This is a genomic window from Exiguobacterium sp. UBA5002 (genome assembly GCF_002396765.1).
Classification (GTDB): domain Bacteria; phylum Bacillota; class Bacilli; order Exiguobacteriales; family Exiguobacteriaceae; genus Exiguobacterium_A.
Window position 1 is genome coordinate 7,729 of the sequence record NZ_DGYQ01000005.1, and the last position, 90,256, is coordinate 97,984.

The following is a 90,256-nucleotide window of genomic DNA, read 5'->3' on the forward strand; positions in this document are numbered from 1 at the left end:
GTTTGTCTCTGACAGCGCAAAGATGCGCTTTTTCCTGTAGGAGTTGCGTGAAACGCGTCATTCTTTTTGTTATGAGGTAAGGGTGGCAGATCATCATTCTGCCACCCTTACATTTGTGGAAACTGACTTTTGAGTCAGCCCCTTTCGTCAATCAATCCAGATTCGGTTCTTTTTTTCCGTGCAAGAAGAAGGACAGAATCAGTGCAAGCGCAGATAAGACGGTTGCAATCCAGAACGCATCGGTGATCCCTTGAATCGTTGCTTGTTTCGTCAGCATCGTAAACCAACTCGTTGAAGCGGCTTGTGAGCTACCCAGCTGTTGTCCAAGATCGTTTAAATGTTGCGAAAGCGTCGGGTCGAGCGTCGTAAACTGATTCGCGTCGTCTGCCAAGTGAGCCGTCGTTTGACGGGTCATGACGGTGACGAGAATCGCCGTTCCGATGGAGCCGGCGACTTGACGAAGTGTGTTTTGGGTTGCGTTTCCGTGCGGGATCATCTTCATCGGTAAGGCATTCATTCCGGCAGTCATGATCGGCATCATGATGAATGCCATTCCGAATGACCGAAGCATGTAGATGCCCATGATCGAGTAATACGACGTATCCATGTTTAATTGCGTCAATTCCCATGTCCCGTACGTCATCAACGTCAAACCGAAGATAGCGAGCGGTCGAATACCGAAGCGGTCAAATAAACGACCGGCAATCGGTCCGGTGATTCCCATGATCAGTGATCCGGGCAAAAGGAGAAGACCTGAATCGACCGGTGAAAAACCGCGAATACTTTGAAGGTAAATCGGTAAAAGCAACATCCCACCGAACAACGCCATCGTGACGATGACATTGATGAAGAGGGTGAACGAAAATTCCGGAACCTTTAACACACGAATATTCAACATCGGATCTTCCATCGACAGCTCACGCATTGCAAAAGCAGCAATTCCAATTAAGCCGATGACGATCGTGCTGATGACGATCGGGCTATCCCAGCCGTCATTCCCGGCTTCACTGAATCCGTAAAGGAGACTCCCGAATCCGATCGTACTGAATAAGACGCCCAGTGCGTCGAAAGAAGGTTTCGAGAGTGGCTGCGTCAGGCGGAACCAGGCCGTACCGAGTAACAATGTCACTAATCCAAAGAACGACATCGCATAAAACATGACGTGCCAGTCATAGTTTTGGATGACATATCCTGTGATTGTAGGTCCGACAGCAGGAGCGAGAATCATAGCGATTCCGAGCATTCCCATGGCAGCGCCACGCTTATGCGGTGGGAACAATGTCATGAAGACATTTGATCCTAGTGGCATTAAGATACCAGCACCTGCCGCCTGAACGACACGCCCGATCATCATGACCGGGAAGTTCATCGCCATCGAACAGATGATTGATCCAAAGAAAAAGAGTGTCATCGAAGCGAGGAACAACTGGCGGAACGTATAACTGCGCATTAAAAAAGCACTGATCGGAATCAAAATCCCGTTGACGAGCATGAAACCTGTCGTCAACCACTGGGCAGTGGACGTCGACACGTTGAAGTCATTGATTAGAACCGGTAACGCGACATTAATCAACGTTTGGTTCAAAATAGCAATGAACATACCAATCAGTAAGACCGTCAGTACTTTCGGAATACTGACGTTTTCAGTCGATACTTGTTTTGAAGGTGCTGCGACTGGTGGTGTCACGGTCATCGTCGGTTCCGTCTCGAGGGACTCCTCAAGTGTTGGTCCGTCAGTGGCCAGTGCGATGTCGGATTGACGATTCCGGCGGGCGATCCAGTTGACGCCGATGATGATCAGAATCGTGAACGCACTATATCCGAACAAGAAGGTAGTAGACATGAACGTCCCTCCTTAATCCTTATGAATGCGGACGGTCACATTCATACCAGGTCGAATGTCTAGTGATTTTTCTTGCGAGAGTGATACTTTAACTGGAATGACTTGTGCGACTTTCGTGTAGTTCGCATTTCCGTTTGAAGAAGGCATCATCGAGAACGTCGAAGCTGTCGTCATTCCGATCTGTTCCACTTCACCAGAAAGTGTCGTGTCAGGATAGCTGTCGACATACACGTCAACGGTTTGTCCGACTTTGATTTCATCGATTTCTGTTTCTTCGATGTTCGCTGTGACCCAAAGGTCGTTTAAGTCAAAACCATAGGCAAGTGGTGTACCGGCTGCGACGAAGCCGTTCTTTGTCGCCATCGACTGAACGATCGTTGCCTTCGCAGGCATCGAAACAGAAAGATCTGTTGGTTTTTGTCCAGCTTGCGCAGTCATGATGTGACCAAGTGTTGCACCGCTGTCGAGCGATTCGCCTGTTTTAGCAGACCAGTCCGTTAATTTACCAGCGCTTGGGCTAGCAATCGTTATCATTTTGCCATCGATTTTCGCATTGTCTGTTTTGACATAGCTTGTTGCTTGATCGTAATAGTAGTATCCGACGACCCCACCACCGATCAAAACGATGAGTGTAACGACATTAATGATTAGTAATTTTTTCATACTCATGAGTGTGTTAGCATCCTTTCTTGTGTACAATCGATTCAAAAAAAGTACTCCTCTGGGGGGAGGAGTAATTAATATAGTTAATTATATGGATAGTTAGATAACAAACAACCAACAATTTCCGACAAAATGTTGGAAAAATAAATGATAACGGATTCATTTTTAAAAAGATGATGGAAAAGGAGTGAAATGCACATGAAAGAGAGCCGTGATCCACGACCAAAACGGTCACGTGAACGTATTACGATGGAATTGTTTCGTTTACTGAAGACAAATAGCTTTTCGAGCATCACCGTCAAGATGCTGACGGATGGGGCGGGTGTGAACCGCTCGACCTTTTATGCGCACTACACAGATAAATATGATTTGCTTGACCAAATCGTTGAGGAACAGATGATGGCGCTCGAACAAGCGATTCGGATTACAGGTACAGGCACCGTATTTCCGACAGTCGAACAGGTCAGTCGTTATTTTGCTCGTTTGTTCATTCACATTGAAGAAAACGAATTGTTTTATCAGACGATGCTCGTTCAAGGACCGATCAAAACGTTCATCTCACGTTTTCTTGATACATTGAAAGAAAATTATCGCCTCGTCTTTCGATCCCAAGTCGCAGAAGATGCGACTTTCGTCGATCGGGATTTGTTACTGAACTATGTCATTGGTGGACAGTTAGGATTATTGATTTCCTGGTTGCGAAACGGTCGGCCATATTCATCCGCATATATGGCGGAGCAATTGAGCCGGATGATCGTCTTTGGAACGGTTGAAAGCATCGGTTTTCCGAAAGAAACGGAATAAGGTCATAGAAAAAGACACTCCCGATAGGAAGTGTCTCGTATTCAAGCTTGTCGGAAGGCAAGTTCCTTCGTATAAATCGTACTTCGGTTTCGTCCGCTTTCTTTTGAGTAATACAACGCTTTATCTGCTTGTTGTAATACTTCTAAAGACGTATGGGAACCACTAGAATGTGCAATCCCAAGCGAAATCGTGATTTGCAGATCAGGTACGTCTGCCGTCGGGAACAGGTTGCGTGCGACCGTCATCCGAGCCAACTCTGAGATTTTTTGAGCTTCTTTAGCTGTAGTGCTTGGTAAAATGATCAAAAACTCTTCACCACCGTACCGTCCGACGAGGTCATCCGGTCGTGTTAAGGAAGCGAGTGTCATGCCGAGTTGATGTAGGACATCATCTCCGGCGTCATGACCATATGTATCATTGACGTGCTTGAAGAAGTCGATATCAATCAAGACAAGTGAATACCCTTGATCCGTTGAACCGACAAGTGACAGTGAATCATCGAGACGCCGCCGATTGGCAAGTCCGGTCAAAGCATCCGTCATCGCTAGTTTTTGTTGATACTGAATGTTTTCGAAGTGACGGCGTAATTCCGTCAGCAGTCGAAAAGCAACAAAGCCAGCCAATAGATTAAAAAAGATATAAGCGATTGAAATTTTAAAGAATGTCGACCAGCTGTTTGTCAGGATATAGATGGCAGGTAACGAATAGAGAACACCAATTGACACCAATAATTGAAAATGGCGTGTCGAGACATGAACGAATCGACGTACGATTCCGATCGTCGTAATGATTAAGACGATAATCAGTGTGGACAGATAAAAACCCTCCATTTGATCGACGGGTGTCAAAAAGTAACGTGTCCCGATGATCATTATACCGGCGACGATGGCGCTCGGGAAACCACCGAATAGCATAGCGATCGCGACTGGGATGATTCGTAAATCCACACGGGCGACATCGATCTGAATGCCATTGAATATCAACAAAACTGCAATCAGACCACAGACACTTCCCAATATGAGGCGTGTACTCCAGCTGGAATTCAGCGAAATACGTGGTCGATTCCGAAATGGTAAGAATAAGAGAGTAGTCGTCGTGAACAGTAGACAAAAGTTAATGATGAATTGATTCATGATGGACAACAAATCCTCCCAACTCCCCAGCTAACAGATTTCCATATATATACTCCAGTATACTCATCTAGGTAACGGTTAGACAGAGGTAAATGTTTAGATAAAACATAAAAAACGGTAGAAAATCTACCGTTTTTTATGAAGACGAAGTGAGCGTATCCTCATCCATCGTCAGTAAAATCTTATCGAAGACGCGAATCATCGTTTCCAGTTCTTCTTCTGTTAAAGTTCCGAAGCGATCTTGTAAATAGTTTCTTCGGACGACCTCGAGTTCCCGAAAAGCACGCTCTCCGTCATCCGTCAAAGCAAGGACAATCGAGCGACGATCTTCCGTCGAGCGTGTCCGTGTGACATATCCTTGTTTATACAGCTTATCCGTCAAAGCAGTGACTTGACTCGTCGCGAGCTCAAATTGTTCCGCAAGAAGCGTCGGGCGCTGAGGACCATTTTCTGAAAGGCTTCGTAAGATGAAAAATTCACTCCGGGTCGCCGTTCCTTCAAATAGCCGGTTAAGTTCACGTCGCAGGGTACGAAGAATGACACGCATTTGTTCCTCGAGTCGATAAGTTAGCAAATCACGTTCCTGTGGCATGCAAGCAGCATCCTTTCTCTCAGTGGACTTCTACCATTTAGTGTACTAAACATATCGGATTTTTACCATCGACTACCCCAGATTCGAAAAAGGCAATTGACAATTTCGTGGCGTTTTGTGTAATATGGCGTAGTAATAACTAACTTAATTCAGTTCTCACTCAACCAGTGGGATGGAGGTTGCAGTTCTTAAGAGTACGGTTACGGATGTCGTCAAGCGACAGATGAGGTGACCTGAAAGGAAGAATTGCCGAAATCAATCATCGCTTTGAAGATGATCGATTGGGATTAGATCAAATAGGTCTAATACTGTCACAAGTCGGGTATCACCTACTTGTGGAGAGCTATCTTTCACGACGGTAGAATGAGGCGCATCCATTTTATTATGTTGCCTTCTCATCTTCCATCTGGAAGATGAGGGCGCTTTTTGTTTTTTCATTCAAAAAGTGTCCTCTCAAAAATTTATTAAAGAGAGAAGCGAACGAAATGAACAATCTAGATGTGAAACAAACAACAGATTCGACAGCAGAAGGATTAAAACGTGGATTACAAGCCCGTCATATGTCGATGATCGCCATCGGTGGAGCGATCGGAACAGGACTCTTCATTGCGTCCGGTGCTTCCGTCGCAGCAGCAGGACCAGGTGGGGCGCTCCTATCATATGCAATCGTTGGTCTGATGGTCTACTTCCTCATGACAAGTCTTGGTGAAATGGCAGCGTACATGCCGGTCGCCGGATCCTTCTCGACATATGGAACGAAATTCGTCGATCCATCATTCGGCTTTGCACTCGGCTGGAACTACTGGTACAACTGGGCAGTCACGATCGCAGTTGAACTCGTCGCAGCACAAATCGTCATGACGTACTGGTTCCCGGATGTTCCTGGATTTTATTTCAGTGCCTTATTCCTCTTACTCATGATCGGCTTGAACTACTTCTCCGTTAAAGGATTCGGGGAAGCGGAGTATTGGTTTGCGATGATTAAAGTCGTTACCGTCATCGTCTTCTTAGTCGTCGGTGTTGCGATGATTTTCGGTGTCTTTACATCGGAGCCACCGGTTGGCTTTAAAAACTTTGCTCTTGGCGATGCGCCGTTCGTCGGTGGGATTCCTGCCGTCATCGGAATCATTCTTGTTGCTGGATTCAGTTTCCAAGGAACGGAGCTCGTCGGGATTGCCGCGGGTGAGTCAGAAGACCCGAAAAAGAACGTTCCTAAAGCAGTCAAACAAGTTTTCTGGCGTATCTTACTTTTCTACGTCTTCGCGATTTTCGTCATCGGAATGCTCATTCCGTATACGAGTCCGAACTTGGTTTCGAATGACATTACGGACGTAGCGGTTAGTCCGTTTACGCTCGTCTTTGAAAAAGCAGGTCTTGCGTTCTCAGCAGCACTCATGAACGCTGTCATCTTGACGTCTGTTCTATCTGCCGGAAACTCAGGCATGTATGCTTCGACACGGATGCTGTATACACTTGCGCGCCAAGGCGATGCACCGAAGTTATTCGCGAAAGTCTCGAAAAACGGTGTGCCCCGTAACGCCTTGCTTGCAACAGGTGCAGTCGGTGCGCTCTGTTTCTTGACGTCGATGTTTGGTGGACAAGTCTACCTGTGGTTACTCAATGCTTCCGGGATGACAGGATTCATCGCATGGCTCGGGATTGCGATCAGTCACTATCGCTTCCGTAAAGGATTCGTTGCACAAGGTCACTCGTTGAAAGACTTACCATATGTTGCACCAGCGTTCCCGTTCGGTCCGCTGTTCGCATTCGGTCTTTGTTTCCTTGTCATCGTTGGTCAAAACTATGCCGCATTCCTCGCTGATCAAATCGATTGGGTCGGGATTGCTGCGACGTACGTCGGTATTCCATTGTTCCTTGCCTTCTGGTTAGGACATAAATTTAAAAACCGGACGTCGATCGTTCGTTATGACGAGATGGACTTCCCGGAACATCCACGTCAATCTTAATCAGTGAGCCACCTTCAAATGAAGGTGGCTTTTTAGATGTCGCTTCAAGTAAGATGAAAGAAAAACAGGAGGCGATCTTCGTGAATTACTGGTACCACTTTAAGCGTGCCTTCTTACCGATCGCATTATTGCTTGTGACGCTTGCCTTGTACCAAATGATCTATCGTTTGAATAACATCTGGTATTCGCTTGGAGGACTTCTTCTTGTCTTTGCGGCGATTTACTTCGTCATGCGTCGTCTAAAAGCGAACCCAGAGGATTGAATGAGCAGGAAAGTCGAGTCCATTCTCTGAACGCGGTAAAATAGACACATACAGAGGAGGGGAAGATAGATGGCAAAAGCAATATTTGCAGGTGGTTGTTTCTGGTGCATGGTCAAGCCATTCCATAAATATGATGGTGTAGAGCAGGTCATTTCAGGATATACCGGTGGTCATACAGAGAACCCGACTTATAAAGAGGTCTGTTCGGAAACGACAGGTCACTTGGAGGCGGTTGAAGTCACGTACGATCCGTCCGTCATTACGTACGAAGAATTACTCGAGATCTTCTGGCGTCAAATCGACCCGACAGATGGTGGAGGTCAATTCAATGACCGTGGTGAATCGTACCAACCGGCTATCTTTTATGTCGATGAAGCACAGCGTGAAGCAGCTGAACGTTCGAAAGCAGAGCTTGACGCATCAGGACGCTTCTCGCGTCCGGTCGCGGTAGAGATTCGTCCAGAAAAGCCGTTTTGGCCAGCCGAAGAATATCACCAAGATTATTATAAAAAGAATCCGTTCCGTTATCAGATGTATAGTGTCGGCTCAGGTCGCGCGAAATTCATCAAAGAAGCGTGGAAGGACCACGGTAAGGAAAAAGAACTGAAAGAGCGTCTGACACCCATTCAGTATAAAGTCACACAAGAGAACGGGACAGAACCCGCTTTCCGTAACGAATACTGGGATGAAGAACGTCCAGGACTGTACGTCGATATCGTTGACGGCACACCACTCTTCACATCGAAAGATAAGTTCCAGTCAAACTGTGGTTGGCCAAGCTTCGCTAAACCGATCTCAGAAGACAAGATGGAAGTCGAACTCGACACGAGTCACGGGATGACGCGGACGGAAGTGCGTTCTGCGAATGCGGATAGTCACCTCGGTCATATCTTCGATGATGGTCCGACAGAACTTGGTGGTCTTCGCTATTGTATCAACTCAGCAGCATTACGATTTATTCCGCTTGAAGAGCTTGATTCGGCAGGATATGGGGAATATAAAAAACATTTCGAGTAACACGTAAGGAGCAGTCAAACGATTTCGTTTTGACTGCTCTTTTTTTCAAATGGAAGGGAGAGAATCGAATGTTTCGACCCGTATATGAAGAGATTCGACAAATGACGATTGCGAAAGTGCTTGATTTCTACGATCACGAAATCCGTCAGCTCGATGAGCAAGCACGTCAGGAAAAGTACGACAAGATGAGCTTGAGTCCGTTTCGCTTTTTCCGTGGGAGTTCGCATCTGTTTTATTATGACGTGACGCGAATCCCCCTTGGTTTTGATACGCCTCGTGATAAACCGACGTGGATTCAGGGAGATCTTCATTTTGAGAATTTCGGTGTCCATGGCAATGCGAAGGGAGAGATCATCTACGACGTCAATGACTTTGATGAAGGATACTTAGGGTCGTATTTATATGATTTGATTCGCATGGCGGTCTCCGTCCGCTTGTTCGCCGAAGAGGCAGGATATGATCCGACTCCTGCGATTCGCAATTATGTTCTCGAATACTTACACGATTTAAAAAAGTACGCTCTCGGAAAAGATCCGAGTGATGTCTGTTTTACGCGGGATAATACGAAAGGACCAATCAAGAAGTTGATCAAAAAAGCAGAAAAGAAACGTGAGGAATTAATGGGAGAGCGTACGGAACTGGTGGATGGCGTGAGACGTTTTTGTACATTACCAGATATGGCAGCGGTAGATGACGCGACACGATCAGTAATCGAGTCTGCTTGGTCCTCCTATATCGAAACGATTGATGCCGAGGATCGTCGTGACGAATCGTTCTATACAATCAAGGATATCGTTCGTAAGCTAGACAGTGGAACGGCATCGATTGGTCTTGAGCGCTATTACATCCTGATTGAGGGCGAAGGCGGAGAAGAGGATTTGATTCTTGAGATGAAACAAGCGCAAACTTCTGTTCCTTCATTGTTTCTTCCCGTTTATCGCCCAGAAGCAGAAGCCGTCCATCAAGGACGCCGGATCATCACATCTCAAAAAGCGATGCAGGCACATGAAGATCCATATCTTGGTTATTTGACGATTGGTCAAAAGGAATATTATGTACGTGAGCGTTCACCGTATAAGAAAAAGCTAAAAGCAAAGCATATCAAAAGTCAGGATGACCTCGAGAATGTCTTATGCATTCAAGGTCAAATTACCGCCAAAGTGCATGCACGGGCGGATCAGGATGCCGGGATTAAAGAAAAAATTTTAACGCATCATGCCGACGTTGAAATCATCCAAGCCATCGGTGTTTCAGACACTGCTTTCTTAGAACAAATCGAGCGTTGGTCAGAAGCTTATGTCATGCGAACAAAGCTGGATTACCAAGTGTTTTTAGAATGGACGAAGACGTGGAAAACGACTTAAAACGTGGACTGAAAAAGGAGAAAAATATCGGTATGTAACATCTGTTACATACCGATATTTTTGAAGTGATTTTTATTCTTTAACAGATGAAAGCGTCACGCAAAAAACAAATAGGTATAATGACCTATATCAATTTATCTGAAAACTTCGTAAATTTTTGATTAAGTTCTTACGGACGACTCGCTTCGTAAGACAAATCACAACGGATATAGGGGGAAGTACATCATGAGTTTGACGCGGAAAAAAGATGTTTCCGCTATGATTGCTGCAAGTAAACGCAACAGTGGACTTGCTCGAAATCTTGGCGCGATGGATTTAACGTTTTTAGGAATTGGCGCCATCATCGGTACCGGAATCTTCGTTTTGACGGGAACAGGAGCGTTGACTGCAGGGCCAGGACTTATCGTATCATTCATTCTATCTGCCATCGCCTGTGGTCTAGCTGCTCTTGCTTACGCTGAATTTGCATCAACGATCCCGGTCAGTGGATCCGTCTATACGTATACGTATGCAACGATGGGAGAGGTCTTCGCTTGGATCATCGGTTGGAACTTGATTCTCGAATATGGACTCGCCTCCAGTGCCGTAGCAGCCGGTTGGTCAGGTTACTTCCAGTCTTTACTCGCAGGATTTAATATCCATGTGCCGACAGCTCTCTCAGCAGCTCCAGGAGCAGTAGAAGGAGCCAAGACATACTTCAACCTTCCAGCCTTCCTGATCCTCTTTGCCATTACGGCATTGTTGTCGATGGGAATCAAGGAAACGAAACGTGTCAACAACATCATGGTCGTCATCAAATTAGCAGTCGTCGTGTTGTTCATCGTCGTCGGTGTCGGCTACGTTGAACCATCAAACTGGACACCATTCACTCCATTTGGTTGGGGAGGCGTCTTCTCGGGTGCTGCGATCGTCTTCTTCGCGTACATCGGTTTTGATGCTGTTACATCAGCGGCGGAAGAAGTCCGTGATCCACAAAAGAACTTACCACGTGGTATCATCGGTTCACTTGCTGTCTGTACAATTCTTTACGTCATCGTCGCAGCCATCATGACAGGGATCGTCCCTTACAAACAATTCGCTGGTATCGATCACCCGGTCTCACTTGCGATTCAAATGGCAGGTCAAAACTGGGTCGCTGGTTTCATCGATCTCGGTGCGATTCTCGGGATCACAACGGTTATTCTCGTCATGACATACGGAATGGTGCGTCTCGCGTTTGCGATCTCGCGTGACGGGATGTTCCCTAAAGTATTCTCCGAAGTGCATCCGAAATACCAAACACCATTCAAGGCGACTTGGATGATCGGACTTGGTAGTTCACTCGTCGCTGGATTCGTTCCACTCGATGTCATCGCGAACCTCGTCAACATGGGTACACTCGCAGCATTCGTCTTGATCTCTGTCGCTGTCTTGATTCTTCGTAAGACACAGCCGGATCTCCCACGTGCATTCAAATGTCCGGGTATGCCATATGTGCCAATCGCAGCAATCGCTGCATGTCTCTTCTTGATGTTCAACTTGAAACTCGAGACATGGATTGCTTTCGGAATCTGGCTTGCAATCGGTTTAGTGCTTTACTTTACGTTTGCGCGTAAGCGTTCGAATCTACACCCAGGAAACATGCCGGCAGCGGAACTTGCTGCTTCAAAAGAAGAAGAGTAAACACATCAAAAGACCCGGTCGCCTTCAGGCGATCGGGTCTTCTTGTGTTAGGAAAGTGGAACAGGACCTTTGACGCGAACCGCGTCAAATTCACGACGAATGCTTTCATTGGCTTTCGCTTCATCTTCTGCCGACCAGCCGAGTTCACTACGCATCAGGGCAAGAACACCGTCTGCGTATTGTTCAGCATGAGGGAAATCAAAGAAGACGGCTGAAGCACGACGGTTCAAGAAGTCACCGGGTTGCATGACGAGCTCTGCTTCTAGACCATACAGAAGGGCACCGAACCAGTGTAACGGTAATTGATAACGAGCGGCTTCGTCACCGCGTGTCCGAATCAATTCAAAGACACGCTCGACATTCGTACCGTAGCGCTGGATGAGCCATGTCGTCTCATTCGGTGACAACCCAAGTGCTTCGCCTTTTGGTTGTTGTTCCTTCATGTAACGCGCGAATCCTTTACTTCCTTGTGGATGACCACCACCAAGCAAAATATCGTGCGTACGGGAAGCAAGATAAATTCGATTTTCTTCTGTCTTGAATTGCTCCGCGACCATATCGATGATTCGTTCCGCCATTTTCCGGTACCCAGTCAACTTACCACCGGCGATTGACATCAGACCGGATTTCGAAACGAAGATTTCGTCTTTTCGGGACAGTTCACTTGGATCTTTTCCATCTTCATGAATGAGTGGACGTAGTCCAGACCACGTTGATTCGACATGCTCAGGTCGTAACTCGACGTTGAACATTTGATTCGTTGCCTCTAGGATGTAGTCCTGATCCTCGACGGTGACACCAGGCTCAAGAATATCTCCTTTATAGTTCGTATCCGTTGTTCCGACATACGTTTTCCCTTCACGTGGAATCGCAAAGATCATCCGACCGTCTGGAACATCGAAGTAAACGGCTTGTTGCAACGGGAAATGTACTTGATCGATGACGAGATGAATCCCTTTTGTCAGGTGTAAAGACTTTCCAGATTTCGAACCGTCTTTTTCGCGCAGTTCATCGACCCAAGGACCCGTCGCATTAATGATCTTCTTCGCCCGAATCGTATACGTTTTGCCACTTAAGACGTCACGGACTTCGACACCAACGACTTTTCCGTTGTGGTAGACAAGCGATTCCGCTTTCGTATAATTGACGGCACGTCCGCCGTAACCGATGGCTGCTTTTAAGACTTCGACCGTCAGTCGAGCATCATCCGTTTTATATTCGACATACCGACCACCGCCGACTAAATGCTCTGAGCGTAACAGTGGTTCGTAACGTAATGTTTCTTCTTTGCTAAGCATCGTCCGACGTTCATGGCGTTTGACACCAGCGAGTTGATCATAGACACGTAAGCCGATCGAGGTCGAGAAGCTACCGAATGTACCACCTTCGACAAGTGGAAGCATCATCCACTCCGGTGTCGTCACATGCGGTGCGTTCTCATACACGATGGCACGTTCTTTCCCGACTTCGGCGACGAGTTTAATCTCGAATTGCTTCAGATAACGCAATCCACCATGGACAAGTTTCGTCGATCGGCTCGATGTCCCTTCGGCGAAGTCCTGCATTTCAATCAAGCCTGTTCGCATGCCGCGACTTTGTGCGTCAAGCAGAATACCAGCTCCCGTGATACCGCCCCCGATGACGAGAACGTCTAGAAGTTCTTGTCCCATCTCTTCTAACCATGCTGTCCGTTCCGTACTTGAAAACATCTTGTCTTCCCCCTGTTCGTCTGAAATGAATAGTTAGTCTACTTCTATCCATGTACCCACTTTTGCACTCTTTTGAGCACGATCAATGATTTTCATGACGAGTTCAGCCTGTTTCGCAGAGACAGGTGGTGTGGTTCGCTTACGGATGGCTGGAGCGAGATCCGTATAATAATCCCCAAAATGACCGGAAACAAAAGGGAAGTCTTGCAGAGGTCCATTTGCTTCAGCCAATTGATAGGTCGTCCGTTTTGTATCGACTTCATCAACGAAGTAACTCGCCTGTGTTCCGTGCACCATCAGGGAGGGACCAACAGCTGGAACGATGGAACCGATATGCAAAATAGCGCGTCGCGTGCCAAAGGCTAAAATTAGATGTGTATAGTCATCAACGATCCCATCTTGTCGTTGAATCGTTTGATCACAAAAGACACGGTCTGGAATTTCATCGAAGGCGATGAGTGCTTGATCGATCAAGTGTGAACCAAGGTCGTACAATAGTCCGGCACCAGGAACGTCCTGTTCGCGCCAACGCTCCTGCACATCGGGACGGTAACGGTCATAATGCGCTTCGAACGTCTGGAGCGTACCGAGTCGTCCAGATTTCAATAAGGTCATCAGCGTCCGAAAGTCCTTCGTGTACCGCCGATTATGATAAACTGTCAATAACCGACCGTGTGTCCGTGCTAGTTCTGTCAACGTTTCGGCTTCTTCGAGCGTGACGGTGAACGGTTTCTCGACAAGTACATCACAGCCCGAGAGCAAGGCGAGACGCGCGAGTGGATAATGCAGATCATTTGCCGTCGCGATGACGACTAAATCGATTTGTTCCGCTTCAAGTAATGCTTCAAGTGTCGGATAGACAGGGAGCGTCGCATCGTACGTAGCGACCGCTTCCGGGCGACTCGACTGAACAGCGACCAACTGATAATCAGGTGCGTGTAAATAAGGCGCATGCAAATGTTCACCGGCAAGACCAAAACCAACTAATGCGGTACGAATCATAGAAAACACATCCTTTTCAAGTTCATACCCTCAATCTACCATAAGGAGGAATACAAGATGATTACCGAGCAACACATCATCGAAAAGATGCGCCAAGCGATGCAACGTATTGACCAAACAACAGGAGCTGCGCAAAAAGAACAGATTGCAGCGATGAAGGCTTATTGTGAATTACTCCTTGAATCCGAGGCGACGCCAAGTTCGACAATATCGCTTCCTACGTCAACGCCTCAGGCAACCCCAGCAGTCGATCCGATGTTAGCGCGTTTCATGGGTGTTTCGCAGGAAAAAGAAGAAAAAGGCACTTCATTGCTCGATTTTTGAATGAAATGACGCAATTCAGGGAATAACCATCACAGTTAAAATAAGAAAGGGAGATACGTCATGAAAACAGTCATCGTCATTGGAGCAGGACCAGGAAACGGATATGAAATCAGTAAACGATTTGGGCAAGAAGGGTTTCAAGTCGTTTGTGCGGCGCGGACACAAGAAACGCTTGCAGCCGTCATCACGGAACTAAAAGAAGAAGGGGTAGAGGCGGTGGGGGTAGAATGTGATGCTTCTCGAAAAGCCGATATCGCATCACTCATCGAATGGACAGAGGAGCAGTATGGACAAATCGATGTCTTAGTCTATAATGCTTCTATTTTACATCAAGCATCTGTCCTTGAAGTCTCGGCAGAACAGATTACGAAAGAGTTCGAGATCGATGTTCTCGGTGCACTGCATGCCGCACAACTCGTTGCTCCTTCGATGCAGGAACGAAAAGACGGCGCCATCCTGATTACAGGAGGTGGCGCTGCGATGCAAGCAATCAAATCGTTACCAGGGCTTTCGATTGGCAAGGCAGGCGTTCGTCAAGTGACGCACATGCTCCATGATACGTTGAAGGAAGACGGTGTCTACGTCGGAACCGTCACGATTGCGGGAGAAGTGAAGCGCGGAACGGCACTTGATCCGAAAAACGTAGCGGAAGCGTTCTATACACTTTATACAAACCGTAACGAAGTAGAGACGGTTCTATCAGCAGACTAACTTATGAACAAGAGAGCGTATGCGGGTTCGGACATTGACCGAATCCGTATTTTCATGGAAAGGAGAGAAATAGAAATGAGACGATCTGTATTCATAAGTTTACTTTTTTTATTCGTTCTCATCGGTTGTGCACCAGAAGAAACCGATCTGCTTGGCATCAAGCAACCAGACGATGAAAAGATTACGAAAGCGACGGTGCAACGCGTCATCGATGGGGATACATTAAAAGTGAGGCTAGCAGACGGGAAAACGGAGGATGTTCGTTTGTTGCTCGTCGATACACCGGAAACTGTTAAACCGGATACGCCGGTTCAACCTTATGGAACGGAAGCTTCAGCGTTTACAAAAGAGACATTACCGAGCGGGACAGCTATTCGGTTGGAGCGTGATCATTCCCGGGCTGACCGATACGGGCGACTGCTCGCATATGTCTGGTATGGCGATAAAATGTTGAATCAAGAGTTACTCCGAAAAGGTCTTGCGCGTGTGGCGTTCGTCTATGAACCAGACACACGTTATGTCGATGTGTTTGAACAGATCGAACAGGAAGCCAAGCAGGCAAAGAAGAAAATCTGGAAGCACGATGGCTACGTCACGAATCGCGGATTCAATGTTCAAGCGATTACAGAAACGAACTCCTGCGATATCAAAGGTAATATCAATCGGTCAGGTAAAAAAATTTACCATGTCCCGGGTGGTCAGTCTTACAATGAAGTGAAGCCGGAGCAACGGTTTTGTACGGAGAAAGAAGCACGAGAAGCCGGATTCGTCCGGGCAACACGCTGATAAACGCAAAAATAGCCATCGCTAGCGATGGCTTTTATCTATCATACAGGTGGTGGCGGTGGTTGATACTGCTGTACGTTATCATCTTCATCAAAGGAAATCGTGACATCGGTGATTCCTTTGAGGATGCGAATTTGCAATTCGAGTCGATCTTTAATGTCGTCCGCTTGCGCAATAGTCAAGTTGGGATCAACTTCAATCTCCGTTTCGACATGGAAGTGATCTCCTTCCTTGATGACTTCAAGTTTTTCGATGTCCCGAACCGCTTCATCACGTAACAAGATTTCACCGATTTTAGCCGTCAGTACTTCATCAACCTCACCGAGCGCACCGGCAGCATTTTGAATAAAAACATTATAGACGACATAAAACATCATGAGTCCAATCAAGATGGATGCAATGCCTTCTGCTTGATAAAACGATGTATAATGCGAAATCAGGACAGCGATAATGGCGATGACGCCACCAAGAGTTGCGACAAGATCTTCCATGAAGACGAGACGTGTCGCCGGTTTGGCTTGTCCAAGGTGGGCGAAGCTTTGACCAACAAGTGTCAGTCCGCTCGATTTGAGTCCCGTCTCATGCGCGATTTCTTTCATCGCTTTATAAAAGACGCCGACTTCGAGGACAACACCAATTCCAAGTGCCGTCAGGATGATCCACAAACCACTCGTCTTTTCGCCAGGACCGTGTGTGATATGCAAGATGCCTTCCCGAATCGTCTCGTAAGCAAGCAATGCAACGACGATGATCGCAGCAAGTAAGACGAGATTCACAAGGCGACCGAAACCATTCGGAAACCGTTTCGTGGGTGCTTTTTTACTGAGAGCAGAACCGATGTAGACGAAGAACTGGTTCGCTGCGTCACCGATCGTATGCATCATTTCAGCGAACATCGCTACATTCCCAGTTAAGATATAGGCGACGAACTTGATCGCGGCAATGATCGTGTTGACGACAGCAGCAGCAAGTGCTGACTTATTGCCGCGACGGATCAATGAGAAAAAAGTGGCCATGAGCGGTTCTCTCCTTGTCTATTCAAAATAAGTTAACCGCGTCCTGCTTGGAACGATGGATAAAGTGTCATTCCGCCGTCCGCAAAGAGTGTGATACCAGTGACATAACTCGCTTCGTCCGACGCAAGCCATGCGGCAACGGCTGAAATTTCCTCAGGTTTTCCGATATTGCCCATTGGAATCATACTCTCGACTTCTTTTCGTTGTTCCGGATCTTCGAATTTTTCAGCGTTGATCGGTGTATTAATCGCACCAGGTCCAATCGCATTGACCCGAATTCCTTTTGGGGCATATTCCATCGCAAGGGTTTGTGTCATTAATTTAACGCCACCTTTACTTGCAGCGTAGTGGACGAACGTCGGCCATGGAATGATTTCATGAACACTCGACATATTGATGATGCTACCTTTGACATCATGTTCGACGAAGTACTTCAGTGCTTCACGCGCGCCGAGGAATGCCCCTGTTAAGTTGACGTCGATGACTTTTTGCCAGTCTTCGAGTGACATTTCATGAGATGCTGACGGCATCTCGATTCCTGCGTTATTGACGAAAACATCCAACTGACCAAAGTGAGCGACAGTCTCTTTGACGAGATTGATCATATCGTCTTCTTTTGAGACATCTCCTTGAATCGTGATGGCTTCGCCGCCTTTATCTTGAATCGATTTCGCAATTTTTTTTGCTTCTTCCGGATGACTGCGATAGTTGATGACGACACGCATGCCTTCCTCTGCATAACGGCGAACGATGGCTTCACCGATTCCCATTGATCCACCTGTCACGATGGCTACTTTTCCCTTTAAACTTTCATACATGATGCTTCACTCCTTCATTATTGTTTCGTAAATCCAATCATGATCCCACCAGCAACGACTAAAATACAACCGATGATGACGAAGGTCATTTCTTTCTTTGTCTTCGTTTCTTTTAGTAAGAGGACACCGCCAATCGTTGAGATGACGACTCCTGTTTGAGATAAGGAGAAGCTCGTTGCGACTCCGACTTTTGCTGTGGCAAACAGTAAAGCGACGTTCCCGACAGCCCACATGAGTCCACCGACTGTATTGCCGGCTGTTTTCTTCGTGAAGAGATCTCCTTCTCGTAAAGAAAGGAGAATCGCACTCACGACCATCCCGACAGCTTGTGGTAAGACTGCTTCCCATCCATTGATATCGAACCAACGGGCAATGACGACGTAGCCGACATACCCGACAGTCGAGATGAGAAGAAGCGTCAGTCCTTTTCCGATATTCTCATCTTCTTTACTCTTATCTTCCTTGTAAGACGTGAAAGCTGCTCCGGCAATGATCAATACAAGGGCACTGATTCCGAGAATCAACGCAGTTGTCGTTGACCACTCTCCAAAAGCGAGAACACCAAACAACGATGTTCCGACGAGTTGCATCCCTGTTGAGATTGGCATCGTCTTTGAGACACCCATTTGACGGAATGCGGCAAACTGATTTTTTTGACCGAGCGCCCAGAAGGCACCAGAAAAGAATCCGGCGACCCAAGCAGTCGTCGACAGCTCTGGGCTGACAAAAAAGAAGGTGACGATCGCGAAAAGCAACGCACCCAGAGTCGTACCGATAATTTGTTGCGCCGTTGAACCTCCGATTTTTGAGACGACGAGCGGCAACGATCCCCACATTAATGCAGGAACGATGGCAATTAAAATATCAATCAAGTGTTTCACCTCTCCTTACTGTTATCTCTCTACTTGAAGCTGTACCCCGCGAGACGCGAGGAAAAACCTCGAAGCGTGAAGAAGAATTTTTCTGAAATAAAAAAACGCCCATCGAAATGGACGTTTACTGATATTTTGTTTATCGGAACGGTTCGTCAGCAATCCGGACGATTTGTCGTCCGATCCGTCGACCGTTCCATAATGCGATGACGGCGATCGTCAAAGAAATGCCCATGACGTCATACTGCGTAAAATAATAGCCGAGATAGCTAAAGGGAAGACTGATGATCCCGACGAGTGAACTCGTCCACTGCCGGATTTTGAGTGATTCGATGTTCGCGACACGAGAGAACTTTTGTTGCTCCATGATCCGCCAACGCGTCGGTTCGCTGAGAGCGTCGTTGACAAGACGCGGGAAGGCGAGCAATCGCGCACCGTACGATCCAGCGATTTGAAGATAACGATTTTGGTTTTTCCCTTCATCATCGAGCCAACGCCGAACCATTGGTTTGGCTAACTCGAGTAGGTTGATTTGCGGTGAAAGAATCTGAAGAATCCCAAGAATCGTCGAGGCAGCACGACCGAAGAACGCAAACTCGGCAGGGAGCTGGATCGGTTCGTTTCGGACGAGCAATTCGATATCGGATAAGACCTTCTCAATCAGTTTCGTGTCGACGTTTTCCATATCACTCTCGAGATAGAACGTGACCGCTTTTTCAATTGCTTGTCGGATATTTTGCTTATTCGCATTTGGCAATAAGAATCGTAGATCTTCTAAACCATCGACGATTGCATCGTAATCCAATGTGACGAAGGACTGAAGAATCCGCTGGATCGCTCGCATATCATCGGGCGTCGTCGCTCCGATCATCCCAAAATCAAGCAAGACGATTTTGCCATCGGACTGGACGAGGACATTGCCTGGGTGCGGATCGGCGTGGAATTTCCCGCCGAACAATAATTGTTCTCCAGCGTTCAAAAATAAATTACGTGCTAGTTCTTCACGGTCAATCTGATGTTCGGCTAGATAATCCAGATCCGTGATGCGTGTTCCTTCGATCCATTCCATGACAAGCACCCGATTTGTACAATGTTCTTCATAATAGCTCGGGATATAAATGACAGGATTCGTCTCATACATCTTTTTAAAGTAGAGACCGTTTTTTAATTCGGTACGGTAATTCAATTCATCACCGATTACGAAGACCATTTGGCGATATAAGCTTTGCAAATCAGTCGATTTGTTTAACGACGTCCGGCGCAACATGGCAATGACGATACGCATGGCACGGAAATCGGTTTTGATGATTTGTTCGATATTCGGTCGCTGTACTTTGATCGCGACTTTTTTACCGTTTGATTTTAAGGTTCCGCTGTACACCTCACCAATCGAGGCAGAAGCGACAGGACGGGAACTGATATCCGAGATGATTTCTTCGATTGGCAGCCCCCAATCCTCTTCGATGATCTTTCGTGACTCTCCAAGTTTACTTGAAGGAACTTTATCAACCAGTTCGGTCAGTTCCATCAAGACGGACGGAGGAAACAGATCGGCTCGAATCGACAAGAACTGACCGAGCTTGATCAGTAACCCTTCTAACCGTAATGCTTTTTTCTTATAGTCACGCGCAATCTGGATCATGATGCGCTCAAACTCTTCGTTGTTCGTACCTGGCCGGTTTTTCCGGGTGAATCGATAGATCGTAAAGATGTAACGTGCGAACATCGTCACGATGACGACGATGCGATAAAGCGCCCAACGTTTCATACGGTCACCTAGCTTCCTGTACAGTTTGTTTCAGTATAGGTTACTTTACCTAAAAACGTCACTCGCAAACGGTCGAAACGGTGACAGAAAATTAATGCTTTACGGAAACTAAAAAGAGAGTATAGTAAGTATTGGAATTTCTTTGTAGAAAGGTGAAATGTGCGCATGTCCTGGGACTTATTGAATATCATCGGCACGGTCGCTTTTGCGATGAGTGGTGCGATTGTTGCGATGGAAGAAAAATATGATTTATTCGGTGTCTGGTTACTTGCTTTGATCACAGCATTCGGTGGTGGTGCCATTCGTAATTTACTGATTGGTGTACCGGTATCCGCTCTCTGGTCGCAAGGTGGTCTCTTTTTAGTCGCGATTCTCGTTGCGTTGTTGATCTTCATGTTACCCCAGTTGTTCTTGCCGCATTGGACACGTTGGGGCGTCCTCGCGGATGCGCTCGGATTGTCTGCGTTTGCGATTCAAGGTGCTTTGATGGCGACAGCAAAAGGACTGCCATTGTCAGCAACGATTTCGGCTGCTGTACTGACTGGTGTTGGTGGTGGAGTGATTCGCGATTTACTCGCTGGTCGGAAACCGCTCGTCTTGCATAAAGAGATTTATGCGATGTGGGCTGTCATGGCAGCACTTGTGATTGATCGTTTCCAATTGACGAATCCTCTACATTTGTTCACATTGCTCGGACTCATCACTGTTTTACGTATGCTATCGTATTATTATGAATGGAATTTACCAGCACGACGGTTAGGGGGAGAATAAGCATGAAAGTTTTCATTATGATTGGCGCGATCTCGATGATGTTATCGGTCGCACTAGGTGCATTCGGTGCACACGCCTTAAAAGATATGTTGACGGAACGAATGCTCGCGAACTGGCAGACAGGCGTTCTTTACCAGATGGTACACTCGCTCGGTATCCTAGCACTCGGGGGACTCTTATTAAAAGCATCGATCCCGCAATGGTCATTAGCTGCATGGCTGATGCTCGCCGGAATCGTGTTCTTCTCCGGTAGTCTGTACGTCATGGCATTGACGAACGTAACGAAGCTGGGTGCTATCACACCAATCGGTGGCGTTTTATTCATCGCAGCATGGATCTTTGTCGCAATTGGCGCATATAAAGGATTATGAGGTTCGACCGTTTTTCTTCCGTCATGAAGAAGAACGGTTTTTTTGTATGAAAAACGCCTACTCGCGATGGAGTAGGCGTAGGTATCAAAACGAATTCATCGTTTTGTCGTTTGAGTTTTGTTTAGCTTCGATAATGCTTGCTCATAGCGATCCAGTACACGATCTGCAACCGGTTTCAGCTCTTTTGAAAGCACAGCGAATTGCAATTCACGCGATCGTGTCGATCGGTTCATAGCATTCCCCATGGTAATTCCTCCTTACGTAATCAACCTACTATTTTATAGCCTGTTTTGTAGCCGCAAGGAGTATATTCCCATGAGATATTTCAATCAAACGTCATTCAACACATTAAAGTGCAAAATGAGTATTTAATTGTTCACTTTCGAGACGGTTCCCGATGAAGAACTCACCAAACTCACCGTACTTCGCGCTGACTTCGTCAAAACGCATTTCATAGACGATTTTCTTGAACTGAAGAATGTCGTCTGAGAAGAGCGTAACGCCCCATTCCCAATCGTCAAATCCAGTTGATCCACCGATGATTTGCTGAATTTTCCCAGCATAACTCCGACCAATCATACCGTGACGATACATGAGCTCTTTTCGTTTCTCCATTGAAAGCGTGTACCAGTTGTCGCCATCGCGACGCGACTTGCTCATCGGATAGAAGCAGATGTGCTTCGCTTGTGGCAAGATTGGATAGAGACGATCACGCACGTAAGGGTTCTCGTATGGGTTTCCTTCGCCTGAACCACGGTACGTACCGAGTTCGACGACAGAGACGTAAGAATACGTCGGGATCAAGTAATCATAGAGATCAAGTTTCTGCATTTTGACTTCGACGTCTTGAATTTGTTCCATCGTTGGACGAAGAACCATCAAGACGAGATCGGCTTTTTGACCGATGATTGTATAGAGTGCGTGGCTTCCGTCTTTTGCCGCTTCGACACCAGAAAGCTCTGAGAGGAAGGATTGGAATTCCTCAATCATGCGCGCACGGTCTGTCGCGTCGACTTGTTTCAAGCGTGACCAATCGATCCGGCGAAAATCATGTAATGTATACCAGCCGTCGAGTGTTTCAGCGGCTTGTTGCGTAGCAGTCGGTTCAGATGTTTGGTGTTGCATGGGATGACCTCCTGAGTCTGAAATAAATTGTCTTTTTCCATATCCTATCTTATCACATTCTATATAAAAGGCTTTGTCTTAAAAATTTTTGTCCACGAGATCGTAACACATGAAAAGAGCAGGGAGTGGGTAAAAGGAGAGAGGGACAATATTTTACTTAAAAAAGTCTCTGTACTATTCTTTAAAAGGACTGTAATAGTCAGGGAATATGGCTTCAGTGCTTTTGTTAGATAACTTTTTTGCAAATTGTTTTAACAACGATTGAGAACTGTGTATAATAAACGGTGGAAAAGAAAATGGATCAAATCGACGTCGTCGTGTTTACCTAAAAAAGGAGAGAAACTCATGCAATTATTCGATATGTTAGAACAAAAGATTAAAGCGCACCAACCGAAAATCGTCTTCCCAGAAGGAATTGACGCGCGTGTTCTCGGCGCAGCTGTCCGTTTGAAGAAAGACGGTCTCGTCACACCGGTCGTCATCGGACCGCGTGCACAAATCGAAGAAACAGCAACAGCGAACGGCATCGATGTCACGGGACTTGATACAATCGATCCTGCTTCTTACGCTGGAATTGATGAGCTCGTCGCATCTTTCGTTGAGCGTCGTAAAGGGAAAGCAACAGAAGAACAAGCACGTGCTGTCATCTTAAAAGACGTGAACACGTTTGGTACAATGCTCGTTCACACTGGACAAGCAGAAGGTCTTGTATCGGGTGCGATGCACGCGACAGGTGATACAGTTCGCCCGGCACTTCAAATCATCAAAATGCAAGAAGGCTATAAAAAAACATCTGGCGTCTTCATCATGGTTCGTGACGATGAGCAATACGTCTTCGCAGACTGCGCGATCAACATCGCACCGGATGCGAACGACCTAGCAGAGAACGCGATCGCATCTGCGAAAACAGCGAAAACATTCGGGATTGATCCGAAAGTCGCATTGCTCAGCTTCTCAACAAAAGGTTCAGCAAAATCACCAGAGACAGAGCGTGTCGTTGAAGCAACGCGTATCGCAAAAGAACGCGCACCAGAACTTGCGATCGATGGCGAACTTCAATTTGATGCTGCTTTCGTTCCAAGTGTCGCAAAATCAAAAGCACCAGAATCAGATGTCGCGGGTCAAGCGAACGTCTTCATCTTCCCAAGTCTTGAAGCTGGAAACATTGGCTACAAAATCGCACAACGTCTTGGTGGCTTCGAAGCAATCGGTCCGATCCTTCAAGGTTTGAACAAACCGGTCAACGATCTTTCACGCGGTTGTAACGAAGAAGATGTCTACAAACTCGCGATCATCACGGCGGCACAAGCGGTCGAAGAACGCCAAGCCTAAGCACAGTGTGAAAAAGTCTTTACTTTTTCGCTAAACCCCGTACAATGGTAAACACCACGAAAATCACGAAACGTAAACGTATAGCAACGCTCGTATAATAGTGGGAATTGGCCCACGAGTCTCTACCGGATCGCCGTAACGATCCGACTACGGGTGGTGAGTTACTGCTCTCTTTTTTGGCGTACAGTGGCTGCCCCCCGGGTAGCGGCTGTACGTTTTTTCGTTTTTTAAAGAGGAGAATGCATGTATGAAACGTCTACACGACATGATTAATCAAGAGGGAATCGTCTTATCGGATCAAGTATTGAAAGTGGATGCTTTTTTAAATCATCAGGTTGATCCGACGTTGATGTGGGAAATCGCCTATGAGTTCATGGAACGCTTTCAAGATGCCGGTATCACGCGGATTTTGACGATCGAAGCGGGAGGTATTGCCCCGGCAATGATGACAGCACTTCGTCTTGGCGTGCCAATGGTCTATGCTCGTAAGACGAAATCGGTCACATTGAACGAAGGAACGATTTCAGCTGAAGTTTTCTCATTTACGAAACAACAGACGAATACAATCACGGTCGCAGAGAAATACCTGCAACCGGGTGAACGTGTTCTGATCATTGATGACTTCCTCGCAAACGGAGAAGCAGCATTTGGTCTCGCTCGTCTCGTTGAACAGGCAGGGGCAGAAGTCGCTGGATTTGGAATCGTCATTGAAAAGTCGTTCCAACCGGGACGTCAAAAACTGATCGAAGCTGGATTCCGTGTCGAGTCACTCGCGCGTGTTGAGTCATTGAAGGACGGAAAAGCGACATTCGTCGACTCGGTGACCGTATGAGACTATCAAACTTCAAAGCAGCCAGTCTCGGACTTCAGCATGTGCTTGCGATGTACACGGGAGCAGCTGTCGTTCCACTGATCGTCGGGAGTGCGATCGGATTGTCAGGAGAAGAACTTGCTTATTTAGTGGCGATTGATCTTTTCATGTGTGGCGTTGCGACCTTATTACAAGTACTCGTCACGAAATACACAGGTGTTGGTCTTCCAGTCGTACTTGGTTGTACCTTTACAGCAGTCGGTCCAATGATTGCGATTGGAAGTCTTCAAGGCATTACAGCGATTTACGGTGCTTTGATTGCCAGTGGGCTGATCATTCTTGTCATTTCAGGTTGGTTTAGTAAGATCGCGGTCCTGTTCCCACCGGTTGTCCTTGGTTCCGTCGTGACGATCATCGGGATTTCCTTGATTCCGGCTGCGATCAACGATATCGGAGGCGGACAGGGAGCGAAAGACTTTGGTGACTTACGTTACCTCGGACTCGCCGGATTAACGATCGTCTTGATTTTAATCTTGAATCGCTACGGTACGGTCTTCTCAAAAGCGGCAGCTGTCTTAATTGCTGTGATGATCAGTACACTCGTTGCATTTGGCATGGGGATGATCGACTTCAGTCCGGTGGCAGAAGCATCATGGTTCCAAATGGTGACACCATTTTACTTCGGTGTACCGACATTCAATGCAACTGCCATCTTGACAATGACGCTCGTTGGTCTCGTCTCGATGGTTGAATCGACAGGTGTGTTCTTGACACTTGGTGAGATCACGGATCGTCGCTTAACGGATAAGGATCTAGCACGTGGCTACCGGGCAGAAGGTGTCGCGACGATCGTTGGCGGTATTTTCAATAGCTTCCCGTATACGACATACAGCCAAAACGTCGGTCTCGTTCAATTGACTGGCGTGAAGACACGTAAAGTCATTTTATTTGCGGGTGGATTTTTAATCTTGCTCGGCTTCTTACCAAAAGTGGCGACATTCACGACGTTGATTCCAAAACCAGTCCTAGGTGGGGCAATGTTGATCATGTTCGGAACGGTCGCAGCGAGCGGCATTCGTATTCTGTCGCGGGTCGATTTTTCGAAGAACGAACACGTCATCACGGTGGCACTCGCGCTCGGAATTGGTTTAGGAATCAGCATGAATCCGGAGATCGTAGCAGGTCTCCCGTCACAAATCCGTGTCTTGACGGACAGCCCGATCGTCGCGGGATCGCTAACGGCATTATTGCTAAATGGAATCTTCCGATTGACGAGTAAGTCGGAGTCAGTAGACGCGCCACTTGCTAAAGTTGATTAACAATTGTAACTTTCCGAAAGGAGCCGTCCTGTATACTACTTAGTAGCAGGAGGTTCCTTTTTTTATACTGCTAACGTAATCAGAATATTCCGAGTATGTGATTTTGGTAAGAAATATCTAATGAAAACGTTTACAAAATCGACACATCTTCTTTATACTGACAACGTAGCGGTACGGGGAACTGCTAAGAAACAAACAGAGACGGGAAGGACGTCGTAAAAATGAAACAACAGACAGAGTTGAATCGGGGACTGGAAGAACGTCACATTACACTGATGTCGCTGGGGGCGGCAATCGGTGTAGGACTCTTCCTAGGGTCAGCAAAAGCGATCCAATTAGCAGGACCAGGGATTTTACTTGGTTATCTGATTGGTGGTGTCATCATTTTCATTATCATGCGAGCACTTGGGGAGCTTGCAGTGCGGGAGCCGGTGGCTGGTAGTTTTGCGGAGTATGCCCGGAAGTATGTCAGTCCATTAGCTGGCTTTTTAACAGGTTGGAATTATTGGTTACTCTGGATTTTTACGTGTATGGCGGAAATCACAGCAGTCGGTATTTACATGAAAGTATGGTTCCCGGATTCTCAGGGGTGGGTATGGGCACTAGCAGCACTTGTCTTGATGACGAGCATCAACTTCATTGCTGTTAAATTTTATGGTGAATTCGAATTTTGGTTTGCGTTGATTAAAATCGTCGCGATCGTCGCCATGATCATCTTAGGGACCTTGACGATTGTCATTGGTCTTGGAAACGGCGGCACACCGGTTGGAATTTCAAACCTGTGGTCACATGGTGGATTCCTGCCGAACGGATTCGGTGGAGTACTCCTTGCCATGCAGATGGTCATGTTTGCGTTCTTAGGAATTGAAGTGATTGGGGTCACAGCAGGGGAAGCGAAGAACCCGAAGAAAACGATTCGAAAAGCCGTCAATAACGTCTTCCTTCGGATTTTAGTATTCTACATCGGTGCGCTCTTCGTCATTTTATCGATTTATCCGTGGGATCAAGTCGGCGCGAACAATAGTAGTCCGTTCGTATTACTATTTGATTCACTTGGTATTCCAGCAGCAGCCGGCATCATCAACTTCGTTGTCTTAACGGCAGCACTCTCGTCATGTAACTCCGGTATCTTCTCGACAGCCCGGATGATGATGAACTTATCCGAGAACAGTGAAGCACCACGTCGTTTCTCGAAAATCTCGAAAAACGGTGTCCCGGCACTGGCGACGATTCTTTCAGGTGTCGCGTTGCTCGTTGGTGTCGCTTTGAACTACTTCTTACCGGAAGACGTCTTTGCGATCGTTACGAGTATCGCGACGTTTGGAGCCGTTTGGACGTGGGCGATGATTCTGATCGCCCAGATGCGGGCGCGGAAAGTACATGGTTCAGCAGAATTCGCTGTTCCGTTCTTCCCGGTCGCCAACTATATCGCCCTCGCGGCACTTGCTGGTGTCATCGTCTTAATGGCATTTGACGCAAGTACACGCATCGCTTTGGTCGTTGGACCATTGTGGTACGCGATTTTGATTGCCGTCTATTATGCACGGGGAATGCATAAGGAGACACGTCAATCGATCCGGAAAGCATCAGGGGAATAATGAAACGTGCGGATCCGCAAGCGGGTCCGCTTTTTCATCACTTCGTTTCAAACGGTTTCGTTTTGTTTTGATGATGAATTTGCTACACTTACGGCAGAACCATACAGGAGGTCATACGAAATGAAAACGATTCATGTAGACGAGTTACAAGAGCGATTAGAGGCAGGCGAGGCGTTACACGTCGTTGACGTCCGGGAGCAGGATGAATACGATGCAGGACATATTCCGAACGTCCGCTTCCTTCCGATGTCTGAGATCGGTGAACGCTATACGGAGCTGCAAGAAGGTGAAACCTACTACTTAATCTGTAAAGCGGGCGCACGGAGTGAAAATGTCGGTCGTTTCCTCGAGCAATATGGATACGACATCGTCAACGTCGAAGGCGGCATGATGAACTGGAAGGGCGATCAAGAAGCATAAGGGTAAGGTCTACCAAGGAAGACGACTCCATACGGGTCGTCTTTTTTTCATGTGAATCAATGAACGATTATTATTTTTACTATGAATATTCTTCGCTGTTCTTCCAATAAAGAAGATAGAATAGCGAGTCCTTGCACTCGGGAATGGAGTGACACATGGAACAAAAGATCAAACGCACGATGAGCATCAAACAAAAATTAATTCTGACATCCATTCTCCTATTAGTAATTCCAGCGCTCGTGATCGGATTTGTTGCCTACAATCAGGCGAAACAAACGATGACGGAGCAAATTCTACAATCGGCACATGGTGGAGTCGATCGGATGAACGACGAGATTCAGAATATTATTGATCCGATGCGACGCGATGTCGCCTTTTTTGCGGACCGGATTGACGGAACGCTCTATCAAAAAGGAAAACAAAATACAGCGTTAAAGGAAAAAATGACGGAATACCTCGACATGCATCCGCAGGCAGCGAACATCTACTTCGCGACGACGAAAGGGGATATGAACATTTTCCCGGAACAGGTCATGCCTGAGGATTATGACCCACGTGAACGCCCGTGGTATCAGTCAGCGGAAGCAGCAGGTGGAAAAGTCGTCATCACCGATCCATACGTCGATGCGGCCTCGAACAAGATGATGGTCACGCTCTCGCAGACGACAGGCAACGGAAGAGGTGTCGTCGCGATTGATGTCGATGTCGACCGCATCGCGGAAATCGCGAAAAAGATTAAAATCGGCAAGGAAGGTTATGTGACGATTCTCGATTCGAATAAAAAGTTCGTCACGCACCCGACGTTAAAACCAGGTGAAAAAGCGACAGGGAACTGGGTTGCACCACTCTATGCGGATCCAGCCGGACAATTTTCGTATGAATTCGAAAATGAAGGCAAACAGATGGACTTCATGACAAATGACCTGACGAAGTGGAAGGTTACCGGAACCCTGTACGATCATGAAATCACCGATGCGACGTCGAGCATTCTTTGGACGACACTTGCTGTCATTGGCGGAATGTTACTCGTCGCAGCCGTCTTCATTTACTTCATCCTTCGCTCGATTCTTCGCCCACTCGGTCATTTGACACGTGGGGCAGAACGGATTCAGTCTGGTGATTTAACGGAACCGGTCATCGTTGAATCAAACGATGAAGTTGGACAGGTCGCACAAAGCTTTAACGTCATGGTCGACTCACTCCGCTCGATCATCATTAATCTCGATCAGTCAATCACACAAGTGGCCGGTTCGTCACAGGAATTAATGGCGAACTCTGCTCAGACGACGTCCGCATCGGAACAGATTGCGGGATCGATTCAACAGGTCGCAGCGGGGGCCGATCAGTCAAAACGTCAACTCGATGCGAACGCGGTCTCGCTCCAGTCGATTACAGCCGGCATCATGCGGATCGCTGAGAGCTCAACAGATGTGTCAGAGCTATCACGTTCAACGGCAACAGAAGCTGAGAACGGAACGGTTGCTGTACTGCAAAATGTTCAGCAGATGAAAGAAATCGATGCCTCTGTTCAAAACTTTGGTGGCGTCATCAGTTCACTCGCCCATCGTTCGAATGAGATCGGAAAAATCGTCGATGTCATCAACGGCATTGCCGAACAAACGAATTTATTGGCATTGAACGCGGCGATTGAAGCAGCACGCGCAGGCGAAAACGGAAAAGGCTTCGCCGTCGTCGCAAGCGAAGTACGGAAACTAGCAGAGCAGTCACAGGACTCAACGAAGCAGATTGCACAGCTGATTCAAAAAACATCAAGCAGGAGACGGATCAATCAGTCACGATGATGAAGGAAGTCTCAGGGCAGACGAAAGCTGGCTTGTCGACGACGGAAGCATCAGCAGAACGATTCCAGAAGATTCTCGAACGGACAAAAGAGATGACACCACGAATCGAAGACGTGACGGCAACTGTCGAGGAAATCGCAGCGAACGTTCAAGAAGTGTCAGCGTCTGCGACAGAAATCGCTCATATCGCGCAAGAGAATTCATCGGCGTCGAAACAAGTGGCGGCGACGACGGAAGAGCAATTGAGTGCGATGGAAGAAATTTCGCAATCCGCTAAAGCATTATCCGATATGGCAGAAGAGCTACAGGTACTCGTTGCCCGTTTCCGTGTTTAACCTATCGATTATATAAAGCAAGGAAGCTAGTCTTCCTTGCTTTTTTTGTCTATCACTATTTTGTGACGAACTGAACAAATAGCTTGGAATTCTTGTGAATTCGGGCTTGAGACGGGGTTAAAACGGGAAAATAATAAGTATCTAACACTTCGAAGGAGGTGGGTACGGTGAAGCAGTTACGCAAGATACGTGAGTGGCAGGATGCGGGTCTGTTGGATGAATCAACCGTCGAACGAATCATGACCTACGAAAAGCAACATTCAACGAAACAACGCCTCCCGCTCTTGTTGATTGTTGGAGGGACCTTCGTCGTCTTGGCTGTATTCAGCTTTTTAGCTGCTAACTGGCAAGCGATGCCGATCGGCTGGAAAATCGGACTTGTCGTAGCACTCATGTGGATGTGTTACATCATGGCGGATCTTTCGGAACGTCGTCGTATTCTTCATCCGGTCGTCTTTCGAATCGGTGGAATCCTAGCGTTTGGCGCCTCGATTCTCGTAGTTGTTCAAAGTTTTCACTTGCCGATGGGAGGATCATTGCTCAGTTGGTGTATGTTTGTCGCCGCATTAGTGCATTATATGCTTTGGCGTCATGAAGCATACGGTGTCGTAGCCTTCCTTTCCGGATGGACGATCTTCACGAGTCTCGGTGGTTTTGGTCAAGAACAAGCGAGTTATCTCGACTGGACATCGTTCGGTCTGATGGTCGTGCTGTCGTTCAGTTGGTTTTACTTCAGCCAACGTCTGCCATCGCTTTTGTTTAGCTGGCTGTTTCTCTTCTTCAGTGGTCTCTCCTTGTTTCTCCTTGTATCGTATGACGGATTTCTGTGGCCGGTCTGGTCGCTGTTTTTACTCGTTCCAGTTCTCTGGCTTGTTCGTGAGGAGTCCAATCGTCGGATCGTCGAAATGGTCTATCTGGTCGTCGTTGCCATCAGTTCGATCGTCTATCTGTCTGTACGTGCGGAATCAAATGCCGCATTACCATCCATGACAGAAGCGATTCTGCTAGCTATCGTATCCATCGGGTTAGGAATTTTCCTCTATCAAAAACGTCGCTCCTTATTGTTTATCGTTCCGCTTGGATTCGTTGGAGTCCTGTGGCTTGATGAACAGGCCATTCTACTTGCCATTCTCGTTGAACTATCCGCGCTACTGTATCTGTTGTATCAAGAACGTCGTCATGCGATCATCTGGCCAGCCTTCCTCTATTTCATTCTCGTTCAAATCGCGATATACGTCATCTATGCGTGGGATCGTTTGAACATGTCTTTGTTTTTCCTCATCGGTGCGCTCCTCATCTTCCTATTGTCCGGTGTCTTATGGTGGTTACGCCGTAGAGGAGGTGTGGCGTCATGAAGCGCTATTTAATGCCTGTATTGCAGACGTGCGCCGTTGGTCTGTTGATCGTCAGCTTTTTTGCGACCTCCTGGTTCGGAACATCGTACCGTTTTCGGGCAGAGCCGTTTGATCCGTTTGATCCCGTTTACGGTGAATACGTGATGCTTCAGTATCCGGATTTAAAACCAGGTCCGACGATTCAAAATGGGCGTGTTTATGTCAGCTTCAAGACAGATGCTTCTGGTTATGCTCAAATCGACCGGATTTCGAATGAACGATTCTTCGGAAGTGTTGCTGGCGACTATTACGATCAATACGTGTCGATTCCACAGTTGACGCAATATTATGTCGAACAGGGAAGCGGAAAACAATACGAGAAAGCTAAAGCACTAGAAGTCCGTGCGGATGTGTCACCATGGGGAACGATCCGGACGACGAATTTAAAAATTTCTGAATAAAAAACCTTGCGTCAGCAATGAAACGGTTGTACTATTAATTTAAATTTTCAGACAACTAAATCTGCATGCGTAGACGGGAAGAGTAGAGTGATCAGAAATCGATAGAGAGTCTCTGTTGCTGGAAATGAGACGATTTCGTCATTTGAAGATGGTCCCGGAGCAGTCGGAAGAACGTGAACCGTGTTCATCAGTAGAACCGACCGGTAGGACGGATACCGTTAGCATTCCATGGAGTCTCGTACTCCTAGAGGTGGCTGAACGTGAGTTGAGCCATGAACGAAGGTGGTACCACGTGATCAGACATCACGTCCTGAGAGATGAGGGCGTGGTGTCTTTTTTGTGGGGACGTTCGCGCAGGAGGAGGATGACGAGATGGCAGAAGCATTGGTATTGCAATCAGACTTTGGCGTGAGTGACGGGGCAGTGAGTGCGATGTATGGAGTAGCCCACAGCATCAATCCGGAGATTCGGATTTTTGATTTGACGCACGACATTCCACCGTTCCACATTTGGGAAGCGTCCTATCGGTTACTGCAGACGGTACCGTACTGGACGGAGCAAACGGTGTTCGTTTCTGTCGTTGATCCAGGAGTCGGATCAAGTCGAAAGAGTGTCGTCGCGCGGACGCATGCGAATCAATACATCATCACACCGGATAACGGAACGTTGACGCATCTTTGGCAAGCCGGATACATTGCTGAAGTGAGGCAACTCGATGATCGACGGCATCGCTTACCGCGGATGGGGGAATCGTATACGTTCCACGGACGAGATATCTTTGCCTTCACGGGAGCTCGATTATCAAGCCATGTCATCACCTTCGAGGAAGTGGGACCCGTTTTACCTGCTTCAGACATCGTTTTGCTCGACCGGACAGTTGCCTCGTCGTCGGATAGCGGTGTTACTGGTATCGTCGAGATTCTCGATGTTCGCTTCGGAAATGTCTGGACGAATATTCCGGTCGCTCTCGTCCGTCAGGCGGGTCTCGACATTGGCAGCCACGTCAAGGTAATGATTTCGTATCGGGAACGAATCGTCTATGAACAGACACTCCTCTTTGGTCATTCGTTCGCCGACGTACCAGTCGGTTCAGGCGTCGTTTACATCAATTCGCTAGATCAGATTGCTCTTGCCTTGAATCAAGGTTCGTTTGCGCATGCATTTGAGGTTGGGATCGGAAATGATTGGAGTGTTAACGTACAACATATTAAAGGAGGAAATCGAACATGAAAGGATTTACGACAAAACAGATCGTCGCAACCGGGATCGGAGCAGCTGTATTCATCATTTTAAGTCGATTCGCTGCGATTCCGACAGGCGTACCGAACACGTCGATCGAGACAGCCTATGCATTTCTCGCATTCATGGCAGTTTTGTTCGGACCGGTCACAGCCGGTTTGATTGGTTTAATCGGTCATGGATTAAAAGATGCGATTTTATATGGTTCCCCGTGGTGGAGTTGGGTCATCGTCTCCGGCTTCGTCGGGTTTGGCATCGGATTGATCGCTAACCGGATTCGCTTAGAAGAAGGTGGATTGACGACACGTAAAATCGTCTTATTCAATGCGACACAAGCCATCGTGCAAGCGATCGGTTGGATCATCATCGCCCCGGTACTCGATATCTTAATTTACTCGGAGCCAGCGAATAAAGTCTTCGTCCAAGGTGCTGTCGCTGCGACATCAAATATCTTGACAGTCGGTGTCATTGGAACGTTGTTACTCGTCACCTATGCCAAAACAAGAAGTAAAGCAGGCAGCTTGAAACGCGAAGTTTGACCGAATGAGCTATGATCCTGTGCGAAGAGTCGGCAGGATCATAGCTCATTTGGCTTGGGGGGAGAAAGACATGACAAACGTGATTGAATTTCAGGATTTTTCATTTACATATCGGAGTCAGTCGGAACCGACACTCCGGCAGATTCAGTTAACGATTCAAGCAGGAGAACGCGTCTTAATCGTTGGACCGTCGGGTTCAGGAAAAAGTACGCTCGCCCAGTGCATCAATGGGTTGATTCCGTTCTCGTACCCGGGAACGTGGGAAGGACAGGTCTTGATCAAAGGACAAGATGCCCGGGAGTTATCGTTATTTGATCGTTCGTTGCATATTGGCACGGTGTTACAGGATCCAGATGCGCAGTTCGTTGGTTTATCGGTTGGCGAAGACATCGCCTTTGCGCTCGAGAACAAACAGACTAGGCGACCAGAAATGCAGGAAATCGTCGAACGCGTCGCACGAATGACGGATGTCGAGGCGCTCTTGCACGCACGATTGAATGATCTATCAGGCGGACAACGGCAACGGGCAGCATTAGCCGGAGTCCTCGTCGAAGATGCGGACATTTTACTGTTTGATGAACCGCTCGCGAATCTCGATCCGGTAGCGGGACAAGAAGCGATGGCGCTTATGGATCGACTGCAACGTGATACGAACCGCACACTGATCGTCGTCGAACATCGAATCGAGGATGTACTCGTCATTCCGTTTGACCGCATCATCGTCATGGTCGATGGGGAAATCATTGCCGATGACCATCCGGATGTCATCTTAAGCAATGGCGTGCTTCAACAAGCGATTTTACGTGAACCTCTCTATGTCAGTGCCGCGCGCTGGGCTGGGCTTGCCGTTCAACCTTCAGATCAGCCGAGCCGCATCGACCCCTTTTTAAAGCAGTTCAATCAGACGGACGTGTTGGAGCGTTTAGAGGAAGCGCCTCAAAAAGAGACTGTAACCTCTACTGCATGGCTCGAACTTGAACAGTTGGCGTTTCATTATCGCCAAGGAACGCCGGTGCTTGAAAACGTGACAGCCTCTTTTCAAAAGGGAACGCTGACGACGATCGTCGGTCAGAATGGTGCCGGGAAATCCACGCTTGCGAAAGTGTTGAGTGGTTACCAACGGACGACAGGTGGTCGGATCCTACTTGACGGAACCGACATCACGAACCAATCGATCGCAGAGCGGGCGGGGGCGATCGGATTCGTTCTGCAAAATCCGAATCATATGATTTCGAAGCACCTCGTGCAGGAGGAAATCCGCTACGGGATGCAGGCGCTCGGATTAAGTGAGGCGGAAGAAAACGAGCGTCTCGAGCAGACATTACGTCGTTGCGGATTATATCCGTTTCGTAATTGGCCGATTCAAGCACTGAGTTTTGGTCAGAAGAAACGAGTGACGATTGCTTCGATTCTCGTTCGACGACCGGATATCTTGATTCTCGATGAACCAACAGCCGGTCAAGATTATCGGCATTATTCGGATATGATGGACTTTTTAGAAGGATTGAAGCAGGACGGGATGACGTTACTCATCATCACGCATGACATGCATCTCGTCTTAGAATACAGCGATCAAGTCTGCCTCGTGCAAGCCGGGCGTATTCGTTATGCTGGGACATCATTTGGACTGCTGAATCAAGAACAATTACTGCATCACGCCCATTTAAAACAAACATCACTCTTTACGATAGCGCAATATCTTGATATAGACCCGGAACGATTCGTCGAGTCCGTGATTACGACGGAGCGAAAGGAGCGGGAACAATGGCTGTAGAAATGCTTGGTTATATTGAAAAAAAGTCACCGATTCATCGTTTGACGGGAACGACGAAACTAATCGGATTCTTGTTATTTACGACAGCGACGATGTTCACCTATGATACACGTGTCTTACTTGTGATGGGGTTAGTCAGTATCGTATTATTCCGCTTGTCGCGTATCCAGTTTCGGGAAGTCCGGTTCGTCTTGATCTTTACAGCGCTATTCGTCCTGATTAATGCACTCGCCGTTTATCTGTTCGAACCAGAGCAAGGCGTAGCGATCTACGGATCGCGTCACGTCTTACTTGAAGGAATCGGACGATTTACGGTGACCGCAGAACAATTATTTTATCTGTTCAATTTAATCTTAAAATACAGTGTGATTGTTCCGATTGCTGTGTTGTTTCTCGTGACGACCCATCCGACGGAGTTCGCTTCTTCGTTGAATCGGATTGGTGTTCCGTATAAGATTGCCTTTGCGGTCTCCTTAGCGCTCCGTTACATTCCGGACGTTCAAACGGATTTTCGGACAATCGCGAATGCTCAGGAAGCACGGGGGATTGCCGTCTCACACGGTTCCGTTTGGCAACGGGCACGTAATAGCATCCAGATTTTACTTCCGTTGCTATTTACGAGTTTGGAGCGGATTGAGACGGTCAGTAATGCGATGGATCTCCGTGGATTCGGTGCCGGACGAAAGCGGACGTGGTACAACCAACAGACGATGACACGAATCGATTATGTCGCGATCGGCTGTGTGCTACTTTTGACGGTTTTGTCATTCGTCGTTACTTTCTATGATGGTAATCGCTTTTATAATCCGTTTTAAAAATGAGATACGAAAAAGGCAGTGGATGCGTCCACTGCCTTTTGTCATATGACCAATCCGCTTACGCAGATCGTTTTTGATTTTCCCAACGTGGTGAATTCAACAGTTCAATCCATTTCTTGACGGCTGAGATCGTGATGACAATCGCGAGCAGTCCCATCGTTACGGACAAGACCGTATTCAAGATGCTGAAACCTGGAGAATCGGGATTCGCATAGACGTTTGCGACCATCCAGATATCCGCGAACGTTACTGTGATCAGAAGATAGACGAGCGGGATGAACGTCGTCAGGGCATAGACTTTTTTATCGGCGATTTTCAAGATGATCGTCGTTCCGATGATCAAGCCAATCGACGCCATCAGCTGATTCGATACCCCGAATAATGCCCAAATCGAACCGATGTCACCTGAGAACAAGAGATAGCCCCAGAAGAATGTTCCGAGTGCTGAAGCGAAGATGGCACCTGGAATCCAGTCGACACGTTTGAGTGGTTTGTAGAACTCTCCGAAGAAATCTTGAATCAAGTAACGGGCGACGCGCGTTCCGGCATCGATTGCTGTTAGGATGAAAACCGCTTCGAACAAAATAACAAATTGGAAGAAGAATCCGGCAATCTCTTTAAACCACGGGATGGCGCGGAAGATGAACGTCATACCGACAGCGAGTGAGACGGCACCACCTGTTCGACCTGCCAGATCAAGACCGATTTCACGGGATAGATCATCTAGATAGACTGTGCTCATACCGAGCGTCGCGAATACTTCTGGTGTTGAGTTGATGGCGAAGTAATCACCGACTTCAAGCGATGTCGCAGCGATCAATGCCATGACGGCAACAAGACATTCGACAAGCATAGCACCGAAGGCAACGGGTTTGATGTCGCTCCATCGATTGATCATCTTCGGTGTCGTACCAGAACCGACGAAAGCGTGGAAACCAGAGATTGCACCACAGGCAATCGTGATCGAGATGAATGGCCAGACTGGACCAGCGATGATTGGACCACCACCATTAACGAATTTCGTGAATGCTGGGAATCGAATGTCTGGGTTGATGATGAAGACACCAACGATCAAGGCAAGGAAGACACCGATTTTCATGAAACTCGATAAATAGTCGCGAGGTGCGAGTAAGAGCCACACTGGCAGTGCAGCAGCGAAGAATGCATAAATCGGTAAAGCAATTGCGAGTTGACGGGATGAAAGATCGAACCAGTCACCGATGAATGTTTCCGTTAACTGAGGACCAAAACCAATCGCAGCTAGAATAAGTAGAAAACCAACTGTTGAAGCAAGTGCTAAATTGCCACCTTTACGTAAGTAAATCCCAACGAACATCGCGATTGGAATCGTCGAGAAGACAGCGAATGTACCCCATGGGTTATGTTCCAGGGCATGCAAGACGACCATCGATAGACCAGCCATCGTGATCGTGATGATGAAGAGCATCGCCAGACCGGCACAAAAACCAGCGACTGGTCCCAGCTCTTTTTTAGCGACTTCAGACAGCGACTGACCGTCTTGGCGCATCGAGGCAAAAAGAACAACCATATCATGGACCGCTCCACCGATGACGGCACCGATCAAGAGCCACAGTAAGCCAGGGAGATATCCGAACTGTGCAGCAAGGACAGGTCCGACGAGTGGACCGGCAGCAGCGATTGCTGCGAAGTGGTGTCCGAACGAGACCCATTTGTTCGTTGGGACGTAATCTTTTCCGTCCGCTAATTTATGAGCGGGCGTTTCGCGATCATCTTTGATTTTTAAGACTTTCGCGGCCATGAACGTGCCGTAGAGACGATACGCGATTAATAAGATACAGATGACAGCAATAACGATTGGAGTAGCGCTCATCTAAAATTCCTCCTCTTGAATGAACTATGATGGATTTAGTATACAAGTTATGGAAGCGCTTTCTTTGATTTTTAGATGAGTTGTCGGTTTCGTTCGATGAAAGGTTGAAAATGGACCTTGAATCACAAAAAAGAAGCGCTCAAATACCGAGCGCTTCTTTCAGTAGTTTGACATACGTCCGGCTGACTGGCACATCAATCTGATGAATTTTTAAATTATAGGCTCCGTTGAACCAAGGTTCGATGGCATCGATTGCTGATAAGTTGACGAGGTACGAGCGATGAACTCGTAAAAAGCGATGATCTTGAAGCTTTCGTTCGAGTTCGAGTAAGGTCTCGTTCGATGGATACGCATGGTGCTCCGTGACGATCTTCGTCTTCCCGTTCTCAGCGACGATGTAATCGATATCTTGAGGAGACAATAATTTCAGTTGTTCGCCCGTCTCAACGGCTAAACGTTCAAGTCGAGGTGCTTTTTTCGGAAGCGGTCGCGCAACTTTTTCAATCGCACGGACAATCCGTGCCGGATCATACGGTTTTAAGATGTAATCATAGGCATTGAGCTCAAACGCTTCAAGCGCATGAGCATCATATGCCGTCACAAACAAAAGAGCCGGAGGACGTGGCATCGATTTCAAGCGTTTGGCGACTTCAAGACCGCTTCCGTCCGTTAGCTCGATATCGAGAAAGACTAAGTCGGGTTGAAGGGAGCGAACGAGTCGTTCAGCTTCCTCGACACTGCCGGTTTCCCCGACGACTTCAAGACCGGCTGCGGTCACGTGATAACGGAGCTCATCGCGTGCGAGCGGTTCATCTTCAATCAACAAGGTGCGCATGCTGGATCTCCTTTCTGACTTCAATCGGGAGACGAATCGCGATCGTCGTGCCGTTTTGACCGTCACTCGTGATCGTAAACTGTCCCTTTTCACCATATAAACTTCGAATCCGTTCTGCCGTATTGAATAATGCGGTACCGGTGCCCGAGGATGGAACGACTTCTCGACCGAGACGAGCAAGGCGCGAAGCGTCAATCCCGCGTCCGTTGTCGACGACTTCGAGACACAGCTGGTCTGCCTCACACCATGCCGTCACCCCGACATATCCTGTCTGTTCAGAAGAAAACGCATGAAGGAACGCATTTTCGATCAACGGTTGTAAGATGAACGGTGGAACGAGTAAAGACGTCGTCTCGTCTGCTGAATCAATGTCGAGAAACGGACGATTCGGAAAACGAGCGGCTTCAAGCGATGTGTATGCTTCGATGTGTTCGAGTTCCTTTTGGAGCGGAATTTTCGTCGATCGTGCGCCTTGGAGGTTACTGCGGAAGAACGTCGACAATTCGAGCAACAACGTGCGTGCTTGTTCGACATCCGTCCGGCACAGTGCATAAATCGTATTGATCGCATTAAACAGGAAGTGGGGATGGATTTGTGCTTCGAGTGCCCGGATCTCGGCATCTTTCAGTAAACCGGCTTGCCGCTGGGCGTTCCCGAGTGCCAGTTGTGTCGAGAACAGTTTCGCTAACCCTTCAATGAGTTCGACTTCGACGGCGTCGAGCAATTCAGCATGAGGATAATAGACTTTCAACGTCCCGATCGTCGTTTCCCCGACGATAAGCGGAGCGATGATGCCAGCTTGAAGCGGACAATCCGTTACGGGACAGCCGATATCGAGTCGTTCTGTCACAAGACGGACTTGTCCGTCCTGCAAGACATGCTCGGTCGGTTTCGTCGTCCAGTGACTCCCAGCTTGATGGTGATCGCTCCCGATACCGATATGGGCCAAGATGACGGAACGATCCGTCAGTGAGACGGCTTCGGCTCGCGTTTGTTGCAACAGAATTTCCGCGACAGCTTCTGCCGTATGAATATGTAGACCACGCGTCAGATGCGGAAGCGTCAAATCGGCGATATGCAACGACCGTTCTGCTTCTCGTGCCCGAACCGTTTCCTCTTCTCGCGCAGCAAGGCGGATGATCGATAAGAACAACCAGACACCGAGGACGTTGATCAGTGTCATCGGTAAGAAGATGAACTGGACGAGTTCGACTGCCGCATCAAAGGGGCGGGCGAATAGTAAAATCAACGACATTTCAAACAGCATTAAAAAAGCAGTCAGACACACGGGCAATAATGCTTGGCTACTGAGACGGTCGCGCCAATAGGAGCGTAAGAGACCGCTGACACCACCGGCGATGACGGTCGAAAGCGCGCAAGCGAACGCTGTGAATCCGCCGAGGGAATACCGATGAACCCCGACGATCAATCCGGTCATCAATCCACCGAGCGGACCAGCAAGCAATCCGCTGATGACGACGATCATCGTTCGTGTGTTTGCAATCGCTGATGTCCCGTCGACTTCTTCGAGCCAAGCATGGGGTAAGAATTCAGCTAAGTCGACTTTGACCCCTGTATAGTTGCTTAAAATGCCGTACGTCGCAAAAAATAGGACGAGGACACGGAATTGCCAGCCTGCTTCCGGTTGACGTAGCAACCTTCGTGTCGGTCCCCACTGGGCGAGGATGAACGCTAAGATGATCATGATACCGAGTCGTTCGAGTAAAAAAGGAATCAGTTCCAACATGTGCATTCCTCCATTCGAGTTAAGTGTAAACGCTCGCAAAACGGAGAGCAATGCCGGTATACAAAAAAAGCCGTACTCGCTCGGTTTAAGAGAGAGTACGGCAGACTTACTTATTGTGCGTCTTTATCGAACGTGATCCGTGCGATCGCGTCATGTTGGTGAATCGTTTCTTCGTTACGGCATTCGACGTAGAATGAAGCGATTGGGTCCATTTCGTACAGGTCAGCAGCAATCAAGCGAACCATGTCTTCTACGAAACGTGGGTTTTCGTATGCCATCTCTGTCACGCGCTTTTCATCCGGACGTTTGAGTACTGGGTGAAGTGGCGCTGAGGCATTGGATTCAGCTGCATCAAGCAATGATTGTTTCCAGTCAAAGTCTTCTGCTTCATCACGTAACGATGCTTCCATCGTGACGTAACCACGTTGGTTGTGAGCACTGTATTCGCTGATTTCTTTTGAACATGGGCAAAGTGTCGTGACGTTGATCGTCAAGCCGACAGACAACGTCGCTTCGTCCGTTTCCGTGTTGACGCTGACCGTTTGCCATACTTCAGCATTCATCAAGCCGCTAAGACCCGTTGCAGGTGCTTTACGTGTGAAGAACCATGGGTAACGGATCGTCAATTGACCTTCCGTTTGTTCCATGCGGTCTGCTAAATCACGCGCGAATTGAATGAGTGACTCGTTCGTGACCGTCCAACCTTCGTTGTGGTATTGATCAAGTTGTTCCGTTAAACGGCTCATGTTGATCCCTTTACGATCTTGTACGAGTGATGTCGACAATTCGAATGTCGCAACAGTCGCTTGTGTGTTGTCTCCGTCTTGGATGACGACAGGATGTTTGACGTTCGAGATTCCGACAGCGTCTAGTGCGAACAAGAAGTTCTTCGGTGTATTTTGCAAGTCGACCATCTTATCTTTTTCAGTCGGTTTTGTTCCTTTGATCGGTGGTACCGAACCGAACAGCTTATGGCGCTCTTCTTTTGTTGGTAACGTAATCGGGTAGGTAGAGGTAGACATATTCATTGGCCCCTTTGTCCTTTTGTAGTGTTTCAATAGTAATAACATGACAGGAATGCTAGAGACGAGCAAGTCTGATGATTCCGCAAATGTGTTTCATTGTTTCATCGCTAGAAGTATTGTCTTGAATTTTATCATGAACGTTCGATAAACGAAACTCGCACGACTTAAAATCAACACATTCTATAGCTACAGGAATAACTTACTTGCAATCGGGTATACTATCCTATACTATATGTTCAGGTGAACGTGTAATCATTGTTTTTTCGTCATGGTCAATAATTGAAGTTTTTTTATTTTACAGGTAATTAAAGAAAGGGATGACAGAGATGGATTGGCAGTTACTATTACAGTATGCCTGGGTCGTACTCGTCTTGATCGCGCTTGAAGGATTACTTTCAGCGGATAATGCACTCGTACTCGCGGTCATGGTCAAGCACTTACCAGGAGAACAACAAAAGAAAGCACTTTTTTATGGACTAGCTGGAGCGTTCGTCTTACGATTCGCGGCATTGTTCGCGATTTCGTTCCTCGTCGACATTTGGCAAATCCAAGCACTTGGAGCGGCGTACTTGCTCATCATGGGACTACGGCATATTTATAAGACCGTTAAAGCCAGGAAGCTCGGTGAGAACCATGGGGCTGAAAATGAGCTAGATGAAGAACCGAAGTCGGAGGAGCCAGTTTCAAAAGGTGAATTCTGGCGGACAGTCGCGAAAATCGAATTCGCAGACTTAGCGTTTGCTGTCGATTCGATTCTTGCAGCAGTAGCACTTGCCGTTGCCCTTCCAAACTGGGGATCAGGTGAAATCGGTGGTTTGAACACAGGTCACTTCATCGTCATCTTAACAGGTGGTTTGATGGGTGTCGTCTTGATGCGGTTCGCAGCACGTGTCTTTGTTAAATTACTCGCAGATCGCCCAGGTCTTGAGACAGCAGCCTTTGCAATCGTCGCCTGGGTCGGTGTGAAGCTAGCCGTTCTGGCGCTTGAACACCCGAAATACCACGCATCAATCGAAGGAACGATCTTTGAATCCTTGAAGCTTCCTGAAGGATTCGCCCACAGTACACCGTGGCAGGCATTCTTCTGGACAGTCATGGTCGGTCTTGCTCTTTGGGGTTGGTTCTCTTCACCAAAAACGAAACCAAATCCAGATGCTGAAAAGAAAGTTGATCAAAACTTATAAGAAATGGAAACGATCCGTCGATGACGGGTCGTTTTTTTGTGTTAGGTTTTCTTAAACAATGGGAATAAAACACAAGGTTAAGTACTTGAGTCGAGCTTGTATCTTTTTCTTTCCGGACGACCGGCATATAATAAATAGACTGAACAATAAAGGGGATTCGTTAGTATGGATATTGGATTAATTACACAGTATGCGACCGTCGGGCTCGTACTGATCATTTTGCAAGGATTACTATCCGCCGACAATGCGATGGTCATGGCGGTCCTCGTCCGACCGTTACCAGACGACCAACGTAAAAAGGCGCTTTTCTATGGCCTCGTCGGAGCACTCGTCTTACGTTTCGTGGCAATCTTCTTTGCTTCGTACTTAGCGACGATTTGGGAACTTCAAGCACTCGGGGCGATTTACCTTTTCTACGTCGCGTTTAAAGGAATCGTCGAGGCGCGATCGAATAAACACCAAGTACCGGACACGATTGCCTCACAAAAAGCCTCACCGAACTTTTGGTGGACGGTCGTTAAAGTCGAGTTCTCTGACTTAGCGTTCGCTGTCGACTCGACACTTGCTGCTGTCGCCATGGCAACGACATTACCGATGATTGGTGGAACGATCGGTGGTCTGAATACAGGACAATTCTGGGTCGTCTTCTTCAGTGGGATCATTGGTCTCGTCATCATGCGTTACTTCGCGAGCTGGTTCGTCGTCTTGCTCCAAAAGCGACCAGGCATCGAAGAAGCTGCCTTTTGGCTCGTCGCATGGGTTGGTGTAAAACTGGTCGTCATGACACTCGCGCATCCGTCAATCGACGTCTTGCCGCATGAGTTTCCAGAGAGTACACTATGGCAAACGATCTTCTGGGTCGTACTTGCTCTGATTTTAATCATTGGTTGGTTCCGTAGCGGAAGCAGTTCAACCAAATCAGCAAAATAATACAATGGCGGGCAGGGTACTCTCTGTCCGTCTTTCGTTAGGAGAGATTTCATGCAAAACGGTAATTTCATTCGGATGCTGACGCGGATGCAAAACGTTCCACGGTGGGATGAATATGCACCACGTTTTCCAGATAACGCAGCCAGTCACAGCTTTCGTGTTGCCTTATTCAGTTTGATGGCAAGCTATTTAGAAGAAGCAGACGGGCAACCACCAGTCGACCGCCAGACATTGCTCGGAAAAGCTCTATTCCATGATATGAATGAAGTCATCACTGGACCCATTAAACACCGGACAAAAAAAGAACCAACGTTACATGCACACATTCAGGCAATGGAACAACAAGCAAGTGAACAGCTCGTTGCCTTACTCTCAAAGTCGCTTCAACCAGCGTTCACGACATACCTCGTACATGCAGAAGATGAATCACCGGAAGGACGGATCGTCGAAGCCATCGATACGTTCGATGCGATGTTGTACGCACGAAGGGAAGCACGGATGACAGAGTCCGTCTTTTTCGAACAAAAGGCAGCGGAATTACAGGCTGTTCTGGAACGACATCCACTCGTTTCGATCCGTCGCTTGACACAGTCGGTCATGGAAGAGGACAAGATGTCTCATTTCATTGAAAACGTCTTGATGATGGATACGATTCGGCGCTGGAAAGGACGTTTCAACACGATTGATGATAACGACGCGACACATGCGTTTCGAGCAGCCTCGCTTGGTATCTTCAATGGTCTGATTGAATCAGAGAAGTACGGCGTCACGATCGACATCGAAGAAGTCGTCTCGCGTCTCTTGTGTCATGATCTCGTTGAAGGAACGACAGGAGATGTTCTTGGACCTGTCAAACATGCGACACCGGTCACAGCAGCAGCCTTCGAAGCTTACGAACGGGCAGAAGGAGAGACGTTGATTAATAATCTACCGAAAGAAATCCGAGCACCGTTCCGTCGGTTCGTCGTTGAAGCAAAAGACGAGACATACGAGGGACAGATGGTCGATGTGATCGATAAACTCGACGCATTGATTAAAATGAATATGGAACGGAAGTTGAACGGGGTCGAGTATGAGACCGGTTACCGCGCACAACTCAAAAAGGTTCAGATGACATATGAAAATCCATCGGTCGTCTTTTTCCTCGCTTATGTCCTGCATGATTTGGATTACGTGACGTCATGACGAAAGAAACCATGACCTCACGTCGCTTAACGTTGATCTTGATCCTCGGTTCACTCGCTGCACTTGGACCGCTCTCGATCGACATGTATCTACCTGCTTTTCCGGATATGTCACGCTCATTTGATGCGAGTGCATCACTAATCCAATTGAGTTTGACCGCTTGTATGCTTGGGATGGCACTCGGACAGTTGATTGTTGGTCCGCTGAGTGACGTTCGCGGTCGTAAACGACCGTTGATGGTTGCTCTGCTCGCATATCTGCTGGCGTCTCTCGCCTGTGCGATGGCACCGACAATCGAAGTGTTGATCGCGCTTCGATTCATCCAAGGGGTAGCTGGAGCGTCAGGAATCGTCATTTCCCGGGCAATCGTTCGTGACTTGTTTGACGGACCTGAATTGACGCGGTTTTTTGCTGCCTTGTCACTCGTCAACGGAACAGCACCAATTCTCGCACCCGTCATCGGTGGACAAATGCTTCGGTTCGGTGACTGGCATTTCGTCTTCTACTTGCTTGCGATTTTAAGCACGATGATGTTACTTGCTGTCGCACTCCGTTTACCGGAAACACTTCCGCTTGATAGACGTGTTGAAGGAAACCTGACGACGACGTTGAAGACGTTCGGACGTTTGTTGACGGATCGCGTCTTCATTGGCTATGCGTTCGCGCAAGCATTCGTCATGGGCGCGATGTTCGCCTACATCTCGGGTTCACCGTTCGTCTTACAAAATATTTATGGCGCTTCGCCGCAACAGTTCAGTTTTTTGTTCGGTTTAAACGGAATCGGAATTATCTTAGCAGCACAAATCGCCGGTCGTCTTGCGGGTCGTGTCGATTCAGAGCGGCTGATGCGAATTAGTTTGACGATCGTTGCGGGTGCAAGTATCTTATTGTTCCTCGCTTTGACGTTAACGAATCAGTTGATCTTCGTCATGATTCCACTATTCTTCGTCGTTTCAAGCGTCGGATTGATCTCGACGCTCGGTTTTACCTTAGCGATGCAAAATTACGGAGCAACGGCAGGCAGTGCCTCGGCTCTTCTAGGGCTCTTGCCGATGCTCGTCGGTTCTCTTGTGTCACCACTCGTCGGGATCATGGGAGAGCAGTCTGCTGTTCCGATGGGGTTGATCATCATGACCTTAGATTGCCTGGCGCTCATTCTCTATTATGGTCTGATTGTTCGTCGACCGAATCGTTCATAAACGCTAATTATTCAAAAACGTTTGTCCTCTGTATGGGACGAACGTTTTTTTTTTTAATGAAAAGAAAATAAATGGAATTCATTTTGAAACATTTTCTAAAAAATAAGCGTAGAAGATAAAGAAAGCCAGTACTTCAGAAAGGAGTGGAGCGATGAAACAGGAGTTGCAGCGTGAACGAGAACCGTCGATTGAGGCAAGATTAGCACGTCATTTTGCCGCACAGAAAAAATACTTACGCCGTCAAGAAGAGGCAATCGATCAACGAGACAAAGAATTGGCTCGTTTATTGTTTGAGGAAAACCGGGCTGCTTATCAAAGGGCTTACCACGAACTGTATGGCTCACATCCTTACATCGAGGTGAACGAAGATGGACGTTAGTACACTTTATTTATATGCATTAGCGGCCGCTGCTTGTGGTGTGTTTGTGTCCATCCTATTCTCAGACGTCATTCCAGGCGTCGACCAAATCTTTCATCCCACGTTGATCTTATCTTTTGTCATCATCACGTCAGCGATCGGATTCGGACTCGAACAGCTCAGTCCGTTTCGTTCGATATTGATTTTAATCATCAGCAGTGTGATTGCGTTATTAGTGACGACGCTGATGCATATCTTTTTATTCGTTCCGATGGCACAAGCCGAACAGTCGCTTGGATTTTCGGAACAGATGCTAGAAGGACGCAGCGCAACCGTCATCGTTCCGATTCCGACTGAAGGATATGGTGAAATCTTACTCGATGACGTCTCAGGACGCGTATCAAAGTCAGCCGTTCTGTTTGAAGGACCTGCCCTACCACAAGGTACGAAGGTGCTCGTCATCGAGATCAAACAAGGCGTCGCGTCTGTCGTGACGTACCCCCAACAATGGAAAAAGGAGATGTTTACATGAATCCAGTATTAATCGTATCGATCGTCGCGGTCGCGTTGATTGTTGCATTGATCGTCTTATTCATTACGAAGTACCGAACGGTCGGTCCGGAAGAAGCGTTGATCGTATCGGGTAGTTATCTCAGAGGACGCAACGTCAATACCGATGAGTCCGGCAACCGAGTAAAAATCATTCGTGGCGGCGGAACATTCGTGTTACCTGTCTTCCAACAAGCGACACCACTGAGTTTGTTATCGAGTAAACTCGAAGTTACGACACCTGAAGTCTATACGGAGCAAGGTGTACCGGTCATGGCAGACGGTACAGCGATCATCAAGATCGGTAGCTCGATTTCTGAGATTGCGACGGCAGCGGAGCAGTTCCTCGGAAAATCAAAGGAGGAGCGAGAAGGCGAAGCACGTGAAGTCCTTGAAGGACACTTGCGTTCGATTCTCGGGTCGATGACCGTCGAAGAAATTTATAAGAACCGTGATAAGTTCTCACAAGAAGTCCAGCGGGTCGCGTCTCAAGACCTAGCGAAGATGGGACTCGTCATCGTTTCGTTTACGATTAAAGACGTCCGTGACAAGAACGGATACTTAGAATCCCTCGGGAAACCTCGGATTGCACAGGTTCGTCGTGATGCGGATATCGCAACGGCAGACGCGGAAAAAGAGACACGCATCAAACGGGCGGAAGCTTCAAAAGATGCGAAAAAAGCAGAACTCGAACGCGCAACAGAAATCGCTGAAGCGGAAAAAGAAAATCAGTTGAAGATGGCAGACTACCGCCGCGAACAAGATATAGCGAAGGCGAAAGCCGACCAAGCGTATGATCTTGAGAATGCACGCGCGCAACAAGAAGTCACCGAGCAACAGATGCAAATCAAAATCATCGAGCGTCAAAAACAAATCGAGCTCGAAGAACGTGAAATTCTCCGTCGTGAGAAACAATACGACGCGGAAGTCAAAAAACGCGCTGATGCCGATCGGTACTCGATTGAGCAAGCTGCCCAAGCCGACCGTGCGAAGCAATATGCGGAAGCAGATGCAACGAAATACCGGATCGAGGCATCGGCAAAAGCGGATGCAGAACGAATTCGTCTGGATGGTCTTGCGAAAGCGGACGCTGAGCGGGCCCAAGGGGAAACAGAAGCGGAGATCATTCGTCTGAAGGGTCTTGCTGAAGCAGAAGCAAAAGAAAAAATCGCGCAGGCGTTCGAGCAATTCGGACAAGCGGCGATTCTCGACATGGTCATTCGGATGATGCCAGAGTACGCGAAAGAGATTGCAGCACCACTCGGTAACATCGATAAAATCACAGTCGTTGATACAGGTAGCGGTGAAGGGGGCGGTGCGAACCGTGTCACCGGTTACGCAACGGATTTGATGGCATCACTGCAAGAGACATTAAAGGCGTCGTCAGGATTAGATGTCAAAGAGTTGATTGAGAACTTCTCCGGTAAAGGAACAGCAAAACCGTTGACGGTCAACTTGAATTCCCATGATGCGGTGGCAGCGTCGAAAACAGAAGACTGATGGCGATCCGCGTCTTATCGATTGTGTTCGCACTCCTGCTTTTTCATGTCGTATGGCCACTTCCATGGTATGCACTGGCGGTACTAGGCGGCGTCATCGGCATCATCAAAGGGTACACATCGGGTGACGGAATCGCGAATATATTCAATATAAAAAAGATATCTTACTCACTTTACGATCGACAAACACGTCAGGAAGCCGTTCTCGCTTTGATATGTAGTCTGTTGACGGTCGACTTCCCGTATTGGTTCGCTGGGGTGACGACAGGAATCACGTGGCGTGATATCGGATATGCTGGTTTCGAAGTAGTATCGACACTTCTGTTCGCTTATGTTTTATTCCGTTTCTTATGTCTGAATCTATTCCGACCATTCTTGGAGTCTGAAAGAAGGGAGCAAAGAAATGGATAGTTTATTTTTACTGCAAGAACGTTGGATGCTGTTGCTTCCGTTCCTCGTCGTCCTCTTGATCAACGTCGGGTTATTAACTGCCCTTCTGAAGAAGCGACGTGATTTACCGAAGCTGTTAGTTTTCGGAATGGGTGGGATGGCGATCGTGTTCATCGTCTCTTCGCTTGGATTAAGCATGGCATTGCTGTTCTTCGGATACAATGCATAAAAAAACGGGGCAGGCTCTAAACAGAGTCTGTCCCATTTTGTCGTACTATAAGATAAAAATGAGTGCCGTTAACGTGGAAGGTCATACCCAATGACGACGAGTCCCGGTCCTGTATGTGAACCGATCGCTGCGCCGGCGATCGTCAAGATGACTTCGCTTGGTGAAAACTGTGCTTCAATCAATTGTTTTAACTGTTCTGCCCGTTCGATCGAATCCCCGTGACCAATCATGATCCGGTGTCCGTCAATCGCAGGACGTGCTTCTTCCATCCACTCGACGATTCGGTTCATGACTTTTTTCTGACCACGGATCTTCTCTTTTGGGATCAACTTCCCGTCTTCGACTGTCAATAGTGGCAAGATCGATAAGAGGCCACCAATGAAGGCGCTAGCTCGCGAAACGCGTCCACCGCGCATCAAATATTCGAGTGATTCGACTGTAAACAGATGACGAATCGTATTCACCTTGGCTTCAGCGTAAGCCACTGTTTCTTCAAACGAATGCGTTTGTGCGTATTCTGCGACGTCGAGAACGAACAATCCTTGTCCTGTTGAAGCGGTTTTCGTATCGAGTACGAGATAAGGCACGTTCGGATACTTTTCGGCGAGCTCCTCTGCTAGCATCTTCGCGGTTTGATACGTTCCCGATAATTCGCTCGAGAAGGCGAGGTAGAGGAAGGGATCCCCTTGTTCGAAGTGACGCGTGAATACTTCGACCATCCGGCTGACTTCTGCTTGGAATGTCTTTGGTGCTGCACCGTCACGCATCTTATCATACAGTTGTTTTGGAGATATCGATTCTCCATCGAAGAACGTGTCTTCGTCGATCAATACGCCGAATGGCATGACCGTAAAATCATAAGCATCTAACATGTCTTTTGGTGCATCGGCACCACTATCTGTGATCAATCGGATCATCACGTTCTCTCCTTTCTTAACCTAGGGCTTTTTCGTTTCGATCAAGCATCCGACTCAAGTTGACGCCGAAACGCTCATTCTCGAGTTCCGTCAAAGTTGCGGGCGTCAAATCAGCGCCGAGCGCAAGTAACGCTTCATATGCACGACGTAAGCACTCCTCGACTGTCAGTGGAGTACCAAGCAGTTCCTCGAGGGACGCCATCGTTTCCGGCACGACGGTCGGATAGACGAATTTCGTCGTTTCACCTTGAAGCGCTGCCTCGTAAAAGTCACGGACTAAAGCAGCGCGTTGACTTCCACTTCCGTTGACACAAAGATAGATTTGAACGGCAACTCCGCCACGAACACGACGCTGGGAGATACCAGCGAATTTTTTACCCGCAATCGATAAGTCATAAGAACCGGGACAATACGATCCGACGATTTCACCAGCGACGATCGCGTCCGTTTCTTGTGCGAACATGCGGCGGACGAGCGCAAGCATCGCTTCGTAACCACTGTCGATATCGATGCCGCCGCGTTCCGGTAGGACGAGTGAAATATTCAAGACACCAGCGTCGAGGACGACGGCAAGACCACCTGAGTTACGGACGACGGGCGAGAAACCATGTTCATGCAGAACGGCTACACCGTCAGCAAGATGAGGAAGACGGGCATCCTGGATGCCGAGGACGACGGTTTCGTGGTGAATCCAAGAGCGGAGTGCGGCTCCTTCTGTTGCAACAGAGGCACATAATGTGTCGTCCATCGCAAACGATTGTGTCGCATGGAAAGCAGTTCCGAGTGACGTTTGATCAAAAATACGATAATGTTCTTGTTTTAAGAGTTCGATTCCCATAGGCTCGTTCCTTTATTGTAGATTTGCGACATCATTATAGCACAGGGTGTGTAAAGTTTCTGTGCGAAGCGCCGCGGGAGACAGGAATCCTTGGAAACAAAACCGAACAACAACGACATAGACACGATTTAAAGGAGAGAAACATATGTATCAATCATTAGGACAATTAAAGGAAACGAAGGTCTTCAAGGATCCGGTTCATCGCTATATCTATGTCAGTGATCAGTTGATTTGGCAACTGATCGGTACACGTGAATTTCAGCGACTACGCCGAATCAAACAACTCGGAACATCCTTTTTGACGTTTCATGGAGCAGAGCACACACGGTTCCATCATTCGCTCGGTGTCTATGAAATCACGCGTCAACTGATCGATGTCTTCAACGGTCGCGCCGATTGGGACGATCAGTACCGTGAGTTGACGCTGGCTGCGGCACTCTTACACGATGTCGGACACGGTCCGTTTTCGCACGCATTCGAGAACGTCTTCGGTGTTAATCACGAGACGTGGACGGAGCAGATCATTCTCGGGGATACGGAAATCAAGAAAGTCCTCGACCAAGTCGGAGACGGATTTGCGGAAGAAGTGGCGTCGATCATCAACAAGACGCACCCGAATCAACTGCTTGTTACGATGATCAGCTCACAACTCGACGTCGACCGGATGGATTATTTATTGCGCGATGCGCATTTTGCCGGTGTCAGCTACGGAAAATTCGATCTCGAGCGGATGCTTCGGGTATTGCGTCCGGCCCATAATCAGATGGTCGTCAAACAATCGGGAATGCATTCGATCGAAGACTACATCATGCGGCGGTATCAGATGTATTGGCAAGTCTACCTGCATCCGGTGACACGATCGAGTGATTACCTATTAAAGGCTATTCTTGAGCGGGCGCAGGAGTTGTACCTGTCCGCATATCCGTTTGCGATCGCACCAATCCATTTGATGCCGCTATTTGATCAGAAGATGGAGTTGCGTGATTTCCTTGGGCTCGATGAGACAATCGTCTACTTCTATTTTCAGCAGTGGGCGAATGAACAGGATCCGATCCTTGCAGATCTCTCGGGGCGATTCGTTGACCGGAAGTTGTTCAAGTATGTCGATTATCCGGCTGAAAAACGTGAACTCGTCCACGATAAGTTGTGTGAGTTGTTCGAAGCAATCGGCTTGAATCCGACCTATTATCTGCTTGAAGATAAACTCAGTCGTCTTCCTTACGATTTATATGGAGATAACGGGGAAATCAGTAAGCAGCCGATCATGTTGCAGATGAAGGATGGGCAAATGAAAGAGATTTCGCAAGTTTCACCGCTCGTTCAAGCCATTGCGACGTCACGCCAGACTGATGAGAAGCTGTTCTTCCCGCAAGAAATTTTGCACGACTTGCGCGAGCATGCGAATGAGAAGATGCAGATCGACCAGTTATTGATTGGCAGCGTGACATCATGATATCGTCCGCTGTCCTTACGAAAATCTTGCAACAGCTTGGACAGGAGGGAGGAGAGGTCGAAGTCTTAAAAGGCGCGACATCCTCCCTTGTTTTTCGAGTCGGTGAGGGAATTCTTCGCGTCCATACGAATCAAGACTGGCTACATGAGGAGCCGGATCTTGTCTTGCATGAAGTGTTTGCGTTACAAGCAGCAGGTGACTTAGCACCAGATGTGTTGGACTATCAAACCGATGTTAGAGACGAAGTCCCGCCGTGGTTATATATGACGCGTTCACCGGGAGAGATCCGGCTTGATCAGGTGGATGAGCAGTATGTCGAACGACTGGCACAGATGCTTGTTGCGATCCATGCGCTACCGGTACCCGAATCTCGGTATGTCTATCAGCCGTATGCGACGGAACGTCACGTTCCGACTTGGACGCAGTATCCGGAGAGATGGCGTCAGCTACTGGCGGTCGAACCGGACGAAAGTCAAACGATCCGGTTTATTCATCGGGATTTTCATCCGGTCAATGTGTTATACGAAATGAATGGAACGTGTCATACGATTGATTGGATTAATGCGTGTGTAGGTCCCATTGAAGTCGACCTTGCGCATTGTCGTTTGAATCTTGCCTTGCTCGAATCCGTCGAGATGGCGGATCATTTTTTAAAAAGTTACCTTAAACAGACGAAACGTTCTTACGATCACGCGTGGGATATTCGGGCTATTTTTGATTTTGGACCTGAAACGATCGACATCTATCCGGGGTGGAAAGCATATGGAAAGCAAAACCTTAGTCAGGACAATGTTCGGGAGCGCTTGGAAAAATTTGTCTTGAAAGTCTATGAAAATAACGAAAGCGGTTACTAAATGAACTTTTCCTCTTGTAGTTCTTCGAAATATTGATTATTCTATTACTTGGAAAGAAATTAAACGTCAGACATCGTACGAATGTACAACTGATAAACAACTAATAGATAGAGGGGTACTTCATGAAATATCTTATCGCACTACTCGGACTGGCTATCGTTTTTGGTTTGGCGCTCCTTGTCAGCAGCAATCGTAAAGGCATCAAATTGAAACCGCTTGCGGTCATGCTAGTTCTTCAGCTCGTACTTGGGTTCATTTTACTCAATACATCGTTCGGATATATCGTCATTCGTGGCTTCGCGAAAGTCTTTGAAAAACTGCTGAGTTATGCGGCAATCGGGATTGATTTCGTCTTTGGTGGACTAGCGAACGAAGGTGCACAACCGTTCTTCATTAACGTCCTGCTACCAATCGTTTTCATCTCTGCCTTGATCGGAATTTTGCAATTCACAAAGATTTTACCGATCTTGATGCGTGGGATTGGTTTTGTCTTGTCGAAAATCAACGGGATGGGGCGTCTCGAGTCTTACAACGCGGTTGCTTCAGCTGCGATCGGACAATCAGAAGTATTCATCACAGTAAAAAAACAAATTGGTCAATTACCAGCAAACCGTCTTTACACATTGTGTGCATCAGCAATGTCGACGGTTTCGATGTCAATCGTCGGTGCGTACATGACGATGGTAGAACCAAAATATGTCGTTACAGCAATCGTCTTGAACTTGTTCGGTGGTTTCATGATCGTCTCAATCATCAACCCATACACGGTTGACCCGGAAGAAGATATTCTTGAAATCGTCGAAGAGAAGCAAACGTTCTTCGAAATGCTCGGCGAATACATCATGGATGGATTCAAAGTCGCAATCATCGTTGGTGCGATGTTGATTGGTTACAATGCTTTGATCGGAATGGTCAACGATATCTTCCTGATGGTTCTCGGTATCTCGTTCCAAGAAATTCTCGGATACATCTTTGCACCATTCGCATTCATCATGGGTGTTCCATGGGCGGAAGCTGTCAGTGCCGGTAGTGTCATGGCAACGAAATTGATCACGAACGAATTCGTTGCGATGTTGAGCCTTCCAGAGTACTCAAAAGAATTCTCGGAACGCACACTCGGAATCGTGTCTGTCTTCTTGATCTCGTTTGCGAACTTCTCGTCGATCGGAATCATCGCTGGTGCGGTTAAAGGATTGAACGACCGCCAAGGAAGCGTTGCGGCTAGTTTTGGTCTGAAGTTACTCTACGGCGCAACACTCGTCAGTGTCTTGACGGCAATCGTCGTCAGCGTCTTGCTATAATCGTTACACATATGAAAGAGCAATGGATCAGCAGATCCATTGCTCTTTTTGTTTTTCATTCAGTTGATCCATGCGAAGCAATCCCGACACGGACACGATGATGTGTTCCGTCACGATAAACTTCAAAGGCGAACTGTGCGACGTTTTCCCGGGGAATCGGACCTGTCGGTGCAGTGAAACGTGTCGTCTCGATCAATAGGTCGTCAGCAGCAAGTGCTTTGTCTTCCGACAGTTGTGTTGGACAGATGACGGTGAAGTCGACGTCTGCATCCTTTAGAGTCAGATAAGCTTTCAAGTGATCCTCGGCTGCAATCGTCGAGCGTCGACGAGACTCACTCGATTGGAAACGATACTTCCCTGGTTCTTCTGATGCATCGAGAATGCCTGCTGTACCAATGAAGACGATCCGTTCGATGCCTGCTTCCTTCATCTTCGTGACAAGATGTGGAATCGCTGTCGAGAGGACCTGCTGTTGATCGGTACCGAGACAACTGAAGACAGCGGTGCTTCCTGCGAGTGCTTGTTCGAGATCCTCTGGATTTGTCGCATCTCCTGTCAGGACGTGAAGTCGGTCATGGACCGGTAAGTCCGGTGACGCGGAACGAACGAGTACACGAACGTCGTAGCCGTTTTCTAATAACCGATCAATCAAAGGTCGACCTGTTCGACCGGTCGCACCAAGTACAGTAACAGTAGTCATAAGTTTTCCTCCTTAGAGATCAAGTAGATGGGAAAAAGAGACGTGCGGTAACGACCGGACGTCTCTTGTTGGTTATTTATCCGCGAACATGACGCCAGCTTGACCGTAATCTGTTTTTTCCATCTCTTCGATGAAGACCGTGATGTTTTCTTTAGGAGCATTCGTCGTTTCCGACACTGCTTCCGTGACTTTTTCAATCAAGGCACGTTTTTGTTCGACTGTACGACCCGATAACATTTTAACCGTAACATATGGCATGACTTCATTTCCCCCTCTAGCATGATGACGATACGCCATCAGTATAGCGCATTCGATAGGGGATTCGTCAATTCGAACATCGTTTTCGAAAAAGAAGGGTATAAGGTAGGAGCTATTCTTGTCGGAAGCGAAGGTAGTCATACACATACGGCAGAAAAGGAGAGACATATGGACGCAATCATACGGAAGAAGATTCATACGTTACTGATTTTTGATCGGGCGTTACCGGAAGATACGAATTATCCGTTGTCTGGTGCTAAAGGACTCGAAGTCGCAGATATCGTCTTTGAACAGAACATTCCATTCGGACGACTCGTAACGGATAAAGAACTCGCTCAACTGCTGAATCAAAAAGAAGCAAAGCGATACGGGATGTTGACGTTGCTTGAAGACGATGTACGTTTCAAACCGTTGTTTCAAAATCGAAAACCGACGGCTGACATGGAAGAAGAGGTCGAGGCGAAAGTGCGAGAACTGGCGCATCAGTTACGTGCGATTCGATCGCGGTGTTCTTCGCTGGAACGTCTCTTTTTGTTCGGTCGTGCGGCGCAAACTCTGTTTGACCGCGCTTTGCTTCATCTTGAAGAGGTCAATCCCCCGGCTCACGAGGAAATTGCATCCATGACGTGTTATCGTCTCCCGACGATTCGCCGAGCATCAGAGGAACAATTACAGTTACTTCGTTATGAGTGACTGGTTGCAGACACCTCGGAATACGGTATGATAGAAGCAACAGGATTAAAAGGGGACAAAACACGATGGAAAAAAAGATTAACTTCAATATCATTTCAGATAACTCTACAGACGGTCACGGAGGATTTGGTGTCGGAACACTCAGTTTAAACAGTATGTCACCCGTCATCATTTCTCCGGAAGACGGCGAAGCTTACATCGATATGGGTGCGATGCACGCGAAAGCAGCAATCGAGAAACGCGTCAAGTTCACGACGGACAAAGCCGATACGCCAAACGGTAAATTGTACTGGATCGTCTGGGTGACGGTCGGTCGTAAGCCAGAAGGATTCTATTATGGTGGTGTCGCTGCCTGCGATCTGCTAGTCGATGCGGAAGCGCGTCGCGGATTCAAGATTCTTGCTGATCATGTCAATAAGATGGATAAATCCCTTAAAGGGCGGATCGTCGTCGATCACATGGATGAGCGTTCAAAGGAATTATTACGTGATTTCTTGCAGACACATAAACCTGAGATGTGGGAAAATGCTGACGCTGCTTTACATGAAGCGTTGGTCTAAAAAAAGAACGTGTGCCGCGGCACACGTTCTTTTTTTATGGTCGTTTTAGCGTCAGGACGACGAGTTCTGGATGATTGAACAGACGAAACGGAAACAGGCTGTTCCCGAGACCGCGACTGACGATCAGTTCCGTCTGTTGTTCCTGATAGCGACCTGCCGTCACCGCTGGAAAGAATCCTTGACCAGGCGCATACAGACCTTCGGTAAACGGCAGGCGGATCTGCCCGCCGTGCGCATGACCGGACAAGACGAGATCAACGGAACGCTCCGCATACAAGGATTTATATTCCGGACGATGCGCAAGCAAGAGCTGAAACGCATCAGGTGACACGTCTTGCAGTGCTTGATCGAGACTTTGACGAATCCCATCCGGTTCCGATAGCCCTTCGCGCCAACGTGTCGTCGTCGGGTCATCGATACCGATCAGCGAAATCGATTGACCTTGGTATTCGATGACGCGCGATTCATTCCGGAGAACGGTGACACCCAGTTGTTCAAGCTTTGGCAAAATTGTTAGATTGAGTCGCACCTCATGATTCCCGGTGACGAAGTAGACCGGATAGCGATCAACGAGCGCTTTCATGAGTGTAAGGACAGCTTCTTCACCGTTTCGCCTCGAGTCAATCAAATCGCCAGTCATGACAACGAGATCCGGCTTTTCGCGATCAATTTTCTTCAGTAGTCGTTTTTGTTCATTCCCGAACGCCTTGCCATGTAAATCTGCGATCTGCACGACGCGATAACCATCAAACGCTTCCGGTAAGCGACTCGACGTGACCATCATCCGTGAGACATCAATGACGTTATTTTCACGATATAAAAACCAGCTTCCTAAGGCGAGGACGCTGAGGGATACTAGCCAGCGTGTACGTTTTCGCATAAGCCACCTCATTTCTTTCTACTTCGCATAATTCAGGATAACAAAAAAGACCTCCTTCCGTATGCGACGGAAGGAGGAAATCAAAATGATTTAGGCATCTTGTTTTAAATCGGTGACTTCTTTTTGCGCATCGGGTTCATCCGATAAGTCCTTGAACAAAGCGATGACCATCATTCCGACGACGAAGATGAACGGGAAGGCGGCTAGAACAGCTGCTGCCTGTAGGGCACTCAATCCTCCGGCATAAAGTAAGACAGCGGCGATTGAAGACTGGATGACACCCCAAGCAAGCTTGATGCGTAAGCTTGGCATCAGGCTACCGCCAGACGATAGCATACCGAGAACGTACGTCGCGGAGTCAGCCGAAGTGATGAAGAACGTCGTGATCAAGAAGACGGCGACGATACTGAGGAACGTACCTAAGCCACCGAATGTCTCAAACAATGCGAACATTCCAGTTTCGACCCCTTTATCGTTGACCGTCGAGATCAGATCGACATTTTGGAACAATTCGTTCCAAATCGCTGATCCACCGAAGACAGAGAACCAAAGGAGACCAAAGATCGTTGGAACGAGCATGATGCCGATGACGAACTCACGAATCGTCCGTCCTTTCGAGACACGGGCGATGAACGTACCGACGAATGGTGACCAGGAAATCCACCATGCCCAGTAGAAGATCGTCCAATCGTTGATCCAGCCGCGTTCGTCTGGATTAAAGGCAGATGCCCGGAAACTCATGACCGGTAAGTTTTGCAAATAAGCACCTGTTGTTTGCACGAAAAGGTCCATGATGAAACTGAACGGTCCGAGGAACAGGACGCCAATCATCAACATAACGGCGAGGACGATGTTGGCGTTACTGAGACGAACGATTCCTTTATCGAGTCCTGATGCCGCACTCATCATGTAAAGTACTGACACAACGACAATGATAATCATTTGTGTCAGGAAGGAGTTGGGAATACTACTCGTTAGGAAGTTCAATCCACCTGAGATTTGTTGTGCTCCGAGACCGAGCGACGTCGCGACACCAAATGCCGTTGCGACGATGGCGAGTACTTCGACGGTACCTTTACCGGCAGAAGCATACCGAGGCTTCATCAGTGAAGCGACCGTGTCACCAATCGTAGCAGGACGTCCTTTTCGGAATGTCGAGTAAGCGATCGCAAGCGCGACGATCGCGTATAATGCCCAAGGATGTAATCCCCAGTGGAAGAATGAATAGCGCATCGCGAGGCGTGCTGCTTCCGTTGGATCATCTGTTGCGACTGGCGGTGTATGGAAGTGCGTCAATGGCTCTGAGACACCCCAGAAGACAAGACCGATTCCCATACCAGCACTGAAGAGCATCGCAAACCAAGAAATGAGACCATATTCAGGACGGTCCGAATCCTTACCGAGTCGGATTGAACCGAAGCGGGAAAAGATTAAAAAGATAGCAATGATTAAAAAAGCACTCATGCCGAGAAGATAAAGCCAGCCAAATCCGTTAGAGACAAAGGATTGTGCTTGAGCTGTGACATTTCCGAGACTAGCTGCACCGATTAGGGATTCCGGTAAGATTCCCCATATGGTAAAGAGCACACAGAAAATGACGGATACCATAAAGACTTTTGTGATCTTACTTTTTCGATTATTTTCCATCGTGTTCCACACCTTCTTTCGAATTTTACATAGTTGTTCTGTATCAAATGATGGCAACGACATTATCATTACCCCATCGTTCCGATAACAAAACCTAATCACGCAGGGTACTACCGTAACAAACATTTGTGTGGAAAAGCAAATTGACCGGGAAATGAGAATAAAGAAATCAATGTTTTTCAAGGAAGGTTAAGCAAAAAAGATTGCAATCAAGCGTTTTTAAAATAATGTGGAAATAAAGAAAAAGAAAACGTTAATACTATTATTTCCCGTTTCGTCTTAAAACTAACGTAAAGCTTGATATGAGCAAATCAGAGGCGGTCTAAAATCAGATTTGATATAACAAAAGCAGTCATCATTTTGAAGGAGGCATTTCTCATGGAAAAACAACAACAAAAACAAACAATTCTTGAAGCATTTCAATCTCGTCATGCGACAAAGGCATTTAATGGTCAAATGATCCCGGAAGACGATTTCCGGTTCATTTTAGAAACGGCGCGTCTGTCACCGAGCTCGTTCGGATATGAGCCATGGAACATGCTCGTTATTCAAAATCCAGAAATCCGAGAAGCCTTAAAAGAAATTTCTTGGGGCGCACAAGGACAATTGCCGACAGCGAGTCACTTCGTCTTGTTCCTCGCCCGTACCGGAGAACAAATGCAGGCAAATGGTCCGCATGTCAAGCAGATGATGGATTTCCTTGGTTTATCCGAAGAAGCGAAAGCTGGATGGACGAAGCGTTACGGTCTGTTTTTAGAGGAGGATTTCGCGATTGGTGATAACCCGAAAGCGATGGAAGACTGGGCAGCTAAACAAGCCTATATCGCACTTGGGAACATGATGTCGACGGCAGCACAAATCGGTGTCGATTCATGCCCGATCGAAGGATTCGACCAGCAAGCTGTCGAGCAATTACTCGTCGATCGTGGACTGCTTGATCGTTCTGTTTTCACGGTGCCGGTCATGGTCGCATTCGGTTACCGGGCAGACGAACCCAAACGTGAGAAGCAACGTCGTCCGCTTGATGAAATCGTGACGTTCGTCGAGTAAAGACGAAAGACAAAAATTTTCGAATTATATAGAAGTTTCTTTCGAAATTCGGTATACTCGCATTTGTATGATTAAGAAGCGCCGTAAACGCCACTCGCATACGAACAACTTTTGTCTTGATGAAAGAAAGGGGTTCTATCGCAAATGGAACAAAAATTAAAGTTATGGTTCACGGAACACCAAACGGAAGATTACGGTATCACATTCCGTGTCAACCACGTTTATGAGAGCGAACAAACGGAGTTTCAACGCCTAGAGATGGTTGAAACGGACGAGTTCGGTACGATGTTGTTACTTGACGGAATGGTCATGACGACAGATAAGGACGAGTTCGTTTACCACGAGATGGTCGCGCACGTCCCATTATTCACACACCCGAATCCAAAATCGGTTCTGGTCGTTGGTGGAGGAGACGGCGGAGTCATCCGTGAAGTCTTGAAACACCCGTCCGTCGAAAAAGCTGTTTTGGTTGAAATCGACGGAAAAGTCATTGAGTATTCGAAAAAATACCTCCCGAACATTGCAGGTGGATTGGACGATGCACGCGTCGAAGTCATCGTTGGGGATGGATTCATGCATATCGCAGAAGCAGAAAACGAGTATGATGTCATCATGGTCGACTCGACAGAACCAGTTGGTCCAGCGGTCAACTTGTTTACGAAAGGCTTCTATTCTGGTATTTCAAAAGCATTAAAAGAAGACGGCATTTTCGTCGCACAATCGGATAACCCATGGTTCACACCAGACTTGATCCGTGATGTTCAACGCGACGTCAAAGAAATCTTCCCGATCACGAAGCTCTACATCGCTAACGTTCCGACATACCCAAGTGGTCTTTGGACGTTCACGATCGGATCAAAGAAACATGATCCGCTTGCAGTTGCAGCAGAGCGTTTCCACGAGATCGACACGAAGTATTATACGCCTGAGCTTCACACGGCAGCTTTCGCGCTACCGAAGTTCGTTAAAGATTTGACGAACGGCTGAGTTCAGTCACTATAGACACACATGAACAGAGCGGTTTCGATCTTCGAAATCGCTCTGTTGTCAGGTAAACAGGCGTTTGCATCAGCAAACGGCAAATGAACAGGAGGAATGGATCATGCGTTTTGATGAAGCATATTCAGGAAAAGTCTTTATCGCGAGTCAACCGACTCACGAAGATGCAAAAGGAATTTTGTACGGCATGCCGATGGACTGGACGGTCAGTTTCCGTCCGGGTTCACGATTCGGTCCGGCACGTATCCGTGAAGTCTCACTTGGTTTAGAAGAATATAGCCCGTACTTAGATGGTGACATCGCTGACGCAAAATTGTTTGACGCGGGAGATATCCCGTTACCATTCGGGAATGCTCAAAAGTCACTTGATATGATTGAAGAATACGTCGATTCGTTACTGACAGCAGGCAAGTTCCCGCTCGGTATGGGTGGCGAACATTTAGTCACATGGCCCGTCGTCAAAGCGTTCGATAAACACTATAATGATTTTGTCGTACTTCACTTTGATGCGCATACGGACTTACGAGACGAATATGAAGGAGAGCCATTGTCGCACTCGACGCCACTCAAGAAGATCGCGAACTTGATCGGACCAGAGAACTGCTATTCATTCGGAATTCGTTCAGGTATGAAAGAAGAGTTCGAATGGGCGAAGACATCAGGTTACAACCTCTTCAAATACGAGATCGTCGAGCCGCTTCGTCAAGTCCTTCCGACACTTGCCGGTAAAAAGGTCTACGTTACGATCGACATCGATGTTCTTGATCCGTCAGCAGCACCAGGGACAGGGACACAAGAAATCGGTGGAGTGACAACGAAGGAATTACTTGAAGTCGTTCACATGATCTCGCGAGCAGACGTCGACGTCATCGGCGCGGATTTGGTAGAAGTATGCCCAGCGTACGATCAATCCGACATGACAGCGATCGCGGCAGCGAAAGTATTACGCGAAATGATGATTGGATTCATTAAATGAAAAAGCAAAAGAGACCGGACGTGATGTCGGTCTCTTTTGTTTTGCTCAGAAGAAGAACTGAATGACCCCGAACGCACCGAATCCGATGATTAGACTGGCAGACGTCCACTGGATGATACGTAAAGTGGGTGTCGCAAGCTGGTGCTTGAGCAGGTGCGTGATGTTCGCTAGAATGACCCACCAAGTGGCAGAACCGAGAAAAAATACCGATTAGAAACAAAAAGGCATCCTGTCCGTTCGTCATCGTCAATTTAAATCGTGCGAACAACGCCAGGAACAGTGTGATCGTCATCGGGTTCAAGAACGTCAGGAGTAAGACGGATAGATAGCTACTTAACCGTGATGAGGCTGTATCGGAAATTGAGGCGGTCGAAGAAGCTTGAAACAACGACGTCTTCTTCGTCCACTCCATCTGAAAAGGTGGATGAAGAGGCGTTCATACCAACGCGTATTACAATTCCGACGCTCGATGTGAAAGCGAACATCGAAGTCGTCGGGAAAGATAAACAAGGCCGGATGGATGTTCCGAAACAGACCGATCAGGTTGCTTGGTATAAGTACGGAGCAAAAGCCGGACAAACCGGAAATGTCGTACTAGCCGGACACTTGGATGATCAAGAAGGTCCCGCTGTTTTTTATGATTTAGCCAAGATGAAAAAAGGGCAACGGATTGAAGTGACGGGAAAAGCAGGACAACAGGTATCGTACGTGGTGACGAACGTCATGTCCTATCCTGTCGATGAAGCACCTGTCGGATCAATCTTCGGTGCGACCGTCATGAATAAACTGACGCTCATTTCATGTATAGGTACGTTTTCAGAATCAAAAGGATACGATCAGCGTCTTGTCGTCACAGCAGAACAAGACGAGTAAAGTAAAATAGGCAATTCTTATTTCGGTTAAAACCGAGAATAAGAATTGCCTATTTTTTAATGTGTTTCGGACGCAGCGACAAGATCCGTCGTCAGTGTCGTCAATCCTTGTGTCGTCTTACTGAGACCTTGGATCGTCTCGACGATTTGTCCGAGGTTTTCCTTGTTTCGTCCAAATAAGGTGAGGGAGTTTTCCATCTCACTCTTGACGGTTTGGATTCCTTGTTTGACTTGTTGCAATTCTTGCTGAGATGCGGTGTTGGCACGTGTGATGTCTTCCATCTGAGAAACGAGTTGTGTGATATTACCATTGTTCTTTTGAATCAGACCATTGATACTGCTACTTAATGACTTGGCATTTTCAGCAAGGTTCCGGACTTCGGTCGCGACGACAGCAAAACCTTTACCGTGTTCACCGGCACGTGCTGCTTCAATCGAAGCATTCAACGCGAGTAAGTTTGTCTGATTGGCGATTGCTTCGATGCTTTGCGTCATCTGGACGATGTCATCCGACGTCGTCTTCAATTCATGGATGCTTTCAAGCGAAGTACCGACTTGTTGTGTCGATTGAGCGAATTGTTGCTCCATCTGTTGCATCTGTCGTTCGTTGGCAATCGTCATTTGGACGAGCTGCTGACTCGTCTGCTCTGTCTGAGCTGTTTCTGCTAATACTTGTGAGGCGCGACGGCTCGTCTCAATGATGGCATGATCCGTGTGCTCGACGGAACTGGCAACTTCTTGACTGACACGAACGACGTCTGTCAAAAGTTGACGACGCGACTCGTTCGCTGCTGTCACTTCATGAAGACGAGAATCGACATACTGGCTCGTCACGATTTGAGCATCTAAGTTCATCGCATGTGTCAAAGCGAGTACGGCTGTCGTCAGTTGCGCTGGGTCATGCTGATAATGTTCGACGATTTTTGGAATCAACAACGTCTGAAACGCAGCATACGAGGCGATGAACCAAGTGACAGGAACGAAGTTATGTTTATGCGTCTGTCCCATTCGCATCCGCATCGCGAGGAATGACTCGTCCATGTTTCCTGTCAGTAGACTCGTGAAGTAGTCGGCGAAGACTTTCTTCAGTCGTTCGCGTGTCGATGATTGTTTCGCGATCGTTGCCATCTCTGGGTTCAATAATAGATGGTCAAGCACTTGCTCGAGGACCTCATCTAAGATGCCTTGAACGACAGGTGCCATCGATTTGAGCGTCTGTAGCTGTTCTTCTGTATATCCCATGTATACGAGACGGGATGTGAGATCAGGATCTGCCGTCTTTGTGATGAGACGGGAATCAGGAAAGCCAATGGTAGCTTGATAAGCCGCAGTAGTCTTACTTTTAAAAGGGTTACGCACGTAGTTGCCTCCAATACTCAAGATGTGAATAAAATGATGTCTGTCTCTTATCGGTTCATCTTGACGAAGCGATACTGGTTTTCGAAAAAAAGACGAGAATATTGAAATACATTGACCGGAAACAAAAAAACTCATGGCAAGTGCCATGAGGAGAATAGAAAAAGAACAGGATTAGACCGGTTGATCTTCCTGAAATGCTTTTTTAGCGTCCACGATCGAGCGCATTCGTTGAACGCAAGCTTGAACGAATTGAATGTCAATGGAGGTGAAACGGGTGACAGGTCCACGAGCTGACTCGGCACTGAATGTGAAGGTTCCGAGATTCCAAAGTTCGATTTTAAATCGTTTTCCTTTGTTGTCGTCGAAGTGTTCTACGAATTCGATTTTCGGTACCATACGAACCCCTCCTTACTCCGTACATTCCCGCTTTTCAAAAAATAAAAAAGCCAAACTGCGTGTTAGAAGCAGTTTGGCATGAAAATTTAAGCAGTCGGTACATCGTAGCCGATTTCTTCGATCGCATCGACGAGACGTTCACGAGGAACATCCTCGTGCTGGACTGTAACCTGGTTTTGTTCGAGTGAGACAGTTGCCTGTTGGACACCTTCGACTTCAGATAGAGCGGATTCGACACTCGCTTTACAGTGGTTGCATGTCATACCGATGACAGATAACGTTGTTTCTTTCATGATGAAGTTCCTCCTTCAGATAGTGGGGTACGTTTTAATCGTAACGCATTCGTCACGACAGAGACAGAGCTGAATGCCATCGCGGCACCCGCAAGCCATGGGGCAAGCAGACCGAGAAAAGCGACCGGAATGCCAATCGTATTGTAGCCAAGTGCGAAGACGAGATTTTGACGAATGTTTTTCATCGTCTGCTCACTCAGCTCGATCGCAAGTAAAACTTGTTTTAAGTCGTGTCCAAGCAACGTCACGTCGGCTGCTTCAAGAGCGACATCCGTTCCGCTACCGAGCGCGATGCCGACATCTGCTGTTACGAGAGCAGGGGCATCATTGATACCGTCTCCGACCATCGCGACACGTTTCGTTTGTTGAAGTGACTGAATGACATCTGCCTTTTCAATCGGCAAAACGTCAGCAAAGACGAACGCTGGATCCAGTCCCAGTTCTGTTGCTAAATGATCGGCGACTTCCCGGCGGTCACCGGTCAAGAGATATACTTCTTTTGTCTGGCGCAAACGCTGGATCGTTTCTTTCGCTGAATCTTTTAGCGCGTCACGGATGGCGTATCCGGCCGCGACTTCTCCATCGACAGCGACGTATACGAGAGTCGCTCCAGGTGATGTCCAATCAGGAAGAACGATGTTTCGTTCCTGCATCATTCGCGCCGATCCGACGATGAGATCATGTCCCATGATTTGTCCTGTGATCCCACGTCCTGATTCGACGTGGAACCGTTCGATATCAAAGACGACATCCCGTTCTGCTGTGATGGCGCGAGCAAGAGGGTGTTCCGATTGCCGTTCAAGCGCAGCAGCGAAATCGAGCGCTGTCTCCGTACCGAACGTTTCGACGACGACAGGGCGACCGACTGTCAGTGTTCCGGTCTTATCAAAGACGACAGCATCGACATGTTGAAGATTCTCGAGTTGAGCGCCCCCTTTAAAGAGAATCCCTCGTTCAGCCCCTTTTCCGGTTCCGACCATGATCGAAGTCGGTGTCGCAAGTCCGAGTGCACATGGACAAGCGATGACGAGCACCGCGATGGCAGGACGAATCGCTTCCGCAAAGGATCCACTGATCATCCACCAAGCGGCTAACGTCAGAAGCGCGATGGCAACGACGATCGGCACGAACACACCAGAAATTCGATCGGCTTGTCGTTGAATCGGTGCCTTTTCAGTCTGCGCTTGTTCGACGACGCGAATGATTTGTGCGAGAACCGTCGCTTGTCCGATCTTTGTCGCTTCGACTTGTAAAGATCCATTCGTATTCAGCGTACCGCCAATGACGGATGCTCCAACCGTTTTATGAATAGGCGCAGATTCACCGGTCAACATCGACTCATCGAGATACGCGTCGCCTGCACGAATGACACCATCTGTCGGAATTTTATTCCCAGGTTTTACGAGTAAGATCATCCCAGTTTGAATTGCATCGATGGAGACCGTTCGTTCCTGTCCGTTCTCTAAGACGACGGCTTCTTTTGCTTGTAGGGAGAGCAGACTTTTAATCGCTCCCGTCGTCTGTTGTTTCGCACGATCTTCGAGGACTTTCCCGAGTAAGACGAGTGTAATCAGAATCGCACTCGTCTCAAAGTAGAGATGCGGCATATCAGAGACGAGTAGCATTTCAGCAACGGAATAAAAGTAGGCTGCCGATGTTCCGAGTGCAACGAGGACATCCATGTTGGCACTCCCACTCCGTAAACTTTTATAAGCCCCACTATAGAAGGGCGCTCCGATGATGAATTGCACCGGTGTCGCTAAAGCAAACTGTAGCCACGGATTCATTAAGAATGGAAGGTGGAACGGACTGTTCGGAATATGCGTCAGCATGCTCGCGAGCAACGGTAACGATAGAATAGCCGCGATGATAAAGCGATAGAGCATCCGGCGATTCGATTTTGTTGCGTGTGGTGCTTGTTTGACCGTTGCCCCGTAGCCGATTTTTCGGATTTTTTCGATGATTGCTTGATCGTCATAGGCATCAGAAATCGAGACACGAGCGGTTTCAAGCGGCAAGTTGACCGTGGCTTCGACCCCGTCCATCCGGTTGAGGACTTTTTCAATCCGGGCGGAGCAGGCGGCACACGTCATCCCTTCAATATCAAACTCAATTGTTTTTGACATCAGAAACCCCTCCTTACTTTTTCAATCGAGCGATGACCGCCATCAACTCATCGACGTAAGCGTCCGTACTGTCTTGACGGGTGGCGACTTCATGCATGCACATCTTGACATGACGTTCGATGATTTGTAGTTCGACTTGTCGTAATGCTGCTTGAATCGATGCCGTTTGTGTTAAGATATCGATGCAATACCGATCTTCAGATACCATATTGGCAATCCCGCGGACTTGCCCTTCGATGCGCTTTAGTCGTTTCATCAACGCATCTTGTTCTTCGTTCGTTCGTGGAACGACGGGGTGATCGTGTGTCATAGTCGTACCTCCTTTAGTAATCTTGTTGTTATCTTCACTGTAACATATAGGTATGGGGGGTACCAGTATTTAGCTTAAGAAATAAAAAACAGTCGCGAGAGGCGACTGCTTTTGTACTTATTGATTGGAAACTTGTGGTTTGACGATCGTTTCGTTTAATGAACGTTGATCGCTAATGATGTCTTCAGCTTGTGTTGCCCGTTTAATGAAGAAAGCAAGGACGAATGCTAGGCCAGCGATGAACGTCGAGATGAAGAACGCATAGTTGATTCCGTCGAGCGTTGCTTGCATCGTGATCTGCTGTTTCAGAGCAGCAGCCGCTTCAGCTGTCGGTTGACTCGTCATGTTCTTCGCCGCTTCAGCCGCGAGTTCTGTTCCACGTGTCTTCGCATGCGTTGACATGATTGTTACAAGCAACGCTGTTCCGATCGCACCGGATACTTGTTGCAGCGTATTGTTCATCGCTGTTCCGTGTGGATAGTAGCGCGTTGGTAACTGGTTTAAACCGTTCGTCGAGACTGGCATCATGACCATTGACATCCCGAACATCCGTAACGAATACAGGACGATCAGATGCGTATACGTCGTATCCATCTCGAGCTGACTGAAGTAGTAGCTGGTAACGACTGTGATGAACAAACCAGTCAACGCAAGAGGACGTCCACCGATTTTATCAAACAGTTTCCCGTTGATTGGTGACATGACGGCCATCAAGATGGCACCCGGTAATAGCATGAGACCCGCATCAAGTGGTGAGATACCGCGAATCGTCTGGACATAGATCGGAAGCAATAACATGCCCGAGAACATCGCCATCGTGACGACCATCGAGATGGCAGAAGACAAGGCGAACATCGGGTAACGATAAATCTTGAAGTTGAGCATCGGACGTTCCATATGGAGCTGACGGTAAATGAATGTCACGAGTGCGATGACTCCGACGATCAGCGCACCGTAGACGTGGAAGCTGTCCCAACCTTTAGAGCCAGCTGAGCTGAATCCATACAGTAAGCCACCGAAACCAAGTGACGAAAGTGCCACGGAAGCGAGATCGATCCGAGTGGCAGACCGTTCCTTGACGTCACGAAGTAAGAAGAAACCAGCGACGAGAACGATCAAGGCGATTGGTGTGATGAAGTGGAATAACATCCGCCAATCGTAGTGCTCGATGATCCAACCAGACAACGTCGGTCCGATCGCTGGGGCACCCATCATGATTAATCCGAAGAATCCCATTGCGGTTCCGCGTTTTTCAATCGGGAAACTGACGAGCATGACGTTCATCAGTAACGGCATCATGATTGCAGAACCAGATGCTTGAATCATTCGTCCTGCGAGCAACACAGGGAAGACATCTGCGAATCCGGCAAGAATCGTTCCGGTCGAGAAGAGGGTCATCGCAAGTAAGAACAAGCGACGAACCGAATACTTTTGAATCAAGAAAGCAGATGTCGGAATCAAGACACCATTGACGAGCATGAAACCAGTCGACAGCCATTGAGCAGTCGATGGTTCGATCGCTAGATCCTTCATGATCGAAGGAAGGGCGATGTTGAGCAAGGTATTATTTAAGAAAGCGATGAATGCCCCGATCATCAAAACGGCGAGGATGCCGTAAGGAGCTCGAGCTGTGTGAGTTGCACTTTGTTGCATGAATATCCTCCTAACTAAACTAACGGTACAGATTTATATACGGTCGTTCTATCTGTAGTTTATCTTAATCCGATTTAGTTCGAATTACAAATAATAATAGCTAAGAAAGATAATTTTATTTTTTATGTAGTTTTGAAAGCGTTTTTCTAAATGAGGAAAATGATTCGTAGGAAATAAAAAAGCGCAATCCTTCTCGTTAGAGGAAAATTGCGCTTTGTCTTCAGTTTGAAACAGCCAGAAGCTTGTTTCATAATTAGCGTTACTGAACGTTCGTTTCGAGTGCATCCTTTGTAATGTCGTAGTGAGATGCTGTCCAGACAGATTTGCCGTCCTGAATGAAAAGAACTTGTGGCGACTCATGTCGGACATTATAGTGTTCAGCGATGTGATTCGATAAGGTCCGAGCTTCTTGGACGAAAAGATACGCCGTTGGAACAGACGTTTCATCCGCGAACTTCGTATACTCCGAGAATCCTGCGGCACTGATCGGGCATGTCGTGCTGTGTTTGCAAATCACGAACGCGGTATGTTCGGACGCAAATTGATCAAAATCAGAAATAGATTGCAGTTTACGTGGTTGTGTCATGTATATCACCCTCCATACGTCCGGAGACGTTCACTTAACTTTAGATTTTCCCGGTAATCGACCGGACAGTCAATCAAAACGGGTCCATCACTTGCAAATGCTTGGTCAAGACAATGTGCGAGGGAGCCATGTTCACCGACACGGAGACCGAGTGCGCCGAAAGCATGAGCCAGTTGAACGAGGTCTGGATTGTCAAACGTGATGTAGGACGACCGCCCATACGCTTGTTGTTGTTTCCATTCAATCAGTCCATAGGTACCGTCACGCCAAATCAACACGACAAGTGGAAGCTTCAAACGAACGGCGGTCTCGAGATCCTGACCATTCATCAAAAAGGCACCATCTCCAGCGGCACAGACGATTCGCCGGTCCGGATACAATAGTTTGGCTGCGAGCGCACTCGATAAACCATAGCCCATCGAAGCAAACCCGTTGGAAATGAATAATTGATCTGGACGTGTCGTTTGATAATGGCGTGCGAGCCAGACTTTGTGTGCGCCGACGTCTGAGAAGACCATGCCATCCTCCCCGACGGTTCGTTCGAGTTCACGAACGATACTTTGAGGGTGTAAAGGCAGGGCAAGCGAGTACGTTTCTTGAATTTCGTCGCGTAATTTATCGCGATCTTGTTGCCAGTCGTTCCACGCACGCTCGGGCAGTAAAGGAGTCAATACAGTCAGCATATCGACGAGTGGTCCGACTAGGTTCGCGACAACCGGATAATAAGCATCGATTTCGTGAGGATTTGTATCCAAATGGACGATCGGTGTCTTTTTCGGGTTCCATTTTTGCGGAGGTAACTCCGTAATATCGTAGCCCACCGTAATGATGAGGTCACTCGCATCGAGAATCCGCTGGTTGTAATCGACGTCTGGTAAACCGATCGTGTGTGCAGCGAGCGGATGGTGTGAAGAAATCGCTCCTTTTCCCATCATCGTCTCGACGACGGGAGCTTGAAGCTTTTCGACGAATGCTCGAAATGCATCGAGTGCTTGCTGCCGATGGATGCCAAATCCAGCAATGATGACCGGACGTTTTGCTCGTTCGATCAGACGTAAGGCATCGGGATCATCAATCGTCAAGGAATGGAGATGTGTTGGCGTGCTATCTTGTTGCAAGGGTGTCGCTGCTTGATCACGTTCTTGTTTTGCGATGTCTTCTGGAAAAGAGATATGGGTTGCCCCTGGTTTTTCGCTTTTTGCTGTCGCAAAGGCACGTCGAACGATTTCTGGAATGACCTCCGCTGACAGAACGGACGTACTGGACTTCGTGACCGGACGATAGAGGTCTACGAGATCAAACATTTGATGCGATGCTTTGTGTTGCCGTGCTGTCGCTCCTTGACCAGTGATCGCGACGACAGGGGAATGATCCATCGTCGCACTTGCAATACCGGTCATCATATTGGTCGCACCGGGACCAAGTGTCGATAGGCAGACACCCGGTCGTCCACTCAGGCGACCGAACATCGCTGCCATGAACGCGGCGTTCGTTTCGTGACGTGTCGTGATGAAGGTGATCGACGAACGACTGAGTGATTCGAGTAATGTGATGTTTTCCTCACCGGGAACACCAAAGATATGCGTGACGCCCTCTGCCTCTAAACATTGGACGAACCAATCCGCCGCGTTCACGCTAGTCCACCAATTGAAATGTACTTCGTCTCGAGATACGCTTCGAGTCCTTCACTACCACCTTCGCGTCCGAGACCGGATTGTTTCATTCCACCAAATGGTGCTTGCGCAGCAGAAGGAACGCCATCATTCCAGCCGACGATTCCATAATCAAGCCCCTCGATTGCACGAATGGCACGCGCGTAATCCTTTGTAAAGACGTACGAAGCGAGACCGAATGGTGTCTGGTTGGCGTAACGAACCGCTTCCTCATCAGAACTGACACGCTGGACGGGAGCAACAGGTCCGAACGTCTCCTCGTTCATGATCAGCATGCCGGGTTTTACGTCCGCGAGAACGGTTGCTTCATAATAATAGACATCGTTCTCCTCATCCGTCGTTCCTGTTCCGCCCGTGACGACTCGTGCACCAGCGGATGTCGCATCATCGACATGTTTTTTGACTTTATCGTAACCCGCTTTATTGATCATCGGTCCAATCTTCGTCTCAGCATCCAAACCATTTCCGGTCTTCAGCTTCGCTGTCTCTTGCCCGAGTTTTTCAACGAACGCATCATAGATCGAGTCGGATACGTAAATCCGGTTTCCGCAGACGCACGTTTGACCGCCATTACGGAATTTCGACTTAATCGTCTCAGCGACAGCTAAATCAAGGTCACAGTCATCAAAGACGAGAATCGGTGCATGTCCGCCGAGTTCAAGCGACATCGCTTTGATCGTCTCTGCTCCTTGAGCCATCAGTGTCCGTCCAACTTCGGTTGAACCAGTGAAGGTGATCTTATCGACATGCGGATGTGTCGCGAGTGATTCACCGAGTGCTTTCCCGCTACCTGTAACGGCATTAACGACGCCTTCTGGAATCCCGACTTCCTGACAGAGTTCAAGAAGACGAAGCGCGGTAAGCGGAGTCGCTGTTGGTGGTTTGATGACAAACGTACATCCGGCGACGAGTGCTGGAGCAAGCTTTCGGGTAATCATGGCCGCCGGGAAGTTCCATGGTGTGATCGCAGCAACGACACCAACCGGCTGTTTGATGACTTGAAGTCGTTTAGAAGCATCATGTGTCGGAATGACACGTCCATAAGCGCGTTTTCCTTCCTCTGCAAACCATTTGACGAAGTTTGCGGCATACTGCACTTCACCTTCTGATTCAGCGAGCGGTTTCCCCATTTCCAGCGTCATCAGGCGAGCCAGTTCATCTTTTTTCTCAATCATCTTCGCATATAACTTCTCGAGCAGTTCGGCACGTTCGTAGACTGTCCGTTTCGACCAATCAGGAAATGCCTTCCGTGCTGCTTCTACTGCGTCGTTGACGTCTGATTTTGTTCCGTTTGGTACACTACCGACGACTTCCCCAGTAGCTGGATTCGTAACATCTGTCCGTTCTCGTCCGTGATCCAGCCATTGTCCGCCAATAAAGAATTGTCCCTTCATCCTGAAAATCCCCCTTTTTTACATGCATTGGTAAGGGTATACCCGAACGAAGAAAAAAAGATTCACTTTCGGAAGGAAAGGTTATGCAAAAGGGTAGAAATCGACCGATAAACAGTGTAGGATAATTCAGTAAATGTAATGTAAAATGACTTGAAATATTCAGTGGGAACGAAGAGTGACAACCGTTGATGTGAAATGGTGGAATCACCCCCGAAACATTGACTTTAAAAGTGGATTTGATAAGATGAAGGTAGAGGAATTGCGCAATCGGTTGCGCAATGTATAGAAGTTAACTGACTAATGAAAACAACACCCCAAAGACTGACCTACGAGAGGATTCACGACACATGACACAAATGATACCGCGCCCTGAAACGGCCCAACAAACAATTACACGAGCTTGGTGGAAAGAAGCAGTTGCTTACCAAATCTATCCACGCAGCTTTTACGATGCAAACAACGATGGAATCGGCGATATTCCGGGTATCATCGCAAAATTGGATTATTTGAAGGATCTTGGCGTCGATGTCCTTTGGATTTGCCCGATGTTCAAGTCACCGAACGATGATAATGGATATGATATCAGTGATTATGAAGACATCATGGATGAGTTCGGTACGATGGCGGACTTTGATCTCTTGATGGAAGAAGCGCATAAGCGTGACATCAAGGTCTTGCTTGATCTTGTCGTCAACCACACATCGGATGAACACCCGTGGTTCCTTGAATCACGTTCGTCAAAAGACAATGAGAAACGCGATTGGTACATTTGGAAAGATGCCGTCAATGGTGGAGAACCGAACAACTGGGAAAGTATTTTCGGTGGATCAGCATGGGAATATGATGAAAAGACGGAGCAGTACTTCCTGCACGTCTTCTCTCGTCGTCAACCAGACTTGAACTGGCAAAACCGCGATATGCGTCAAGCCGTCTATACGATGATCAACTGGTGGCTCGATAAAGGTATCGACGGTTTCCGAATCGATGCAATCAGTCACATCAATAAGGATCAATCATTCGCCGATCTCCCGAACCCGCTTGGTATGCCGTATGTTCCTTCATTCGATATGCATATGAACGTCGAAGGCATCCATGCGTATCTCGAAGAGTTGAAGGATGAGACGTTCTCGAAATACGATATCATGACAGTCGGAGAAGCAAACGGCGTCACACCGGAAGAAGCTGATCTCTGGGTCGGAGAAGAGAACGGTAAGATGAACATGGTCTTCCAATTCGAGCACATGGATCTCTGGCGTGCAGATGCGGAAAAAGGAGTCGACGTCGTCAAACTGAAACAAGTGCTGACGAAATGGCAAAAAGGACTTGAAGCTACAGGGTGGAATGCGTTATACCTCGAAAACCACGATAAGGTTCGTTCAGTCTCCCTTTGGGGTGACGAGGAACAGTACTGGAAAGAGAGCGCGAAGTCGCTTGCGATGATGTATTTCTTCATGCAAGGCACACCGTTCATCTATCAAGGACAAGAGATCGGGATGACGAACGTTCAATTCCCGGACATCTCGGATTATGATGATGTCGCGACGAAAAACATGTACGACATGCAACTTGCTTCTGGGAAAACACATGAGGAAATCATGGAAGTCATCTGGAACTCGTCCCGTGATAACTCACGCACACCAATGCAGTGGACAAATGAGCAAAACGGTGGTTTCTCGAATCAATCTCCATGGTTTGGTGTCAACCCAAACTACGCGGACATCAACGTCGCGTCGCAAGAACAAGATGAAGATTCAATCTTGAACTTCTATAAACGAATGATCCAAATCCGTAAGATGGAAGAGACGTTGATTTACGGCGCGTACGATCTCATCTTACCGGAAGACACGAAAGTCTACGCGTATACACGGACGCTTGGTGACGAACAATTCTTGATCGTTACGAACTTAAAAGGCGAAACAGCAGAAATCGATACGGACATCATCTTGCACTCGGACAATATGTTGCTTGGCAACTATCCGACGATGCACCACGAAGGAACAGAACTCGTCCTTCGTCCATTCGAAGCTCGTCTGTACCGTGTGCGCTAATATGTTTTGAACGGATTCGAAGTACATCGGATCCGTTTTTTTGTTGCATGTAAGCAGAAGGTGCATCAGACGAAAAAATCGTGTACGCTAAACGATGAGGTGATAGAAGTGAAACCAGTAAAGTACCCGGTGTCATTACGACAGGTGACGACGATCGAAGATGGTCCGATGCGTGAATCGGTCGAACTTAAGGCGGACGGCACGTTGTTCGAAACAAAAGACGGTTTTGCCGTGAAGTTCGTTCAGCCGGATGAACAACCGATCGATACGACGATCAAATGGTCAAAAGACCAGATTGCTTTGAATCGTAAAGGTCCTGTTGCGATGCATCATGTCTTCATTTTAGGAGAGACGACCAAAAGCCAGTATGGCAGTCAATTAGGTCAGATGTTGATGGAAACGGGCACGGAGACGATTGAGATGAAACCGCGGCAGATGCAGTTTCGCTATACATTAAAGATGAATGGACAAGCAGTCGGTACGTATACGATTAATTTAACTTGGGAACGGAGTGAGACGAATGGCATTTGAACAAACAGTACGTCAAATGGAGCAGATGTTGGAAGAGGAATGGTTTGAATGGCTCGAGAACGATGAGCCGCGCTACAACGAATGGCGTGATCAACTCGAAGGACTCGCAGAGCAGGTCATCACGGAATACAATCCGAAGGTCGACCCGGAGTCCATCGATACGCTACTCTTAATCAATGAAGAATTACCGGTCTTATACGGCGAAGATACCGTCATGCTGTATACAGCGCTCTTGAAAGCACGTCAGGAAGACGATCAAGTATACGAGCGTTACTTGACGATCCTTGGTGCGTTCGCGGACGAACAGCATCCAGCAATCCGTGAAGTCGAAAAGTTAGTCGCGAAAAAGGATTATAAAAATGCCTTCGCACGTGCAGTCCGTCTACCACAGTCGCTCGGGTTAGAATAAACATTCAGTGGACCATCTTGTTTTAGGCAAGGTGGTCTTTTTAGGAGGAAGCGTCATGTATCCACTCTATCGAATCATCGTCGTCGTTTGCTTTCTTAACGGAGAACTTCATGCCGACCTATCAAGCGCACAGCCTCGTGACTTATTTTGATTGCGAAGTGAGTGGTGTACTTGATCCAAATGATCCCGATGAAGAAATCATTGAGACGAAGTGGATCGATCAAACGGAGTTAGCGGAGTACATCACGAGTGAAGATGTCCGTCTTCCGTTATCGACATATTTAGAAGAACAGCACAAAGGCTATTACATGTTTGAAGAGATGAAGTGGTAACTCGGCTGTCATCGTTTCTTTACATTCCTTAAAGCAGTCTCCATCGTTCATTTACATTCGCTCGGTATGATGAAACCATCATCGGGAACAGGGAGGAAACACAAATGAACAAGAAATGGATGGCGACAGGTATTCTCGGTACAGTGCTTATGACGGGAGTTGCGGGCTATACATATGAATCGGCTCAGCCGGTCGAGGCAAAACAAAACACGAAACAAGCGAAGGTTAAAAATGTCATCTTCATGATTCCGGATGGTTATTCGGCTGCCTATGCAACGAATTATCGCTGGTATCAAGGAGGCGAGGAGACGGAACTCGACGGTCATTTAAAAGGAATGATGCGGACGTATTCGGCAAACACGAAAGTGACCGATTCAGCAGCTGCCGGAACGGCGATGGCAACAGGAACAAAAACAAACAACGGAACAATCGGTATGGATCCAAGTGGAAAAGAAGTAGCGTCTATTCTTGATCGGGCGGATCAAGCAGGCAAAGCAACAGGACTTGTCTCGACATCAGCCATCACCCATGCGACACCAGCTGTTTTTGCATCGCACGTCGCAACGCGTGCGAATGAAGCGGACATCGCGAAACAATATATGGATGAAATGAAAGTCGACGTCTTACTTGGTGGCGGTCAGAAGTTCTTTTTTGATCAAAAGAATGGTGGCGTTCAAGAGGCTGGTAATCTAGTGAAGAAAGCAGAACGAGCAGGATACCAGTATGCGGATTCACTCGAAAGTCTGAATGAGACGGATGGTCGTAAAGTTCTTGGATTGTTTGCAGAAGAAGGAATGGCACCAGAACTGGACCGGGAAAACACGAATCAACCGAGTCTTGCGACGATGACGTCGAAAGCCCTGCAAACATTGAAGAAAGACCGCGATGGCTTCTTCTTGATGGTAGAAGGAAGTCAGATCGACTGGGCGGGTCATGCGCATGATGCTGCTTGGGCGATGAAGGATGCAGAAGCGTTCCACCAGGCAGTCGAAAAAGTGCTTCGTTTTGCAGCAAAAGATAAACACACATTGGTCGTCGTCGCCGGTGACCATGATACAGGTGGTATGTCCGTCGGTGGATACGATGAGTACGTAGCGAAACCAGAAGTCTTGAAAAACGTCAAGGCGACGGGGAATGAGATGGTTCGTCAGTTCAACGACGACTTATCGAACATCGCCTCTGTCGTCAAACGAGAAACGACGTTTGATTTGACGGCTGAAGAAATTCAGACGTTGCAAAAAGTAGATGCGAAGAAACGCGTCATGACATTGAATGAGATGATCAGTAAACGAGCGTATGTCGGCTGGACGACTGCCGTGCATACAGGTGTTGACGTTCCGCTCTACGCGTACGGTCCACAAAGCGAACAGTTCAGTGGGTTGCATGAAAATACGGACATCCCTGGTCTGATGGCCAATGCAATGAAATTAAAAAAATGACGTATTGGACGTGATTAAATCAAGCGGTGGATGATCCACCGCTTGATTTTTTTTTGAGTACGTATCTGCTTGTGTGACGCAGTAAAAACTAAATGAAAAAAATGAATGAATAGCCATTCATTATATGCTATACTCATTTCAACACAACTGCTTTAGGGGGAAAGGGGTTTGTTCGAACATGAATACGTTTTTACTCATCAACTGGATTGCCTTCCTACTCGTCATCGGCTATGCGGGCTATCTGTTCACGTCACTCGTCAAAAGTCGTTATGCCGCTATTAAACGGGGGAAAAAGGCGGAATGGACACTGACGAACAAAGAACGACTGGACGCAGTCTTAGTCAACGTCTTCGGTCAAAAGAAATTATTAAAAGATAAGAAAAGTGGCGCTATCCACGTTATGATGTTCTACGGCTTCTTACTCGTTCAATTCGGAGCGATCGATTTTATCTGGAAAGGACTCGCCGTCGGTCAGCGTTTTCCGCATGTCCCACTCGGTCCGCTTTATCCGATTTTTACATTCTTCCAAGAAATCGTCATGCTCGTTATCTTGATTGCTGTCGTTTGGGGATTTTATCGCCGGTACGTTGAGAAACTCGTCCGCTTGAAGCGGAATTTCATGGCAGGTCTTGCGTTGATCTTCATCGGTGGTTTGATGGTCGCCGTCCTGTTCGGAAACGGCTTCTTCCTTGTCTATGAGAATCATTCGACGCTCGGTGAACCGGTTGCTTCAAGCATCGCGTTCTTATTCAGTTGGGTGCCGGAATCGGTTGCGTTTGGATTATTCGTTTTCTTCTGGTGGGCACACTTACTGTTCTTACTTAGCTTCATGGTTTACATCCCGCAAGGTAAACATGCACACTTGATTGCCGGTACAGCAAACGTCTGGCTCGGTCGAACGTCGAAAGTCGGGCGTTTGGCACCGATTGATCTATCGGTCATGGAAGAGGCAGAAGACGACGAAGCGGAATTTAGCTTCGGGGTCAACCGAATCGAAGATTTCAATCAGAAACAGCTCGTTGATCTATATGCCTGCGTCGAGTGTGGACGCTGTACGAACATGTGCCCAGCGAGTGGAACGGGGAAGATGTTGTCGCCGATGGATTTGATCGTTAAATTACGGGACCATCTCAACATGAAAACGGCAGCCATCACACAGCGCTCGCCATGGGCACCTGCCTTTGCGTTCGAAGGATCGCAAGGAAATCAAATCGCTTCACTCGCAGCAGCCGGACAGATGGATATCGTTCCAGATTCATTGATTGGGAACGTCATTACAGAAGAAGAGATCTGGGCGTGTACGACGTGTCGGAACTGTGAAGATCAGTGTCCGGTCATGAACGAACATGTCGATAAGATCATCGACCTCCGTCGTCATCTCGTCATGATGGAAGGCAAGATGGATCCGGAGATGCAACGGACGATGGCAAACATCGAACGTCAAGGTAATCCATGGGGGATGAACCGGAAAGAACGCGAAAACTGGCGGAAAAACCGTGATGAACTCGTCGTTCCGACAGCAAAGGAGAAGAAAAAAGCGGGCGAAGACTTCGAGTACCTGTTCTGGGTTGGTGCGATGGGATCGTACGATAACCGAAGTCAAAAAATCGCGATGGCGTTTGCGCGTATTCTAAACGAGGCAGACATCTCGTTTGCGATTCTAGGAAACGATGAGAAAAACTCAGGAGATACACCGCGCCGGATCGGGAACGAAGTTTTGTTCCAGGAACTCGCGGAAGCAAACATTAAATCATTTGAGAAATACGGCGTCAAAAAGATCGTCACGATTGATCCGCATGCCTACAATACATTTAAAAACGAGTATCCCGACTTCGGACTGAGTCCGGACGTTGAAGTCTATCACCATACCGAATTGCTCGCACGACTGATTGACGAAAAACGGATCACACCGCTCCATGAAGTCAAGGAGCGTGTCGTCTATCACGATTCGTGTTATCTTGGTCGTTACAATGATATTTACGACGCACCACGTTATATTCTCGAGAAGATTCCAGGCATCACGCTCGTCGAGACGGAACGCAACCGGGAAAAAGGGATGTGTTGCGGTGCTGGTGGCGGCATGATGTGGCAAGAAGAAAAAGTCGGCGCACGCGTCAACGTCGCACGGACGGAACAATTGTTGACGGTCCAACCGTCTGTCATTGGGTCAGCATGTCCGTACTGTCTGACGATGCTCAGTGACGGCACGAAGGCGAAGGAAGTCGACGAGGCGGTTGCTACGTACGATGTCGTTGAATTACTAGAACGCTCAATCGTCGGTATACCAGTCGAAGAACCTGTCGTAACCGTATGAAAAAGTGGGATGAAACGATTATTCTCGTGCGAACGGGAGTAGTCGTTTTTTTCTCTGAAAAAGCGCGACGTTTTACTGTATGGTTTTGACATGATAAGATAAGAGAACTAGCTATAGAAAGGAGGTGAGAATCTTTTGGGAAGGCGTTACTTCGAATCGGTCAGGTCGCGGAGACCACCGGCTTATCAAAACGAACGATCGATTATTACACATCACTCGGTCTGTTAACACCAGAGCGTACCGCGTCTGGCTACCGTCTGTATGACGAATCGGTCATTCATCAAATCGAAAAGATTGAATATTTGAAGTCTCAACGACTTTCCCTGCAAGAGATTCTTGCTTCTTTTACGGAACGGGAACAAAAAACAGGGGAGACGATTTATCAGGAAGTGAAACAACTTCAGGCGACGGTTGAAGGACTCGAGCAGCGTTTGTTGTATTCGACGGACGTCGAAAAACAAGCGATCCGCTTAGAACTGTCCCGACGTCTGACATTGATTGCTTCCTTGATTGCACAGCTTTAATACAAAACAATGGAGGTGACCCCTGTTTAGGGGATTTTGGATACTATATTATTCATCAATTTATTTTTAGTGGTCTTGTTGATTGCGTTGACGGCGTTTTTCGTCGGATCGGAATTTGCTGTCGTTAAGGTTCGGATGTCGCGTTTGGATCAAATGATTCAAGAAGGGAACAAAAGTGCCGTCCTCGCGAAAAAGATCGCGGGCGATCTCGATTACTACTTGTCTGCCTGTCAGCTTGGTATCACGGTCACGGCACTTGGTCTTGGGGCACTTGGTGAACCAACCGTTGAAAAGATCTTGCATCCTGTCTTCGACGACTTCGGGATCTCTGCTGCTGTTTCGACACTCTTGTCGTTTGGTATCGCATTCGTATCCGTAACGTTCTTACACGTCGTCATCGGTGAACTCGCTCCGAAGACGCTTGCGATTCAGTATGCAGAACGCATGACATTGTTGTTTGCCCGTCCACTTTATGTGTTCGGTAAAATCATGTACCCATTCATTTGGTTACTCAACGGTTCAGCGCGCTTATTCCTCGGTCTGTTCGGTGTCAAACCAGCAGGGCACGAACAAGCCCACTCGGAAGATGAATTGAAAATCATCATGGCGCAAAGTTTCCAAAGTGGTGAAATCAACCAAACGGAACTTGCCCTCATGCAAAACGTCTTTGCGTTTGATGAGCACATCGTCAAAGATTTGATGGTGCCGCGGATGCGGATGGAGACGATCTCGGATCGTTTGACGAAAGATGAACTGATGGAAATCTTCATGGATAATCCGTACACGCGTTACCCGGTCACAGAAGAAAACGATAAGGACCGGATTCTCGGATACGTCAACGTCAAGGAAGTCTTGACGGATTATGCGAACGGCAATGAGCATCCGGTGACGCATTATATCAAGGATTTACCGGTTGTTTCGGAAGTGACGTCGCTTCAAGAGACACTTCGCAAGATGAAACGGACCCGGACCCATCTCGTTCTCGTCGTCGATGAATACGGTGGAACGGCAGGTCTCGTCTCGATGGAAGACTTACTCGAAGAAATCGTCGGTGAAATCCGTGATGAATTCGACGCAGATGAAGTCGAAGAAATCGAACAGGTCAAATCGGACGAGTTCCTACTCGACGGTACAGTCTTGCTCGCTGACTTGGAAGAACGTTTCAATATTCGTTTTACGAATGTCGAAGATGTCGATACGATCGGTGGCTGGATTCAGATGCATAACATTGATCTTCAGCCAGGTGAGCATATCGATACACCAGACTTCTCCGTCGAGGTGATGGAGATGGAGAACTATCAAATCAACCGCGTCAAGATTTGGTTGCATCCAGCTGAACAAGCAGAAGCATAAGATGGTCGGTTCCTCATGGAGGAGCCGGCTTTTTTATATCACATCAGTCAAAAAATCAAGAATAGACGGATTGTGCGAACTTTCGGTAGTCGTGATAGGAGAATGCAGAGAGGAGCGGGAATGTAATCTAATACGACTTTATTGTTGATTCGCGTCCTATGAAACGAGGAGGTATTCCGTGCTCGAGCAGATCCCATTCTTACTGAGTCGTTTAGGTATGTTAGCACTGTTAGCCTTTTTATTGTCCCAGTGGCGCATTTCCCGATACATATTCAAGATGGACCGCGGAATGAATCTTCCACTGCTCTTTGCATTCGTGTCATCCGGTATTTTGATGAACTACGCAGGAATTGAACTTTCGCAAGATACGACGATTGATCCGTTACTCGGATTAGCTGTCGAAAAGGATGCCTTGTTGCTCGATACCCGACTCGCTGTCATCGTGACGAGCGGATTGATTGGTGGACCAGTGATCGGCGGCATCACGGGATGTTTGGTTGGTTTACACCGCAACGTACTCGGTTCGTTAGGGGCAGAAGCCGGTTGGATCATCGCCATGCTCGCTGGACTTGCGAGCGGCTGGTATCGAAAACGCTGGCGCTTGCATGATGGTTATGCGCTCGTTCCACCAATCGGTATCGTATTGACGGCATTATTGTTCGAAAGTGGGATTACATTATTACTTGCCCCTGATACAGCGGAGGCACTGGATTTGATGAGTCGTGCCGCTTTTCCGTTACTGTTCGCAAACATATGTGGGGTCGTACTGTTCATCATGATCTTACGGACACAACTTCGACTCGAAGGAGCACTCTTCGTCCGCCAGACCGAGCGATCCGATCGTCTACTGCAAGCATTACAACCCTTACGAAAGCAGGGATTGACTTCGGAAGTCGCACGGCAGATTGGAGCGACGTTATTGAAGGAGACAAAGATGCAACGGATCGTCGTGCTCGGGGCGACAGAGGTCGTCATCGATATGACGGACCAGCAACCAGCAGTCTGTGGCGAGCAACCGAGACGTGAGGAACAACGATGGATCGAAGCAGAAGAACCCGTCCGACAGGAAGACGAGCAGACGGGACAAATTCTCAGTTTTCATCCGATGCGCATTAACGGTCAAAAGGCAGGTGTCATCTGTTACTTTTCGAAAGACTTATTTGACGACACTGTCGAGCGGATGACGGAACAACTCGTCCGTTTATTAGCACGAGAGCTGCACATGCACCGAGAAGATCAGTTGCTCCGGTTAAACGGAAGAAAGATGAAACCGATGTTACACGTCAGCTATCTGAAAGGGATCATCGAAGAAATCCAGCGGACAGCTGATCCGGGAACTCCTGTGAAACATCAACTGAATGCGCTGCTTCAACTGTTGACGACAGCGACGCGGCATGATGAACATCCACTACGCGAGGAACTGGCGACCTTGAAGGCCTATTTATCACTAGAAGGAACACGACGTCGCCCGAATCAACTGACCTCCGCTGATATCACGGTTGATCTTGATATCGAGACCGCTGTTGAAGAATACTTCGTCTTTCCATTCCTTGTGACACAGCTCGTCGATAATGCACTACGTCATGCATTCGTAAAGGCAGGACGACATCACCGGATTGATGTCCGTGCCTTCAAGACGACGACAGACTGGGTCATCGAAGTTACGGATAATGGGCAAGGTGTACCGCCTGCTGTGATGCAACAACTGAATCAAAAGGAAGCGGGTGATTCGAACCTGTTTCTGATTCGACGCGCATTAGACGTGACATACGGTCCGACTGCAACATTACACGTCCACTCGATCATCCATCAAGGGACTCGGATCGAAGTGCGATTACCACTTCCGTCTCTGTAACAACAATGGTCTTTTGCCATTGTTGTTTTTTTGTCTCGTTCCGAGGGTAAATACGAAAACAGGAAAATGTATCGTACAGGAGGAAGCAAATGATGATTACGACAACAGAAGTAGGGCAACTAGGAGATCAGTCCTTGCTACGATTCACGTTACAGAATGTGCATCGGCATAGTATCGATATCTTGAACCGAGGCGCAAAAATTCTTGCCATCCGGGTTCCGGATCAACATGGAATGATCGAAAATGTCGTACTCGCGTTTGACGACCTATCAGAATACCAAGATGATCCGCATCACTTAGGCGCCACGATCGGACGCGTCGGCGGACGAATTGCGAATGGTGCGTTTGCGCTAGAAGGAATGACGTATGTACTCGAACAAAATGAGGGTGAACATCACCTCCATGGAGGAAGCGAAAATTGGGCGAACCGAATGTTCACGCACGAAATCAACGACGACAAACTTGTTCTACGTTTAGATAGTCCGAGTGGGGAGAACGGCTATCCGGGGCACTTGTCGTTCACGCTGACGTTCGAATGGACGGACGAGAACGTCCTGCATATCCATTATGAAGCGGAGACGACAGCTTCGACACCATTCAGTCCGACGAATCATACGTACTTTAACTTGACGGGTGAGGCGAAGACGACGATTGAACAGCATCTGTTACGAATGGATGCACCTTTTTATGTTCCGTTGACGAAAGATGCGGTACCGACCGGTGATATTCTCCCGGTGACAGACACCGTCTTTGATTTTCTCGATACCCGTCCCCTGCATGAAGTGACACATGCATCAGATGAACAACTCCGTCAAGCAGGTAGTGGGGTTGATCATCCCTTCCTGCTTAGAGAGGGTGGAGAAATCGTTCTCGATGAACCAATCAGCGGGCGGCGATTGCGCGTCGTGACGGATCAACCGGGAGTCGTCGTCTACACCGCTAATCATTTGTCGGGCGAGTTTACGATTTGTGGAAGACGAGCAACCCCATACCTCGGAATCTGTTTTGAGACACAAGGATTACCGGATGCGATCAACCAACCGAATTTTCCTTCCGTCGTCTTGCATGCCGATGAGCACTATCATAAGCGTACATCGTTTCATTTTCAGATGATGTCATGACGTTTCTTGCGATTTCCACTTCTGTATATGGTAGGATAAAGCGAGAAGAATCTAACGGAGGCTAAGGAAAATGACTAAAATAGCATGGGTGACCGATAGTATGGCCTATTTCACGAAGGAAGAGGCAGAAGCGATCGGCGTCAATGTCGTACCGATTCAAATCTTACTCGGTGATACGGCGTATCAAGAGAATGCGATCACGGTCGAGCGATTGTTCCGTGCCTTAGATGCGGACAAAAAGCTGATTGCCAAAACATCACAACCAATCTTTGGGGAGTTCGTTGGAACATATGAACGTCTGAAAGAAGAAGGCTATGACTGTGCCATTGCAGTGCACTGTACGAATGGGCTCTCAAGTACCGTCCAAAGTTCAGCATCAGCAGCGGAAGCAGCCAGTTTCCCGGTTCATATCATCGACTCGCATACAGCGTTTGAGAACCAACAAGAGTTCATTCGTTACGGGATGGAGCTCGCGGCACAGGGGAAATCCGTCGAGGAAATCGTCGCAGCCTTACAAGCGTTGACGAAAAAGACCCATTTCTATATGATCGTCGGTAATATGGAAACGATGCGCCGGGGTGGACGTGTCTCATCCGGTGACTTGTTCCTTGCGAACCTGCTCAGCATCAAACCGATCATCACGACGGATGAAGCAGGAAAAATCGTACCGTTCAAAAAAGCACGTTCTTTAAAGAAAGCTTACATCGAAATGGTTAAACAAATCGATGAATCGATGCGTCAGCACACGTTCTATAAGAACCGGATTTATGTCGCGACGACGATGGCACCGGAAATGGCAGCGGAACTGCGGCAGCAAGTCGCAGCGAAGTTCCCGGATTTGACGATTCTCGAGGGCACGTTCGGACCAGCAATCGGGACGCATGCCGGAGCAGAGACGGTTGGTCTATTCTGGATGAATGATTAAATTAAAACGGATACGACAAGAGGCGACGGATTTTCCGTCGCCTCTTGTTTTGTTCAAGCTGTAAGTGTGATTCCAAGGAAAGCTGCAAGAATTCCGAAACCGTAGCTTGAGATGAGATAGAGGGTAAGTACTTTACGATTTCCGTCCTGAAATAACTGCAACGTCTCGATTTTGAACGTTGAGAACGTTGTAAATGATCCAAGGAAACCGGTACCTAAGAGTAACGTCCATGTCGTATCCAGATGCGCACCGATGACGAGACCAAGCAAAAACGAACCGATTACGTTAATCAGGAACGTCGCTAGTGGAAATTCACGTTTCCAAACCGTCTTCATCCATTGACTGACGGCAAACCGACTGATGGCGCCGCAAAAAGCACCGATGGCAAGAGCAAGTAGCGTCATTCACTCACGTCCTTTCGTCACGTGACGAAGTCGTCGTGTTCCGAGCGCGTAACCAAGATAAGATAGGAACAAACCGCCGAATAGACTGACGAGTACGTAGAGGAACGCGTCCGCTAAATGATGTTCGTTGAGTAAGGTCACGGTCTCGACGCTAAATGTCGAAAACGTCGTAAATGAGCCGATGAAGCCCGTGCCGATGGCTGTGATCGCATATTGATGTAAGAGTTTCGTTCGAAATAAAAAATGTGTCGCATAGCCAAGGAGAAAGCTCCCGATCAAGTTGATGACAAGCGTCGGCCACGGGAACGGACCAGTCGTAAAGTCGCCAATCAGCAGTCCGAGTCCATAACGTGCAGAGGCACCGAGAATACCTGCGAGACCTACGAGTACATACAGCATAGGAATCCTCTTTTCTAAAAAAAGTCTACGTTAAACGTACTCCTGGTTTTAAGAAAGCGTCAAGAAAAAAAGTCATCCGAGGAACTTAACGATTGAATTCATTCTGCCGATAACAATTGTATGATTTTACTATGATGAAGGAGTTTGAACAAGATGATATCTGCCCTCGAGCAACAAAGTACAAAGATTTTATCCCGTCTGATTGCAACGTTGATTACAATTGCGCATCCGTTGATTTTCGTATTTGCCCAAATGAATTATGTTCCCATCAGTGTGTTCTATCAGTTTTTAGTCGGTGGTCTGATCTTGACGGTCGCGTTGCTTGTCGGCAACCACCTCCTCGGACATCGTCCGAGCGGGAAATATGTTCAAGTGACATTAACGTATCTCGTCCTCGCCTTGGTTTTGACGACATTACCGTCCCCAAGTATCTGGACGATTGCTTACCTTTATTTGACGATTTCAATCGTCTATTTGATTCCGCGTCTCGTCGTTCTGGCTGGGATTTTCGGACTACTTGAAATGGCGTTATTCACAGCCAACGGAACGATTGTCTTTACGAAAACATTCGACTTGATCGTCGCGTATGTCATCTATTTGATGATCTTCTCAGCGGCTGTCTTCGTTGCCGTTTTTGGACGAAACGTCATGCAGGCAGTTCGTCAAGAACAAGAGCGATCGGAAGCTTACGCGGCAACGTCGCAAGTCGCCCTTGAGCAAACGGCAGCAACAGCAACGGAAGTAACGACGTTCACAGAAGAGATGAGTGAAACGGTCGACGCGGCGAAGGATTCTTTCAGTCAGGTTGATATGGCGATGCAACAGCTGGCACATGATGCAGCAGGAAGCGTCCAAGCGATTCGTGAAATTCGCCAATTGAATGACCAGCAAGTCAACCGGATGGAGGATGTGACGGTTTCAGTCGATCGCGCCCTCGAGCGGAGTTCCTCATCGCGGACAACCGCTGAACGAAGCAGGCAGACGATTGGTCTAGCTGGACAATCCTTGCAACAATTGACGACGAGCATGGATGAGTCGGTCACGTCGTTCGGACAGCTCGCTGGACGTTTCCAAGAAATCGTCGCGATTACGTCGAGCATTAATGCAATTGCGGCTCAGACAAACTTGCTCAGTCTTAACGCGTCGATCGAAGCAGCCCGCGCTGGTGAGTTCGGAAAAGGCTTCACGGTCGTCGCGCAAGAAATTCGCAACCTGTCAGCGCAGACGGCAGAAGCGTCAAAAGAAATCAATGCGATTATCGAACGTGTCGATCAAGACGTCACACAAACCGGTAACTCGATTCATGCCAGTACGACACTGTTACGTGAGCAGGAAGAACGCATGGCAGAGAGCCAGTTAGCGTTGCAAACGATCGAAACAGATGCAACGGAAGTCGTTGGTTCGATCCAGTCGGCGCAGACCCAGTTCGCGACGATGACGAACAGTCTTGTTGCTATCACGACAGCAGCCGGTCAACTCGACACGTTCATGAACGCCTTGCTCGCACAAAGTGAGTCGTTATCCGGTCTGACACGTCACCAAGTCGGTCAGGTCATGGAACTGCAACAGGCGATTCATGCCTTGAACGAGACGGCATCAACCCTTCAGCAAACGAATGGCTAAGAAACAGCTCCTCATCGATCGATGGGGAGCTGTTGTGCATCTTCAGACTGTTTGTCGGTGGAACGGACGGGGAAGAAGATAGGGAACGAATATTGAAGGAGGAGTCAACGGATGAAGGCAGCTTACATTGAACAGTATGGTGGATCGGAACAATTCAAGGTTGGAGAACTGGAAAAGCCAGTCATCGGACCGGATGATGTCTTAATCGAAGTCTATGCCGCGAGTGTGAACCCGGTCGATTGGAAATTACGCGAAGGCTACTTGCGTCAGATGTTGAGCTACGAAATGCCGCTCGTCATCGGTTGGGACGTTGCTGGCGTGATTCAGGAAGTCGGAGCGAACGTCTCCGATCTTCAAGTCGGGGACGCCGTCTTCAGCCGTCCGGAAATCGCTCGTCAAGGAACGTATGCGGAGTATGTTGCAGTCGATGCGCATTTAGTTGTGAAAAAACCAGAATCGCTCAGTTTCGCAGAAGCAGCGTCTCTTCCACTCGTCTCGCATACAGCATGGCAGGTCATGTTCGAAGTGATGGATGCGAAGCCGGGTGACCGGATCTTCATTGGTGCCGGATCAGGGGGTGTCGGAACCGTCGCGATTCAACTCGCGAAAGCGAATGGTTTGTACGTTATTACGTCAACAAGTACGAAAAACGTTGACTGGGTAAAAGCACTTGGAGCCGACGAAGTCATCGACTACAAACAGGAAAATCCGGCGGATCGTGTTCGCGACGTCGATTTTGTATTCGATACAATGGGAGGCGACAAGCAAGGGGAACTGTATCAGATGCTGAAGCCGAACGGCATGCTCGTCTCGATTTCTACACCACCGGATGAAGAGCAAGCGAAGCAACATAATGCACGATCTGCATATGTCTTCATGCAACCGACCGGTGAACGTTTGCGGCATATCGCTAAAGCGGTCGAGCGTGGCGAGCTACAACCTGTCGTTGATCGGATTTTTGATCTGGATCAAATCAAGGAAGCACATGATTATGGCGAAGAAGGGCACGCAAAAGGAAAAATCGTCATCCGGGTCAAAGGAGAATAAGGAGCAAGAGAGCGCTGAATTCAGCGCTCTTTTTTTGTGTTGTCAATCTATTTTTCTAACCTGAAACAAAAAAAGACCTGGTTAAAAAAGTGTAAAGGATAAGGGGTTGCTTCTTCCTATACTAGGGCTATCAGACGTGAGTCAGCCACATTAAAAGGAGGAAGTAACATGAAAAAAGGATTGAAGTGGGCAGGAATTATCGTGATTGGAGCAGTCATTCTCGGGAATCTAGGAGATGACGAAGAACAAGGAGCACCGGAGAAAAAAGTAGAGGTCGAACAAGAAGCAGTCAAATCAGAAGCAAAACCCGTGAAAGCAAAAGCAGCGGCGAAGCCGGTCAAGAAAACCTATGGCATCAAGGATCAGGTAAAGGTCGGCAAACTGACGTACGTCGTCAACGACGTCAAGATGGTTGATACGTTGTCAAACGTTCTCGGAGAAAAGAAAACATCAGGACAATTCTTAGTCATCGGTCTGACGATTCTAAACGGAGATAAGGAAGAGCGATTCGTCGACAGCAACATGTTTAAAGTCAATGTCGGCGATACGGAATACTCAGCCGATACGGAGCTCGATCTCTATGCGAATGAAGACGGAATGGGCTTCTTCTTGGAGACGATCAACCCGAATATCGAGAAAACCGGCAACATCGTCTTCGAATTACCGAAACAGGTGAAAAATCCGATGCTTGAAGTCTCATCTGGCTTTGGCTGGGCAGGTGGACAATCAAAAGAGATTCAATTGACACAGTAATGAGTGACCATAGAAGAGACTCAATAAAAGAATGACGCGTCTTTTC

89 protein-coding genes and 2 riboswitches are annotated in these 90,256 nt (G+C 47.8%); of the genes, 56 read left to right on the top strand and 33 right to left on the bottom strand.

What is annotated here, in order from left to right:
* Positions 1 to 151 precede the first annotated feature (151 nt).
* Together B4C70_RS00795 and B4C70_RS00800 are read right to left on the bottom strand one after the other, a co-directional pair.
* Positions 152 to 1,843 (bottom strand): DHA2 family efflux MFS transporter permease subunit, encoded by a 1,692-nt coding sequence (locus tag B4C70_RS00795; RefSeq protein WP_290776338.1) that lies wholly within the window; start codon positions 1,841 to 1,843, stop codon positions 152 to 154.
* 12 nt (positions 1,844 to 1,855) lie between these two features.
* Complete coding sequence (locus B4C70_RS00800) at positions 1,856 to 2,512, bottom strand: HlyD family secretion protein (RefSeq protein ID WP_035411497.1); 657 nt, start codon at positions 2,510 to 2,512, stop codon at positions 1,856 to 1,858.
* Between the two features lie 192 nt (positions 2,513 to 2,704).
* Between B4C70_RS00800 and B4C70_RS00805 the strand changes: the two genes are divergently transcribed.
* Positions 2,705 to 3,310, top strand: coding sequence for a TetR/AcrR family transcriptional regulator (locus B4C70_RS00805; protein WP_290776341.1), 606 nt, complete (start codon positions 2,705 to 2,707; stop codon positions 3,308 to 3,310).
* A 41-nt stretch (positions 3,311 to 3,351) separates the two neighbouring features.
* On the opposite strand, the gene B4C70_RS00810 is transcribed toward B4C70_RS00805, so the two are convergent.
* Together B4C70_RS00810 and B4C70_RS00815 are read right to left on the bottom strand one after the other, a co-directional pair.
* Entirely contained in the window at positions 3,352 to 4,443 is a 1,092-nt protein-coding gene (locus tag B4C70_RS00810; protein ID WP_290776343.1) for a GGDEF domain-containing protein, read from the bottom strand.
* Positions 4,444 to 4,579: 136 nt separating this feature from the next.
* Entirely contained in the window at positions 4,580 to 5,035 is a 456-nt protein-coding gene (locus B4C70_RS00815) for a MarR family winged helix-turn-helix transcriptional regulator (protein ID WP_290748404.1), read from the bottom strand.
* Between the two features lie 165 nt (positions 5,036 to 5,200).
* A riboswitch (Lysine riboswitch) is annotated at positions 5,201 to 5,389 on the top strand.
* Between the two features lie 131 nt (positions 5,390 to 5,520).
* On the opposite strand from B4C70_RS00815, the gene B4C70_RS00820 reads away from it, so the two are divergent.
* The 5 genes from B4C70_RS00820 (at position 5,521) to B4C70_RS00840 (ending at position 11,308) form a co-directional block, all read left to right on the top strand.
* Entirely contained in the window at positions 5,521 to 7,002 is a 1,482-nt protein-coding gene (locus tag B4C70_RS00820; protein WP_029343164.1) for an amino acid permease, read from the top strand.
* Positions 7,003 to 7,082: 80 nt separating this feature from the next.
* Positions 7,083 to 7,265 carry a hypothetical protein gene (locus B4C70_RS00825; protein ID WP_035399267.1) on the top strand — a complete coding sequence of 61 codons (183 nt, stop codon included), beginning with the start codon at positions 7,083 to 7,085 and terminating at the stop codon, positions 7,263 to 7,265.
* 69 nt (positions 7,266 to 7,334) lie between these two features.
* Positions 7,335 to 8,282 carry a peptide-methionine (S)-S-oxide reductase MsrA gene (gene msrA, locus B4C70_RS00830; RefSeq protein WP_069940170.1) on the top strand — a complete coding sequence of 316 codons (948 nt, stop codon included), beginning with the start codon at positions 7,335 to 7,337 and terminating at the stop codon, positions 8,280 to 8,282.
* Between the two features lie 68 nt (positions 8,283 to 8,350).
* Complete coding sequence (locus B4C70_RS00835) at positions 8,351 to 9,646, top strand: DUF2252 domain-containing protein (RefSeq protein ID WP_290776347.1); 1,296 nt, start codon at positions 8,351 to 8,353, stop codon at positions 9,644 to 9,646.
* Between the two features lie 225 nt (positions 9,647 to 9,871).
* Positions 9,872 to 11,308: an amino acid permease gene (locus B4C70_RS00840; RefSeq protein WP_214856267.1), complete on the top strand. Its 1,437-nt coding sequence runs from the start codon at positions 9,872 to 9,874 to the stop codon at positions 11,306 to 11,308.
* A gap of 47 nt (positions 11,309 to 11,355) precedes the next feature.
* On the opposite strand, the gene B4C70_RS00845 is transcribed toward B4C70_RS00840, so the two are convergent.
* Positions 11,356 to 13,017 carry a glycerol-3-phosphate dehydrogenase/oxidase gene (locus B4C70_RS00845; protein ID WP_035411477.1) on the bottom strand — a complete coding sequence of 554 codons (1,662 nt, stop codon included), beginning with the start codon at positions 13,015 to 13,017 and terminating at the stop codon, positions 11,356 to 11,358.
* A gap of 33 nt (positions 13,018 to 13,050) precedes the next feature.
* Positions 13,051 to 14,019, bottom strand: a complete 969-nt coding sequence (locus tag B4C70_RS00850; protein WP_290776350.1) for a Gfo/Idh/MocA family oxidoreductase — start codon at positions 14,017 to 14,019, stop codon at positions 13,051 to 13,053.
* 57 nt (positions 14,020 to 14,076) lie between these two features.
* Here B4C70_RS00850 and B4C70_RS00855 point away from each other — a divergent pair, with 57 nt between their 5' ends.
* The 3 genes from B4C70_RS00855 to B4C70_RS00865 all read left to right on the top strand — a co-directional run bounded on the left by B4C70_RS00855 (position 14,077) and on the right by B4C70_RS00865 (position 15,840).
* Positions 14,077 to 14,343 (top strand): DUF5327 family protein, encoded by a 267-nt coding sequence (locus B4C70_RS00855; RefSeq protein ID WP_214856262.1) that lies wholly within the window; start codon positions 14,077 to 14,079, stop codon positions 14,341 to 14,343.
* Between the two features lie 60 nt (positions 14,344 to 14,403).
* Entirely contained in the window at positions 14,404 to 15,054 is a 651-nt protein-coding gene (locus B4C70_RS00860; protein WP_035411468.1) for an SDR family NAD(P)-dependent oxidoreductase, read from the top strand.
* Between the two features lie 75 nt (positions 15,055 to 15,129).
* Complete coding sequence (locus B4C70_RS00865) at positions 15,130 to 15,840, top strand: thermonuclease family protein (protein ID WP_290776352.1); 711 nt, start codon at positions 15,130 to 15,132, stop codon at positions 15,838 to 15,840.
* A 41-nt stretch (positions 15,841 to 15,881) separates the two neighbouring features.
* On the opposite strand, the gene B4C70_RS00870 is transcribed toward B4C70_RS00865, so the two are convergent.
* The 4 genes from B4C70_RS00870 to B4C70_RS00885 form a co-directional block, all read right to left on the bottom strand.
* Entirely contained in the window at positions 15,882 to 16,856 is a 975-nt protein-coding gene (locus B4C70_RS00870; RefSeq protein WP_290776355.1) for a cation diffusion facilitator family transporter, read from the bottom strand.
* A 32-nt stretch (positions 16,857 to 16,888) separates the two neighbouring features.
* Positions 16,889 to 17,674: an SDR family oxidoreductase gene (locus B4C70_RS00875; RefSeq protein ID WP_058265461.1), complete on the bottom strand. Its 786-nt coding sequence runs from the start codon at positions 17,672 to 17,674 to the stop codon at positions 16,889 to 16,891.
* A 17-nt stretch (positions 17,675 to 17,691) separates the two neighbouring features.
* The gene (locus B4C70_RS00880; protein ID WP_174514744.1) at positions 17,692 to 18,543 is read right to left on the bottom strand and encodes a GRP family sugar transporter; all 852 of its coding nucleotides are present in this window, start codon (positions 18,541 to 18,543) and stop codon (positions 17,692 to 17,694) included.
* 142 nt (positions 18,544 to 18,685) lie between these two features.
* Entirely contained in the window at positions 18,686 to 20,314 is a 1,629-nt protein-coding gene (locus tag B4C70_RS00885) for an ABC1 kinase family protein (RefSeq protein WP_290776358.1), read from the bottom strand.
* A 165-nt stretch (positions 20,315 to 20,479) separates the two neighbouring features.
* On the opposite strand from B4C70_RS00885, the gene B4C70_RS00890 reads away from it, so the two are divergent.
* Complete coding sequence (locus B4C70_RS00890; protein ID WP_023466752.1) at positions 20,480 to 21,085, top strand: trimeric intracellular cation channel family protein; 606 nt, start codon at positions 20,480 to 20,482, stop codon at positions 21,083 to 21,085.
* Between the two features lie 2 nt (positions 21,086 to 21,087).
* The gene (locus B4C70_RS00895) at positions 21,088 to 21,456 is read left to right on the top strand and encodes a DUF423 domain-containing protein (RefSeq protein ID WP_023466753.1); all 369 of its coding nucleotides are present in this window, start codon (positions 21,088 to 21,090) and stop codon (positions 21,454 to 21,456) included.
* Between the two features lie 95 nt (positions 21,457 to 21,551).
* Here the strand turns inward: B4C70_RS00895 and B4C70_RS00900 are convergent, their stop codons facing one another.
* Together B4C70_RS00900 and hemQ are read right to left on the bottom strand one after the other, a co-directional pair.
* Positions 21,552 to 21,701 (bottom strand): hypothetical protein, encoded by a 150-nt coding sequence (locus tag B4C70_RS00900; RefSeq protein ID WP_023466754.1) that lies wholly within the window; start codon positions 21,699 to 21,701, stop codon positions 21,552 to 21,554.
* Positions 21,702 to 21,804: 103 nt separating this feature from the next.
* Positions 21,805 to 22,581, bottom strand: a complete 777-nt coding sequence (gene hemQ / locus B4C70_RS00905; RefSeq protein WP_058265464.1) for a hydrogen peroxide-dependent heme synthase — start codon at positions 22,579 to 22,581, stop codon at positions 21,805 to 21,807.
* Positions 22,582 to 22,926: 345 nt separating this feature from the next.
* On the opposite strand from hemQ, the gene pta reads away from it, so the two are divergent.
* From pta to B4C70_RS00970, 13 genes are all read left to right on the top strand, one after another.
* Positions 22,927 to 23,913, top strand: coding sequence for a phosphate acetyltransferase (gene pta, locus B4C70_RS00910; RefSeq protein WP_056064431.1), 987 nt, complete (start codon positions 22,927 to 22,929; stop codon positions 23,911 to 23,913).
* 70 nt (positions 23,914 to 23,983) lie between these two features.
* Positions 23,984 to 24,083, top strand: a riboswitch (purine riboswitch).
* Positions 24,084 to 24,160: 77 nt separating this feature from the next.
* Positions 24,161 to 24,745, top strand: coding sequence for a xanthine phosphoribosyltransferase (locus tag B4C70_RS00915; protein WP_035411444.1), 585 nt, complete (start codon positions 24,161 to 24,163; stop codon positions 24,743 to 24,745).
* The gene (locus B4C70_RS00920) at positions 24,742 to 26,043 is read left to right on the top strand and encodes a nucleobase:cation symporter-2 family protein (protein WP_290776362.1); all 1,302 of its coding nucleotides are present in this window, start codon (positions 24,742 to 24,744) and stop codon (positions 26,041 to 26,043) included. Before B4C70_RS00915 ends, B4C70_RS00920 begins: the two co-directional genes overlap by 4 nt.
* Before the next feature lie 221 nt (positions 26,044 to 26,264).
* Complete coding sequence (locus B4C70_RS00925; protein WP_058704605.1) at positions 26,265 to 27,641, top strand: amino acid permease; 1,377 nt, start codon at positions 26,265 to 26,267, stop codon at positions 27,639 to 27,641.
* 120 nt (positions 27,642 to 27,761) lie between these two features.
* Positions 27,762 to 28,061 carry a rhodanese-like domain-containing protein gene (locus B4C70_RS00930; RefSeq protein ID WP_023466762.1) on the top strand — a complete coding sequence of 100 codons (300 nt, stop codon included), beginning with the start codon at positions 27,762 to 27,764 and terminating at the stop codon, positions 28,059 to 28,061.
* A 155-nt stretch (positions 28,062 to 28,216) separates the two neighbouring features.
* Positions 28,217 to 29,863: a methyl-accepting chemotaxis protein gene (locus tag B4C70_RS00935; RefSeq protein ID WP_290776365.1), complete on the top strand. Its 1,647-nt coding sequence runs from the start codon at positions 28,217 to 28,219 to the stop codon at positions 29,861 to 29,863.
* Positions 29,860 to 30,198: a methyl-accepting chemotaxis protein gene (locus B4C70_RS00940; RefSeq protein WP_290776367.1), complete on the top strand. Its 339-nt coding sequence runs from the start codon at positions 29,860 to 29,862 to the stop codon at positions 30,196 to 30,198. Before B4C70_RS00935 ends, B4C70_RS00940 begins: the two co-directional genes overlap by 4 nt.
* Positions 30,199 to 30,365: 167 nt before the next feature.
* On the top strand, positions 30,366 to 31,553 hold the full coding sequence (locus tag B4C70_RS00945) for a DUF2157 domain-containing protein (RefSeq protein WP_290776369.1): 1,188 nt from the start codon (positions 30,366 to 30,368) through the stop codon (positions 31,551 to 31,553).
* Complete coding sequence (locus tag B4C70_RS00950) at positions 31,550 to 31,993, top strand: GDYXXLXY domain-containing protein (RefSeq protein ID WP_047391952.1); 444 nt, start codon at positions 31,550 to 31,552, stop codon at positions 31,991 to 31,993. The genes B4C70_RS00945 and B4C70_RS00950 overlap by 4 nt, the downstream gene beginning before the upstream one ends.
* A 372-nt stretch (positions 31,994 to 32,365) precedes the next feature.
* The gene (locus tag B4C70_RS00955) at positions 32,366 to 33,223 is read left to right on the top strand and encodes an SAM hydrolase/SAM-dependent halogenase family protein (protein WP_290776373.1); all 858 of its coding nucleotides are present in this window, start codon (positions 32,366 to 32,368) and stop codon (positions 33,221 to 33,223) included.
* Positions 33,220 to 33,771, top strand: a complete 552-nt coding sequence (locus B4C70_RS00960; protein ID WP_058704610.1) for an ECF-type riboflavin transporter substrate-binding protein — start codon at positions 33,220 to 33,222, stop codon at positions 33,769 to 33,771. Before B4C70_RS00955 ends, B4C70_RS00960 begins: the two co-directional genes overlap by 4 nt.
* Before the next feature lie 70 nt (positions 33,772 to 33,841).
* The gene (locus B4C70_RS00965; RefSeq protein WP_290776376.1) at positions 33,842 to 35,545 is read left to right on the top strand and encodes an ABC transporter ATP-binding protein; all 1,704 of its coding nucleotides are present in this window, start codon (positions 33,842 to 33,844) and stop codon (positions 35,543 to 35,545) included.
* Positions 35,536 to 36,360 (top strand): energy-coupling factor transporter transmembrane component T family protein, encoded by an 825-nt coding sequence (locus B4C70_RS00970; protein ID WP_290776377.1) that lies wholly within the window; start codon positions 35,536 to 35,538, stop codon positions 36,358 to 36,360. The genes B4C70_RS00965 and B4C70_RS00970 overlap by 10 nt, the downstream gene beginning before the upstream one ends.
* 61 nt (positions 36,361 to 36,421) lie before the next feature.
* On the opposite strand, the gene B4C70_RS00975 is transcribed toward B4C70_RS00970, so the two are convergent.
* From B4C70_RS00975 to folE2, 4 genes are all read right to left on the bottom strand, one after another.
* Complete coding sequence (locus B4C70_RS00975; RefSeq protein WP_290776379.1) at positions 36,422 to 38,215, bottom strand: carbon starvation CstA family protein; 1,794 nt, start codon at positions 38,213 to 38,215, stop codon at positions 36,422 to 36,424.
* A gap of 139 nt (positions 38,216 to 38,354) precedes the next feature.
* Positions 38,355 to 39,050, bottom strand: coding sequence for a LytR/AlgR family response regulator transcription factor (locus tag B4C70_RS00980; RefSeq protein ID WP_214729667.1), 696 nt, complete (start codon positions 39,048 to 39,050; stop codon positions 38,355 to 38,357).
* The gene (locus B4C70_RS00985) at positions 39,031 to 40,797 is read right to left on the bottom strand and encodes a LytS/YhcK type 5TM receptor domain-containing protein (RefSeq protein WP_290776382.1); all 1,767 of its coding nucleotides are present in this window, start codon (positions 40,795 to 40,797) and stop codon (positions 39,031 to 39,033) included. The genes B4C70_RS00980 and B4C70_RS00985 overlap by 20 nt, the downstream gene beginning before the upstream one ends.
* A gap of 110 nt (positions 40,798 to 40,907) precedes the next feature.
* On the bottom strand, positions 40,908 to 41,819 hold the full coding sequence (folE2, locus tag B4C70_RS00990; protein ID WP_290776384.1) for a GTP cyclohydrolase FolE2: 912 nt from the start codon (positions 41,817 to 41,819) through the stop codon (positions 40,908 to 40,910).
* A gap of 329 nt (positions 41,820 to 42,148) precedes the next feature.
* Between folE2 and B4C70_RS00995 the strand changes: the two genes are divergently transcribed.
* From B4C70_RS00995 to B4C70_RS01035, 9 genes are all read left to right on the top strand, one after another.
* The gene (locus B4C70_RS00995) at positions 42,149 to 43,006 is read left to right on the top strand and encodes a TerC family protein (RefSeq protein WP_214861633.1); all 858 of its coding nucleotides are present in this window, start codon (positions 42,149 to 42,151) and stop codon (positions 43,004 to 43,006) included.
* Positions 43,007 to 43,171: 165 nt separating this feature from the next.
* Complete coding sequence (locus B4C70_RS01000) at positions 43,172 to 43,936, top strand: TerC family protein (protein WP_029343196.1); 765 nt, start codon at positions 43,172 to 43,174, stop codon at positions 43,934 to 43,936.
* A gap of 51 nt (positions 43,937 to 43,987) precedes the next feature.
* Positions 43,988 to 45,121, top strand: a complete 1,134-nt coding sequence (locus tag B4C70_RS01005) for a YfbR-like 5'-deoxynucleotidase (protein WP_290776387.1) — start codon at positions 43,988 to 43,990, stop codon at positions 45,119 to 45,121.
* Positions 45,118 to 46,320, top strand: coding sequence for a multidrug effflux MFS transporter (locus B4C70_RS01010; protein WP_290776389.1), 1,203 nt, complete (start codon positions 45,118 to 45,120; stop codon positions 46,318 to 46,320). The genes B4C70_RS01005 and B4C70_RS01010 overlap by 4 nt, the downstream gene beginning before the upstream one ends.
* A gap of 151 nt (positions 46,321 to 46,471) precedes the next feature.
* Positions 46,472 to 46,699, top strand: coding sequence for a hypothetical protein (locus tag B4C70_RS01015; protein ID WP_058265474.1), 228 nt, complete (start codon positions 46,472 to 46,474; stop codon positions 46,697 to 46,699).
* Positions 46,689 to 47,210, top strand: a complete 522-nt coding sequence (locus B4C70_RS01020) for a hypothetical protein (protein ID WP_075642771.1) — start codon at positions 46,689 to 46,691, stop codon at positions 47,208 to 47,210. The genes B4C70_RS01015 and B4C70_RS01020 overlap by 11 nt, the downstream gene beginning before the upstream one ends.
* The gene (locus B4C70_RS01025; RefSeq protein ID WP_290776392.1) at positions 47,207 to 48,727 is read left to right on the top strand and encodes a flotillin family protein; all 1,521 of its coding nucleotides are present in this window, start codon (positions 47,207 to 47,209) and stop codon (positions 48,725 to 48,727) included. The genes B4C70_RS01020 and B4C70_RS01025 overlap by 4 nt, the downstream gene beginning before the upstream one ends.
* On the top strand, positions 48,727 to 49,137 hold the full coding sequence (locus tag B4C70_RS01030; protein ID WP_290776395.1) for a hypothetical protein: 411 nt from the start codon (positions 48,727 to 48,729) through the stop codon (positions 49,135 to 49,137). The genes B4C70_RS01025 and B4C70_RS01030 overlap by 1 nt, the downstream gene beginning before the upstream one ends.
* Positions 49,130 to 49,345, top strand: a complete 216-nt coding sequence (locus B4C70_RS01035) for a hypothetical protein (protein ID WP_290776397.1) — start codon at positions 49,130 to 49,132, stop codon at positions 49,343 to 49,345. The genes B4C70_RS01030 and B4C70_RS01035 overlap by 8 nt, the downstream gene beginning before the upstream one ends.
* Before the next feature lie 68 nt (positions 49,346 to 49,413).
* Here the strand turns inward: B4C70_RS01035 and B4C70_RS01040 are convergent, their stop codons facing one another.
* Together B4C70_RS01040 and B4C70_RS01045 are read right to left on the bottom strand one after the other, a co-directional pair.
* A complete protein-coding gene (locus B4C70_RS01040) occupies positions 49,414 to 50,262 on the bottom strand; it encodes a DegV family protein (RefSeq protein ID WP_075642768.1) in 849 nt (282 codons plus the stop codon).
* Between the two features lie 16 nt (positions 50,263 to 50,278).
* Positions 50,279 to 51,100: a lipoate--protein ligase family protein gene (locus B4C70_RS01045; RefSeq protein ID WP_290776399.1), complete on the bottom strand. Its 822-nt coding sequence runs from the start codon at positions 51,098 to 51,100 to the stop codon at positions 50,279 to 50,281.
* A 145-nt stretch (positions 51,101 to 51,245) separates the two neighbouring features.
* Here B4C70_RS01045 and B4C70_RS01050 point away from each other — a divergent pair, with 145 nt between their 5' ends.
* The 3 genes from B4C70_RS01050 to B4C70_RS01060 all read left to right on the top strand — a co-directional run bounded on the left by B4C70_RS01050 (position 51,246) and on the right by B4C70_RS01060 (position 54,708).
* On the top strand, positions 51,246 to 52,553 hold the full coding sequence (locus B4C70_RS01050) for an HD domain-containing protein (protein WP_290776401.1): 1,308 nt from the start codon (positions 51,246 to 51,248) through the stop codon (positions 52,551 to 52,553).
* A complete protein-coding gene (locus tag B4C70_RS01055; protein WP_290776403.1) occupies positions 52,550 to 53,407 on the top strand; it encodes a phosphotransferase family protein in 858 nt (285 codons plus the stop codon). Before B4C70_RS01050 ends, B4C70_RS01055 begins: the two co-directional genes overlap by 4 nt.
* A gap of 122 nt (positions 53,408 to 53,529) precedes the next feature.
* Entirely contained in the window at positions 53,530 to 54,708 is a 1,179-nt protein-coding gene (locus B4C70_RS01060; RefSeq protein ID WP_290776405.1) for a NupC/NupG family nucleoside CNT transporter, read from the top strand.
* Positions 54,709 to 54,763: 55 nt separating this feature from the next.
* Here B4C70_RS01060 and B4C70_RS01065 read toward each other — a convergent pair whose 3' ends face one another.
* Positions 54,764 to 55,408 carry an NAD(P)-dependent oxidoreductase gene (locus B4C70_RS01065; protein WP_290776407.1) on the bottom strand — a complete coding sequence of 215 codons (645 nt, stop codon included), beginning with the start codon at positions 55,406 to 55,408 and terminating at the stop codon, positions 54,764 to 54,766.
* Positions 55,409 to 55,480: 72 nt separating this feature from the next.
* The gene (locus B4C70_RS01070; RefSeq protein ID WP_023466792.1) at positions 55,481 to 55,666 is read right to left on the bottom strand and encodes a 2-hydroxymuconate tautomerase; all 186 of its coding nucleotides are present in this window, start codon (positions 55,664 to 55,666) and stop codon (positions 55,481 to 55,483) included.
* A 168-nt stretch (positions 55,667 to 55,834) separates the two neighbouring features.
* On the opposite strand from B4C70_RS01070, the gene B4C70_RS01075 reads away from it, so the two are divergent.
* A complete protein-coding gene (locus B4C70_RS01075) occupies positions 55,835 to 56,359 on the top strand; it encodes a hypothetical protein (protein WP_023466793.1) in 525 nt (174 codons plus the stop codon).
* Positions 56,360 to 56,424: 65 nt separating this feature from the next.
* Positions 56,425 to 56,919 (top strand): YwhD family protein, encoded by a 495-nt coding sequence (locus B4C70_RS01080; RefSeq protein ID WP_023466794.1) that lies wholly within the window; start codon positions 56,425 to 56,427, stop codon positions 56,917 to 56,919.
* A gap of 34 nt (positions 56,920 to 56,953) precedes the next feature.
* Here B4C70_RS01080 and B4C70_RS01085 read toward each other — a convergent pair whose 3' ends face one another.
* Both B4C70_RS01085 and B4C70_RS01090 read right to left on the bottom strand, forming a co-directional pair.
* Positions 56,954 to 57,799, bottom strand: coding sequence for a metallophosphoesterase (locus B4C70_RS01085; RefSeq protein WP_290776409.1), 846 nt, complete (start codon positions 57,797 to 57,799; stop codon positions 56,954 to 56,956).
* Positions 57,800 to 57,889: 90 nt separating this feature from the next.
* Positions 57,890 to 59,446: a BCCT family transporter gene (locus tag B4C70_RS01090; protein WP_290776411.1), complete on the bottom strand. Its 1,557-nt coding sequence runs from the start codon at positions 59,444 to 59,446 to the stop codon at positions 57,890 to 57,892.
* 378 nt (positions 59,447 to 59,824) lie between these two features.
* Between B4C70_RS01090 and B4C70_RS01095 the strand changes: the two genes are divergently transcribed.
* The 4 genes from B4C70_RS01095 (at position 59,825) to B4C70_RS01110 (ending at position 63,344) form a co-directional block, all read left to right on the top strand.
* Positions 59,825 to 60,496 carry an NAD(P)H-dependent oxidoreductase gene (locus tag B4C70_RS01095; protein ID WP_290776413.1) on the top strand — a complete coding sequence of 224 codons (672 nt, stop codon included), beginning with the start codon at positions 59,825 to 59,827 and terminating at the stop codon, positions 60,494 to 60,496.
* Positions 60,497 to 60,640: 144 nt separating this feature from the next.
* Complete coding sequence (speE, locus tag B4C70_RS01100; RefSeq protein WP_149426674.1) at positions 60,641 to 61,483, top strand: polyamine aminopropyltransferase; 843 nt, start codon at positions 60,641 to 60,643, stop codon at positions 61,481 to 61,483.
* Positions 61,484 to 61,598: 115 nt separating this feature from the next.
* A complete protein-coding gene (gene speB / locus B4C70_RS01105; protein WP_290776416.1) occupies positions 61,599 to 62,471 on the top strand; it encodes an agmatinase in 873 nt (290 codons plus the stop codon).
* A gap of 360 nt (positions 62,472 to 62,831) precedes the next feature.
* Entirely contained in the window at positions 62,832 to 63,344 is a 513-nt protein-coding gene (locus B4C70_RS01110; RefSeq protein ID WP_290776418.1) for a class F sortase, read from the top strand.
* Between the two features lie 56 nt (positions 63,345 to 63,400).
* Here B4C70_RS01110 and B4C70_RS01115 read toward each other — a convergent pair whose 3' ends face one another.
* From B4C70_RS01115 to B4C70_RS01155, 9 genes are all read right to left on the bottom strand, one after another.
* Positions 63,401 to 64,702: a globin-coupled sensor protein gene (locus tag B4C70_RS01115; RefSeq protein ID WP_290776420.1), complete on the bottom strand. Its 1,302-nt coding sequence runs from the start codon at positions 64,700 to 64,702 to the stop codon at positions 63,401 to 63,403.
* Positions 64,703 to 64,873: 171 nt separating this feature from the next.
* Positions 64,874 to 65,098 (bottom strand): hypothetical protein, encoded by a 225-nt coding sequence (locus B4C70_RS01120; RefSeq protein ID WP_023466807.1) that lies wholly within the window; start codon positions 65,096 to 65,098, stop codon positions 64,874 to 64,876.
* Positions 65,099 to 65,184: 86 nt separating this feature from the next.
* The gene (locus B4C70_RS01125) at positions 65,185 to 65,391 is read right to left on the bottom strand and encodes a cation transporter (protein ID WP_035399161.1); all 207 of its coding nucleotides are present in this window, start codon (positions 65,389 to 65,391) and stop codon (positions 65,185 to 65,187) included.
* Positions 65,388 to 67,517 (bottom strand): heavy metal translocating P-type ATPase, encoded by a 2,130-nt coding sequence (locus B4C70_RS01130; protein ID WP_290776422.1) that lies wholly within the window; start codon positions 67,515 to 67,517, stop codon positions 65,388 to 65,390. Before B4C70_RS01130 ends, B4C70_RS01125 begins: the two co-directional genes overlap by 4 nt.
* Before the next feature lie 13 nt (positions 67,518 to 67,530).
* Entirely contained in the window at positions 67,531 to 67,827 is a 297-nt protein-coding gene (locus B4C70_RS01135) for a metal-sensitive transcriptional regulator (RefSeq protein WP_195866168.1), read from the bottom strand.
* A 117-nt stretch (positions 67,828 to 67,944) separates the two neighbouring features.
* Positions 67,945 to 69,480 (bottom strand): DHA2 family efflux MFS transporter permease subunit, encoded by a 1,536-nt coding sequence (locus tag B4C70_RS01140; RefSeq protein WP_290776424.1) that lies wholly within the window; start codon positions 69,478 to 69,480, stop codon positions 67,945 to 67,947.
* Between the two features lie 259 nt (positions 69,481 to 69,739).
* The gene (gene ytxJ / locus B4C70_RS01145; RefSeq protein ID WP_214729646.1) at positions 69,740 to 70,066 is read right to left on the bottom strand and encodes a bacillithiol system redox-active protein YtxJ; all 327 of its coding nucleotides are present in this window, start codon (positions 70,064 to 70,066) and stop codon (positions 69,740 to 69,742) included.
* A 5-nt stretch (positions 70,067 to 70,071) separates the two neighbouring features.
* Entirely contained in the window at positions 70,072 to 71,700 is a 1,629-nt protein-coding gene (locus B4C70_RS01150; RefSeq protein ID WP_290776427.1) for an acetolactate synthase large subunit, read from the bottom strand.
* Entirely contained in the window at positions 71,697 to 73,133 is a 1,437-nt protein-coding gene (locus B4C70_RS01155) for an NAD-dependent succinate-semialdehyde dehydrogenase (RefSeq protein WP_023466816.1), read from the bottom strand. The genes B4C70_RS01150 and B4C70_RS01155 overlap by 4 nt, the downstream gene beginning before the upstream one ends.
* A 347-nt stretch (positions 73,134 to 73,480) precedes the next feature.
* On the opposite strand from B4C70_RS01155, the gene B4C70_RS01160 reads away from it, so the two are divergent.
* From B4C70_RS01160 to B4C70_RS01210, 11 genes are all read left to right on the top strand, one after another.
* Positions 73,481 to 75,181 carry a glycoside hydrolase family 13 protein gene (locus tag B4C70_RS01160; protein WP_251137680.1) on the top strand — a complete coding sequence of 567 codons (1,701 nt, stop codon included), beginning with the start codon at positions 73,481 to 73,483 and terminating at the stop codon, positions 75,179 to 75,181.
* Positions 75,182 to 75,289: 108 nt separating this feature from the next.
* Positions 75,290 to 75,712 (top strand): DUF1934 domain-containing protein, encoded by a 423-nt coding sequence (locus tag B4C70_RS01165; protein WP_290776430.1) that lies wholly within the window; start codon positions 75,290 to 75,292, stop codon positions 75,710 to 75,712.
* Entirely contained in the window at positions 75,702 to 76,121 is a 420-nt protein-coding gene (locus B4C70_RS01170; protein ID WP_050677289.1) for a hypothetical protein, read from the top strand. Before B4C70_RS01165 ends, B4C70_RS01170 begins: the two co-directional genes overlap by 11 nt.
* A 110-nt stretch (positions 76,122 to 76,231) precedes the next feature.
* Positions 76,232 to 76,453 (top strand): hypothetical protein, encoded by a 222-nt coding sequence (locus B4C70_RS01175; protein ID WP_290776432.1) that lies wholly within the window; start codon positions 76,232 to 76,234, stop codon positions 76,451 to 76,453.
* 104 nt (positions 76,454 to 76,557) lie between these two features.
* Positions 76,558 to 77,892 (top strand): alkaline phosphatase, encoded by a 1,335-nt coding sequence (locus tag B4C70_RS01180; RefSeq protein ID WP_290717125.1) that lies wholly within the window; start codon positions 76,558 to 76,560, stop codon positions 77,890 to 77,892.
* Positions 77,893 to 78,070: 178 nt separating this feature from the next.
* Positions 78,071 to 80,206: a (Fe-S)-binding protein gene (locus B4C70_RS01185; RefSeq protein ID WP_290717122.1), complete on the top strand. Its 2,136-nt coding sequence runs from the start codon at positions 78,071 to 78,073 to the stop codon at positions 80,204 to 80,206.
* A gap of 155 nt (positions 80,207 to 80,361) precedes the next feature.
* Positions 80,362 to 80,730, top strand: a complete 369-nt coding sequence (locus B4C70_RS01190) for a MerR family transcriptional regulator (RefSeq protein ID WP_149426685.1) — start codon at positions 80,362 to 80,364, stop codon at positions 80,728 to 80,730.
* A 36-nt stretch (positions 80,731 to 80,766) separates the two neighbouring features.
* Positions 80,767 to 82,083, top strand: a complete 1,317-nt coding sequence (locus B4C70_RS01195; RefSeq protein WP_290776434.1) for a hemolysin family protein — start codon at positions 80,767 to 80,769, stop codon at positions 82,081 to 82,083.
* 178 nt (positions 82,084 to 82,261) lie between these two features.
* Positions 82,262 to 83,938 (top strand): LytS/YhcK type 5TM receptor domain-containing protein, encoded by a 1,677-nt coding sequence (locus tag B4C70_RS01200; RefSeq protein ID WP_290776436.1) that lies wholly within the window; start codon positions 82,262 to 82,264, stop codon positions 83,936 to 83,938.
* Between the two features lie 89 nt (positions 83,939 to 84,027).
* Positions 84,028 to 85,059, top strand: a complete 1,032-nt coding sequence (locus B4C70_RS01205) for an aldose epimerase family protein (protein WP_290776438.1) — start codon at positions 84,028 to 84,030, stop codon at positions 85,057 to 85,059.
* 70 nt (positions 85,060 to 85,129) lie between these two features.
* Positions 85,130 to 85,984, top strand: coding sequence for a DegV family protein (locus B4C70_RS01210; protein WP_058265493.1), 855 nt, complete (start codon positions 85,130 to 85,132; stop codon positions 85,982 to 85,984).
* Positions 85,985 to 86,037: 53 nt separating this feature from the next.
* On the opposite strand, the gene crcB (B4C70_RS01215) is transcribed toward B4C70_RS01210, so the two are convergent.
* Both crcB (B4C70_RS01215) and crcB (B4C70_RS01220) read right to left on the bottom strand, forming a co-directional pair.
* A complete protein-coding gene (gene crcB, locus B4C70_RS01215; protein ID WP_035399149.1) occupies positions 86,038 to 86,388 on the bottom strand; it encodes a fluoride efflux transporter CrcB in 351 nt (116 codons plus the stop codon).
* Complete coding sequence (gene crcB / locus B4C70_RS01220; protein ID WP_290776441.1) at positions 86,389 to 86,787, bottom strand: fluoride efflux transporter CrcB; 399 nt, start codon at positions 86,785 to 86,787, stop codon at positions 86,389 to 86,391.
* A gap of 153 nt (positions 86,788 to 86,940) precedes the next feature.
* Between crcB (B4C70_RS01220) and B4C70_RS01225 the strand changes: the two genes are divergently transcribed.
* The 3 genes from B4C70_RS01225 to B4C70_RS01235 all read left to right on the top strand — a co-directional run bounded on the left by B4C70_RS01225 (position 86,941) and on the right by B4C70_RS01235 (position 90,210).
* A complete protein-coding gene (locus B4C70_RS01225; protein ID WP_290776443.1) occupies positions 86,941 to 88,410 on the top strand; it encodes a methyl-accepting chemotaxis protein in 1,470 nt (489 codons plus the stop codon).
* Positions 88,411 to 88,521: 111 nt separating this feature from the next.
* On the top strand, positions 88,522 to 89,457 hold the full coding sequence (locus tag B4C70_RS01230) for an NADP-dependent oxidoreductase (RefSeq protein ID WP_029343237.1): 936 nt from the start codon (positions 88,522 to 88,524) through the stop codon (positions 89,455 to 89,457).
* Between the two features lie 168 nt (positions 89,458 to 89,625).
* The gene (locus B4C70_RS01235) at positions 89,626 to 90,210 is read left to right on the top strand and encodes a DUF4352 domain-containing protein (RefSeq protein ID WP_290776446.1); all 585 of its coding nucleotides are present in this window, start codon (positions 89,626 to 89,628) and stop codon (positions 90,208 to 90,210) included.
* Positions 90,211 to 90,256 lie beyond the last annotated feature (46 nt).

What these genes read in the sequence shown, in the direction of transcription:
- B4C70_RS01075 (WP_023466793.1), top strand. Translation starts at nt 55,835, where the DNA reads ATGGACGCAATCATACGGAAGAAGATTCATACGTTACTGATTTTTGAT.
- B4C70_RS00815 (WP_290748404.1), bottom strand. Translation starts at nt 5,035, where the DNA reads ATGCCACAGGAACGTGATTTGCTAACTTATCGACTCGAGGAACAAATG.
- B4C70_RS00840 (WP_214856267.1), top strand. Translation starts at nt 9,872, where the DNA reads ATGAGTTTGACGCGGAAAAAAGATGTTTCCGCTATGATTGCTGCAAGT.
- B4C70_RS00875 (WP_058265461.1), bottom strand. Translation starts at nt 17,674, where the DNA reads ATGTATGAAAGTTTAAAGGGAAAAGTAGCCATCGTGACAGGTGGATCA.
- B4C70_RS00795 (WP_290776338.1), bottom strand. Translation starts at nt 1,843, where the DNA reads ATGTCTACTACCTTCTTGTTCGGATATAGTGCGTTCACGATTCTGATC.
- B4C70_RS01035 (WP_290776397.1), top strand. Translation starts at nt 49,130, where the DNA reads ATGGATAGTTTATTTTTACTGCAAGAACGTTGGATGCTGTTGCTTCCG.
- hemQ (WP_058265464.1), bottom strand. Translation starts at nt 22,581, where the DNA reads ATGCAACACCAAACATCTGAACCGACTGCTACGCAACAAGCCGCTGAA.
- B4C70_RS01070 (WP_023466792.1), bottom strand. Translation starts at nt 55,666, where the DNA reads ATGCCATATGTTACGGTTAAAATGTTATCGGGTCGTACAGTCGAACAA.
- B4C70_RS00885 (WP_290776358.1), bottom strand. Translation starts at nt 20,314, where the DNA reads ATGAAACGTTGGGCGCTTTATCGCATCGTCGTCATCGTGACGATGTTC.
- B4C70_RS01080 (WP_023466794.1), top strand. Translation starts at nt 56,425, where the DNA reads ATGGAAAAAAAGATTAACTTCAATATCATTTCAGATAACTCTACAGAC.
- B4C70_RS01135 (WP_195866168.1), bottom strand. Translation starts at nt 67,827, where the DNA reads ATGACACACGATCACCCCGTCGTTCCACGAACGAACGAAGAACAAGAT.
- B4C70_RS01130 (WP_290776422.1), bottom strand. Translation starts at nt 67,517, where the DNA reads ATGTCAAAAACAATTGAGTTTGATATTGAAGGGATGACGTGTGCCGCC.
- B4C70_RS00835 (WP_290776347.1), top strand. Translation starts at nt 8,351, where the DNA reads ATGTTTCGACCCGTATATGAAGAGATTCGACAAATGACGATTGCGAAA.
- B4C70_RS01045 (WP_290776399.1), bottom strand. Translation starts at nt 51,100, where the DNA reads ATGGGAATCGAACTCTTAAAACAAGAACATTATCGTATTTTTGATCAA.
- B4C70_RS01120 (WP_023466807.1), bottom strand. Translation starts at nt 65,098, where the DNA reads ATGGTACCGAAAATCGAATTCGTAGAACACTTCGACGACAACAAAGGA.
- B4C70_RS01205 (WP_290776438.1), top strand. Translation starts at nt 84,028, where the DNA reads ATGATGATTACGACAACAGAAGTAGGGCAACTAGGAGATCAGTCCTTG.
- B4C70_RS00820 (WP_029343164.1), top strand. Translation starts at nt 5,521, where the DNA reads ATGAACAATCTAGATGTGAAACAAACAACAGATTCGACAGCAGAAGGA.
- B4C70_RS00965 (WP_290776376.1), top strand. Translation starts at nt 33,842, where the DNA reads ATGACAAACGTGATTGAATTTCAGGATTTTTCATTTACATATCGGAGT.
- B4C70_RS00980 (WP_214729667.1), bottom strand. Translation starts at nt 39,050, where the DNA reads ATGCGCACCTTGTTGATTGAAGATGAACCGCTCGCACGCGATGAGCTC.
- B4C70_RS00930 (WP_023466762.1), top strand. Translation starts at nt 27,762, where the DNA reads ATGAAAACGATTCATGTAGACGAGTTACAAGAGCGATTAGAGGCAGGC.
- B4C70_RS01225 (WP_290776443.1), top strand. Translation starts at nt 86,941, where the DNA reads ATGATATCTGCCCTCGAGCAACAAAGTACAAAGATTTTATCCCGTCTG.
- B4C70_RS00870 (WP_290776355.1), bottom strand. Translation starts at nt 16,856, where the DNA reads ATGGCCACTTTTTTCTCATTGATCCGTCGCGGCAATAAGTCAGCACTT.
- B4C70_RS01140 (WP_290776424.1), bottom strand. Translation starts at nt 69,480, where the DNA reads ATGCAACAAAGTGCAACTCACACAGCTCGAGCTCCTTACGGCATCCTC.
- folE2 (WP_290776384.1), bottom strand. Translation starts at nt 41,819, where the DNA reads ATGTCTACCTCTACCTACCCGATTACGTTACCAACAAAAGAAGAGCGC.
- B4C70_RS00975 (WP_290776379.1), bottom strand. Translation starts at nt 38,215, where the DNA reads ATGAGCGCTACTCCAATCGTTATTGCTGTCATCTGTATCTTATTAATC.
- B4C70_RS01095 (WP_290776413.1), top strand. Translation starts at nt 59,825, where the DNA reads ATGGAAAAACAACAACAAAAACAAACAATTCTTGAAGCATTTCAATCT.
- B4C70_RS01015 (WP_058265474.1), top strand. Translation starts at nt 46,472, where the DNA reads ATGAAACAGGAGTTGCAGCGTGAACGAGAACCGTCGATTGAGGCAAGA.
- B4C70_RS01125 (WP_035399161.1), bottom strand. Translation starts at nt 65,391, where the DNA reads ATGAAAGAAACAACGTTATCTGTCATCGGTATGACATGCAACCACTGT.
- B4C70_RS01210 (WP_058265493.1), top strand. Translation starts at nt 85,130, where the DNA reads ATGACTAAAATAGCATGGGTGACCGATAGTATGGCCTATTTCACGAAG.
- B4C70_RS00860 (WP_035411468.1), top strand. Translation starts at nt 14,404, where the DNA reads ATGAAAACAGTCATCGTCATTGGAGCAGGACCAGGAAACGGATATGAA.
- B4C70_RS00805 (WP_290776341.1), top strand. Translation starts at nt 2,705, where the DNA reads ATGAAAGAGAGCCGTGATCCACGACCAAAACGGTCACGTGAACGTATT.
- B4C70_RS01175 (WP_290776432.1), top strand. Translation starts at nt 76,232, where the DNA reads ATGCCGACCTATCAAGCGCACAGCCTCGTGACTTATTTTGATTGCGAA.
- B4C70_RS01000 (WP_029343196.1), top strand. Translation starts at nt 43,172, where the DNA reads ATGGATATTGGATTAATTACACAGTATGCGACCGTCGGGCTCGTACTG.
- B4C70_RS01230 (WP_029343237.1), top strand. Translation starts at nt 88,522, where the DNA reads ATGAAGGCAGCTTACATTGAACAGTATGGTGGATCGGAACAATTCAAG.
- crcB (WP_035399149.1), bottom strand. Translation starts at nt 86,388, where the DNA reads ATGACGCTACTTGCTCTTGCCATCGGTGCTTTTTGCGGCGCCATCAGT.
- B4C70_RS00925 (WP_058704605.1), top strand. Translation starts at nt 26,265, where the DNA reads ATGAAACAACAGACAGAGTTGAATCGGGGACTGGAAGAACGTCACATT.
- B4C70_RS00845 (WP_035411477.1), bottom strand. Translation starts at nt 13,017, where the DNA reads ATGTTTTCAAGTACGGAACGGACAGCATGGTTAGAAGAGATGGGACAA.
- B4C70_RS01065 (WP_290776407.1), bottom strand. Translation starts at nt 55,408, where the DNA reads ATGACTACTGTTACTGTACTTGGTGCGACCGGTCGAACAGGTCGACCT.
- B4C70_RS01180 (WP_290717125.1), top strand. Translation starts at nt 76,558, where the DNA reads ATGAACAAGAAATGGATGGCGACAGGTATTCTCGGTACAGTGCTTATG.
- B4C70_RS01030 (WP_290776395.1), top strand. Translation starts at nt 48,727, where the DNA reads ATGGCGATCCGCGTCTTATCGATTGTGTTCGCACTCCTGCTTTTTCAT.
- B4C70_RS00895 (WP_023466753.1), top strand. Translation starts at nt 21,088, where the DNA reads ATGAAAGTTTTCATTATGATTGGCGCGATCTCGATGATGTTATCGGTC.
- B4C70_RS00995 (WP_214861633.1), top strand. Translation starts at nt 42,149, where the DNA reads ATGGATTGGCAGTTACTATTACAGTATGCCTGGGTCGTACTCGTCTTG.
- msrA (WP_069940170.1), top strand. Translation starts at nt 7,335, where the DNA reads ATGGCAAAAGCAATATTTGCAGGTGGTTGTTTCTGGTGCATGGTCAAG.
- B4C70_RS00955 (WP_290776373.1), top strand. Translation starts at nt 32,366, where the DNA reads ATGGCAGAAGCATTGGTATTGCAATCAGACTTTGGCGTGAGTGACGGG.
- B4C70_RS00810 (WP_290776343.1), bottom strand. Translation starts at nt 4,443, where the DNA reads ATGAATCAATTCATCATTAACTTTTGTCTACTGTTCACGACGACTACT.
- pta (WP_056064431.1), top strand. Translation starts at nt 22,927, where the DNA reads ATGCAATTATTCGATATGTTAGAACAAAAGATTAAAGCGCACCAACCG.
- B4C70_RS01090 (WP_290776411.1), bottom strand. Translation starts at nt 59,446, where the DNA reads ATGGAAAATAATCGAAAAAGTAAGATCACAAAAGTCTTTATGGTATCC.
- crcB (WP_290776441.1), bottom strand. Translation starts at nt 86,787, where the DNA reads ATGCTGTATGTACTCGTAGGTCTCGCAGGTATTCTCGGTGCCTCTGCA.
- B4C70_RS01160 (WP_251137680.1), top strand. Translation starts at nt 73,481, where the DNA reads ATGACACAAATGATACCGCGCCCTGAAACGGCCCAACAAACAATTACA.
- B4C70_RS00940 (WP_290776367.1), top strand. Translation starts at nt 29,860, where the DNA reads ATGATGAAGGAAGTCTCAGGGCAGACGAAAGCTGGCTTGTCGACGACG.
- B4C70_RS01055 (WP_290776403.1), top strand. Translation starts at nt 52,550, where the DNA reads ATGATATCGTCCGCTGTCCTTACGAAAATCTTGCAACAGCTTGGACAG.
- B4C70_RS01005 (WP_290776387.1), top strand. Translation starts at nt 43,988, where the DNA reads ATGCAAAACGGTAATTTCATTCGGATGCTGACGCGGATGCAAAACGTT.
- B4C70_RS00950 (WP_047391952.1), top strand. Translation starts at nt 31,550, where the DNA reads ATGAAGCGCTATTTAATGCCTGTATTGCAGACGTGCGCCGTTGGTCTG.
- B4C70_RS01235 (WP_290776446.1), top strand. Translation starts at nt 89,626, where the DNA reads ATGAAAAAAGGATTGAAGTGGGCAGGAATTATCGTGATTGGAGCAGTC.
- B4C70_RS01185 (WP_290717122.1), top strand. Translation starts at nt 78,071, where the DNA reads ATGAATACGTTTTTACTCATCAACTGGATTGCCTTCCTACTCGTCATC.
- B4C70_RS00865 (WP_290776352.1), top strand. Translation starts at nt 15,130, where the DNA reads ATGAGACGATCTGTATTCATAAGTTTACTTTTTTTATTCGTTCTCATC.
- B4C70_RS01170 (WP_050677289.1), top strand. Translation starts at nt 75,702, where the DNA reads ATGGCATTTGAACAAACAGTACGTCAAATGGAGCAGATGTTGGAAGAG.
- ytxJ (WP_214729646.1), bottom strand. Translation starts at nt 70,066, where the DNA reads ATGACACAACCACGTAAACTGCAATCTATTTCTGATTTTGATCAATTT.
- speE (WP_149426674.1), top strand. Translation starts at nt 60,641, where the DNA reads ATGGAACAAAAATTAAAGTTATGGTTCACGGAACACCAAACGGAAGAT.
- B4C70_RS00935 (WP_290776365.1), top strand. Translation starts at nt 28,217, where the DNA reads ATGGAACAAAAGATCAAACGCACGATGAGCATCAAACAAAAATTAATT.
- B4C70_RS00920 (WP_290776362.1), top strand. Translation starts at nt 24,742, where the DNA reads ATGAGACTATCAAACTTCAAAGCAGCCAGTCTCGGACTTCAGCATGTG.
- B4C70_RS00900 (WP_023466754.1), bottom strand. Translation starts at nt 21,701, where the DNA reads ATGGGGAATGCTATGAACCGATCGACACGATCGCGTGAATTGCAATTC.
- B4C70_RS01060 (WP_290776405.1), top strand. Translation starts at nt 53,530, where the DNA reads ATGAAATATCTTATCGCACTACTCGGACTGGCTATCGTTTTTGGTTTG.
- speB (WP_290776416.1), top strand. Translation starts at nt 61,599, where the DNA reads ATGCGTTTTGATGAAGCATATTCAGGAAAAGTCTTTATCGCGAGTCAA.
- B4C70_RS01010 (WP_290776389.1), top strand. Translation starts at nt 45,118, where the DNA reads ATGACGAAAGAAACCATGACCTCACGTCGCTTAACGTTGATCTTGATC.
- B4C70_RS01020 (WP_075642771.1), top strand. Translation starts at nt 46,689, where the DNA reads ATGGACGTTAGTACACTTTATTTATATGCATTAGCGGCCGCTGCTTGT.
- B4C70_RS00855 (WP_214856262.1), top strand. Translation starts at nt 14,077, where the DNA reads ATGATTACCGAGCAACACATCATCGAAAAGATGCGCCAAGCGATGCAA.
- B4C70_RS01025 (WP_290776392.1), top strand. Translation starts at nt 47,207, where the DNA reads ATGAATCCAGTATTAATCGTATCGATCGTCGCGGTCGCGTTGATTGTT.
- B4C70_RS00915 (WP_035411444.1), top strand. Translation starts at nt 24,161, where the DNA reads ATGAAACGTCTACACGACATGATTAATCAAGAGGGAATCGTCTTATCG.
- B4C70_RS01050 (WP_290776401.1), top strand. Translation starts at nt 51,246, where the DNA reads ATGTATCAATCATTAGGACAATTAAAGGAAACGAAGGTCTTCAAGGAT.
- B4C70_RS00970 (WP_290776377.1), top strand. Translation starts at nt 35,536, where the DNA reads ATGGCTGTAGAAATGCTTGGTTATATTGAAAAAAAGTCACCGATTCAT.
- B4C70_RS00800 (WP_035411497.1), bottom strand. Translation starts at nt 2,512, where the DNA reads ATGAGTATGAAAAAATTACTAATCATTAATGTCGTTACACTCATCGTT.
- B4C70_RS01085 (WP_290776409.1), bottom strand. Translation starts at nt 57,799, where the DNA reads ATGCGAAAACGTACACGCTGGCTAGTATCCCTCAGCGTCCTCGCCTTA.
- B4C70_RS00960 (WP_058704610.1), top strand. Translation starts at nt 33,220, where the DNA reads ATGAAAGGATTTACGACAAAACAGATCGTCGCAACCGGGATCGGAGCA.
- B4C70_RS01155 (WP_023466816.1), bottom strand. Translation starts at nt 73,133, where the DNA reads ATGAAGGGACAATTCTTTATTGGCGGACAATGGCTGGATCACGGACGA.
- B4C70_RS00985 (WP_290776382.1), bottom strand. Translation starts at nt 40,797, where the DNA reads ATGTTGGAACTGATTCCTTTTTTACTCGAACGACTCGGTATCATGATC.
- B4C70_RS00890 (WP_023466752.1), top strand. Translation starts at nt 20,480, where the DNA reads ATGTCCTGGGACTTATTGAATATCATCGGCACGGTCGCTTTTGCGATG.
- B4C70_RS01040 (WP_075642768.1), bottom strand. Translation starts at nt 50,262, where the DNA reads ATGATCCGATTGATCACAGATAGTGGTGCCGATGCACCAAAAGACATG.
- B4C70_RS00850 (WP_290776350.1), bottom strand. Translation starts at nt 14,019, where the DNA reads ATGATTCGTACCGCATTAGTTGGTTTTGGTCTTGCCGGTGAACATTTG.